We start from the raw sequence: 115,343 nt of genomic DNA, 5'->3' as shown, positions 1-115,343 counted from the left end.
ACTCCTTTCCAAAAAAATTAAAAGACAAAGGCATTTTAACGAGAGAGAGAGAGAGAGAGTCAAGAGGGTTTTAAAAACATGGGCTTAAACACATAAAAAAGAGGTATATTTGTAACACTAAAGAGCAAACACCATTTGCTGTAAACAAAATTTAGATAGGTTAGACTTGGTTAAGCAAGCCATACTAAAAGCGATCACATAGTTAACAACACTGAAAAGTTGCACTTAGGGTGCTGTTTATGTGTTGTTGGCAATTTTATAATCTTAATCAGCAGTTTGTTGAACTTTTTATAATCATTAGTTTCACTATAAATTGTTTAGACCATTCACCAAGTATTGCCACCGCTCATAACATTTTCAAATGGGTTAAAGCAGTGCTACTAGAACTAGCTTAGCGTGGGCTTTTAGTTTTGTTAGCTATATTGAGGCATTGAAGCTCCACTATTCACCATTTCTACAAGAGAGCCGTAGATATTTAAAATGAAATAAATCGCATACCATGCTCTGCTATGCTATAATAGCCACCCTTTATCAGTATGGCTAGCAATAGGCGGTGCACTTGCATAGAATCTTTGGCATGATTGTAGGTAGCTATGTGCTTTTAGCCCTTGTGGGGGCGTTTTTGCTAAATTTAGCCCCCATGCATACAAAGCCCGTTGCTTTTTTAGATTTATTTTTTACCTCCACTTCCGCTGTATGTCTAACGGGACTCATCACGGCTAACCCGGCGACAGATTTTAGTGTTTATGGACAAGCGGTGCTTTTGGGGCTCATTCAAGCGGGGGGTTTTGGTTACATGGGGTTGGCAGGGTTTTTGTTCTTGCTTTTAGGTAAGAAAATGGGCTTTAAGAGCCGTTTAATGCTTAAGGAGTCGCTAGATTACCCTAATATGCAAGGCGTGATTTTATATTTAAAAAAAATCTTTCTCTTCACTTTAGCGATTGAGTTTGTGGGGGCTGTGCTTTTGAGTGCGTGTTTTGCCACGAGTTTGCCCCTAAAACGTGCACTTTGGGCTGGGGTGTTCCATTCAATCTCTGCTTTTAACAACGCCGGTTTTAGTATTTTTGCCTCTAATTTGGTGGAGTATCAAACAAACACCCCGATCAACCTCATCATTTGCACCCTCATCATCTTAGGCGGTTTGGGCTTTTTAGTCTTAAGCGAGTGCTACAATTATCCTAAGCAAGCCCGACTGAGCATACATACCCGCATTGTGCTGTGGGCGACTTTGGGCTGTATTGTGCTAGGAATGGTTGTGGTGTTGCTCTTTGAGTGGGACAACCCTAAGAGCATGGGGAATTTGAGCAGTTTTTCTAAGGTGATGGCGGCGTTTTTTCTCTCTGTAAATTTACGCACAGCGGGCTTCAATACCATTGATTTAGCCGGTTTGCATGACCAAAGCCTGTTTTTTTGCTCCTTGCTCATGGTAATTGGGGCAGCACCAGGGAGCACAGCGGGGGGGATTAAAATCACCACTTTAACTTTGCTCTTGGCCTACGCCTACCACGCCCTAAAAGGACAGGAAGTCGTGCTTTTTAAGCGCACAATCCCTCAAAGTATCCTCAAAAAATCTTTTTTAATTTTCATCATCGCTATGTTTTACATCACCGCCTCCACCATGCTTTTGAGCGCCACAGATGATCGTAAAAACCAGTTCTTCTTGCATTTATTCTTTGAAGTGTGTTCGGCGTTTGGCACGGTGGGGGCGAGCACAGGCAATGGGGGCGATCTCTCTTTAGTGGCTAGGTTTAGTGATTTTGGCAAGTTGTATTTAATGGTTTTAATGTTTATGGGGCGGGTAGGCGTGCTGGTCTTTAGCATAGCATTAGTGGGTAAAAGCAAAACCTACCATGTTCGTTATCCCGAGGAAGAGGTGGTTTTATGAAAACTTATGCGGTTTTAGGTTTGGGTAAATTTGGGGCACATGTCGCACGGGGTTTGATTGACAATGGGGAGCAGATCATTGCCGCCGATGTGAGCGAAGAGCGGGTAAAAGTCTTTAAAAGCATGTGTGATAATTTATTCATTTTAGACACCACAGATACCATAGCCCTCAAAGAAACGGGGATTAATGAAGCCGACATTGCAATAGTGAGCATCGGACAAAATGTTGAAGCGTCCATTTTAACCGTGATGGCACTGAAAGAAAGCGGGGTTAAAGAGGTCATTGCCAAGGCTTCTACCCTCATCCATGGCAAAATCCTCTCCAAAATCGGCACAGATCGCGTGATTTACCCCGAGAGAGATGCGGCTAAAAGGCTGGTTAGAGGGCTTAGTCTAAACCCCCATTTAGATATCGTAGAGATCACCACGCACATGCGCCTTGTGCGTCTACTCATCACCCCCGAGCACGCCCAAAGAACCTTGCAAGACTTCTTAGACACTTCTAAGGCGGATTTAAAGGTCGTGGCACTCAAGCACGGAGTGCAGTGGGATTATCAAATCCCTATGAGCACGCTCTTAGTCGAGGGGGACATTTTGCTCTTAATTGGCATGGCTAAGGAAGTGGATGTCCTTTTAGCTAGCAAGCCTAAAGACTAATTCGTGTCAGGATGTCGAGTGCCCCTTTTTCAATAAAGCGTTCTAAGAGAAGTTGTAAGAGTTCATCGACTTCGTGTATGCTACCCACAATCCTCTCCTCAACAACTTGACTTGCGTCCAAAAGACCCACAATGGCACGCATTTCTAAGACCTCCCCCTTTAAGGATGCATGCACACCTAAAGGCACCTGACAACCCCCATTAAGTCTAGCAATAAATGCTCTCTCTAGTCCGCATAAAAGTGCACTTTTAGGGTCGTTAAGCTGTGTGATTGTGGCAAAGAGTGGATGGTCGCTACACATCTCTACGCCTAGTGCCCCCTGACCCATGCACGGGAGCATTTGCTTAAAACTCAAGGGCACGCAGTAGGGCATGCGTATCTGTAAGCGTTCCACTCCTGCATAGGCTAAGATGATCGCATCAAATGCCCCCTCTTGCAGGCGTTGCAAGCGGGTTTGGATATTGCCCCTAAGACTTAGGGTGTCTAAATCGGGGCGCAGTCTCTTTAGCTGCATGCAACGGCGCAAGGAAGTTGTGCCGACCTTTGCCCCCAAAGGCAAATCCTCTAAAGAGGGGTAGTGCATACTTAAAAAGCAATCCCTAGAGTCCACACGCTTACTCACACAAGCCAGACTCAAAGGTGGGATTAAATCTACGGGGACATCCTTAAGCGAGTGCACGGCTAAGTCTAAAGCCCCCACCAACAAAAGCTCTTCCAACTCCTTAGTAAATAGCCCCTTGCCCCCGATTTTAGCCAAAGGGACATCTAGGATTTTATCCCCCTTGGTTTTGACGACCTCAATACGGCTTTTTAAGCCCAAATTATCTAATTGCGTTTGTATATGGCGGGCTTGCCACAAGGCTAGCTGACTGCCCCGACTCCCGATCACAAGTTCCTTCATTTTTTCTTATCGCTCACTTCCACATCAATGATTTCGGGCCCATCGGGGTCAAGTGGGGGCTCTTTCTTGCGCACGCTCGCCACCAAGAGTAAGAGCAAGCCGAAAATGTCGCACAACACCCCGGGTAAGAGCAGCAACACCCCACCCACCGAGCGCAAAAACACCCCCTCAGCCCACGATAGGGGGTTTAGCCGCTCACTAACAAGCTCGCTTAGGTTATGAAACGGACTTTTTAAAAGCACCACGCCCCCTAACAATGCGCTCGCTGCCACCTCAAGCAAAAAGGCAAAGACCCCGAAGCGATCCACCACCTGCACCACTAAGTAAACTTCAAAGACCAAGTAACCAAGCCCAAGCAAGAACACAAAGGGCATTACGCACCCTTAAAGAAGTCCAAGACCTCTTGTTTTGTCATCTCAAGCTTACTCAAACCTTGTCTTTTCACAAGCTCAAACACCCCCTCTTTAGCCTTGTTGCCCACAATGAGCGCATAAGAGCAGCCGATCAGCTCAAAATCCGCCATTTTCGCTCCAAAACGCTCGGCTCTATCATCTAGTAACACCTCTACATTAGCGTCTAAAAGGGCAGTGTATAACTCTTCGCCTAGGGCGTTTAATGCGTTGTCTTTAGTGTTTGCCACCACAAGCACGACTTTAAAGGGGGCGGTGGTTTCACTCCACACACAGCCCCTTTCATCAGCATTTTGTTCTAAAATGGCGGCGAGCAAGCGGCTCACCCCGATCCCATAGCAACCCATTTCAAAGCAACACGCACGCCCCTCTTGGTCCAAAAACTGCGCCCCCAAACTCTTGGAGTATTTATCTCCGAGTTTAAAAATATGCCCCACTTCTATGCTCTTGTGGTGTTCTAAAACACCCCCGCACTCAGCGCACGCCTGCCCCGCTTTGGCTGTGGCAATGTCCTTGTAATCTAACCCACTAAAGCTAGACAAATCCACACCCACAAAGTGCGCCCCCTCTTCATTTGCCCCACACACTAGGCTATCTGCCTCGCTTAAGTCGGTGTCAAAGAACACAAGGGCGTTAGGCACAAGGTGCTTTAGCCCATAGGGACCGATGTAGCCGGCAAAAAGCCCGTATTTTTTTAGCTCTGCGCCCTCAATGTCCTCTAAACTTAAAGCGGGCACTTGGCTTTTACACGCATTTAAAGCCTTGGTTTCCTCTAGGCTGTCATCGCCCCTCACAAAAAACACCGCAAGTTGGCTCTCGTTATTTTCCAAGAGAACTTTTTTCACCACTGCTTTTAAGATGAAAAAGGGTTCTACTTTTAAATATGCGCTCACCGCTTCAATGTTGGGGGTGTTGGGGGTGGGGAATTTGGCAAAGGCAGCCTGTGGGACATTGTCCGGCTCTGCCCTCTTTGCTCTCTTGGCGACCTCTACATTTGCCACATAAGCGCAGCTTGCGCAAGCCACTAAAGTGTCCTCCCCACAGGGAGCTAAGAGCACAAACTCCCTACTCTTGCTGCCCCCAATCGCCCCGCTATCCGCCTCCACCGCGCGCACCTTTAAGCCTAAGCACTCAAAGATTTCATTATAGGCGGCTTGCATGTTTAAAAACTCTCGATCTAGGTCGGCGCTATCTATATGGAAACTGTAGCCATCTTTCATGATGAACTCTCTAGCGCGCATGAGCCCAAAACGGGGGCGGATTTCATCTCTAAATTTGGTGTGGATTTGGTAGAGGTGCAGGGGGAGTTGTTTATAACTTTTGATGTGGGCTTTGGCGATTTCCACTGCCACTTCTTCGTGCGTGGGGCCGAGCACAAAGTCGTTATCCTTGCGGTCTTTAAAGGCTAAAAGTTCCTTGCCATACTTGCCAAAGCGCCCGCTCTCTTGCCATAAAGTCGCCGGGGTTACAAAGTTAAACAAACAACTTTGCGCCCCATGCGCTTGCATGACCTCATCTATGACATTGAGAATCTTTTTAAGCACCCTTTGGGCTAGGGGCAAAAAACTATACACCCCACTGCCGATTTGCTGGATGTAGCCGGCTTGCACCAAGAATTGATGGCTTTTTAGCACCGCATCCTTGGGGGGTTCTTTTAAAGTGGGGGCAAAGAGTTTAGAGTAGCGCATTAAAGTCCTTTAGAGTGTTCACAGCGGTAGGCGTTTAAAAACAGCGGATCGCCCCCTAAGTTGAAAAGGGATTTTAAAGACTCGCCGAGCATGTCGCCCTCTTCCTTGTGGGCGTTTTTCTTTAGGGTGGCGGTGGGCTGGTGTAAAAAGGTGTTGAAAGCGTTGTGTAGGATTTTGGCGACATTGTCTTGCAGCTCGGGGGGGATGTAGCCCTTTTTCACCGCTTTATTCAGTTCTTTTAAGGCGGCTTGTTTGGCTAGCTCTCTTAGCCCCTTAATGAGCGGGTCTAACTCTAAGGTCTGTAGCCACGCAAAGAATTGTGCCGTGTCCTCGGCGATGAGGGCATGCGCTTTGGCGGTGTCCCTTTGGCGTTTTTCTAAATTGTCAGCGATGACCCCTTTTAAGTCGTCCACGCTGTAAAGCCAAATATTAGGGTCTTTGGGGTCTTGTATATCTCTTGGCACAGCTAAATCAAACCAAAAGCGCCTAAAAGGCGTGGGTTGCACCATATCAGGCGTGATTAGGGGGTTTGGAGAGTGGGTTGCGCTGAAACAAAAGGGGTGGGTGTTGATGTGTTCTTTTAAATTCTCTAGGCTGTCAATGCAAATATTGGGCTCGTTTAGGGTGGTTATGAAATTTTGGGCGTTTTCAGTATGGCGGTTGCATAAAAGCACTTCAAAGCCCTTAGCGATGAGGTGCTTACACACAAGTTGCCCCATTTGCCCCACGCCCACCACCACCGCCTTTTTAGGCAAATCCTCGCTCTCCAGCACCTCTAGGGCTTGCTTGACCGCCATAGAAGCAATGGACACGACTTGCGCAGAGATGGCGGTAACGCTTCTAACTCGCCCCGCACATTTAAAGGCAAAATGCACCAAACGGCTTAAATGTTTGCCGCAAAGTTTAGCCTCAAAACACGCCTTATACGCTTCTTTGAGCTGCCCCGTGATTTGCGTTTCGCCCACCACGAGACTATCAAGGCTGCTTGCCACGCTAAAGCTGTGATAAACCGCCTCTGTGTGGGTGTATTGCGTACTCTTTTCTTGCAAAAGGGTGAGGGGTAAGCTCTTGGCGTGCGCGAGTGCCTGCAAAACCACGCTAAAATCCACCGTCCCATAGCAGTAAAATTCCACCCGATTACAGGTGCAAAGCCCGATGATTTCCTTGAGGCTTGGCTGTTGGTGCTTTAAATCCTGCAAAAAGTGCAGCAAGGCGGCGTTGTCTTTAAAAGCCAACTGCTCGCGCAACTCAATGGGTAGGCGTTTATGCGTGAAACTGAGGACACTATAATACGGATCCACTCTAGCCCCCTAAAATTGTCTTTCCAAAACCTGCAAAGCCATTGCCTCTAGGGCTTGGTTGTTCTCGCCCCTAATCGCCTCTAGGGCTTTTTGGGTGTAGGCTTTGGCCTCTTGCAAAGTGGCTTGGATGATGTTATGTTCTTTAAATTTTTCACTGCACCACAGCTTTGCCTCTTCTTTGGGGCTTTTAAAATACCCCCTTAAAATGCCCTGCTCTGCGGGGCTTAGGCGTTGGTGCAAAAGGATATAGGGCAGGGTGCTCTTGCCCTCTTTAAAGTCACTAAAAGCAGGCTTACCCAGCACCTCTTTAGGTTGTGTGATGTCGAGCAAGTCGTCAATGATTTGAAAGGCGATGCCAAAGTTGTGCCCAAAGGCGGCGTATTTTTTAAAGTCCAAGCCCGCTAAAAGGGCTGCCCCCCCACTGCTTGCCACAATCAGGGCTGCGCTCTTGTCGGCGACCATGTCGATGTAAAAATCTTGGCTGGGGTTAAAGCCTTGCGCCATTTGGGTGTCTTTGATTTCGCCCCTAGAGAGGGCCACCACGCTTTGGGCGACCACCTCTATGATGGGTTTGGCAAAGTCGGCTAAGGCACAAAAAGCCTTGGAGTAGAAAATGTCGCCGAGCATGATGGCGTTTGTGTTGCCAAAGGCGTGGTTTAGCGACTCGTGTCCGCGCCTTGTGGCAGCGTGGTCGATGACATCATCGTGGAGCAGGGAGGCGGTTTGGATCATTTCTATGATGGCGCAAAAATCCACGAGCTTAGGGTGTTTGGCGCAAATGGTTAAAATCAAACGGCTTCTTAGCATTTTACCCATGCCTAAGTTCTGTGCCATGCGTAAGACTTGTGGGCTACCCACCTCTTCTAAATATGCTTCGATCTTGGCTTGTATGCGCTCTAACATTAAGGTTCGATCCATTTAAGTTGGGAAGATGCTTTCACCCTCAAGGTCGCCGCCCCCTCTTTGTCGTTGAAGTTTTTAAAGGTTACCAAAAAATAGGGATGTTCGTAATTGCCGCTGATCTTTTGCTCTGCGCTATTCTCTTTAAAAATATCCGCTCTAAAGGTGTTGCGTTGTAAATCCTTGTATAAAATGAATTGATAGGGGAAGTGGTTTAACTTTAAATGCACCACTAACCCGTGATCTTTAAAAAGAGTCCAGCGCAAACTTAGGGGCTTTTTAAATTTATTTAGTTGCAACTTTCCACTAAAAACCTCGTCTTTTTTAAGCGTGAGTGTGCGATCTAGCGGTTTAGCATATAATATAGGGGCTAGGAGCAACACGAACCAAAGCCTATTCATGCCCACTAAGGACGGCTGCCATGGATTGTATGGCTAAATCCACCTTTTTAGCGTGCACTTTTTCTTGCAAGTTGGGATCAAATCTCAGCTGTTTTAACAACGCCTCAAACTTATCCTCCAAGCCTTCTTGTTCTAAAAAGAGTGTGCCTAAAGCCTGCCACTCTAAAAACCGCTCCAATTCCTCAAAAGAACGCTTGGGACTGGCGTGCAGTAGGATTTCCCCCCACTTTTCAAGGGGGTCGCCCTCCAAAACCTCTAAACCTTGGTCTTGATCCTGTAGCATTAAGCTAGACTAGCCTTCAACATCCATACAGATTTTTGCAATTTAGCAAGCTGTTCGTCGGCGTAGGCGGCGGTGACTTTATCGCCCGCTTCATCGGCAAATTCCGAGAGTTGGGTAAAGTGTTTTTCCAAATGCTCGTAGTCGTGCAAAACGGCTTCAAACACTTCTTTAGAGTGGAAACTGTGCTTGCTCTCCTCTTTAATGTGGGCGACTTTCAACGCCTCGGCAAGGGTTACCACGGGGACATGCCCTAGTTGGGCCACCCTTTCGGCCAAATCGTCAAACATGTCGGCAAACTCTTCGTACACGGCTTGCGTGAATTTATGCACGGCGTGGAAGTCATGCCCTTTCACATTCCAATGGAAATTGTGTAACTTCATGAACAAAACAATGCTGTCGGCTTGAAGTTGTCTTAGTAGATCAAGTGTCTTTGTTTTCATAAACTCCCTTTTTTTATAGTTTTTTGCTCACTAGTCTTAAAAAACTAGCTGCCCATTTTAGCCTAAAAATGGTTAACGCAAACTTTTGGCCGCGCAACGCTAAGGATTTTTAAATGAAATTAGTTTACAATGGCGGCTTTACACGCCTTAGCACACCCCACAATAGGTGGAGCACAAACGAAGGTTTAAACCATGCTCTCTAAATTTTTTCTAAAATCCATGTTTAAGAAATGGCAAAATGGGGATTACCGCGTGGTGTTTTGGGACAAAGAAGTCTACCAAAACGGCACCAAAACCCCACAATTCACCATAAAAATCAACCGCCCCCTAAAAATGAGCGACATTAAAAAGGACATGTCCTTAACCATTGCCGAAGCCTACATGGACGGGCTGATCGACATTGAGGGCTCGATGGATGCCGTGATGCGGGTGCTGTATTTACAGACAAACTATGACCATTTGCACAAACACGACAACGCTACACCCATCCAACCCGCAGACAAAGAAAAATCAAATATTGAAAGCCACTATGATTTAGGCAATGAATTTTACGCCCTATGGCTAGACGAAACCTTAAGCTACTCTTGCGCTTACTTTAAAAAAGAGAGCGACACTTTGTACCAAGCCCAATTGCAAAAGTTAGATCACACCTTAAAAAAATTAGACCTCAAGCAGGGCGAAAAACTTTTAGACATTGGCTGTGGTTGGGGTTATCTCTCCATTCGGGCAGCGCAAGAATACAATGTGGAAGTGATGGGAATCACCATCTCTGAAGAGCAATTTAAGCAGGCGAGCCAACGGGTGAAGGATTTAGGATTGTCCGATCGGGTTACGATCAAGCTGTTAAATTACCAAGATTTGGACGGCTTGCATTACCGCTTTGATAAAGTGGTGAGTGTCGGGATGTTCGAGCATGTCGGCAAGGCGAATCTGCCCTTTTACTTTAAAAAAGTCAAGGAAGTGCTGAAAGTGGGGGGCATGTTCTTACTGCACTCCATTTTATGTTGCTTTGAGGGCACCACCAACGCATGGATTGATAAATACATTTTTCCCGGCGGGTATCTGCCCTCTTTGCGTGAAGTGATTTCTGTTGCCAGTGAAAGCGATTTTCACTTAGTCTTAGCCGAGAGTTTACGCTTACACTACGCCAAAACTCTGGACCTTTGGTATAAAAACTTTTGCGATAAACAAGAGCAAATCTCCCAAATGTATGATGCCCGCTTCATCCGTATGTGGTCGCTCTACTTAAACAGCTGCGCCTCCGCCTTTAGGGTAGGTAGTGTTGATCTTTACCAACTGCTTTTAACCAACAGTGTAGACAACACCATTCCCTTGACAAACGCCTATATTTACCAGTAAATCAGTAAAGGACTTTGATGCAATTAGACCCAAGCATTTTTAGAGAATACGACATTAGGGGGATTTTCAACAAGAATTTAAACGAGCCTTGTGTGCGCCAAATCGGGCTAGAGCTGGGTAAAATCATGGCGCAAACCTGCCCCAAAGTGGCTTTAGGCTACGATGCCCGCACCCACTCGCCCACCTTATTTCAGTGGCTTAAAAGCGGGCTTGAAAACTTTGTAGAAGTTTATGATATGGGGCTTGTCCCCACGCCCGTAGCTTACTTTGCCACCTTTAATCCCATTGACAACACCCACACCCCCCACTCCATTATGATCACCGGCTCGCACAACCCCCCCGAATACAATGGCTTTAAGATCACTTTAGATCAAAAGCCCTTTTACGGGCAAGCCATTCAAGAGCTAAAAGAGCAAATGCTAAAAGCCCCCACACCCTACACCCAAAAATCCGCACCCACCCACACACTTAACGCCAAAGAGGCCTACCATGCCTATTTGATCAACGCCTTTGCACACCTACAAAACTTCCCCTATAAAATCGCTTTGGATTTTGGCAATGGAGTGGGGGCGATCGGTTTAGAGCCGGTGCTAAGGGCGTTAAATATCAAGTTTGATAGCCTTTATTCTACCCCCGATGGGACTTTCCCTAACCACCACCCCGACCCTAGTGAAGCCAAGAATTTAAAAGACTTGCAAGCGCACATGCAAGCGCATCAAATCCCTATCGGCATTGCCTTTGACGGGGACGCAGATCGAGTCGCCTTGCTAACAAGGGGGCGCATTTATGCAGGCGATGAGCTGGCGATTTTATTTGCCAAGAGCCTAGCCCAAAAAGGCATTAAGCCCCTAGTCATCGGCGAAGTCAAATGTTCGCAAGTCATGTACAACGCCATCAACGCAATCGGGCAAGCTATTATGTATAAAACGGGGCATAGCAATTTAAAGGTCAAGCTTAAAGAAACAAACGCCCACTTCGCCGCCGAGATGAGCGGGCATTTATTCTTCAACGACCGCTATTTTGGCTATGACGATGCGCTGTATGCGTGTTTGCGCCTCTTAGAGTTGTTTTTAGAGCAAGCCCCAAACACTTTAGAAGAGAGTTTAAAGAACTTACCCTACTCTTATAAAACCCCTGAGGAAAAAATCGCTGTCAAAGAAGAAGAGAAGTTTGAAATCATTGAAAGACTTAAAGAGAGTCTAAGGGGGCAATTACCGCAAAACTTCCCCCCCATTGTGGACTTGATAGACATTGATGGGATTAGAGTGGTCTTTAAAGATGGCTTTGCGCTTGTTAGGGCGAGCAACACCACGCCCATGCTCGTTACGCGTTTTGAAGGCAAGGATGAAGAGAGTGCACAAGCCTATAAGCAAGCAGTGTTAGGATTGCTTAACTATTGATGAAAGTTACAAATTCTAGGTGAACATACCCTCTTGGTTTGACTAAAAGCTTGGATCAAGAGCCACACCTCGACCTGCTCATAATCTAGGATCTGAAAAAAGCTTAAAAGAAGAAAGAACTTGTAGGGGATCTCACCCCCCCACGAGGGGGAGGGGCAAGCACAGCTTAGTCTTGGTTGTTGCTGTTATTGCTATTGTTGCTGTTATTGCTATTGTTGCGGTTGCTGCTGCTGCTGTTATTGCTGTTGTTGCTGTTCCTGCTGTTGTTGCTGTTGTTGCTCATAACATTCTCCTTCCAAAAATTTGAAAACCTTCCAGGTCAGGCTTTCGCCCAACCTTCGGTTCTCATACCGCAGACTATAGCAAAACTCTTGTTTACTTTGGTAAATGAAAGTTTTTAAAGACGCCCACTTAATGGGCTTAAAGTTCCCTAGCAAATGCTTCAAGTTTATTTTACATGGATTTTTAGGTCTAATCGGTGCTGATTTACCTAAAAATTTTTATCTTAAAGCCCCAACTCTAGGGCTAAATATTTGCCCGTGAAACTTCCCGTTTTAGCGTGGTTTTTAGCCAAGGTTGCAGGACTGCCTGTAGCGACAACTTGCCCCCCCCCAGAGCCTCCCTCAGGACCCATGTCAATGACATGGTCTGCGTTCTTAATGATGTCTAAATTGTGCTCGATGACAATCATAGAGTTGCCCAAAGCCACTAAAGAGTGCAAGACATTTAAGAGAAGTTGTATATCCTCAAAGTGCAGCCCCGTGGTGGGCTCGTCTAAGATATACAAAGTCTTGCCCGTGTCTTTGCGGCTCAGTTCTTTGGCTAATTTAATGCGCTGCGCCTCCCCTCCGCTTAAGGTCGTGGCGTTTTGTCCTAGCGTGATGTAACCTAGCCCCACGGCGTTTAAAGTCTGCAATTTGGCGGCGATTTTGGGGATTTTAGAGAAAAACTCTAGGGCTTCCTCCACGCTCATGTGCAAAATATCTGCAATGGACTTATCCTTGATTTTCACCGCTAGGGTTTGTTCGTTGTATTTGCTCCCCTTACAGCTGTCGCATTGCACTAGGACATCTGGTAAAAAGTGCATTTCAATTTTAATCTCCCCCTCCCCGTGGCACTTCTCGCACCGCCCCCCGCACATTGAAGCTAAAGCGACTTGCGCTATAGCCTAGCACTTTTGCATCCTTGCTTTGGGCAAAGAGTTCGCGGATGTCGTCCATCACCCCCGTGTAAGTGGCGGGGTTGCTTCGTGGGGTCTTGCCTATGGGGGCTTGGTCTAAGTAAATCACCTTGTCTAAATGCTCCAAGCCCTGCACAACCCCCACCCCCCGCTTTTTTGGCATGGTTTAACTTCTCTTGGGCGATGGGCAAGAGTGTTTGTAAAATCAAAGAGCTTTTACCGCTCCCACTCACCCCCGTAACACACACAAATTGTTTTAGCGGGATTTTCACCTGCAAGTTTTTAATGTTGTGGATATGTACATCCTTTAATTGCAAACAAGCCGGGTTTTTAGGCGGGGTTAACTTGGGTCTTGTGATGTTTTTCACCCCTTGCAAGTATAACGCCGTTGGGTGGGTGCTTTGCAAAAGTTTAGTCACACTGCCGCTAAAAACCACTTGTCCCCCGTGCTTGCCCGCTTTTGGACCAATATCCACGATGAAATCCGCTTGCTTGATCGTTTCTTTGTCATGCTCTACCACGATTAAAGTGTTGCCCTTTTGCTGTAAATTCTTTAAAGTGCGTATGAGTTTAGCGGTGTCCCTTTCGTGTAAGCCAATGCTTGGTTCGTCTAGCACATACAACACCCCCGTAAGCCCACTGCCAATTTGACTAGCGATCCTTATGCGTTGTGCCTCCCCCCCGCTAAGAGTCCTTGCGTCCCGCCCTAAAGTGAGATAACCCAAACCCACATCCACTAAGAAAAACACCCTCTCGTTGATCTCTTTTAAAATCGGGGCGGCGATGCGCTGTTCTTGCGGGCTTAAATAGGCGAAGTGGGCTTTGTCCTTAAAGAAGGCATGCACGGCGTTTATGGGCATGTCTATCAAGCTAGAGATGTTTAGCCCCGCCACTTGCACCGCCAAAGATTGCCGTTTTAGGCGGTAACCCTTGCAGCTGGTGCAGGGCTTTTCATACATGTATTGGCTCAAGTCCTTGCTGTCCTTAAAGAAGTCGTAAGCGATTTGGATGAGCCCCATCCACTGACGGCTAAGGCTTTGTTGTTTGTAGGTGAAGTGCACTTCTTTGCCATTGCCATAAAGTAGGGCTTCTTGTTGGTGGGGGTCTAGCTTGTCAAATAGGCTATTTGTGTCTAGCCCATTTGTGGCACAAAAGCCTTCAAACAAGGCGCAATAGTAGGCGTTGTGGTAGAAAATTTTTTTCATGTCGCCTATGGGGAGGTTAAAATCTAAGAGTTTTTGGATATCTAAACTCACCTTTGCCCCAAGCCCTGCGCACTCAGGGCAAGCCCCTTTGGGCGAGTTGAACGAAAAGCTCACGGGCTCTAGGGGCTCAAAGCTCACTTTACAAGCAAAGCACGCCAAATGCTCGCTGTAATGGCGACTTTTGTTCGTGTCTAAGTCCAACACCTCTACCCGCCCATAGCCCTCAGCCAAAGCCCGCTCTAGCGCACTTGAGAGCCTCGCTTGGTTTTGTGCGCTCACTTCAAGGCGATCGGCTACGGCTTTAATGCTGTGCTTTTTGTTCTTGGCAAGTTCCAAGGGCTCATCAAGGCGGGTTAAGACCCCGTCAATTTGCGCCCGCACAAAGCCCTTTTGGCGCAAGCCCTGCAAAATGTCGTTGAAGTGTCCTTTTTTATTATCCACTAGGGGGGCTAAAACCAACACCTTACGCCCCGCACACTCTTGCAAGACTTGGGCGATGATGTCGCTAGGCTGCATGGATGCAATGGGTGCGCCACACAAGTGGCAGTGTTGCCGCCCCACGCGGGCATAAAGCAAGCGCAAATAGTCGTAAATCTCTGTGGTCGTGCCCACCGTGGAACGGGGGTTTTTGGAAGTGGTTTTTTGATCGATCGCAATGGCAGGGATCAGCCCCTCGATTTTATCCACCGCCGGTTTGCCCACCTTGTCTAAAAACTGCCTCGCATAGCTAGAGAGCGACTCTAAGTAACGCCGTTGCCCCTCAGCATAGAGCGTGTCAAAGGCGAGCGTGGACTTGCCCGATCCGCTAAGCCCCGTAAAAACAATGAATTGATTTTTAGGGATTTCAAGGTCAATGTTTTTTAAATTATTCTCTTTGGCACCATAGATTTTAATGCTGTTTGGCAAATGCAACTCTTTTTTGGTAAGATAGCGGGCTATTATACTTAAATTTTATAGGGGGGCGTGCCATAAAAAATATAGAATTCTTGTTTTATGAGAGGAAACATGCTATGATTGTGGTCTATTTATATCTTTTTGTGATGAACTTTAAAGGATTGCGATGAGAAAGTTTTTACTAGGTGTCCCTCTAGCCCTCGGGGTTGTGGGGAGTTTGACAGCCGAAGAGAGTGGCACTTTCATTGGGGCGGGCTACCAAGTCGGGCAGGGCAGGATGAATACCAACCTGTATAACACAGTCGCCCCCAATGGCACATCATACCCTCCCGGTACGGGTCCAGATTACAAGAACTGGCAAGGCACAAATGTCAGTTGGCATGCTAAATACGCCAATGGGGCGATGAATGGCTTTGGGTTTTTAATCGGGCAGAAGTTTTTCTTTAAGCTCCCCCATGCCAAGACGAAGTGGCTAGGCGTGCGCTACTATGGCTTTTTAGACTACGGCTTTAGCGACTTGGGGCCACAATTAAGCCTCGTGGGCTATGACCAAAATGTCCGCTTGAGCATGGTCGCTTATGGGATTGGCGCGGACATCATGGGCAACTTCATTGATCGCAAAAACGCCAGCGTGGGCGTGTTTGGGGGCTTTGCCATCGGGGGCAACGCGTGGCAAGTCAATGCCGCCACCTTACACGCTTGGAAAGCTGCCCTTTTAGCCGCAGACCCCAGCGCTAACCTTTCAGGCTTGCCCCACCACGGCAACTTCAATGTGTGGTTGAACTTTGGCTTTAGGACCAACATTTACAAGCACAATGGTTTGGAGCTGGGCGTGAAATTGCCCATGTTGGTTAATCCTTTCTTCCCCTCTAAGAGTGCGAACACAGGGGGGTATTATTACAGCTTGAAACGCGATTACTCTGTGTATGTGCGCTACCTCTACACTTTCTAGGCTAGCTTAGGGGGTCTTTGTAAAATCTTAATTGAGGTGGTGAAAAGCACCCCCTCAAAGACCGCCGCCAACAAAAACGCATAATAAGTTTCCTCATTGATCGCCCCCACCCTTAGCCCCACGCTGGCGGTGGTTACGAGAAAAGTTAGGGGCATGGACGCGCTCATGGCAAACATGGCGGTGTTTTTCACGCTTTTTAACTCCCCTTTAAACACGACAAAACTGCTAAAAAAGTGCAGGCTTGCCATGCACGCCATAACTAGGGCGGCGTGGATGAGAAACTTCGGGTGGGTTAAAATCAAATGCAAGTCCAAAGTCGAGCCAACATGGATAAAAAACAAAGGGACAAAGAAGCCAAAGCCGATGTCGTTGAGCTTGTCAAACAACTCGTGCTTATGGGGGAAGAAGGTAGAAATGAGTGTGCCGGCTAAAAATGCCCCCAAAACCAACTCTAATTTGAGCCACGCCACAATCCCCACCAAAATAAAGAAAAGCATGAGCGCAAAGCGCATGTCTTGGTTCGCCTCGTTGCTTGGCATGATAAAAGCCTTTAGCCTAGGAAACCACCAAAACAACACCCTAAAAATACGCACCAAGCGCGCCATGATGAACAAGAAAACCAATAAAATCCCCAAAGTCTTAATCAAATCCGCCCCCAAGCCGTGTAAGTAAATCCCGTCCACGACCACAAGTAAAATAATGCTCGTGAGCTCACCCAAAACCCCGACTTTCAGCACCAAATTTAGCCACGGCTTGTCCTTGCCATAGTCGCGAACAAGAGTCATGATCATCCCCAAGCTCACAATGGGCAGGGCGATGATGTAAAGGGCGGGCAAGTGTGCACTTAGGGTAATGGTGCTCGCCATTGCATAGAGAATGCCAAAGTAACTTAGGATTTTCTTTAGTGTTTTGCGCTCCATTTGCTTAAAGACATACAAATCCACTTCCATGCCACACAAAAACATTAAGAATAAAAACCCCACCTCAGCCATCGTGCTGAAATTAGCGTTGGGTTTTAAAAGCCCAAAGTAAACTCCCAAAGTGCCTAGCAAAATCTCTAGCACCGCCACAGGCATTTTTAAAACCCGACTCACATAGGGGGCTAGAACGATCAAGGGGGTGATCGCCATTAAAATAAATAAATCATGCATGGCGCAACCCTAGTGCCCTTAGTGAGGCTTGGGGGTAAAGTTTATGCTCTAAAGCGTGCACCCTTTGGGTGTAACTCTCTAGGCTCTCTTGGGGCTTTAGGCTTAAACTCTCTTGTAAAATGAGCTTACCGTTATCTAGCTCATCGCTCACCCAATGCACGCTCACCCCTAGTCCGCTTTGGCTTGAAAAACTTCTTTTTAGGGCATTTGCCCCCTTGTGTTGGGGTAAAAAAGAAGGGTGTATATTGATCGCTTTGTAGTGGGCTAAAAATTTGGGGCTTAAAATTTTAAGATAGCCCGCACACAGCACCAAAACACAGCCCTTAAAGGCACTAATAAAGTTGTCTTCAGCCCCCACGATATAGGGCATGTTAAGGTTTTCACAGCGTTTAATCCCCCCTGCCTTTGGGTTATTTGTAGCGCAAAGGACAATCTCTAGCCTTATTTCTTTGTCTTGTTGCCAATAGACTTTTTGGTGCAACTTCTCTATGAGATTTTGCATGTTTGAGCCCTCACCACTAAATAAAATGCCTAATCTTAAAGAGTGCATGGCGGGCATGTTAGCATGTTTTCTTAAGGGGGCAAAAACCCTTTTTGCGCTATAATGGGGGTTTATCTTACAATTGGAGTTTTAATGGCGTCTACAAAACACACTTTCCAAACCGAAATTAACCAGCTTTTGGATTTAATGATCCACTCTCTTTATTCCAATAAAGAGATTTTTTTAAGGGAGCTCATCTCAAATGCCTCCGATGCCCTCGACAAATTGAGCTACATGGTGATCAGCGATGAGGCGCATAAGTCTTTAGAGTTTCACCCCCAAATCAATTTGAGTTTTGATGAAAAAGCCAAGAGTCTCACGATCGCCGATAATGGCATTGGCATGAGCGAAGAAGAGCTGATCTCAAACTTAGGCACGATCGCCAAATCAGGCACAAAGAGCTTTTTAGCTAATTTGAGCGGGGATCAAAAGAAAGACAGCGCGCTTATCGGGCAGTTTGGCGTGGGCTTTTACTCTAGCTTTATGGTTGCTCATAAAGTCGTGGTGCAAAGCAAAAAAGCCCTAAGCGAACAAGCCTTTGCGTGGGTGAGCGATGGCAAGGGCTCTTATGAAATCAGCCCTTGCGTCAAAGAAGGCTTTGGCACAGAAATCACGCTGTATCTCAAAGACGAGGAGGCACAATTTGCCAACCGCTGGGAGATCGAGCACATTGTAAAAAAATACTCCGAGCACATCCCCTTTCCCATTTTCTTAAGCTACACTGAAACCAAAAGCGAGGGCGAGGGCGGAAACAAGAAAGAAGTTACAGAGGACAAATGCACCCAAATCAACAGCGCAAAAGCCCTTTGGCGCATGCCTAAAAATGAACTCAAAGACGAGGACTACAAAGAGTTTTACAAAAGTTTTGCGCACGACAACAGCGCACCGCTGGCGTGGATACACAACAAAGCCGAAGGGGTGTTAGAATACAACACGCTTTTTTATATCCCAAGCACCGCCCCCTTTGACTTATTTAGAGTGGATTACCAATCAGGCGTGAAACTCTATGTTAAACGGGTATTCATCACCGACAACGACAAAGAGTTGTTGCCCCAATATTTGCGCTTTGTGCGTGGGATCATTGACAGCGAGGATTTGCCCTTGAATGTGAGCCGTGAGATTTTGCAACAAAATAAAATCTTAGCTAACATCAAAAGCGCATCCACTAAAAAAATCCTAGCCGAGATTGAAAAATTAAGCCAAGACACAGAAACTTACAAGAAGTTCTACGCTCAGTTTGGGCGGGTGTTGAAAGAGGGCTTGCACAGCGACTTTGAGAATAAAGACAAGATTTTAGACTTGCTACGCTTTGCCAGCAGTAAGGGCGAAGAGTCGCTATCGCTCAAAGCCTACAAGGCCAGCATGCCAAGCGGACAAAAAAGCATTTATTACATGGTCGGCGAGAGTTTAGACCTACTCAAAGCCTCCCCACTCCTAGAAAAATACACCCAAAAGGGCTTTGATGTGCTCTTAATGGGCGATGAAGTGGATGCCTTTGTCATGCCCGGGGTTACCGAATACGACAAAACTCCTTTCAAAGACGCAGCCAGTGCTGAAACCTTAAAAGAATTAGGACTAGCTGAAATCAGCGAGACAGAGAAAGAGGAGTTTAAGGGAGTGATAGAGGCGTTTAAAGAAGCCTTAAAAGATGAGGTGAAAGAAGTCGCCTTGTCTAAAGATTTGCACTCAGCGGTCGCGCTTGTGGGCGATGCACAAAACGCCATGATGGCAAATTTAATGCGCCAAATGGGCCAAAGTGTGCAAGAACAGCCCAAGACTTTAGAACTCAATATCGGACACGCCATCATCCAAAAGCTTAAGGGCGTGGAAGATCACGCCTTACTCACCGATGTGGCGCACTTGCTGTTTGACAGCGCAAAGCTCTTAGAAAATGGGGCGTTAAAAAACGCTAAAGCCTTTAATGACCGCTTAAGTGCCACGATTTTGCGCGCCTTTTGATGCGCCTTATCCCCTTGCTTTTGTGCTTGCCCTTGCTAGGCGAACCTTTGTATATCGCCAGCGACCTAGGCAACAAAGAGGGGTTTTTAGACTTTTTAAGTTTGGCATTTTACGAGGGGGCGGGGGTTAAGGTCGTTTGGCAACCTTTAAAGAAAGTCAAACACTTGTGCCAAGTGCAAGCCTTATTGATCTCTAAAAATGCACTCGATGCCCGCCGTTTGCAAAACAAAAAACCCGTTGCGCTTTTTAAAGAAAGTTTTATCCTCTTGGGGGCTAAAGAGCTGTCGCCGTTTTTTGCGGATAAGAGCCCTAAAGCGGTGTTGCAAGAATTGGCTAGACCCGCCTTTACCACCCGCCTAAAAATCATGCGCAACCTTATAACCCCCTATAAGCCAAATGATTTAATCTTAATGAGCGAAAGGCTTTATTTGCAAAAGCCCCCGCCTTTAAGCGTGCTGTTTAAGCCTCTAAACATGCACTATTTTTGGCTAAACCCATGCAACGCTAAGAGTGCACAAGGGCTATTAGAGTGGCTAAAAAGCCATAAAGACATTTTTACGGATTTTCGCATCAACTACCAAAGCATTTTCACCCCCATAGAGGACGACACATATGGCGATTGAACTGATTGTTTTAGATTTTGGGAGTCAATACACCCAGCTTATCGCTAGGCGTTTACGCGAAGTGGGCGTTTATACCGAGATTTACCCCTACTTCACCCCCACTAAGGATTTATTAGCAAAAAACCCAAAGGGGATCATTTTAAGCGGAGGACCCGCAAGCGTCTACGACAAAGACGCTTATAGATGTGCTCCCGAGCTTTTTGAAACCAACTTGCCCATGTTGGGTATTTGCTATGGCATGCAACTTTTAGTGGATAGCTTTGGTGGGCAAGTTAGGGCGGCACATCGCCAAGAATTTGGCAAGGCGCATCTAGAGCTTTTAGAAAAACACCCCCTATTAGAGGGCGTGGATAATTTAAGCGTGGTGTGGATGAGCCACGCCGACCGCGTGGAAAGCCTACCGCCTAACTTCAAAGCCCTAGCTAAGAGCGCAAACACCCCCTTTTGCGCCATAGCGCACACCACAAAGCCCCTTTTTGGCTTGCAATTCCACCCGGAGGTGGTGCACAGCGTGCAAGGGACACAGATTTTAAAAAACTTTGCGCTTAAGATCTGTGGGTGCAAAGCCACTTGGGACATGCAAACCTTTGCTAGCCAAGAGATTGCAAAGATAAAAGAAAAGGTGGGCACAGATAGGATTTTATGCGCTGTGAGTGGGGGCGTGGATTCGAGCGTGGTCGCTAGCTTGTGCTATAAAGCGGTGGGGGCGCAAACGGAAGCTGTGTTTGTGGATCACGGGCTCTTGCGCTTGGGTGAAAAAGAGCAGGTCGTTAAAATGTTTACCGACTTAAAAATCCCCTTGCATGTGGTCGATGCGTCTAGCTTGTTTTTAGAGAGGCTAAGGGGCGTGAGTGAGCCCGAAGAAAAGCGTAAAATCATCGGCATGGCTTTCATCGAGGTTTTTGAAAAGAAAGCTAAAGAGCTAGAGAAGAGGGGCAAGATCAAATATTTAGCACAAGGCACGCTTTACCCCGATGTGATTGAATCGGTGAGCGTGAAAGGCCCTTCTAAGGTGATTAAGTCCCACCACAATGTGGGGGGTCTGCCCGAAAAAATGGATTTTGTGCTGTTAGAGCCTCTAAGGGAGTTGTTTAAAGACGAAGTTAGGGCTTTGGGCGCACAGCTAGGGTTGCCCCAAGACATGCTAAAACGCCACCCCTTTCCGGGCCCCGGATTAGCGATCCGCATTTTAGGGGCTATCGGTTATGATAGTTTAGAGCTCGTGCGCCTAGCAGATCAAATTTTTATCCAAGCTCTGCACGATGCCAAACTTTACCATTCAGTGTGGCAAGCCTTTTGCGTGCTTTTAAATGTGTGCTCTGTAGGGGTGATGGGCGATAACCGCACCTACGACAACACTTTAGCCTTGCGGGCGGTGTGTGCCAGCGATGGCATGAGCGCACACTTTGCACCCCTACCTTTTGAGTTTTTAGAGAGCGTAGCAAACAAAATCATTAACGAAGTGAAGGGGATCAACCGGGTTGTCTACGACATCACTTCTAAGCCCCCGGGGACAATTGAGTGGGAGTAGCCCTAAAGGGGGTGTATGGCTTGAGCGATGAGAGCCTAACCCCCTATGATCAATTGCCAAACATGCTAGAGTGTGCTATTCAAGGTGGAATTACCCTCTTTCAGCTTAGGGATAAAACCCATAGCGATACAGAATTACTAAATCTAGCCAAAGATTTAGCCAAGCTGTGCGCAAGGCATGGTGTGGGCTTTATTGTGAATGATCGCCTAGAGTTGGCTTTGCAATGTGGGGCTTTTGGTTTGCACTTGGGGCAAGAGGACACACCCCTAGAAGAAGCCCGCAAACACTTTAAGGGGGTGATCGGGATTTCGTGCTATGGGGATTTAACTAGGGCAAAACAGGCGCAAGACTTAGGGGCTGATTATATCGCCTTTGGGGCGTGCTTTAATTCGCCCACTAAACCTAAAGCCTCCACAATTTCTAAAGAAGTCTTTACACAAGCTAGGGCGTGCTTGAAGTTGCCCCTTTGTGCCATAGGAGGACTGACACCAACTAATTTAGCCACTCTCCCCCCCCTTGATATGGCAGCGGTGATCTCTAGTTTGTGGGTGGGCGATATAGCCCAAAACGCTAGAGTCTTAAAGGAAATTTTCAATGCGCAGTCCTAGACCCCAACGCACCTACAATTGGAGGTTGAGATTTCACCTTGCACCCCTACCAGGATTTAACCTGCTAGAGGATTTAGAACGAGCCTTTGCGTGTTTAAAATAACCATTGAATACAGAAGTCAAGGATGAAAATGGATGTGGAGAGTTTTAACTTAGATCACACCAAAATCAAAGCCCCCTATGTGCGCATGGCTGATCGTAAGAGTGGCGAACATGGTAGCCTTATTGTGAAATGATGTGCGCTTAAACAACCCAATAAGGAACACACATGTCAAGCTTGCATTCTTTAGAGCGCTTAATCGTAGGATGGATCTACTGCCATACTGATCGTGTCTTGGACTAGCCGCCGATGTGTTGCCAAATGGGGTTTTATTTAAAATGTAGTTTTGCTTCCAGCCATACCTTAAGATGGCACGCAATCCCTAGCCAAGCGTTTTTAGATAAATGCGCTGAGTGGTCGAAGTTTGGGTCTAGCCACACCATAATCAATATATTAAAAATAACTTAAGGTTTGAGCGTTTGGTTCAATTGAGTTGACAAGGCGTTAAATTCATGCTAAATGCCCCTAACAACAAAAAATGAAAGGAACAAAATGTCTACTTTAGTTGTTTTAGCCCACCCCGATTTGCAAAAATCCCGTGTCAACAAAGCTTTAAAAGAAAGTATTAGCCATAAAGGTGCGGTGTTTAGCCAGCTTTATCAAAAATACCCGGATTTTAAAATTGATGTCGCTGCCGAACAACAACTGCTCACACAAGCCGAGCGGATCGTGTTTCAATTCCCCATCTTTTGGTATTCCTACCCCCCTTTGTTTAAAAAGTATTTGGACGATGTGCTCGCCTATGGTTTTGCCTATGGCTCTAATGGCAAGGCGTTGCATAGCAAAGAGTTTTCCTTAGCCGTGAGTTTAGGCTCACCCATAGAGAATTACACTAAGGGGGGTTCTCAAACACTGCTCACCATAGAAGACATTTTAGCCCCCCTTAAAGCCACTACCCTATTTGTGGGGGGCACATACACAGGCCATTTTGCCACCTTTGGGGCTTTGAATTTAAGCGATCAGGATTTAGCTATCCATTGCCAAGATTATCAAGAGTTTGTTAAGTAAAGGGAGAATGATGAAACAAGTGGATAGGGTTTATGACGCGCCCTCCAAACATTGGGTGGGCAATGGGTTTTATGTCGCCTCGATGTTTAGTTACCACGATACACACAAAAATTGCGACCCGTTTTTGCTCCTAGACTACAACGCACCCTACCATTTTAAAGGGGGTGGAGGGGAGTTTGGCGTGGGATCGCACCCCCATAAGGGCTTTGAAACGGTAACCATCGCCTATAGCGGTGAAGTGGAGCACACAGATTCGCATGGGGGAGGGGGGATCATCACCCCCGGGGATGTGCAATGGATGACAGCAGGTTCTGGCATTTTGCACCAAGAGTTTTATTCCAAGAAGTTTGCCAAAGAAGGCGGGGTGTTTGAAGTGGTGCAGCTTTGGGTGAATTTGCCCAAAGCCCATAAATTAACTCCTCCTAAATACCAGGCGATCACCGCACAAGAGATCCCAAGCGTAGCCCTAGAGGGCACAAGCAAGGCGCGGATCATCGCAGGGGAGTTAAAAGGTGTCAAGGGTCCAGCAACAACCTTTTCTCCCATCAATCTGTGGGATTTAGAGGTACACGGTGGCGATGTTTTGCGTTTAGAGGTCCCAAAAAGCCACAATGTCTTGATGTTGGTGCTGGGTGGTGTGGTTGAATTAGAAAGACACCGCGCGCACAAAGAACAGCTTATCACCTTTCAAAAGGGAGGATCGCAAATCGATCTTTTGGCCCTTGAAAAAGCTAAGGTGCTTATGCTCACAGGCGAACCGCTCAATGAACCCGTGGTCGGCTATGGACCTTTTGTCATGAACACGCAAAGAGAGATTGAGCAAGCCATGGCAGATGTGCGCTCAGGGTGTTTTGGGAATCTTTGATCAAAGTTTAATGAGGCAGTCTGTCAAAATTCGCAAAGTTCGAGTCTGCTTGTTGCAAAACGATAAAGGAGATTTTCATGGTTAAAGCAAAAGAAGCGAGCTCGATAGAAGCCAATGGGGGCACTGAGGGGGTTGTTTACCTAAATGCAGCAAAAGAGGCTTACGACAATAAGGACTATGCAGAGGCTACAAAATATTATCTCAAGGCTGGAGAGGCTGGAGAAGCCAAAGCATACTTTAAATTAGCTACCTTGTTCTCCCGTGGTGAAAATGTTGTTAAAGATGTTGGTAAGGGTTTTGAGTAGCTCCAAAAGGCGGCACAAATGGGACACGGACAAGCCCATTATGCCATAGCAGTGGTCTATCACTATGGACACGATAGAGAACAAAACACAAAGAAAGCCAGGGAGCATTACCAAAAAGCTGTAAGGGCATTAATCCAACTTGTCTAGCTTGATGATCAGCTGATACGATTCACGGGGCTTTTTCTCCCCCACGCAGAAACTGCAAAAAACCGCTACTCTCTATACTTCTAGCTCTCTTTAGGGCAGTTATAAGCGGTTATTTACAAGGCGTGAAAAATACAAAAAATTAAAAAGAGATTCGACATTAATACGCAAATGCTAACATCAAATGCACTTGATTAAAATTGTGAGGAGAGATTATGCCTTTTATCAACATCAAAATCACTCAAGAAGAGGGGCAACCCACAAAAGAGCAAAAACAGGCTTTGATTGCAGAGGTTACACAAGTGGTCGCTAAGGTTTTAAAGCGCGATCGCATTGCTTCTACCACTGTCATCATCGAGGAGATCAACACCGATAACTATGGCTTGGGAGGTAAGAGCGTTACACAGATACGCGAAGGTGGTCAATTTTAATAAGAAAGTTGTCATTGCTTTTAAACCCACAAGCACGCGAAATTTTAATTTATGCAAAAAAACTAATCAAAAACGAAGCTTGTAGAGCATCTCACTTATAGAGCTAGATGGTTGCCATTGAGGGGATACCCATAGATTCCTTAGTGGTTTGTTACTCAAGTGCTGTGGGGGTATAAAAACCTTTTACACGCCCAAAGGGAGCAAAGACCCCCAATGAGTCACTAGCTAGCTGCGCCGCTTAGGTTAAGCTCTTATTTACCCGTTTTTCGGCTAATTTTTGGGGCTATCTCTCCCCGAGATAAAACCACGATAAAGCAATTTGGGCGGGGGTGGCGTTTTTGGCTTTGGCCATGTCTTGCACCAACTCCACTAGGGTGTAGTTTTGGGCTAGGTTTTCTGGGCTAAACTTGGGCACGATATTTCTAAAGTCCTCTTTAAAAAAGTGGTGTTTTTGGCAAATTTGCCCCCTAAAAAGCCCTTGCCTAGAGGTGAAAAGGCAACATAGGTAATGTTATGTGCCTCACAAAGCCTCGCTCATCCCCCACGCTTTGATTTTGCCCTCGTTTTTAAAGGAAGGCACAATGCAGTTGTGCCCTTACACAAGAAAGTCGTGCTTTTACACAATAGAATTGTGCCCTTACACAAAGATTGTACCCCTATTTGTTTGTCAAGGGTTCTTTTTAGGTTTGCCCGTGTAAGCGGGGTTGCTTGGATTCAAAAAGTCCTTTTGCTCTTTGATCATTTGCGTATAGAGTGCGATTTTATGGGCGATTTTAGCTTCTGCTTGGTGCAAGGTGTCTAGCTGAAGGCGTAAATCTTTAAGCTGTTGCCCTAAAATCGCCTTGCGTTGTGGGGCACTTTTCATGCCTTGTTGAGATAAGTGGATATAGTCTTTATCGTGGCTAGGGGCATGCCACACGCACGCAAGCACTGCACCCACTCTACCCACGCGACATCGCTTTGAGAGAAGTAACGCACGCCATTAGAATCGCTTTGCACAAATGGGAATAGCCCTTTATCGCACTAAAAACGGATTTTACGCGAAGGGATGCCCGTTTGCCTTTCGACTTCGATAATCGTGAATGCCATATTGCCTAGTCTTTGGCAGGGGTGATCGCATCTATTGCACTGAGGGCGTTTAATGCTCTAGGGTAGCCCACAACAGGGATCAACGCCGTAACCACGCTAATAAGTTTGTGGCGGTTATTTCCCATATTTAAATTGCCTTGCACATGGGCTTTTAGCTGGCTATCAACTCCGCCTAAAGAGAGCAAATAAACAAAGGTCAGCAACTCTCTAAAGCGCAAATCTAGCCCCTCTCTAGCATAATAATCCCCAAAGCAATTTGCCGATAAAAATTGCCGTATGTGTTGCTCGTCTTTGGGGGCTTGGGCGTTGTATTGCTCGATGGCTTGCCCAAAAATCTTTTTTTGGATCGTTAGACCCCTTTGTGCCCTTTGTGCTTGGGGGATGCCCTCTTCTTGGGCTAGGTGAATGCCCTTGGCACTAAAAGCTTTATCTGTCGCCTCTAAAAAGCCCTGCACCCGCGCAAAGCCCACATAGGGGATGGCTTGGTATAAAATCTCTCTAATAGCTTGGGGTTTTAGGTGTTCTAGCACGCTTTCTAGGGCATTGGCATATGGGGGCACAGAGCCTAGAGCCACTAAGGACGCTAATAAAATTTGGCTGTATTCGGGTACGCTTAAGCCTGAAGTTTTGAAAGCCTCTTGCATGGCGAAATGGTTGAAGGTGCGAAACATTTGCGGATCGCTCTTTAAGGGGCTGTTTGCAAAGGGGTTAAAGGCACTTTTGGTGGGCTTGGCGGGCTTTAGGGAGCTTATCGCCTTGTTATACTCTACATCGCTCACCTTTTCGAGCCAATGGACATTTTCGCCGTTTTTATCCCCCGTTAGGGCTAAATGTGCTCCACCCATGCTAGGTCCTGCCCCGTGCCAATGTTTCACCCCCGGCGGGCAAGAGATGACATCGCCCTTGTGAGCTACGCTTACCTTGCCATCGGCGGTGCCCGTGTAAATCTCCCCCTCTGTTACTAAAAGCGTTTGCCCTGCGGGGTGGGTGTGCCATGCACTCCTAGCTTTGGGGCTAAAATGCACGATACCCCCGCTAAAGTTACGCCATTTGTTTGGACCAAATAGGATTTGGATATGCACTTTACCGCTGAATTTGTCGCTTGTGCCCTCAAAACTCTTAAAATCTACCTTTGTGTGTATCTCTTGCATGGGTTTTCCTTTATGTGTGGTGTGCGCCCCAAGTAGGGCAAATGAAAACAGTAAAGAAGGGAGAATTTTAGGCATTTTTGACCTCTATAGTCTTGATGATTTTAGCCGGGTTGCCCCCCACGATGACATTAGGGGGGACATCTTTAGTAACCACCGCCCCAGCCGCGACAATGGAGTTTTCTCCGATCGTAACCCCGGGGCAAATGGTGGCGTTGATGCAAATCCACACCCGATCTTTTATGACAATGGGCTTACAAAAGGTCGTGCGCCTATTGTAGGGATTGAAGTCGTGGTTGATTGTGGTTAAACACACTTTGGGAGCGATGAAAACATGATCACCTATCTCAATCCCTCCCCTATCCATAAAACTACAAGCCGAGTTCATAAAAAAATGCTTGCCAAAGTTGATATTGCGCCCAAAATCCACATAGAAAGGGGGTAAAATCGTGTTGGTGGCATCAAAGGGCTTGCCGGTCAGCTCGTTGGTTAATGCCCGCACCTCTTTAGGGCTTAACTCTTGAGTGTTGAGCTTGTGGATGAGTTTTTGGGCGTTTGTGATCACGCTGTAAAGTTTGTGAAACTCGGGGTCGTCCATACTCACCATCTCCCCGCTTAAATCCCGCTCAAAAATGTCTTTCATGCAAGCCCCTTAATCCACTCTTGGTAAGCTTGGGTTTGGGCTTTTAAGGCGGTGTCGCTCAAGTTGCCGGTGTTATAGGTGAGAAAGGGCTTGGCGTACTTAGTGCCGATGAAGTGGCTAATCGCCCTAAAGGGGGTTAGGACACTCTCTAAGCTAAATTTGCCTTGAAAATCCCCCTCGCGTGCGCCCATACTGATGGCTAAACTAAAACCCTTGCCCTCTAGTGCCTTGCCCTTAGAGCCGTAGGCAAAACCATAGGTCAGCACATCATCAAAGTATTTTTTCAAAAGGGACGGACAAGAATACCAAAACATGGGGAATTGCAAAACAATGTGCTTAGCTTTGACTAATTTATCCTGCTCGCACGCCACATTGATTTTAAAATCGGGGTAGAGGGCGTATAGATCATTCACCTCCACGCTTGTAGGGCTTAGGGCTTCTTTTAAGGCTTTATTCACCCTTGATTGGGCTAAGTCGGGGTGGGCTACAACAACTAAAACAGACATGTGTTCTCCTTAAAGTGTTTTTGTGTTTAGATTATAAAACCTAACACCTAGTGTTTGTCAAGGGGTGGAGGGCAAATTTTTAAGACTTACTAGAAGGGTGAAAATCCTTTTTTAAACCAAAGATTAATATAGTAAGGATTTTATCCATAAAAATAGACTAAAATGTGAGCTTTTACAAATTTCAAGGCGGGTTACGATGACAAAAGGGAACAAAGAGGACTTGATGTGGAGCTTAAGCCTCTATGGTACGGCCATTGGGGCTGGGGTGCTGTTTTTGCCCATCAATGCGGGGCTAGGGGGGTTGATCCCCTTGATTGTCATGTTGGTGCTCGCCTTTCCCTTAACTTTTCTAACCCACCGCGCCCTGTGCCGTTTTGTGCTAGAAGGCTCGGACAAGAGCGATGACATCACCGTGGTCGGGCAGAATTATTTTGGTAAATTCGGGGGCGTGTTGCTCACTCTGTTGTATTTCTTTGCGATTTTCCCCATTTTGCTGGTCTATAGCGTGGGGATCACAAACAACATTGAGAGTTTCTTGGTGAATCAATTGGGCTTGGGTGCGCCTAACCGCTTATGGCTCTCTTTTTTGGTGGTGGGGGTTTTAATGTTTGTGGTGAGCTTTGGCGAAGAGGTGGTGATCAAAACCATGTCCGCCATTGTCTTCCCCTTCATCGCCGTGCTGGTTTTTAGCGCCCTGTGGCTCATCCCCAAATGGAACAACGCACTTTTTGAAAACATCCATTTGAGCGGGGTTGGGGGCGAGAGTTTAGGGGTGGTCATGCTTTTGATCTTGCCCACGATGGTGTTTGCCTTCAACCACTCGCCCATCATCTCCTCACTCGCCGTGCATTGTAAGCAAACCTATGGGCAGGAGGCGGACAAAAAGGCTTCGACCATCATCGCTAGGAGCAATGTTTTGATGATTGTAACGGTGATGTTCTTTGTCTTTTCGTGTGCGATGTGTTTAAGCCCTGCGGAGTTTAAAGAGGCCAAAGCGCAAAACCTACCCATTTTGTCCTATTTGGCTAACCATTTTGAAGACATGAAAACCTTTGCCCTAGTCGCGCCCATCGTTGCCTTTGTGGCGATGGGCAAATCCTTTTTCGGGCATTATTTGGGCGTGCGCGAGGGCTTGAACCGCCTTTTATTTTACGCCACTAAGCAAAAAATCTCCCCCACCAGAGCCAATAAAATCACCGCCCTCATCACCTTCTTAGTGGCGTGGCTTGTGGCGTATGAAAACCCCAGCGTGTTAGAAATCATCGAGAGTATTGGTGGCCCTATTTTAGCCATCATCCTCTACTTAATGCCCCTTTATGCCATCTACAAATTCCCCCAACTACACAAATACAAAAACCCATGGCAAAACCTCTTCATCTTATGCTTTGGCCTCGTCACCATCTCCACCGCCATTTACAGGTTGTTTTAGGGAGTTTGGGGCTGTGGGGTTCTTGCGCTCCATTATTTGTATGTGCTAAAAACTGCCCTTGCCGCAAAAGCTCTAAACTCTACCTTGCGTTTGACATTAGTTGTAATCGGGGGGCGTATAAATCGCTGATCGCTACGCTTGTGGGCTCTAGGGCAGCTTTAAGGGCTTGATTTACCCGTGATTGGGTGCTTAAATTAGGGTGGGCTAAGATGACTAGGACAGACATGATTAATCCTTTACATGGAGATTTTTTTGGAAAAATTGCGTGATTTTGTCAAAGGGGATGAGATTAGCGCGGTCGTATAAATCCACAGCCCGGTCCCCTTGACATAGTAAAGCTCTTTGGGCTGGGCGGCTTTGGCGTAGGCTTTTTGGCTAAACTCCCTAGAGTGTGCCTTACGCCTGTGATGAATTAAAATGGGACGGGGCGAAATGCTGTCTAAGTCCTCAAAAGGGTAGAAGTTCATGAACTTGACATCGCTAGAGAACATAGGCATGGTGTCTAGTTTGGGGTCTTGCCCCTGTGGGGTGTATGCACCCCTCTTTGTGCGGTAAAAGTCGTAAAACTCTTTGGCAATGGGGCTTGAATTTTTATCAATCTTGGTGGGCGTGCCCACCACATAGCGAGTGATTTTATGCGTGCTAAACTCTTTGTAGCGCTCGCTGGCCGCCTCTTTTAAAAATGCCTCTCGCTCTGCCTTGCTGACAGAATGACGCACCCCATGCCTTGTGGCATCGCCCATGTCGTACATGCTCACCGTGGTGATGGCTTTAATGCGTGGGTCGATTTTTGCGGTCGCCAAAGCAAAGCCCCCACTCGCACACAACCCCACAACCCCGATTTTCTCTCTATCGATAAATTGTCTTGTGTCTAGATAATCGATGGCAGCGCTAAAATCCTCTACATACATGTCGGGCAACACAGCGTGGCGAGGCGTGCCCGCACTCTGCCCCCAAAAACTCAAATCAAAACTTAGGGTAACAAAGCCCCTCTCGGCTAACTTCGTGGCGTAAAGCTGGCTTGCTTGTTCTTTCAGAGCCCCCATGGGGTGGCCTATAATCAAGGCGGGGTATTTTTTGCCCTGTTGCATTGCCTTGGGGGTGAATAATTTCGCCGCCACTTCTAAGCCGTATTGGTTTTTAAAATGCACCTCTTGGATATGCACCTTGGGGCTCACATAAAAATTGTCCCCTTGTATGTGGCTTGGGGCGTGGCTCGTGCTTACAAAGGGCTGGGCTTGCATGCCCAAAGTGAAAGCTGAGACTAGGATCAAAGATCGCAAAAACACACTAACTCCTTAAAATTTTTAGGTGCTACATTATAAAACCTACTACCTAGTGTTTGTCAAGGGTTTAACCGCGCCATGTAAACAAAAGGTGCTAATGGCTAGCACCATTGCTTGAAACGCAAAATGGGGGCGCGGGTTAGTGGGTGCGGGCTTGCTAGCCCTTGAGACAAAAGAGTTTAAAGCCTTGTAACCCTGCATTTTAAGAGCTAAACGACTTTTTCATGTCAATGACATGGCGGAATTGAGCGTTGGAGTGGGTGAGATCGTAATACACTCTGTCAATATCTTTGCCTGTAACCAGCTCAATTTCGGGGTAAATGTTGTGCAAAACAGAAAAGTCTAGCATTTCTTGGGTTTCTTTAATCCCTCCAATGAGTGAGCCATAGACTTTTTTATTGGCATGCCACACAAAGTTAGAGGCGCTGAGGGTGATGGGTTTGTCTCTTGGAGGCAAGCCCACAATGGCAAATTCACCCCCATAGGCGAGCACATTTAAATAATCTGCCATGTTGTAAGGGGTGGGGATGGTGGAGATGATGAGATCCAAATTAGCCCCCTTTGCGTCTTTGACATCGCTGTAATAGTGTTTTGCGCCCATTTTTAACGCCATTTCTTTTTTAGCCTCGCTACGCCCGATCACGCTCACTTCAGCCCCCATTGCCAAGGCGTATTTCAAGCCCATATGCCCCAGCCCGCCAAAGCCAGCAATGCCCACTTTTGAGCCTTCTTTAACACTGGAGAATTTTAAAGGGGAGTAGGTGGTGATGCCCGCACAGAGCAGGGGGGCGACTTTTTCTAGGGGCGCATCGTGGGGGACACGGATGATGTAGTCTTCATCCACCACAATACAATTAGAATACCCTCCCATGTGGGGCTCGTCATTGTGAAAATAGTCCTTGCAATCGTAGGTGAACACCGCTTTTTTGCAAAATTGTTCGTGGTGATCACTGCAAGGGGCACACTCTTTACAAGAATTGACAAAACAACCCACACCCACTTTATCCCCCACTTTAAACCTGCGTGCCTGTGCGCCCACTTCCTTAACCACACCCGCAATTTCATGACCGGGGATCATAGGGTAGATGCCGTCATGCCACTCGCTGTAGGCAGAGTGGATGTCGCTGTGGCAAATCCCGCATGTTTGTCAAGGGGTGGTCTTTAGGTATACCTTAGTCAACGGGGCTTTGAGGATTCAAGTAGGGTTTTTGTGAATGGTTATGGGCTTTAAACGGCTTTCACTAGGGCTTCATTGTATTTAGCACCCTAACAAATCCTAGGCAACAGCTCGCCCTCAAGGATGTCTAGGGGGCGTTTGGAGCCCCAAGGGGTTTTTAAAAACACCCCTTTTTGGCTAATAACCCTCCCGATAATGCACGCTTCCTTTGCCCCCCCCTCTTGTAAAAGGGCACAAATTTTAGATGCATCACAAGCCTCCACACTTAGCACACAAACCCCCTCATTTGCCAAGACATAGGGCTCTAGCCCCAAAATTTCACACACCCCCCTAACACCCTCTAAAATGGGGATTTTATCCTCATCCACTTCTATCCCCACCTTAGAACTTTGCGCCCACTCGTGCAACACAGAGGCTAGCCCCCCCCTTGTTGCGTCCCTTAAAGCGTGGATCTTGCACCCACTTTTAAACACGGGCTCGAGCAAAGGGAATAATTGCTGGCAATCGCTAGCCAAAGGCGTGTCTAATTGGATCTCCGCTCTTTTAGAAAAGAGCAAAGCCCCATGCGTGCCAATAGCCCCGCTCACAATAATCACCTGCCCCTCTCTTAAATTTTTGGCACTCAAATTCGGGTAGAGCACAGAGCCCACAGCGGTCGTGTTGATAAAAATTTTATCCGCACAGCCCTTAGGCACAACCTTAGTATCTAATGAGAGCAATTTAAGCCCCCCCAAGCGCAGTTGTTCTTGCATGGAGCTTAGGATTTGTTGCAACAACTCCACTTCCAGTCCCTCTTCTAAAATAAAACCCACGCTCAAATACTTAGGGTGCGCCCCACCCATAGCAACATCGTTTGCGCTCCCACACACGCACAGCTTGCCTATATCGCCCCCCTCAAAAATGAGCGGATCGATCACAAAACTATCCGTGCTAAGAGCCAAAGCCCCCCTAGCCTCAAACACCCCCGCATCCTCGCCTCGTGCGGCTAAAAACTCTTGCAAATAGGGCATAAAAACTTTCTCTATGAGAACTTGTGCCTCCTTGCCCCCATTGCCCCCACTCAAACTAACAACTTGCATGCGACCCCTTTAATGAATTTGCCACAAAATGGACTTGCCCTAAGGCTAAAGCTCCGTCTGTGGGCGGTAAAATTTCAGGCAAGAAAAACACCCTATCTTTAAAAATCTCTTGGATAGTGTCGCCCAACAAGCGGTTTAAAAACACCCCCCCACCCAAGAGCAAAGGTAGATTATAGCGCACGGACAAACCTAGGGCTATGTGGGCTAGGGTGTTGTGGAATTTTTTCGCCGCTAGGGCGTAATTTTCGCTTAAAATATCGCGCTCCATTGCCTTTAACATGGGGGCGATTAAAATGTCTTCTTGGATTTCAAAGGGGTAGAACTCATCTGTGGGGTGTGTGGTGGCTAGGCTTTCTAATTGCATAGCACTTTGGGCTTCATAGGTGTTGATGGTGCCTACACTACAAAAGCCCGCCACAGCGTCAAAAAGCCGCCCCACAGAGGTGCTGGGGATTGTGGCGATCCGCTTAGAAATGATGGTGGCAAGGTTCTTAGCCATTGTGGATTCGCACAAAAGGGGGGCGAAGGCTAGGTGGTGTTGGTAAGCCAAAGCGTAGCCTAGGCTGTGCGCATCTTTTAATAAACTTGTGGAGCTGGGATAAAAGGTGGTTTCTAGGCTGTGTAAGTGTTCTGTTTTAAAAAAACCCTTTTGGTAGGTGGCTAAAAAGACCTCTCCGCCCCAAATGCTCTTTGCATAAGAGAGCCCTGCCCCATCGCAAATGAAGGCGAGCACAGATTGCCCGTCCTTAAAGGTGTGTGTTAAACCCCACTCGGCAAGCAAGGCGTGTAAGTGGGCGGTGTGGTGTTGCACTTCTTGTGTGGGTGCATTTTGCTCTTTGCCTACTTGGCTAGAGAGATAGCCCGGGTGCAAGTCCAGCCCGACCACTTTAGGCACGCCATAGAGTTTTGTGTAAAAACTTAAATCCTCTTTGTAACGCTCAAGGCTTGCCATGCTCTTAAAACCCCCAAGTTCGGGCGTAACCAAGCACCCCTCTTTCAACCAACATAAATTTGTCTTGTTATGCCCGCCCATACCCAGAATATTTTCAGGTGCGCTTAAAGGCAGGTGCAAAGGCGCAAAGCCCCGTGCCAAGCGCACAAGGCGCATTTTGCCTGCCACAAGGCGCACAACACTATCATCGATGCCATGCATTATGGGGCGGTCGTGGTTTAAAACGCAAATGTGGGGGAATTTGGCTTGCAAGTCTTTTAAATTAGTGATGATAGGCTCGCTCTTTAAGTTTGCGCTGGTAAAGACAATCGCCCCCACTTCTTGCACGATCAAAAAATGTAATGCTGTGTAGGGCAAGAGCACGCCTAAAGTGTTGAGGTTGGGGGCTAGGTGGTCGTATTCTTGCGTCTTTTTAAGGGCAAGCACAATGGGGGCTTCTTTAGAGCTTAGGGCTGTTAGCTCTGGGGGGCTTAAATGCACGCATTTTAACGCCTCTTGGAGGCTAGGCACCATTAAGGCTAAAGGTTTAAAGGGGCGGGCTTTGAGTGTGCGGATTTGCTCTATGGCTTCCTTGTTGGTGGCTAGAGCCGTGAGCGCAAAGCCCCCCACGCCCTTAATTGCCACAACCACGCCCGCTTTTAGGGCATCTATGGCTTCTTGCAAAGCGTTTTGGCGCTCTATGCCTTGAGGGCTGAGAAAGTGTAAGGCGATGGGGCACTTGGGGCAACTCATCGTTTGGGCAAAAAAACGGCGGCTCGTGGGGTCGTTGTAATCTTTAGCGCAATCCTCGCAGAGTTGGAAGTCTTTCATAGAAGTGTGGGGGCGATCGTAGGGTAGGCTCTCTAGCAAACTAAAGCGCGGACCACAATGCGCACAAGCGGTAAAAGGGTAGTTGTAAAAACGGCTTGTGGGATCTTGGGTGTCTTTGAGGCAACTTTCACAAATGGCTAAATCTGGGGGCAAGCTGTCCTTAAGGCTTAAATCCACGCCACAGCTTGGGGCGATGTAAAAGGGTGTGTCTAGAGTAGCGGTGGGCTCTTGGGTGATGGCGGTGATTTGGGCTTCTTGGGGTTTATTGTCTAGTTCTTTTAAAAACGCCTCTAAATGCGCTTTCTCTAGCACCACTTCCACCTGCCCGCCCACATTGCAGACATAGCCCTTTGTGCCGAGTTTATGGGCTAGGTTGTAGATGAAGGGACGAAAACCCACACCCTGCACCCGCCCACTGATGAGAAGTTTAACCAAAATGCCCTAGTAAAGTTGCATGGTGGCGCAGTGCAAACTCCCCTTTTGGCGGATGAGCACCGAACAATCCACGCCCACAACCTCTGTCTCTATGTAACTTCTCAAGAGCTTTAAGACTTTGTCATCGGCTGGGTCTTGGTAAGTGGGGACGAACAACACTCTTTGCCCGTTGTTATTCACCCACAGAAAATTCGCATAAGTGGCAGGCAGACGCACGCCTTGGTAAAATTTGGGGCTTGGCAGGGGCAGGGGCAAGAGTTTATATCTCTTTCCATCAACATTTCTAAAACGGCGTAATTGCTTATCCATGTTTTTTAAGTTGTTGTAGTGGGGATCGCTTCGGTTTTCACAATACACATAAGCGATGGTATTAGGGTCTAAAAAGCGCGCTAGGGTGTCGATGTGTCCGTCTGTATCGTCCCCGGCTAAGGGTTGCACCTCTAGCCATAAAATTTGTTGCGCCCCAAGTTCTCGTTTTAAGACCCCAGCGATTTGGGCTTGGTCTAAATTAGGGTTGCGCTCAGGGTTTAGTAGGCAGGAAGTGGTGGTTAAAATACTCCCCGCTCCATCGCTCTCCACGCTCCCCCCCTCCAGGACAAAATTTACAGAGCGCAAAGAGTGCTTTAACAGCCCCTTTTGCATGAGCTTGGAGGTGATGGTGTTGTCTAGGTTGGCTTGGTATTTGCCCCCCCACGCATTGAAGATAAAATCCAAATAAAGGGCGATGCCATTGGTTTCCACGCACAGCGGACCAAAATCGCGCGTCCAAGTGTCGTTGCTGTCAACCAAGGCGATATGCACTTGGCTAAGTTTAGCTAGGCTATCTTGGCTCTTGGTATCGTTGGGATGCACGCAGACAATCATTTCTTGGTAATGGCTCAAGGCGCGGATAATGTTGTAAAAGCAGTCTTGCGCCTCGTTTAAATATGCCCCCCAATCGGTGGCAGTGTGTGGGTATGCCATTAAAACGGCGCTTTGTTCCTCCCACTCAGCCTTTAATCTCTTCATAGTGTCCCTTTAGTATAATGGCTTGCTATTATAGCGCACAAGGGGGTGTTATGTTACTTGGCATTGAAAGCAGTTGCGATGACAGCTCGCTAGCACTCATGGATTTACAAACCGCCCAATTGCTTTGGCACTCTAAGATTTCTCAAGAGAGCGCACATAGTCCCTATGGGGGCGTTGTGCCCGAGCTTGCCTCTAGGTTGCACGCTGTCAATCTCCCCCTTTTGGCTAAAAGGGCTAAAGAGTTTCTAGGCGGCTTTAGCGCCCTTAAAGCCATTGCCATCACCACTTGCCCGGGACTAAGTGTTACCCTTTTAGAAGGGTTAATGCTCGCAAAAACCTTAGCTTTGGGCTTAAAAATCCCCTTAATTTCCATAGACCACTTACAAGCCCATATTTACTCGCTTTTCATTGACAAGCCCGTTATCCTTCCTTTGAGCGTATTGCTTGTGTCTGGCGGGCATACTTTGATTATAGAAGTGCATGACGCGCAGAACATGCAAATTGTGGCACAAAGCCTAGATGACAGCCTAGGCGAAAGTTTTGACAAGGTGTCTAAAATGCTAGGGCTTGGCTATCCGGGCGGTCCCATAGTAGAAACTCTAGCTAGAGATTGCCCCCCCCAAGAAAAGCTAAACTTTACCTTACCGCTCAAAGACCACAAGGGGCTAGCCTTTAGCTTTTCAGGACTTAAAAATGCCGTGCGCTTGGCTATTTTAAAAGAGAGAGAAAGGGGGGTTTTAAGCGAGAGTTTTAAAACCCGCTTGTGTGCGGGGTTTCAAGAAACAGCCACCGTCCACTTAGTGCAGAATTTGCGCCGTTACTTTGCAAACAGCCCCATTAAAACTTTGGGTTTAGTGGGGGGAGTGAGCGCAAATGCTTATGTGAGAGAGTGCATCAACGCTCTATGTGGGGAGTTGGGCTTAGATTTGTTATTAGCCCCCCTAGAGTTTTGTAGCGACAATGCGGCGATGGTCGCAAGGGCGGGGGTGGAGTTGTATCGGTGTGAAGACTTTACCCCTTTGCATAGCCTAGACATTAGCCCACACACCCGTTTACCTTTTGTAGGCTAATTTTATTTGCTATGATAGAGATCGCATTACCATTTTATTCGATGCAAGGAGCATAGGTGTTTAAGAGTTTGCAAACCCGGGCTTTAATCTACCTAGTGATTTTGTTGAGTCTTTTTGCACTTTTGGTGTTTATGTTGATCCAAAGAGATTATGCCAACTTAGCAGAAACTCAGGGTAAGTCTGTAGCTAAAAGCATCAACGCTTCGATCATCAACACTATTGTGCAAGCCATCGCGGTGGGAACAACCAAAGCCATTTATAAAGCCATAGATGATAGCAATAAACTACCGGGCGTTAAAATGAAGTTTTATCCCGGACAAGACGACATTAAGCTATTTGGTTTGAATACAAAGTTTACCAACGATCCACGTATCCGCAACTACTTTAACAACCCCAAGACCCCGCAAAAGGTCTTGGTAGAGGGGCATGGCAACAATCGGCATGTCTTGGTTCTACAGCCCTTAGTGGGCGATGCCGCTTGTGTGAAATGCCACACCAACAACAAACCCGGGGACATGATCGGGGTGATGGAGGTCAAACTCTCTTTAAAAGAAACCTACAGCAATGCTAATGCTTTTAGTATCAAAACCCTCTCGTGGATGGTGGGGATTTCTATCGTGATCATTGCTTTGCTCTTATTTGTGGTGCAAAGAAATGTGATCCGTCCTTTAAGTCGCCTAGAAAACACGGCTAAGGATTTAGTGTCCTCACAAGAGGCAGATTTAACCCGCCGTTTGAACATCACCGGTAGCGATGAAATTGCAGCGGTTTCAGGACATGTAGACCGATTCATCGCCAAAATCGCTGGGATCATTACAATCGGTAAGGGCATTGTGGAGAAAAACAACCAAGTGGGACAAGCTCTAAAAGAATCCACGGATAGACTAAAAGAAGCGGGGCGCAAGGAATTAGACTCGGTCGAAAACCTAAAGCACATTAACCAAGAAGCTGGAGAAAGTTTGCAGTCGGCACAAAACAATCTCAGTGAAACGATCGCTAATTTGGATGCCACCGACACCATTTTAAACGAGTTCATCACAAAAATCCAAAACTCCGTCGATTCGATTTTGCTGTCCGTGCAAATCCAACAAGAGATCGCCACAGATTCGATCGAGCTGGTCAAACACGCCGCCGAAATTAAAAATATCTTGTCTATCATTGACAGCATCGCAAATCAAACGAATTTGCTTGCCCTAAACGCCGCCATTGAAGCGGCCAGAGCGGGCGAACACGGACGGGGCTTTGCGGTGGTCGCCGATGAAGTGCGCAACCTTGCCGAGAAAACGCAAAAATCTTTGGGTGAGATCACGGCAATGGTGAATATGGTGACCCAAAGCATTGAGAACATGGGCGAGCGGGTGCAAAATGGAGCGACGCAGTCGCAAGAAGTGTCTGAAAAAACCTCTCTGCTCATCACAGATGCGCAAAATGCCAAGGACAATTTGAGCCAAACCAAAGTGAAGTCCCAAAACACCGTGGAGCAGAATAAGGTCGTGGTGGCAAAAATGGAAGAATTAAACCAAGTCATCAACGAGTTCATCCAAATCTTTGCTGGGGTTAAAGAAGTGCGCAATAATTTAGAGAGCCACAGCACCCAGATTGTGGAGAAAAACCAAGAACTAGACATAGAGTTTAAGAAATTCAAGGTCTAGAGTGCGCTGTTTTAGCTGTGGGGCGTTCAGTTTCAAGCTTCTTTGCAAGCGTTGCTACGCCGAGCTAGCCCCACTCCTAGAAAACCATAGACTAGAAAATACCCCCATTTACAGCTTTTACGCCTACGACGAGATAGAGTTTTTACTAAAAAGCAAGTATAGCCTCATAGGCAGCCGCCTTTTGCCCCTCTTGGCTCTAAGGGTGCGGGGTTTGCTAGAGCCCTTGCTACAAGAGCCCCTTTATGCCCTGCCCATTGATGATCACATCAAAAGGGGTTACTCCCACACCGCCACCATCGCCCACGCGCTTTGCAAAAATAGCCCCTGCAAACCTGTTTATAATAAATTATGCGCCACAAAAAACATCACCTACGCCGGGCAGAGTTTGGAATTTCGGCAAAAAAACCCTAAGGGCTTTGTTTTTAAGGGCGATCCTAATTTGGCTTACTTTTTGGTGGACGATGTGCTCACCACAGGCACAACCCTACGCCAAGCAATCCAAACCCTACGCCAAGTGGGGGCAAAGGTGGCGTTCGCCCTTGTGCTCGCAAAGGCTTAGGCTTCTACTTGGGGCTTTCTAGGCAAGTTGTAGCGGCGGCGTTTCTCCCAAAGGGACTTGCGGCTGATGCCTAGGCGCTTGGCAAGCTCGGTGTCGGTGTAAGACGCACTGAATTGCTGGATGGCACTTTTCTCGTAGTCTTGGATGGAGAGCAAATTGAAGGACAAGGTAGGCTGGCTGCTCTCTAAAGAGAGCAAATTCGCGTAGTCTAAACTCTCTTGCCCCACAAAGCTCACAATGGCGTTGTGGGCTTCAAGAGTGCTTAAAAACCTCTCTCTCTCCTTTAAACTCAACACTTCCAAATGCGTGAAGTAGGCGATGCAAGAGCGCTCGGAGTGTTTAGAACACTTGGGCTGCTTTGGCAGATCCTCTAGGTTTTTTAAGGAGAAAAACTCCAAGTAAAAGTCGTGCAAACGGGCGTAGTTTAACACGAACATGTCCGCCCCAATCTGTGCATGGCTTTGTAAGATCAAGGGGAAACTGTGATCGGCGTGCACATCCACCTCGCAATTTTGGGCACTAAAATCTAAATATTTTTCATACACGCTCGCCCGCTCGATCGCCTTTTGGTAAGAGCGGTGGTAGGTGATTTTCCTTAAGAGTTCCTCCATTTTAAAGGGCTTTAAAATGTAGTCTTTGGCCCCCGCTTTTAGGGGGCGATTGACCCCATCCTCGCTCACAAAAGAGGACATGATGATGATGATCGCTCTAGCGTTCTTGCGCACAAAGAGTTCACACCGATCCACGCACGCCTTAGAAGAGAGCAAGATCACATCGTAATCCTCTTTAAAGTGGTGGAAAATGCTCGTGGCGCTTTGGCATTGATAGCCCGTACTGCTCAAGGTGGAGTAAATGCTTTGGGCTAAATGGACCTCATCCTCAATGATTAAAACACTGCCGACTTTATTCATGGATCACCCATAGGGCACGGGTCTGCACCAACGCCTGCACGCCCACGCCCTCCTTTCTGCCGATAAAGCCCAGCCCCTCAAAGGTGGTGGCTTTTAAATTAATATTTTCTACTCGCATGCCTAGCAATTCTGCCAAATTTCGCTTAATCAATGCCCTATAAGGGGCAATTTTAGGCATGTCGGCAAAAAGGGTCAAATCTACCCTTTCTACAAAATGCCCCACACTTTGCACGAGTTGATGGATTTCTTGTAACATCTGTGCCGAATCCTTATTTTTGAAACTAGGGTCTTTGTCGCTGTAATACATCCCAATGTCTCCCCCATTAATCGCCCCAAGCAGGGCATCTATGAGCGCATGCAAGAGCACATCTCCATCGCTGTGCGCCTTAAACCCACAATCCACACAATCACTAGGCGCAATCACAATCCCGCCCAGCTTCATGATCTTGCCCCCCTCAAAGCCGTGCACATCAAAGCCTAGTCCGGTGTGGGTGGTGGTGCTGGTGTGGTGAGCGGGCAGGTCGTGGGCGTGGGTGAGCTTGTCTAGCGTGGGGCTGCCCTCAATGTAGGTGACATGCGCACCTAGACTTAAAATGGCACTGCTCTCATCGGTAAATTCCCCCGCCTTGTAGGCTTGTTTTAACACAGAAGTGCGGCAAATTTGGGGGGTCTGCACCCTTAAAGCGCGCTTGCGATCCAAGGCTTGGTAGGGGGGGGTGGCGGTGGGGTTGTAATAAACCATCGTATCCGTGCAGCTTAACGCCGGGGCGACACAATCAAGCCCACCTTGCATGCGATCTAGTAGTCGCTCTAGCACCCCAAAGTCCACCTGGTAGCGGGCAATGTCGCTTATCATCACCAAGGGGGTTTGCACGCACTCTAGGGCATTTTGCACCGACTCTTGGCGGCTCGTCCCACCCACGAGCACGCTTAAATTTGTGCCGCATAAAAGCTGTTCTAAATAGACCTGCTCCAAGCGGTTAGACACCAAGATAAAAATCTGCGCAAACAGCCCTAAATGGTTAAAATCTTCATAGACCTTTTGCACTAGAGGCACGCCGTTTAAACGCCAGAATTGTTTTTTAATGTGGGGGAAATCGGGCAAATGGGGAGTAAAGCGACTGCTAGCCCCTGCGGCAGCTAAAACGAGCGAAAGATCCTGGCGTGGCTGCAAATAGCCCCTTTAGGTGAATTTTACCCCCACCCACTGACTCCAAGCAAAACCAAAAAACGAAAGGTGGATCTTAGTATTTTCTAGCTTAAAGGGGTGTTAGGGCAGATTTTAAGCCTACATTTACACGCTTGTGTTAGTGTGGTGCTTTTAGCAAAGGAGAAGTATGCCAAGAGATTACCTAGACAAGCGCACAGAGCCCGTTAAAACCCAACTGCACTACGCCAAAAAGGGGATCATCACCGAAGAAATGCACTATGTCGCCAATGTGGAGGAGCTTAAGCCCGAATTGGTGCTAAAAGAGGTCGCCAAAGGGCGTTTAATCATCCCGGCAAATATCCAGCATAGGAATTTAGAGCCCATGGGAATAGGCATTGCGCTAAAGACTAAGATCAACGCCAACATCGGTAGCTCGGCGATCATCCATTCCGCTCAAGGGGAGGTGGAAAAATTGCAAATTGCCATTAAATACGGGGCGGACACGGTGATGGATTTGTCCACGGGTGGGGATTTGGATATGATTAGAAAGGAAATCATCGCCGCCTCAAGCGTGCCCATTGGCACGGTGCCCATGTACCAAATCTTGCACGATGTGAATAACGATGTGATGAAACTAGATATTGACACCATGCTAGCCGTGCTAGAAAAACAAGCCAAACAAGGGGTGAGTTACTTCACCATCCACTGCGGGTTTTTGCTCGAGCACATGCCCTTTGTGAGCCGGCGTAAAATGGGGATTGTGAGCCGGGGGGGCAGTTTAATGGCTTCGTGGATGATGCATTATCACAAACAAAACCCTTTTTATGAAGCCTTTGACGATATTTTAGCCATTTGCCAAGAGTATGATGTGTCCTTGAGTTTAGGCGATTCGCTGCGCCCGGGCTGCCTTGCTGATGCCAGCGACATGGCGCAATTTGCTGAATTAAAGGTGCTTGGTGAGTTAGCTAAGAGGGCCTATGAAAAGGATGTACAGGTGATGATTGAGGGCCCCGGGCATGTGCCCCTAAATCAAATCGAGCGCAATGTCAAACTGCAAAAAGAATTGTGTAACGAGGCCCCCTTTTATGTGCTAGGACCCTTGGTTACCGACATTGCGGCCGGCTACGATCACATCGCCAGTGCGATCGGAGCGTGCTTGGCGGCTTACAAGGGTGTGGCGATGCTTTGCTATGTAACACCTAAAGAGCATTTAGGCTTACCTAATGCCAAAGATGTTAGAGAAGGGATTTTAGCCTATAAAATCGCCGCCCATGCCGCCGACATCGCCAGGGGGCGCATCCATGCCCGCGTGCGCGATGATTTGATGAGCGATGCGCGCTATGCCTTTGAGTGGAACAAGCAATTTGAGCTCGCCTTAGATCCCGATCGGGCAAGAGAATACCACGATGAGGCTTTGCCCCAAGAAGTTTTCAAAGAAGCCGAGTTTTGCTCCATGTGCGGGCCTAAGTTTTGCAGCTACAAGGTGAGCCAAGACATTTTCAAAAATTACAAGGGGGCTTAGGGCTGTTTGTCCTTAGTGGAGCGGAGGTAGTAGTAAATCGCTTTGATCTCATCGGGGGTGAGGTTATAGCGGGGCATGATGGATTTAGCCCGATCGAGGGCGTTGGCAAAATCTGTAACATTAGCGAAGTTGTCGATGGAGGGGGCTTTAAAAATGCGCTCTTGGTTGGTGGCGGTGGTGTAGCGGGTGATGACCTGCCCCTGCCCACTGATCCCGTGGCACTTCACGCAACTGATGTTTCTAGGGTTGTTGTAAAGCTCTTTGCCATACTCTAAAATGGTGATGAAACTGCCGTCTTTGGGCTTGTCCGCCCCAAAGAGACACCCAAGCAAAACGCCGATTAAAAGCACACTTTGTTTAAGCAAGCCATTTCTTTCAATAATTTTTGATTATAATAGCGTAAAAATTCAAAGTAAGTTGGGCGATGGTTTTACTAGATGGCTATGCGCTGGCACGCTTAAAAGAAGAGGCTTTGCGCCAGGAGGTGCGGACTCTGCAAGAAACCCGGCATATTTGCCCTAAGCTCGTGGTGGTGTTGGTCGGCACAGACGACGCCAGCGTGCTGTATGTCCATATGAAAGCCAAAGCCTGCGCACGGGTGGGGATAGATTGCGTACTAGAAACCCTGCCCGAGCAAACCCCCCAAGCAGAATTATTAAACTTGTTAGAGCGTTACAACCACGATACTAGCGTGCATGGGATTTTGGTGCAACTGCCTCTACCTAAACATGTAGACACGAGGCGGGTGATCGAGGCGATCGCCCCACATAAAGATGTGGATGGTTTCCACCCCTTGAATGTGGGGCGGGTGTATTCTAACAGCCTATACACGGGCTTTTTGCCCGCAACCGCAATGGGGATAATGCAGCTTTTAGAGCATTACAAAATCGAAGTCAAGGGTAAAGATGTGGCGATTGTGGGGGCGAGCAATATCATCGGTAAGCCCTTAGCATCCTTAATGCTAAATGCCGGGGCGACGATTAGTTTATGCCACATTTTGACGAAAGACATTAGCCTTTACACCAAAAACGCCGACATTGTGTGTATTGGCGTGGGACAGCCCAAGCTCTTAAAAGCGCACATGGTCAAAGAGGGAGCGGTGGTCGTAGATATAGGCATTAATAAAGTAAAGGGCAAGGTCATAGGCGATGCGGACTTTGAGGGGCTTAAAAGCAAAGTGAGTTTTATCACCCCTGTGCCTAAAGGTGTAGGACCGATGACAATTGTTTGTTTGTTGCAAAACACTTTGTACGCCGCTAAGGGCTGTGCTTAAACTTTAAATAAGGGGTTTTATGGGTTTCTTTCAAGCGTTGCGCCGTTTTGTGATGAGCTGGACGGGGACAATCATTTTAGTGCTCTTGGCGATTTTCTTTGTGGCGCAAGCCTTCATCATCCCCTCGCGCTCCATGGTCGGCACACTCTACGAGGGGGATATGCTCTTTGTAAAAAAATTCAGTTACGGCATCCCCATTCCAAGATTGCCATGGCTTGACATTCCTTTGGTGCCCGATTTTAAGCACAACGGGCATTTAATCGAGGGCAAACGCCCGCAAAGGGGCGAGGTGGTGGTGTTCATCCCTCCCACAAATAAGGGCTACTATGTTAAACGGCTTTTTGCCACCGGGGGCGATGAGGTCATTTTTAAACAAGATGGCTTTTACTTGCACCCCAAAGAAAGCGACACTGATCCTAATTACATTTCTAAGCACTTTGCCAAGCACAAGGTGCAGCAATTCTTGGGTAAGGACTTTGTCTTTGCGCCCTATGAGGACAAGCATTTAGGCATTTTTTACAGCAAACACAACCAAACCTACCCCATCATGCTCGCCCTTGCCAGCCACCAGCTGCAAAGCCAAATGGGCGTGAGCATGGAGCTCATAGACCTAGATGGCGAAAACGCCTTTTACTCTAAAATCGCTCCCGATCATTACTTTATGATAGGCGATAACCGCGATGACAGCAGCGACTCGCGCTTTTGGGGGAGTGTGCCCTACAGCCACATTGTGGGCACGCCGTGGTTCATTTACTTTAGTTTAAATTTATCTAATAGCATAGAGGCGGGGCAAAAACCTAAAGACAAATTCACCGTGCGCTGGCAACGGATGTTTAAAAGCGTGGAGGGGCTAGAGGCACAAATGACAGAAAGACACCATTTACCCACACGGGAGGACTGAATGCATGTGATCTTGGGTTGCGACCATGCGGGGTTAAACTTGTGCGCCTTTTTAGAGCAGCGGCTCAAAAGCAGCCACAGCCTAGAGATATATCAGCCAAAGGCAGGCGAGCGGGTGGATTACCCCGATTACGCCCATTTAGTGGTGCAAGTTCTGCTAGACAAGAAAGACGCCAGGGGCATTTTGGTGTGTGGGAGCGGGATTGGCATGAGCATTGCGGCCAATCGCTTTAAGGGCATCCGTGCGGCTCTATGTAGCGATGCCTACATGGCTAAAATGGCGCGGTTGCATAACGACGCCAATGTTTTATGTCTAGGGCAAAATGTCGTGGGCTTTGGGGTGGCGTTAGATATAGTGGAGGTTTTTTTAAAGACGGAGTTTGAAGGCGGGCGGCACAGCACCCGCTTAGAAAAAATCGAGGGTTTAAAGTGTTAGCGCAATGGATGGTCATCACCCTTGTGGTGTTGTTTGTGGCCTACATGGCGGTACGGACTTTCTTTTACCGCTCGGTGGCTAAACGCCAAGAAAAATACTCGGCTTCTATGAAACTCACCTTGCAAGAGGCGGAGGTGCTGATCCAAAAGCACCAATTGCAGCTCCAGCGCTCTTTGGGCAACATTGACATTTTAACCCATGAAATGAATGCCCTAAAAGATGAAGTTAAGGTTTTAAAACAGCGCAACGCCCAATACCGCCTAGAAACCGACAAATACAAAGCCCGCATCCGCGAATTAGAACAAAAAATCGAAGCCCTATTGTGAGGAACTATGTTTAGCCAAAAATTAAAAGCCCAATTAAAGGAAGCCATAAGGGAGGTGCCAAACCACCCCAAGCCCGGGGTGCTCTTTAAAGACATCACCCCCTTAATCAACCACCCCATGCTCTTTGGCACGCTCATAGATGCACTTAAGGATCGCTATAAATTGCATGGCGTGGATTTTGTTGTGGGGATTGAGGCAAGGGGGTTTATTTTGGGCGCAGCTTTAGCTTACGCTTTGCAAGCGGGCTTTGTGCCTATCCGCAAACAGGGCAAACTGCCCTACCAAACCCTAAGCGCATCCTACGAGCTGGAGTATGGCACGGACACCATAGAAATCCACGCCGATGCCTTTAGGGAACTCAACGATGCGCATGTTGTGCTGATCGACGATTTGATCGCCACGGGGGGCACGGCTTTAGCGAGCTTAGAGCTTTTGGAGCAAATGCAAGCGCATTGCGTGGAGGCGTGTTTTTTGATCTCGTTAAATGAGTTTGGGGGCTTGGAGAAAGTCGCTGAGAGAGTGAGTACCTTTAGTGTGTTGGAGTACGACAAATAGGCATGGAAGCCTATATTTTAGAGCTGTGGAACAACTACGCCGCCAGTTGGGGCTATGTGATCCTCTTTTTTTGGAGCATTTTAGAGGGGGAGATCGGGCTGATTTTAGCGGGCATGGCATGTTATGAGGGGCACATGAATGTCTTTTTGGCGATCAGCGTGGCGGCTCTTGGGGGCTTTAGTGGGGATCAAATGTATTTTCACATTGGACGCACGAGCAAAACCTATTTAAACAAAAAGCTAGAAAAGCAACGCCGTAAACTCGCTCTAGCACATTTGCTCTTACAAAAATACGGCTGGTTTGTGATTTTTATCCAGCGCTACATGTATGGCATGCGCACGATCATCCCCATTAGCATTGGGCTCACCCGTTACAACGCCCTTAAATTCGCCGCCATTAATCTTTTAAGCGCCTTTGTGTGGGCTTCGATCACGATCGTTTTGGCGTGGTATTTTGGCGCACAGCTCTTTGATTTGCTAGAGTTGATTAAGCGTTATCCTTATGTATTTATACTAATATTATTGGTGTTTTTGGGGTTTGTGGCGTGGTATTTCCAAACCCACACCAAAAAAATGGATCAAAAAATCCAAAAAATCCAATAGCATAGAAAGGATACGGATGTTTTCTGTCAAACTAGAGAAGGCTTCTTTTGAGGCGGCTAAGGCGGATATTGCGATTGTTTTTCTCATAGAAAAGGATTTAAGCAAAGCCCTAGATCCGCATTTGTTGCAAACCCACAACTACGAGGGCGAGGGCGTGTTTTGGGATCAAAAAAACGAGGCTCTGTATGTGGGCGTGGCGCAAAGCGATGTGCATTTATTTAGAGAAGCGGCGTTTAACGCTGTGCGTGCGCTCAAAAAATGCGTGAAAAGCGCAAAAATCGGGCTTTACACCGCCAAACACAGCGTGCATAAACACGCCCTAGAAGAGACAATGGAGGCGATTTTCACCGGTCTGCAATTTGGCATGTATGAATTTGAAACCTACAAAGAAAAGAAAAGCAAAGCCCATTTGCAAGAAGTGGTGGTGGCTTTAGGCGGAGAGCAACATTTAAAATCCTTGCAAAAAGTCCTAGACAAATCAAAAATCATGGTTGAGCATGTGAATCTCGCGCGTGATTTGGTGAACACCCCCAATGTCGCCAATGCCCCCTATGTCGCTAAGAAAGCCAAAGACTTGGCCGAAAAGAACGGGCTAGAGTGCTTCATACATGGGGAGGATTATTTAAAAGAAAAGGGCATGAACGCTTATTTAGCCGTGAATGCCGCTTCAGCTAACCCCCCACAACTCGTGCATTTGGTCTATAAGCCCAAAAACGCCAAGAAAAAGATCGTTTTAGTGGGTAAGGGCTTGACCTATGATTGTGGCGGTCTTAGCATTAAAACCGCTGAGTTTATGCTCACCATGAAAGCCGATAAAGGCGGGGCGTGTGCGGTGCTTGCCACCATCAACGCCCTAGCCCATTTGCACGCCGAGGCAGAGGTGCATGCCGTGCTAGGCTTGGCAGAAAACATGATCTCTGGCAGTTCTTACCGCCCCGATGACATTTTGATCTCCAAAGAGGGCAAGAGCATAGAGGTGCGTAACACAGACGCAGAGGGGCGTTTGGTGCTTGCTGATTGCTTGAGTTTTGCCCAAGATTTAGAGCCCGATTTGATCGTGGATTTTGCTACACTCACGGGGGCGTGCGTGGTGGGGCTTGGCTCTTACACCAGCGGGATCATGGGCAATAATGAGGCACTCAAAACCCAGTTTGAAGAATCCGCCCTTAAAAGTGGGGAGTTGGTCGCCAAATTGCCCTTTAACCGCCACTTACGCAAACTCTTAGACTCCAAAATGGCAGACATCGCCAATATCACCCCCGTGCGTTATGGGGGGCGGTTACCGCTGGGCTTTTCTTAAACGAGTTTATCCGTGAAACCTATAAAGACAAATGGCTACACATTGACATTGCCGGGCCTGCCTATATTGAAAAAGAATGGGATGTCAATGTGGCGGGGGCAAGCGGTGTGGGCGTGCGTATGTGCACTCAATTTGTCTTGGATATTTTGGGCTAAATGGGGCTATCTGTCGGCATTGTGGGCTTGCCCAATGTGGGCAAGTCTAGCTTATTCAACGCCCTAACCAAGAGTACCAACGCCCAAAGTGCCAATTACCCCTTTTGCACCATCGATCCCAATAAGGCGATCGTGGATGTCCCCGATGCCCGCTTAAAGGCGTTGGCGGATATTGTCAAGCCTGAGAGAATCCAACACTCTAGCGTAGAGTTTGTGGATATTGCGGGCTTAATTAAGGGGGCGAGTGCGGGCGAGGGGCTAGGCAACCAGTTCTTAGCCCATGTGAAAGAATGCGCTGTGATTTTGCATGTGGTGCGTTGTTTTGAAGACGATGACATCACGCATGTGAGCGGAGAGGTTAATCCCTTAAGCGACATTGAAACGATCGAGGTGGAGTTGATCTTAGCCGACATACAAACCTTGCAAAAACGCCTAGAAAGGCTTGTTAAGCTTGCCAAAAGCAATAAAGAAGCCCAAGCGAGTTTAGAGATCGCCAACGCCCTTTTAGCCCATTTAAACGAGCTCAAACCCGCTAGCAGTTTTAAAGACAGAGAGCACCCCGTGTTTCTTGCCTTAAATCAAGAATTGCGTTTTTTGAGTGCCAAAGAGGTTATTTTTGTCGCCAATGTGGATGAAGCCCATGTGAGCGGATTAAACGCCCACGCCCTAAAGGTGCAAGCCTTAGCCCAAGAGAGAGGGGCGGGGTTTGTGGTGCTGTGTGCCAAATTAGAAGAAGAGCTTGTGGGGATGGATGAAAACGAGGCTTTGGAGTTTTTGCAAAGTTTGGGCGTGGAATCAAGCGGACTAGATCAAGTCATTAGTTTAGGCTTTAAGGCTTTGGGCTTGATGAGTTACTTCACGGCTGGGGTGAAAGAAGTTAGGGCTTGGACAATTGTCAAAGGCTCTAGTGCGCCCACAGCGGCCGGGGTGATCCATAAGGACTTTGAAAAGGGCTTTATCAAGGCGGAGACGATCGCTTATGAGGATTTCATCGCCTATGGGGGTGAGGCGGGGGCAAAAGCCAAAGGTGCTTTACGTGTCGAGGGCAAGGACTACATTGTGCAAGATGGCGATGTGATGCATTTTAGGTTCAATGTTTAGTCATGTCTTGTTATAATAGACCATTTGTTGCACGCTAAAGGATAAAAATGCCTAACAACTTAGCCCACATCGATCAAGTCACAAGCCTGCATAAAAACAATGAATTGCAATTACTTTGCTTCCGCCTAGGCAAGAACAAGGATTTATACGCCGTCAATGTCTTTAAAATCCGTGAAGTGGTGAAGTACAATGGGAGCTTAACCATCATCAGCCATGAGCCTAACTCTTTGGTGGAAGGGCTCATCATCATAAGAGAGCTCACCATCCCGCTCATCGATATGAAAAAGTGGTTTTACTACGACAGCAATAACAAGCAAAAGGACTTGCGCCCCTACCGCATTGAAAAAGACGAAAACGGGGATGAGATCGTGATGATTTGCGAGTTTTCGCGTTGGACCATTGGGGTGCGCATCTACGAGGCGGATCGCATTCTCAATAAAAAATGGACAGAGATCGAGCAGAGTGCGGGCGTAGGGGGCAACACGGGCAATTCTAAATTAGTGAGCCGTACCCGCTACTTCGATGGGCGGTTGGTGCAGGTGGTGGACATTGAAAAAATGTTGGTGGATGTCTTTCCTTGGATTGAGCAAGAAAGCCACGAGGAATTAGACCAACTCAGCCAACTTTACAGCGATAAAATGGTGCTCTTGGCAGACGACTCGCCCAGTGTGCTCAAAACCATGCAAGTGATTTTAGACAAACTAGGGATCAAGCATTTAGACTTTATCAATGGCAAACAGCTTTTAGATTATCTCTTTGATCCCCAAACCCCCGTTGAGGAAGTGGGGCTCATCATCACTGACCTAGAAATGCCCGAGGCGAGCGGGTTTGAGGTGATTAGACGGGCGAAATTAGACCAACGCACGATCAACATCCCCATTGTAGTCAATTCCTCCATGAGCGGGAGCAGCAATGAAGAAATGGCGCGCTCTTTGCATGCCGATGACTTCATCTCCAAGTCCAACCCCCTAGATGTGGAGCGCATCGTTAAGCAATTCATGCAGGTTGGGCTCGCCTAATGGATTACAACGCCATCCCCTCCCCTTGCTATGTTTTGGATTTAAGCAAACTCAAGGCGAATTTAGCCCTATTGGAGCGGGTGCAACAAGAGGCGCAGGTGAAAATTTTACTTGCCCTGAAGGGCTTTGCCTTTTGGCGTTGCTTTGAGTGGGTGCGGGCGAGCTTGCACGGGTGCTGTGCGAGTGGGGTGTATGAGGCGGTTTTGGCTTATGAGGAATTTGGCTCTAGGGAAAGTGGCAAAGAAATTTGCGTCTTTAGCCCCGGGTATAAAGAGAGCGACATGCAACAAATTTTGCCCATCGCCACGCACATCATTTTTAACTCTTTTGCCCAATACCAACGCTATAAAAGCACCATCTTACTTAAAAACCAAAAACTCGACAAACTCGGGCTATCCCCCATTAAAATGGGTCTTAGAGTCAATCCCCTTTATAGTGAGGTGAGCCCCGCCATTTACAACCCCTGTACGCCTTGTAGCCGTCTAGGCATCACGCCTGCCGCCTTTGCTGAGGGTACGCAAGCATACGGGCTAGAGGGCATTAGCGGCTTGCACTTCCACACGCATTGCGAGCAAGATGCGCCCGCCTTGCAAGAAACCCTAAGGCATGTCGAAAAGCACTTTGGTGCAGCGATTGAGAAAATGGAGTGGATGAACTTTGGGGGTGGGCAACACATCAGCAAAGAGGGCTACAACTTGGGGGTGCTTAAAAGCACGATTTACGACTTTAGGGCCAAATACCCACACATCCAAGATATTTTTTTAGAGCCGGGAGAGGCGGTGGGCTGGCAGACGGGCTTTTTGCTCGCCAGTGTCATAGACATTGTGCACAATGACAAGGACATCGCCATTTTAGACATTAGTGTGGCTAATCACATGCCAGACTGCCTAGAAATGCCCTACACCCCACAAGTCTTACACTTAAATGCAGAGGGGATAGAGAGGGCTGAAATTGATCCACAGGGGGAGGTTATGCTCGGCGGTTCTAGTTGTTTGGCGGGCGATTTTATCGGGCCTTATCACTTTAAAAGCCCCTTGCAAGTGGGGGATAAACTCTTGTTTGAGGACATGTTGCACTACACCATCGTGAAAAACAACACCTTCAACGGCATCGCCTTGCCCTCTTTGGGGCTGCTGGATGGAGAAAACTTTAAGCTTTTAAAGCGTTTTGGATACGAGGATTATAAAGAGCGCAACTAGGCTTGCCTAATGGCGACAAAGCCCCGATCCAGCCCGGCGTAGTCGGTGTAAAAGCTAGGGCGGTATTTTTGTAGCCCCAAATGCTCGCTTAACGAAGCCTTGTGATCGTGGCCCATTTCACAAGCTAGATACTTCACCCGTTTGTTAGCGGCTTCCTCGATCAGCACTTTTAAAATCTCATCGCCATGCTCACCCCCATACAGCGCAATCTCTGGCTCGTAACGCACGGAGTCATCCAGAGGGTAATCTAGGGGGACATAGGGCGGGTTACTCACCACCAAGGTGCGGGCTTTAATGTCCACGCCCTCGAGTAAAGAGGTTTGGAACAACTCGATACGCCCTTGCAAATTAAAGGTGCTGATGTTGATGCCTGCCACTTCTAGGGCATCCATAGAAATGTCTGTGGCTAAAATGGAGATTTTAGGATTTGCCATCGCCAAACTTACAGCAATCACCCCACTGCCGATCCCCACTTCCACCACGCTTTTAATGCCATAATCTCGGATCAGTTTTGAGGCTTGGCTCACCAAAATCTCGGTTTCAGGCCGTGGGATAAGTACTCTTTCATCCACAAAAAAGACCCGCCCATAAAAGCTCACCTCATGCGTGATGTATTCAATGGGCTTACCCTTAGCGCGGATTCTGACCATGTGCATGAAACGTTCGAAGGCAAAGGGGTCTAACTCTTCTTGGGCGTGGATGTGCAAATACACCCGATCTACACCCAACACATGGGCTAAGAGCAACTCGGATTCTAGAGTGTTGCGCACACCTTTGTCTTTGAGTACCTTCTTGGCTTCATGGAGGGCTTTTGAAATATTGATGTTCATGAGCCTTGTTTCGTTGGCGTTGTCTAGAGGAGGCACACACACCCCCAACTCCACCAAAGCGCAAAAGAGGCTTGATTCTGATTGAAAAACACCCTAGCAACCTATCTTAAATTTTAGCCTCCCATTCTACCCTAAACAACCTTATATCTCATGTAAGGGGCTTATTTTTATGAGATTTGGGTATAATGGGGCTTTTCTAGGTCATTATTGCAAGGATGATTTAAGTGGAATATGGGCTGTTATTTGGCGGTCAAAGTTTTGAGCATGAGATCAGCATTGTGAGCGCAATCGCGCTTAAGGAAGTGCTGGGCGCATCCATCAAGGCTTTTATCTTTTTAGATGGGATGCATAAATTCTATTTGATCGAGCCAAAGGACATGCGCGCGCAATTCTTTTCTAGAGGGCAATATAAAAAATGCCCCGAGATCACCTTAAAAATGCATGGCTTTTACACGCAAGGTTTATTAGGTTCTAAGAAAGTTGCCTTCAACACGCTCATTAATTTGATCCACGGGGCAGATGGAGAGGATGGCAAACTCGCTTCTTTGCTGGACTTCTTTAGCGTGAAGTTCATCGGCCCTAGGGTGGAGGCAAGTGTGCTTAGTTTTAACAAACACTTCACTAAAATGCTCGCCAAAGAAAAGGGCATCGCTACCCTGCCCTATGTGTTTTTAGACCACCACAACAAAAACGCCCTAAAATCCATGGATTATCCCTTGATTGTCAAGCCCAACCGCTTAGGCAGCTCCATAGGCATCGGGGTGATCAAAGAGGAGCGCGAAGTTGCTTTTGTGCTAGATGAAGTGTTTGAATTTGATAACCAAGTGTTGGTTGAGCCTTTTAAGAAGGGGGTTAAGGAATACAATCTAGCCGGGTGCAAAATCCAAGAGGAGGGCGAGAGCGTCTTTGTGTTCTCTACCATTGAAGAGCCCCAAAAGAAGGACTTTTTAAGCTTTGAGGAGAAGTATTTGGATTTTGGACGCACGGCTAAGGTGGCAAAAGCAGATCTTAGCCCCGCTTTGGAGGAAAAAATGCACGCCGTGTTTAAAACCCTTTACGATCCGCTATTTGTGGGGGCGATCATCCGTTGCGACTTCTTTGTGATCGACAATGAGGTGTATTTAAACGAGATCAACCCCATCCCGGGCAGCCTTGCGCATTATCTCTTTGAAGACTTTGCCCACATCCTAGGGTGTGTAGAGCTCCCCAAGCCCCCCCACATCCCCATCACCTACAACTACATCAACCAAATCCGAAAAGCCAAATAATGGCCAAACGCACCATCTCTTACAAGGGGGTAGATTTTGAAGTTGCCTACGATTTTTGCGACCATAAAGCCCCCCAAAACCTCCTCATCTTGCATGGTTGGGGCAGCTCTAAGGAACTCATGCAACTAGCCTTTAAGCCCTATTTTCAAGCCTTTAACCATTTCTACCTAGACTTGCCCGGCTTTGGCAAAAGCCCTAACCACACCTTTTTAACCCCCCTAGATTACGCCAAGATTGTGGACGCGTTTTGCCACTCTTTGCAAGTGAAGATCAACACCGCCATGGGGCACAGCTTTGGGGGCAAGGTCGCCCTATTGTGTGAGAGTTTGTATCTCATCCTTCTTAGCAGTGCAGGGATTTTAATGCCAAAATCCTTTCACACCCGCTTGAAAATCAAATGCGCCAAAGTCTTAAAATCCATCGGGCTTAAAAAGGCACTGAGCCTGCTTAAAAGCAAGGACGCGGATAACCTCAACCCTGCCATGTATGAAACCTTTAAACACACAGTGCAAGAGGACTTTGCCCCCAAGTTTCAAGCCTGCACAAAAAAGACCCTGATTGTGTGGGGGCAAGAGGACATGGCTACGCCGCTAGAAGCCGGGCAAAAGATCGCCTCTTTAATGCCGACCAACCGCTTTGTGGTGCTTAAGGGGGATCATTACTTTTTCCTCAGGCAGGGGGCGCAAGTGGAGGGGGAATTTTTACAATGTTTAAAAGAGTGGGGTGAAGCATACTAGACACATTAAAATGGATGGCCCTTTGGGGTTTTATTTTGGGCTTAAATTATTACTTAATCACTTTGTTGCAGTGGTATAACTACAGCTTTGCCAGAGTGCTCACCAAGCACCACAAGCGGCGTTGGCACCTGTTGCACGCCTTGCTGCCCCTAGTGGTTTTTGTGCTTACGCAGCTTAAGGGGTGGGACTTGGTGTTCATGGTCTTTGTGGGGGGGGTGCAGTTGCCCACTCTGCTCATTTGGCGTGGTCGCCTAGACAAGCCTCTAGTTTTTACCCCCCGCGTGGGGCGCTTTTTCGCACTGTTATTGCTCTTTTTATCCACGGATGCGCTTTTGGTCTACGCCTACAACCAAAGCTTTTTTGGGCTGTATCTCTTGCTGATCGTGCTCGTGCACACCGCCTACAAGGCTATGGAGAGTTTGATCTCTAATGGTTATGTCCACCTTGCCGAAGACAAACTAAGGCGCATGGAGGATTTACAAATCATCGCCATCACGGGCAGCTTTGGCAAAACCAGCGTGAAGAACTACCTTTACCAAATACTGCAAAGCCGCTATAAAATCTACAGCTCTCTAGGCAGCGTCAACACGCTTTTAGGTCTGAGTCAAGACATCAACAACAACCTAGAAGAGAGCGCAACCATCTACATCGCTGAAGCTGGGGCGCGCCAAAAGGGCGATATCAAGGCGATTTCTAAACTCCTAGCCCACCACTACGCCATCATCACCGAGATCGGCAACCAACACATTGAGTATTTTAAAAACATGGACAACATCTACCAAACCAAGGCCGAGATTTTGCAATCCTCTCGCCTCATCCGTGCTTTCTGCCACGAAAACAACCCCCTAGAGCCCTTTTATGGTGGGATTGAAAATAAAATCCAGCCCTACCCTGGGCAGGTGCGCTCCGTGGTTGCCAATTTAGAGGGGACCAGCTTTGAGCTCTTTTTAGACAATGCGTGGGTGCCTTTTGAAACCAAAATCCTTGGGGCGTTTAATGTGGACAACATCGCTTTAGCGGTGCTGGTGGGGCGTTACTTTGAACTTACCATAGAGCAGCTACAAAGGCTCGTGTCTAAGCTTAAACCCGTGCCCCACCGCCTGCACCCCTTGCATGTCAATGACAAATTCATCATCGATGATGGTTTCAATGGCAATTTAAGGGGTATGCTAGAAAGTGTGCGGCTTGCTAGCCTTTATCCCGGGCGTAAGGTGATTGTAACGCCCGGACTCGTAGAGAGCGACACTGAGTCTAACATTGCCCTAGCCCAAGCCATTGAAGAGGTGTTTGACATCGTGGTGGTTACCGGGGAGCTCAACGCCGATCTTTTTACCCAGCAAATAAAGCGCCCACAAAAGGTATTTTTGCAGGATAAAAGCCAACTCGAGCAGGTGTTGCAAACCATCACCTTTGCCAAGGACTTGATCTTATTTGCCAACGATGCCCCCAACTACATTTAAGGAAGTGTGATGGACCACCTATACGCCCCGTGGCGCAGCCCCTACCTCGTGGGGGAAAATGCGCCTGAATGTGTCTTTTGCGCCATTAGCCAGAATCCTAAAGATGACCTTAAAAACCATGTGCTCTTTAGAGATTCTTTGTGTTTTGTGGTGATGAACCGCTACCCCTACACCCCCGGGCATTTCATGGTGATCCCGCACACCCACCAAGACAGCCCAGAGGGCTTAGGGCTAGAGCTGTGGTTGCACCTACAAAAACGCCTGTATGAGGGGGTGCAGCTCTTGTATGCCTTTGGGGCTCAAGGCGTGAATTTGGGCTTTAATATCAAAGACGCAGGGGGGGCGGGCATTGCGCCGCATTTGCACGGGCACTTGGTCCCCCGTTTTGCCAAGGACACGAATTTTATGACAAGCATCGCCCAAACCCGTGTTTATGGAGTGGACTTTGAAGAGATTTACACCACGCTGAAAGCCAAAGCAGTGGATCACTTTGTAGGAGTTTAAATGAGAACGCGCAGTTTTAAAATCTTTAGCGGGAGCGCACACCCGAGTTTTAGCAAGGAAGTGGCGCGGCATTTAAATGTGGGCTTGTCTAAGGCGATCTTGGGGCATTTTAGCGATGGGGAGATCAATGTGCAGATCAGCGAGTCGGTGAGGGGGCGCGATGTGTGTATCATCCAGCCCACTTGCGCCCCGGTGAACGACAACCTAATGGAACTTTTGATCATGGTAGACGCGCTCAAGCGCAGCAGCGCGAGTTCGATCACCGCCGTGATTCCCTACTTTGGCTACGCTAGGCAGGATCGTAAAGCCGCGCCCAGGGTGCCCATCAGCGCTAAACTTGTGGCGGATTTAATGCAAAGTGTGCAGATCGATCGCATCATCACCATGGACTTACACGCCGGGCAAATCCAGGGCTTTTTTAACATCCCGGTGGATAATCTTTACGGCTCGATCGTCTTTAGGGATTACATTTTGTCGCGGGCGTTTAAAAACCCCATTGTGGCGAGCCCGGATATTGGCGGGGTGTCAAGGGCTAGGTATTTTGCTAGCCAAATGGGGTTGGATTTAGTCATTGTGGATAAACGCCGCGAGCGCGCCAACGAGGCGGAGGTGATGAACATCATCGGCGATGTCAATAAACGCGATGTGATTTTGATCGACGACATGGTCGATACTGCAGGCACCATTTGCAAGGCGGCAGCGATGTTAAAGGCTAGGGGGGCGCACTCGGTGATGGCGATCGGCACGCATGCGGTGCTGAGTGGCAACGCCATTAAACGGATTCAAGAGAGTGCGCTGGATGAGGTGGTGGTGAGCAACTCGATCCCGCACAAGGGCAAGCACGCCAAAATCACGGTGCTAAGTGTTGCTCCCTTGTTTGCTGAGGTGATCCGCAGGATTTACCACAACGAGAGCGTGCATTCGCTCTTTATGTGAAAGGAAGTGAAATGGCTGATGTAGTTGTGGGGGTGCAGTGGGGCGATGAGGGCAAGGGCAAGTTAGTCGATCGGCTGGCCCCTAATTACGATTTTGTGGTGCGCTTTCAAGGCGGACACAACGCGGGACACACGATCGTGGCTAAGGGCAAGACCCACGCCCTGCACTTGATCCCCTCGGGCGTGCTTTACCCGCAGTGTAAAAATGTGATTGGTAATGGTGTGGTGGTGGCTTTGGACGCTTTGGTGGAGGAAATGCAGCCCTTTGGAGATTTAAAGGGGCGGCTGTTTGTGAGCGATCGGGCGCATTTGATCTTGCCCCACCACCCCATGCAAGATGTCCGCACCGAGGGCACCCAAAGCGCGATCGGCACGACCAAGAAGGGCATTGGGCCGCTTATCAAGACAAGATCGGACGGGTGGGGCTTAGAGTGGGGGATTTAAGAGAGCCCAAACTCTTAAAAGACAAGCTCGCCTACCACCTAAGCGCACACGCCAACACCCCAGACCTGCCCACGCTCGCAGCCCTTGAAGATTATTTAATGGCTTATGCGCCTCAGGTGTTGCCCTACACCACAGACACCACTGCGCTTTTATGGGAGGCGGTGGATCAAAACCAAAAGATTTTACTAGAGGGCGCGCAGGGGAGCATGCTCGATGTGGATTTTGGCACTTACCCCTTTGTAACTAGCTCGACCACGATTGCAGCGGGGGCGTGCAGTGGGAGCGGGCTTAGCGTGAAAGATATTGATAAAATCATTGGGGTGGCTAAGGCGTATTGCACGCGCGTGGGGCTAGGGCCCTTTCCCACAGAGGATTTAGGGCAGGTGGGGGCGTATTTGAGAGAAAAGGGGCATGAGTATGGCACCACCACAAACAGAGCGAGGCGGTGCGGGTATTTTGACGCGGTGGCGGTCAAATACGCTTGCCGCCTCAATGGGTGCAGTGAACTTGCTTTAATGAAGCTCGATGTCTTGGATGGCTTAGAGGAAATTTTAGTGGGCGTGGGCTATGAGAACTCTAACCCCAGTTTGGAGGGGGCAAAGCCCATTTACAAGCGCTTTAGGGGGTGGGAGCGCAGTGCGGGGGTGGGTGAGTTCAACGCCCTGCCTAAAGAGGCTAAGGAGTATATCCTCGCCCTGCAAGAGCTCATCGGGGTGAAAATCAGCTCTATCTCTACCAGCCCACAGCGCGAAAACATGGTGCTGTTGCCATGAACTTGAAGACCTTTAAAGCCCTAGTGCATGTCAAAAAGCAAGCCATGCAACGCTGTGAGGCAGACATTGCCGCCAACCTCTCTAAAATCCACGCCAAGCAAGAGGAACAACAAGGCTTGATTAGCGAACTCAACACTCTAGGCGTGCCCATGCAAGCCAACATGGCCGCCTTCGCCCAGTGTAATAGCCTCAAAAAGAACTACCTATATGCCATAGACCAAGTGGGGCTAGAGATCAGCGAGCTTAAGGGCATAGACACCCACTTAAGGGAACTCTATAAAAATGCGTGTATAGAATATGAGAAATTGCAGTATTTATACACCCTAGAGCTCAAAAAAATGGCGCAAAAGCTGGAGAAAGAGGAGGCGAAACAAATGGACGCAATCGGATCTGAGGTCTTTTACCGCAAACAAAAGGCGCGCCGTGCGTAGCCTTGCTCTTTATGCGGTGTGCGTGGGGCTACTCTTAGCAGATGCGCCCGCTCCGCAGAGCACAAAAAACCCCCCCGCCAGATCCTTTTCTAGCCCAGAAACCCCCAAGGGTGCAAACGCCAAGTCCCAGCAGTTTTTGCAATGCAACGCCATTTTTGAATCCCGCAAAGCCGAGATCAACAACCAACTACAACTCTTGCAAGAGCGCGCGCTTACCCTGCAGAATTTGCAAGAGCAGACTCAAAGCCTCTTAGATCAGCGCAACGCCAAAGTCGCCGCGAGGGAAAAAGCCTTAGACACCCGCTTAAAAGAATTTGAGACAAAAGAGAAGGCGTTTAAGGACCTGCAAGCACAAAAAGAAAAGGATCTAAAAAAACTTATGGCGCAAAACGAGAAACTACTAAAAGAAATCAAAGAGGCGAGCACTTCCAAAGTCGCCACGACCTACGCCAAAATGAAGGACTCCAAAGCTGCGCCCATTTTGCAAGACATGCCCGTCGATCAGGCTGCCACGATTTTATCTAAATTAGAGGCAAAAGACATGGGCAAAATCTTAGCCAAGATGGACCCAGCCAAGGCGGCGAGTTTGACCGAAATGCTGCAAAAAGGACCCCCTTTTAAAGCCCCACCCCCACCCCCCCACCGCCTAAACCCAAAGATGAGGATGAATGATGAAAATCGCTGTTTTGATGAGCGGAGGGGTGGATAGCTCTTATAGCGCGTATTTGTTGAAACAAGCCGGACACGACCTATTAGGGGTGTATTTGAAATTGCATAGCAAGGAGGAAAAACACGCCCACTACATTAAAAATTGCGAGGCGGTGGCCAAGTTTTTGAAGATCCCCTTTGAGGTGGTGGATTTAAAGGAGGCGTTTAAAGAGAAGGTGTATCGAGCCTTCATAGACACCTACAAAATGGGGCAAACCCCAAACCCCTGCGCCCTGTGTAACCCCTTGATGAAATTTGGGCTAGGGTTGGACTTTGCCCTAAGTAAGGGCTGTGAGAAGATCGCCACAGGACATTACGCCCGTTTAGAGCAGGTGCAGGGGATGCTAAGGATTAGAGAAGCCGCTGATTTAAGCAAGGATCAGAGCTATTTTTTATACGCCCTACCTCAAAGGGCGATAGACGCGCTGCTCTTCCCCCTAGGCGATTTGCTTAAAAGCGAAATCAAACCCAAAGCCCTAGCAGCCATGCCCTTTTTGGGGGATTTACAGAGTTATAAAGAGTCACAAGAAATTTGTTTTGTGGAGAAATCCTATATCGACACGCTTAAAGAACATATAGAAGTGGATTGTGAGGGGGTGGTTAGAGATTTAAGCGGACAGGTAGTGGGCACACACAAGGGCTACATGCACTACACCATCGGCAAGCGTAAGGGCTTTAGCGTGAAGGGCGCACACACGCCGCACTTTGTGGTGGGCATTGACGCAACTAAAAACGAGATCATTGTGGGCGAAAAGCAAGATTTGGCGGTTTTCAACCTAGAGGCTGAGAACAAATCCCTACCTGAAAGCTTTAAAGAAGGGGAGTATCTAGTGAAAGTGCGCTATAGAAGCACACCCACCAAAGCCCAAGTGCACCTAGAGGGCGACACCATCAAAGCCCACTTTAACGAACCCGTCTATGGCGTGGCTCTAGGGCAAGCTCTTGTGGTCTACGAAAAAGATTGCGTGCTAGGCGGAGGGATCATTACCAAGAGCGCCTAAAAGCGCCAATGGAAACTGACATGGTAATCACTCTGCAACTCCGTGGAGGCGTTACTGATGGGAAAGTAAACATTGACATGCTTTTGGCATTTGCCCACAAACCCATCGTACTGATCTGAGCGTATATCTAAAGCCCTATAAGTGGCTAGACGCTTAAGGACACGCTCGGTCGCCAAAATCGCCTCTTGCACTATCCGCTTCTCTAAAAGCTGCTGCTTTTGTTTGGCACTTGCTAGAGCCTGCACACTCAGCACGGTTAACTTCATAGGGCGCAAAGGTACTTGCTTACCTTCAGCATACCCCACAGCCACATACGCAGACAGACGGCTCACTAGAGCCGCCAAAATTAATGGCTTAAATACCCCATCGAACAACTCCCTACGTTTTCCTAAAAACCGCACGCATTCTAGCATGCCAAATCTTAGATTCTTATGAAAATGGTTGTTTATCTCAAGGCAAAACCAAAATAATTTTATTGTATAATCCATATTTTACACAATCTCATAGATTTATGGCCTTGTTTGATACAAAAAGTCCTCACCTTCTGCACCTTGTCTTTCTCTACTTTTGCTACTCAACTGCACGCCCTAAATTATAAAATCTCGGGGCAGGTGGGCTCGTTCTCCCGCATTGGCTTTAACAACAGCCCCATCAACACAGCAAAAGGGATTTACCCCACGGGCAGTTATGTAACCTTAGTGGGATCTTTGCAACTTGGCGTGGATCTCTTGCCCAAATCTGTAAAAAACCACAAACTAAAAGCGGCGATAGGGGCAGAGATCGGGGCTTTAACCTATGACTCCACGCGGGTTTTAACAGACACGAGCGGGCTAGAAAAGGGTTTTTTGCCGGCAAACTATTATTACATGGGGCGTTGGGAGGGCTATTTTATGGACGCTCCTTGGAAGCACTCCCGTTATGAAACCGCCATGCATGCGCGCGATTTTGTGCTGCACACCCTATATTTAGACTACAGCTATAAAGATCATTTTGGTTTTAAACTTGGGCGTTACAGAAGCCGCGCGCTTTTCTTAAGCGGGTACAACCAGGGTATCCAAATCTTTTTGCACTTTGGTGAATGGACCTTGCAGTGGTTTAGTTCCTATGGGCGGGCACGCTCTAACCTACAGTATATCCGCGACTTCTACGCCCCCATCAGCTACAAATTTGCCGATGGCCGCCACACCAACTACGGGCTGCACTCTTTAAGTCTTATCTACAAACACAAACATCTAACTCTCATGCCCTTTGTGTGGTTTTACCCCAAGCTTTACACCGCCCCGGGGTTGCAATTTGACTTTGATTTAGTCCATACCCATAGTTGGACAATCCACACCCACTTTTATGCGTGGTTCCCTATTTATGACTCCTATATGGCACACAGATACTTTAGGAGTGCATTGGTGGGGACAGACACGGCTAGCCTACTCATCTACCAACACTTCAACATAATAGATCACTATAACTTTGGTTGGGGGGTGTATAAAAACTTTGGCAATGCTAGCGCGTGTATTGGCTGGACCGGTTTACCCGTCCCCTTTGGCACCAAAGACAACACCCCCTATGCAAAAGCTTATTCTAATCTATACAATGCGAACTCTCTTACGGTCTTTGGCTATGTGGGCTTTAAGTACCAAAACTTTTCCTGGCAACTTCTAGGTAAAGTCATACAATCACCTAGAGACGACTCTAAAAGCCTCATGCTGACCTTAAGATATGACTTAAACAAACGCACCCATTTGATGTTTAAAATCAATGGCTACGAAGTTAGCATACATAGGGGTTATAAAGTGGGGGATTTTTCTGTAGGCTACAACCCAAAATTTCTCGCCAACACCCAAGATCGCAGCTATATAATGACCTCCGTAGGCTACGACTTTTAAGAGTTTTTATTATATAATTCATTTCTTACACAACTCCACAACAAAAGGAGCTGAGTTGAAAGGAAAAAATCTCGCTCTTCTTCTCCCTCTAATGACCACACACCTACAAGCCCTAGATTATAAAATCTCAGGGCGCGTCGGCTCTTTCTCACGTATCGGCTTTAACAATGCTCCTATTAATACAAATAAGGGGCTTTATCCCACAGGCAGTTATGTAACCACAATCGGGGCTTTAGAAGTGAACGCGAATTTATTGCCTAAATCTGTGGAGAATCAAAAACTTGAAGTGGGGCTTGGGGGAGAGATCGGGGGGCTTGCTTACGATTCAACTAAAGCTCTAAAGAATCAAAACGGGATATTTGAGCCAGCAAACTGGTATTACATGGGGCGTTGGGAGGGCTATTTAATGAACGCCCCTTGGAGGCATACACGCGAAGAAGACGAGTCCCACGCCAAAAACTACATTTTATACAACGCCTATCTAAGTTATACCTACAAAGACATTTTTGGGATCAAGGCGGGGCGGTATTTAAGCCCTGAAGCGTTGTTTTTGCGCGGTTACAATCAGGGCTTTACCCTCTTTTTGCATTTAGGCAAATTCAAACTTAGATGGTTTAGCACCTATGGCAGGGGTTTAGCGAACATCCAGTTTATCCGCGACTTCTACGCCCCCGTGAGCTATAAATTTAGCGATGGCAGACGAGTCAATTACGGCATGCACGCTATAAGCCTAGCTTATAACACCAAGCACTTCACTCTCATGCCTTTCTTTTGGTTTTACCCTAAGAACTTCAATGCCCCGGGCGTGCAGTTAAGTGCCGTGTTTAACCCCGGGCAGTTTAAAATCCAAAGTGATATTTATGCATGGTTTCCCATTTACAGCCGCGCTCTAGCCAAGACTTACTATCGGGGTAATTTAATCGGCACAGACACCGCTACTTTGCTCGTGCGCCAAAGACTGTATTACAAAAACTACTACATCGGTTGGGGTGTGTATAAAAACTTTGGCAACTCTAATGCCCAGCTGGGCTGGAATGGCTCGCCTGTGTCCTTTGACACGACCGATGACACCCCCTATGAGGATGCTTACACCAACCTTTACGATGCCAACGCCCTTACTTTGCACGCTAGAGTGGGGGGCAAGTTTAACAATTTCTCTTGGTATTTGCTAGGTAAACTCACCTTTTCTCCAAGAGCCAATGCCCAAAGTCTAGGGCTTACTTGTGAATATAAATGGGGTAAGCACATACACCTCATGCTACGCCTCAATGGCTATGAAGTGATGATGCACAGAGGCTATAAAGTCGCTTACTTTAAAGCCCCTAATCCCGATTTTGCCCCCACTACACAAGATCGTAGTTATGTGATGACTTCGATCAGCTATGATTTGCAGATTTAAGTTGTGCCCTCTTATTTCAAGTCCTAAGCGCGTCGCCTTGCACCGCCAGCCGCCCGTATGGATGGAATGGAGATTTGGCGATTAAAGAACTTTTAGGGTTTTAGCTAATTGCTCTAAAAGCCCCTTGTCGCCGCTAGCAAAGAGTTCTAGTTTTGTGTCTGTGTGTGGGCGTAAGCCATAGACTTGCTCTAGACGCGCCACGATCGCCTCGCCTGAATGTACCAAGCGCACGGGGGTATTGAAGCGGGTTTTAAAATAGGTTTGCAAGGGGGTAGAAATCCAAGGAAAGTGCGTGCAACCTAACACCACCACAGCCGGCGCGCTTGTTAGGGGGGTGAAGTAATGCTGCATGCACGCCTCTAGCAGTGCGCCCTCTAGCACCCCCTCTTCAATCAAGGGCACGAATAAGCCCGTGGCTAGACTCTGCACGAAGTCATAGCCCTGCTCTTTAAGCTCTCTTGCATAACGCCCGGAGTTAATGGTCGCTTTAGTGCCAAGCACTAGAATGGGCGCGTTTTTGGGCGTGCTCTGTGTGATCGCTAACACCCCCGCCTCAATCACGCCCACAATGGGGATTTTTGTTTTAGCCCTCATTGCCGGTAAAGCCCACGCACTCACGCTATTGCACGCCACGATCAACATGTCAATGTCAAAGGGCAAAAAGAAATCCAACGCCTCTAGGGAGAATTTGGCGATCGTGGCGGGGTCTTTAGGGCCATAGGGCACGCGGGCGGTGTCGCCATAATAGATAATATGCTCGAACAAGCGGGCTTTTAATAGGCTTTCTAAAACGCTTAAGCCCCCCACCCCGCTGTCAAACACCCCGACTTTCAAGAACCCTCTTGCATAAGTTTTAAGAACTCTTGGTTGTCCTTCGTGGTTTGCATTTTGGAGTAAATGAAGTTTAACGCCTCCACATCGTCCATTTGTTGCATCACATTTCTAAGCACCCACACTTTGGTTAGGGTGTCTTTACCTAGCAAGATATTGTCCTTACGGGTGCCCGATTTGAGCACATCAAAGGCGGGGTAAATGCGCCGATCGGAAATGCTACGGGCTAACACGATCTCGCTATTGCCCGTGCCTTTAAACTCTTCAAAAATCACCTCATCCATGCGTGAGCCCGTTTCGATCAAGGCGGTGGCAATAATCGTTAAACTCCCCCCCTCTTCAATGTTGCGCGCCGCGCCAAAAAAGCGTTTGGGCTTATGCAAGGCGTTGGCATCCACGCCCCCGCTTAACACCTTCCCGCTTGAGGGCGTGATCGCATTGTAAGCCCGCGCTAAACGGGTGATTGAATCTAATAAAATCACCACATCTTTACCCATTTCCACCCGCCTCTTTGCCCGCTCTAGGACTAATTCAGCGATGCGTATGTGGTTGGTGGAGGGCAGATCAAAGGTGGAGCTAAAGACTTGCCCATTGACACTTCTTTGCATGTCCGTAACCTCTTCGGGGCGCTCATCGACTAATAAGATAATGAGCTCCACTTCGGGGTGGTTGTAGGTGATCCCATGCGCGAGCTCCTTCATCAACTCCGTTTTACCCGTGCGCGGCGGGGCGACAATGAGTGCCCTTTGGCCTTTACCCATGGGGCTAAATAAGTCGAGCATGCGCCCTGTAACCTTGGTCGGCTCATACTCAAGTTTTAGCTGTTCGGTGGGGAATAGGGGGGTTAAGTTGTCAAAGAGCGGGCGGTGGCGGATTTCATCCAGGGGGAGGTAATTCACTGCCTCAATTTTTAGCAAAGCGTAATACTTCTCTTGATCTTTAGGTGCGCGCACTTGCCCGGTGACAATGTCGCCATTACGCAGGGCAAAGCGTTTGATCTGTGAGTGGCTCACATAGGTGTCGTTTTGGTTGTCTGAAAAGCTGCCATCCAGCCCACGCAAAAACCCATACCCATCCCCGGCGGTTTCTAAAATCCCCGTAAAGAGGATATACCCCCCTTGACTGACTTGGTTTTTAAGGATTTCAAACATCAAATCTTGGCGTTTAAACTCTTGGGGGTTCTCCACTTTCAGCTCATTAGCGATTTCTAAAAGTTTTTCTGTGGGCTGGGCGCGCAATTCTTCAATGCGGTATCCGCTCACAGGGATGTGGGTTTTTTGTTTATGGTGGTCGGCCATATCAATCCTTATGTGGGTATAACAACTAGAAGCCTCATTTTAGGGAAGCTAAACATTAAAAAAGTAGTGAGTAAAACCTAGATTCTAGTGTAAAACTCTCTAAAAGTCAAGGCTTTACACCTTTGCCATTGGCAATTTGCGCTTTAAACCCGCCACAAAGACTAAAAGAAAAGTGCTCGCCACTAGGGGGTAGAGAAATGTGGGGATAGGCAGTGGGTCACCGGCGGCGTAGCTGTGCATACCAGAGAGGTAGTAATTCACCCCAAAATAGGTCATTAAAATGGAGTAAAAGCCCACCACACTCGCACTCGCAAACACATAGGGCATGAACTCAAAGCGTAAAAAGCGTAGGTGCAAAATGATCGCATACACAGCGATGGAGATTAAAGCCCAAGTTTCTTTAGGGTCCCAGCCCCAATAACGCCCCCAAGACTCGTTCGCCCACACTCCGCCAAGGAAGTTACCCACCGCAAGCAGCAATAGCCCCATGATCATCCCCATTTCATTGAGCGCGCTGAGGGCTAAAATGCTGGTGTCAATGTGTGGGCGCTTGGGGCTTCTTAGTAAGAACAATAGCAAGGTGAGTAGCCCCAAAATAAAGCACAGCCCTAAAAAGCCATAGCTTGCCGTGATGATAGACACATGGATATTGAGCCAGTAGGACTTTAGCACGGGGACTAAGTTACTGATTTGCGGGTCCATAAAGCCCAAATGCGCCACAAATAGGGCAATGCCGGCTAAAAAGCTCGAAGCACATAGGGCTAAGTTAGAGCGCAAAATGAGCCCAGAGAGCATGGCTGCCCAAGAGATGTAGAGCATGGACTCGTAGGCGTTGCTCCAGGGCGCATGTCCGCTCACATACCAGCGCAACACAAGCCCCGCGCTGTGCGCCAGCCAGCAAAGCAGCAAAATGCCATAAAAGCTAAAGTGCAGCCACTTAGGCACCGCTCTATTTTTAAAGATCGCCACCAGCACCACGCCTAAGAGCACCACGCCTAGGAGCAAATAGGGGAGCATGAGCGTGTGGAAAAAGTTGCTATGGTTTAGAAGTATCTCAGAATCCACACGCCCCGGGCTTAGGGCGAGTTTGCTATGCGTGCGTTGGTAGGCGAGCAGGTCGTTTAGGGTTTTATGCACGCTCTCCCATTGGTTGCTATCCACGCCCATATCAAAGCCCTTAAATAAATCCCTTAAAAAGTGCGTAGCCTCTGTAGAGATTTTAATGTTCTCGTTTTTGAGCGCATCGGCAGGGCTTAGCCATGTGTTGCCGCTTTTATCGGGGAAAATCTTTAAAATATTCCCGCTGAAAATCAAATACACGAGATTGACCCGCTCATCCAGCTTTAAAATATCCTTGTCAAATTCATCCCTATCCTTGGGGGCTTTTTGATTGACTTCCTCCACGAAGTTTTGCAGCTTGTAGCCATGTGGTCCAAAGACATCCAAAAACGCAATGCGCCGCTGGTTCGTGGGGGTGCCAAGCAGCGCGCGCAACTTGGGCGTGGAGGTGTAAATCATTTTAATGCTTTTGTAATCATCCGGGTAAAGCATCATGCCCAGCATCACCTGCAAGTTGTCCATGCCTTTAAAGCCGTCCTCCTTGGTGATTTTGTGGATGAGCTCCATACTCAAGGTGTCTAAAGGTTTAATGCGCCCTTCAAAGCCCTGCACCTGCAGACGGGCAAGGGGGGTGAGCTGCCCTTTGGAGTGCGCCCTTAAATCCTTAAAGCGTTGCAAGATTTTGGCGTGCATTTGGGCGGTGGTGGGCTGCACCTTTGCCATTTTATCGATGGGCGGAGCGATGGGGGTGCTTTTGCCCCCGTGCATGTCGATCTTGCCCTCATCAGCGTGCGCCACTGCGCCAAGAGAGAGGGCACATAAGAGGGCGACTATGTGTTGCGCCTTTAAAAATCTTGAGAGCCTTTGAAAGCGTCCTTGGCGGCTAAAGAGCAAGAACAACGCCCCAGACATGAGCATGGCGTAGCCAAAGTAGGTTAAATTCTTGCCAGGATCACGATTAACCGATAAAATCGTGCCCTGTTCGTCCGTATCATAGGAGGATTGGAAGAAGCGATAGCCCCCATAATCCAATACATGGTTCATAAAAATTCGAAAGGGCATGACAAGCTGCCCCTTGGCATTTAACACCTCTACCTGTGAGGCGTAAGAGGAGGGGCTCATCGAGCCGGGGTAGCGGGTCAGCTCAAATTGTTTTAAATGCAGCTTAAAAGGCAAGGTGCGCTCAGTAACGCCCCAATTGAGCGCGATATGCACGCCCTCAAGGGTGGTCTTTTCATCTTGGCTAACAATGCCATGCCCGCCTAGGATATGCAGGGTGTGGCTCGCCCCACCATAGCTTAGTTTCATGGTGAGTAGCGCGCGGTTGTCCTTTTTATTCGGGGTCATTTTATGCACGCCAAGAGGCTCTAAGAGCAAAGGTTTGCCATAGACCATCACTTCTGCGGTGGGTAAATAGCGCGAATAGGGCGAGAGGGTGGTTTTTAAAGAAAAGTGCAGGGGTTTGGCGCTGTCCTTGCTGAGGGTGAGGTTTAAATAGCTGTCGGTGGTGGTGATTTTGTCGCTGGTTTGGTTGGTGCGTAGGTGCATGGTCGCCTCAAAGCCAAAGAACCTTGTAACCCCCGCCCCCAAAATGATAAACACCAAGGCACTATGGAAAAACAAGCTGGCGTAGCGTTGCCGCTGCCACGCTTTAGAGGCGATTAAAGTCCCCACAATCACCAAGAGCAAATACACATGCAAGGCGCTAAACCACCATGTGTTATAGACGAGCGCGCGGCTGGCGGGTGTGCCATAATCGTTTTCAAGGAAGGTTGCTAAAGCGCAGGCGGTCGCATACACCATCAATAAAGGGATTGCCACCCAAAACGAACCAAAGAAAAATCCAAAAATCTTTTTAACTTGCATGGCGGGCTTCTTGTGTTTTTTTAAGGATATATGCGCGCAATTTCTCAATGAATTGTTTGTCGTTCAAATCTTTATATAGTCCTTTACCCACAAACTCCAACACCGCCAAAAGTTGCACATGGGGCATGTAGCCGGGCAGTTCGTAAATGGTCTTGCCCGTGGGGTCGGCGAGCACGAGCGTGGGCGTGGAATTGACATCGTAAATGGAGGAGAGGTCTTGGGTGTTTAGCATGGTTTCTTTGGGTTTTTGGGCCGGGCCTATGACAAAATGGTGCATTTTGGAGTAGCTGATATTGATGTAGTAGGCACTGAAGTGCTCTTTAATGTAGGTGCGCAAACTAGCGTAGTGCTTTAGGTCTTGCTTTAACATTTCGCAGTAAGAACAGCCATTTTTGCCAAAGACAAGCAACATATACTTACCTTTGGTGCGGATGTCTTGCGTGTCTTGGAAAATGTCCTCTAAGCCGGCGTAGCTTTGTTTGTCAAAGTTGTTGCTCTCTTTAAAAGTGCTTTGGGGGGAGGTGGCTCCTGAACTTAGCATGCTCTCATCCACCTTGTCATCGGCAAGGGCAAAATGACAAAAGAGAGCCAATAGGGGAAGTAAAAGAAATGAGCGCATAAAAAACCTTTTTAAGAAAATAGGGGCATTTTAACTTTTTTTATATAAATCATGGGCTTAGGGGCTTTCTAGGGGCGTTGTGGACCAAATCTAAAATCGCCTGTGCGAAGTGCAAATTGTCGTTTAAACAGGGGCAGACAAGAAACTTAGGCACCGCGAGGCGCTTGGCTTCTAGGCGGTATTGCATTTGTAATTCGTAAGTGGTTTCTGAGTTGTCGATGCTAAAGGCTAGGGGGTAAATGAGGATTTTATCCCTGCGGTGCGCTTCTATGGCCTCTTGGGTGCTAGGCTCTAGCCATTTCATGGGCCCCACCTTAGATTGGTAACTCAAAGTGATTTTTTTAAAGCACAGGGGCAAGAGTTGCTGGGTGAGCAGGCTCACATGGTGTAAACACTCGGCTTGGTAGGGGTCGCCTTGTTGCACCACGCTCTCAGGCAAGCCATGCACGGAGAAAATGAGCACAAACTCTTTAGGGTTATGCCCTTTAATCGTGTCTATAATGCTTTGGACGATGGCTTGGTTGTAAAGCGTGTGGGTGTAGAAACGATCGATACAGCTTAGAGTGGGAGCGAAATTTAGGGCTTTTAGAGCCTTTAAAGCATCTTCAATGGAAGATAAAGTCGTGGTGGTGGAGTATTGCGGATACATAGAAAAAAGCAAACACGAGTCAAAGCCTTGTTGTTGCAGCTCGGCAAAGACCATGGGCGCAAAAGGTGGGGTGTAGCGCATGGCGTAGGTGTAGTGGCGGGTGGGGTCTAGCGTGTTTAAGCGTTGGGTGAGTTTGGCACTCAAATCATTAATGGGGGATTTTTGCCCGATTTTTTCATAAATGGCTTTGGATTTTTCTTTACGCATTTTGACGATGAAAGAGGCTAAGAGTTTGCGCCAAAAGGGGCTTTTGATCGCTAAAATGTAGGGGTCGTTGAACATGTTTGTTAAAAACACTTCTACTTCGTAAAGATTGTTCGGGCCGCCCATATTCAATAAAACAACGGCTTCTCTAGGCTCTAAAATTGACATAAGCTTCTATTATGCCATGATTTGCCATTTTTGCATGGTAGAATGCGCTTTTATGCTAGAAGTAAGGATTGCCATGTTTGAAACGATCATCGGGCTAGAAGTGCATGCCCAACTCAACACCCAAACCAAGATTTTTTGCTCTTGCGCCACGAGTTTTAAAGATGCGCCCAACACCAACACCTGCCCCGTGTGCTTAGGCTTGCCCGGGGCTTTGCCCGTGCTAAACGCCGAAGCGGTGAAAAAGGCAATTGCCTTTGGCACGGCGATCAACGCCACCATTAACCAAGACAGCGTGTTCGCCCGCAAGAATTACTTTTACCCAGACCTGCCCAAGGCTTACCAAATCTCGCAATTTGATCGCCCCATTGTCGCGCACGGGTATTTAGACATTGAAACGCCAGAGGGCGTAAAACGCATTAACATTGAAAGGGCACATTTAGAAGAGGATGCGGGCAAGAACATACACGCCACCAACCACTCGCAAGTGGATTTAAACCGCGCTGGCACACCCCTTTTAGAGATCGTGAGTTGCCCAGACATGCGCAGCAGTGCAGAGGCGATCAGTTATTTAAAGAAATTGCACGCCATTGTGTGCTTTTTAGACATTTGCGATGGCAACATGCAAGAGGGCAATTTTAGATGCGATGCCAATGTGTCTATCCGCCCTAAAGGCGAGAGCAAGCTCCTTACAAGGGTGGAGATTAAAAACTTGAATAGCTTTAAATTTATCCAAAAGGCAATTGAGTATGAGGTGGAGCGCCAAGTGGAGGCATTTGAGAGGGGCACTTATGCGAGCGAAGTTGTGCAAGAAACCCGCTTGTTTGACACGGCTAAAGGGATCACGCAGTCCATGCGCAATAAAGAAGAATCCGCCGATTACCGCTACTTCCCCGACCCCGACTTGCTCCCCGTGCATATCCCCGACTCTCTTTTAAAAGAGGGTAGGGACATTAAAGAATTGCCCGAAACTAAGAAAGAACGCTACATGAGCAGTTTAGGCTTGAAAGCCGAAGAGGCGGGCACTTTAGTGGGGAGTTTGGAGCTAGCAACTTATTTTGAGAAAATGCTAGAGCTTGGCGCAGGTGCGAAGGGGGCTTGTTCGTGGCTGTGTGTGGAGCTTTTGGGGCGTTTAGAGGGCGAGCAGACTTTGCAAGAGTGTACAATCAAGCCGGACACCCTAGCTAAAATCGTGCTAGACATTGAAAGCAAACGCATTTCAGGCAAGGCGGGCAAGGAGATTTTAGACGCATTAATGAAACAAACTAGCGTAAGTCCCAAAGACATAGACACCCTCATAGAGAAGCTCGGGTTGGCGCAGGTGGGCGATGAGGGCATGATTTTAAAAGCCATTGCTGAAGTGCTTCAGGGCAACGCCGATAAAGTCGCCGAGTATAAAGGCGGGAAGGATAAACTCTTTGGCTTCTTTGTAGGGCAGGTGCTAAAAAGGCTTAAAAACGCCAATCCGGGGGTTGTCAATCAGTTGCTCAAACAAGAGCTGTCTAAGTAGCCAAAAGTGGGAGTAGGGTCATTAAAACCCAGTGGGGCTTAGGGCTTTAGAGCCTTGAGATTTTGCATTTCGGTAACGCTGTAGCGGGTAACCTGAAAACCCGTGGGGTTTTTAGGCATCATGGCGGTGTCAAAGGCAGGTAGGGGCTTGAAGGCAAAACTCAATACAATGTTGTAGCGTTTCTCGCTTAAGGGGTTGCCCGCTCTAAAGAGTTTTGCCACGATTTGCACTTGGGCGATGTTTTGCTCTTTGCTCTGCTTGAGCAGCGAAATGTTAATGATGTGGATGTCCCTTGTGAGCTGTTGGGCGGTGTAAATGCTGTTTTTAGAGGCCACCAAGTTTTCAAAAATCTGCCACACCTGCGCCTCGCTTTGTAGGCGCACCACCTCATAGCGTTCTTTATCATCAATGCGATTAATGGATTCTCTATCCAGCACATACTGCCCCACCAAGGAGCGCACCAAAGCCTCATTGCTTGCCAAATTGCCGTCTGCTTTTTGGATGATGGCGTAGTGCTTGTCTTGGTTAGCAAAGTCTATGAAGTGGTGTTCGGTTTTTTTTAGGGGTAGCAAAATGATCAACGCCACAACCAACGCTAAACTGATGAAGCTAAGCAAGACCACCAAGCGGTAGGCGATGGTGGTGTTGCGCCTTTGCACTTGAAAAACGCTGTTTAAGTCCAAGTTCTGCACTGCCAAGCTTTCGATCTTGCTTGTCAAGTCCTTTTCAAACTTAGCCTGCTCGGCCTGCAGTCTCGCCCACAATTCGGCGACAATCTCATCTTTTAAGGGGTCGTTGCTATTCTCCATGCCCGGCTCGAAGTGTGCCAAATTTGCCCGCTTTCAAGTCGGCTTGGGCTTGTTCGATCTCTTCTTTGCTGTTCATCACAAAGGGACCACATCCAACGATAGGATCGCTTAAGGGCAAGCCCGTTAAGACCAATACGCTAGATGGTCTTAAAGCCTGAAGATGCACCCCCTCTCCGCCTTTTTGAAAAGTGATGAGCTGTGCAGGCCCCGCCCTCCACATCTCTAGAGCCACTAGCCCATCACGCACAAAAATCAAAACATTGTGGTCTTCTGGCGTGGGTAAATGTAAAGAATCCTTAAGATTTAAATCCCACACACTAATGGGGCTAAAGGTCTTAACCGGACCCACCACCCTCTCTAAATCGCCGGCGATGATGCGCACTTGGCTTTTTCCTATTGTGACGGTGGGGATTTGCTCGGCACTAATGGCTTGGTATTTGGGCGGAGTCATTTTATAGACTTTGGGTAAATTCAGCCAAAGTTGCACCATTTCAAGCACCCCGCCTTTTTGGCAAAACTTTTTAGAAAGCAATTCTTGGTGTAAAACTCCAGAACCCGCTGTCATCCACTGCACGCCTCCCGGGGCAACCAAATTCCTTGTGCCTTGTGAATCGCTGTGTTCCACCTGTCCTTGATAGACAATGCTCGCTGCCTCAAGACCCCTATGTGGGTGTGGACCGACCCCTAAACAATCTGCACTCGCCTTAAAATGATGCGGACCGATATAGTCGATCAACAAAAAAGGATCGCCATTTTTGTGGACTTCTTTGTAAGTAAACATTGTAGATACATAAAAACCATTGCCCACCCAATGTCTGGGCGGAGCTTTATAGACTTGCGCCACTCTTTTCACAGCTCTCCTTCCTTAAAAAAGATAGCGTATTATATCTATACAAATGATAACAAATCGCAAAGGCAGTTAAAATCCATGTCCTCTAAACGCTCTTGGTCGTTTAAAAGGGTTTCAATTTGGATCACCTTTTTGGGTGGATAGACTTCTTTTAGGGCGTTTTGGCATTTTTGTTGCAGGGCACTTAAGCCTTCTTCGCGTCTAAAGCGGTGTCCTAGGGGGTATTTCACCTCCACTTTTTGCGTGCTGGAGCCGTCTTTAAAAAAGACTTGCAAGGCGTTTGGGATCGCCCTTTTGTGTGGTTCTTTGGCTTCTTTGGTGTAAAGGGGGCTTATTTGCACTTCTACTAGACCCATGAGTTGCTGCAAAAACGGGTTCTTGGCGTTTGTGTCGCTGTAAGAGTCCGCCCTTAAGTGCCCCCTTAATAAGGCGTAGGCGATGGGATAAGCTAGGCTATACTCACGATCCAGGCGTTGGTAAGCCTGCCCCCCACCTGCCATGATTTTCTCCACGCCCTCTTGGGTGGTGAGCACGATTTTAGAAATTTCGTCCAAACGGGGCGCAATTTGTTTATGCAAAATCAGGGCACACTCCACGGCGGTTTGGATAGGAAAGAGCACAGGGTAAGAGATTTTATACAAGATATTTTCAATGACATGTGAACCTAAGTTATTTAGCACTAATCCGCCTTTGGTGTGGGGCATACACACGGCTTCAAACCCCCATTTAGGCGCGCTTAAAACCTTCACACAACCCATTTCACCACTCATCGCCCTAAGTGCTAGCTGTGCCCCCCGACTCGTGGCATCTGCGCCTGCCCACGCCTGCCTAGTCGCACTAAAGGGGGCGTGGCGAAACACCCGAAGCACCCCCCATCCACAAAGGCGTGTGAGAGCGCGCTTAAAATCTCTTCTAATCTACCGCCTAGCATTTTTGCCCCTACGCCCGCGCTGGCGACACGCACCAATAAAGTGTGGTCTAAGCCCTCATCGTAAAAGGAGTTGTCCATCGCCAACACCCCTTGGATCTCATAGGCCTGCACCATGGCGTGTAAAATGTCTTTGACTTTTAGGGGCTGTTCTTGTTTGGACAAGCGCAAGCGGCTCACATAATCGCCTAAAGCCCAAATCGCCCCCAAATTGTCGCTAGGATGGCACCACTCTTTAGCCAGCCAAGTGTCGTTAAAGTCTAGCCAGCGCACCATACAAGACACATTAAACGCCGCCCCCACAGGCTCAAGCTGGTAAGCCGTGCCTAGCACCTTCGCCCCTAAAGGCCTAAAGTCCGCCCCGGGCACACTGGGACCTAATAACTTTGTGCATTCAGGGTCTTTTAACGCCATTAAAACGCAGGCAATGGAGTCTATGAGGCTGAGTGTTGCGCTTTGGGTGGCGTGTTTGGAAATGGTGCCGTCTAAAATGTAGTGGGCTAGGGCTGTGAGAGCCGAATCGTAACTTAACATAAAAACTTCCTTTAAAATCCTTAATAAACCTTAGTGAAAAAGTGCGCTGCCTACACGCACTAAATTTGCCCCGTAGGCGATGGCAAGCTCAAAATCCCCGCTCATGCCCATAGAGAGGGTTTTGGCGTTGGGGAGTTTGTCAAACAAGTCCCTAGCTTGGCTAAAGACTTGTTCGCTCTGTATTTGAGTGCCATTAAGAGGCCCCATCACCATTAAACCTTGCAAATGGATTTTTTTACAGGTTTGGCTAATTTGGGCGTAGGTGTCTAGGGCTTGCTCTAAACTTATCCCGCTTTTTTGCGCTTCGTTTGCGATATTCACCTGCAACAAAGCATTTAAAGGCTCTTTAGCCCTAGTGTCTATGGCTTTAGCGAGCTCTAAAGAGTGCAGGCTATGCAGCAACACAGGCTTTAGCTCTAGTAGTTTGTTGATTTTATTGTGTTGCAAAGGACCTAGCATGTGCCACTCTAGGGGCAAGTCTTTGAGTGCGCTGACTTTGCGCCCAAATTCTTGAATATAGTTCTCCCCAAAGGCACGCTGTCCACAGGCATAAAGCTCTTGCACCTGCTCTAGGCTGGCGTATTTAGACACCGCCACTAATTGCACGACATGGTGTGGGCTGTAGGCGAGGCGGGCTTTTTCAATGCGCTCGATTAGGCTTGCGAGGCGTTGCTGCATGTTAGCCTTTCGAGGAGTGGTAAATGTGGTATTTCTCATAAAGTGGGTCGCTTAAAGGCGGGATTAGCCCCCTACTTGCGAGGCTCTCTAGCACGCTTAAGGAACAATTAGTTTCTTTAGGCCACTCCCTAGTATGCCCCTCTAGTGCGCCCTTGTCGGTCGCATCTATGCAGATTAGGGGCGGCTTTAGCCAAATGTCGCGCTTGGCGTCTATGTTATTCACCACTCGCCAAAGGAGCATGTAGGGGTTATTTAAGTCGTTCTTATGGCTATCCACAAAAATGAGCGCGCTCACATGGGGGGCTAAGGGTTCTAAGTTTTTAAAAAGGGGCACTAGGGGGGTGGTCTTTTCTATACCCACGATTGCAATGGGGTTTTTGCTCTCTAGCCCGTATTGCTTTAAATTTTGCACTTGGGGCATTAAAGCTTGTAGGCGGGCTAAGAGCTCAGGCTCTTCTAGGGGGGTTTTGGGGTGCGGGGTGGGCTCTAAAGCCACTAGCCCTAACTTGCCCCCAAAGGCGTAAGTGGGGCTGGCGTGATCGAGGGCATCGCACACACCACAAGAAAGTAGGCTTTGGTGTAAATCAAGGTGGTCTAAAATGTGGGCAAAGAGGGCGGGGTAGTTTGTGAGTTTGGGCGCGTTTTTACCGACAAAAATAGCGTGTTTAACAAAACTCATTTGCCCCGTGCCCCAAAAGTGGTGCATGATTTGGTGGGCGTGACCCGGGTAGCTGGGCGCAATTTGGGCTAGGATGAGATTATGAAACACCCCATTTTCGGGCATGTGATAATCTATTAGCCCTTGTGCGCTTTTTTTAAGCAGAGGCAAAAACAGCCTTTCGGTGAAGTAGCCCATATACTTGTCCTCTAGGGGGGGCTTGCCCACCACGCTGGCTAAATAAACGAGCTTGTCTTTAAGGTGCATGGCTTGCACTTCGAGCACGGGGTAGGGCTCTTTGGGGGTGTAAAAACCCGTGTGATCGCCAAAGGGTCCCTCCATTTCTAAGCGGCTTGTATCTACCCACCCCTCAAGCACAATATCTGCGTCTAGGGGCACAGCAAGGGGGTTTGTGAGGCAGGGCATAAGCTGGGCGCATTTGCCCCGAATCAAGCCATACAAGGCAAGCTCAAAGACTCCATAGGGCAGGGGGGCTTGCCCGCACCACGCATACAATGCGTCCCCACCGATCGCCACGCTCACGGGCATTTTCATCCCCGCCTCTTTGTAGGCGTGGAAGAAGTGGTTCGAGTCTTTATGGATTTGCCAGTGCAGGCCGAGGCGGTTTTTGCCCTGCACCTGCAGGCGGTAAAGCCCTAAATTGTGGTGTTTCTTGTCTAGGCTTTGGGTGTAAATCTGCCCCATAGTGATGAAGGGGGCGGCATCGTGCTCCCAAGTGGTGAGGATAGGCAGCTTATTTAAATCCACTTGTGCGCCCTCAAAAACTTGCCTTTTTGGGGGGGTTTTAGAGATTTTAGGCAGGCTAAAGCGCAGGCTGTAGAGGTTTTTAGCCAGCCCTAAGAAGTCTTTAAAACTTTTAGGTTTTTGTAAATTTAGTAGGCTTTCTAGTTGCGCTTGGCAGTCCTCAATGGAGCGGTTGAGGATGAACTCTAGACGCTCTTTTGCACCAAAGACATTCATTAAAACGGGGATTTCTAAGGGCGTGTCGCCCCTTTTTGGCTGTGTGAATAACAACGCCTGCCCGCCTTTGGGCTTTTTAACCTCAATGTAGGCGATGTGCGGGATTTCTAAGCAAATGTCTAGGGGTGTGTCAAACACCCGCAAATCCCCCCGCTCTTTAAGTTTAGCGATGAGCTCTTGCAACTAGATAGAAACCACGGACACGCCTAGGCAGTGGGGGACTTCCTGCAGGTCGTGTAGGATATTAGGGCCAATGGGTGCATCCACGAGGATCGCCGCTAGAGCCTCAGCCTTGGCGTTGCGCCCCAGCCTAAAGTCGGCGATGTTGATGTTGTGCTTGGCTAGGGTGTGCCCCACATTGCCGATCACCCCGGGCTTGTCGGTGTTTTTAAATAAAATCATCGTGCCTTGCGGCTTAACATCCATTTCAAAGCCGTCTATGTTGGTGATTTTTAAAATGTCGTCGCTAAAGGCGGTGGCGCTGATTTGGGTGCTATAACCCGGCGCACTTAATTGCAAAGTGATGAGATTTGTATACGGGGTTGCGTCTTCTAGGGTCTTGGTGGTTAAGTGGATGTTGCGCTCACTGGCGACATGGGGGGCGTTGACATAGTTGATTTTATCGCCTAGGCTGGGCTTTAATAGCCCCATTAGGGCGAAGGTGAGTAAGGAATTGCCATATTCACAGATGGAGCCGGCTAGGGTGAGTTCTAGCGCGCTCCACGCCCCCTTATGCACCTGGGCGCAGAAGAAACCGAGCTTTTGGGCGAGCTGTAAATAGGGCTTGGCGTAAGGAGCGATGTTGTCTTGGATGGGGATGTTTAGGGCGTTGGGGTAGCTGCTCCCCCTTAAGGCTTCGATCACCGCTTGGGCAGCTTCTTTGGCGATCTGCTCTTGCGACTCGTAGGTGTTTGCCCCGATGTGCGGCGTTACATAGACATTGTCTAGCTCTAAAAGGGGGTTCTTTGTGCCTGGCTCTTTGCTAAAAACATCCATGCCAAGCCAGCGCACTTTTTTAGACTTTAAGGCTGCATATAGGGCTTCTTCATTGTAAAGCCCACCTCTAGCGCAGTTGATTAAAATCACGCCCTCTTTCATTTGGGCGATCTGCTCTTGGCCGATGATGTTGATCGTTTCCTTGTTCTTGGGGGTGTGGATGGTGATGATGTCGCACGCTAAAATGTCTTTAAAATCCTTCGTGTAAAGCACGCCTAAGTCGGCGGCTTTGGACTTGGGGATGTAGGGGTCGTAGGTGATAACCTCCATGCCAAAAGCCAAAGCCCTAACCCCCACCCTTGAACCGATGTTGCCAAAGCCGATGATGCCTAGTTTCTTGCCATAAAGCTCTGTTCCATACCAATCCTCTCGCTTCCATAGGTGTTCGTGTTTGAGTTGTGTGTTTGCCCCGGGCAAGCGGCGCACGGCGTTTAACATGTGCGCCATGGTGAGCTCTACGGCGGCGATCGTGTTGGCGGTGGGGACATTCATCACCACAATGCCCTTTTGCGAGCACAGGTCAATGTCCACATTGTCCACGCCTACACCCGCGCGCACAATGGCTTTTAACTTCGTGGCGTGGGCGAGTAAATTAGCGTTGATAGCGGTCATGCTTCTTGTGATGAGCGCGTCGATGTCTTTAATCGCTTCGGATAAGGAGGGCTTTTCAAGCGTGGAAAGGTCTTGTATCTCTAAATCCATCTGTTCGTATAAAAGGGCTAACCCTCTTTCATGGATAGGGTCGCAAATGGCAATTTTTGGCATGGCACTTCCTTAGTCAAGTTGATAGGGGATTTGGTAATACTTCAAGTCTTTTAAAAATTGTGTCGTGGCGTTGGGTAAATAAATGATTAATGTCGTTCTGGCTTTCTTTTTATCCAAGGCAAAGTCAATGTGCTCGGTCTTTAAAATCTCGCGCAAACAAAAGAGTTTATAGCTGTCTAAATTTTTCACTAGGATTTTACGAGTTGGGGTGCTTTCTAAAAACTCAATATCAACTTTCTTTTCCAAAGAAGGGTAGAGAAAAAGGCTGTCCTTTTCTGAGGTTGTGTGGTGTTGTGTTTCGTGTAAAGACTGGATGAACATCCCCTTGAGCTCTTGCCCTTGATCTAGATCTAGGGTTTGGGCGTGGGCATCCGCTGTGTGCTCTTTGCTGATTTTATGTTCCTCATGTTCTGTGTGATGTTCTTCGTGGTGTTTAGACAGATACATTTTATAGCCCAAAAAGCCCGCCACACATAGGGCCACCGCCACCACAAACCACAGCACAAACGCACGAAATTTGGCAATTCTCATCGCTTAAATTAGAACTTGCCGCTGAGTTTGTCCCCTAGCGTCATTTTGGTGTCGCCGGCGTTGAAGGTGTGGAGCCGATCTTGCTCTCTCTTACGCTCTAGGCGGCGCACACTCGCACGCACCCGATTATTGCTCTTTTCAATCGCTACAACCGCGCTTGCCACCATGTCCCCCATTTTGAGTTCCTCTTTTTTCAAGGGGTAGAGATCCTCGGCTTTGATGAAAACATCGACGCCCTCTACATTCACAAAAATCCCAAAATCCTTCATCCCCACGATTTTGCCCTCGATCACATCACCCACGCGGTGCTTTTGGCTAAAGGTTTCTGTGGGAGAGGGCTGAGAATATTTCATTTCTAAAGAGATTTTTTCGCTGTCTTTGTCAATTTTTAAGATTTTGGTTTTCACCACATCCCCAACTTTAAAATGGTCTTTGCATTTTTGATCCTGCTCCCAAAACGCATCTTTGTTGTGCAACAAGCCATCCACGCCTCCCAAGTTCACAAACGCCCCAAAATCTGTGAGTGTCGCAACCTTACCCTCGATCACTTCGCCGACTCGGTGTTTAGACACAAATTCGTTAAAGGGTTTGTCGGAGAGCTGTTTTAAAGACACCCTTAAGCGGCGGTTTTTACTGTCAATTTCTATAATTTTGACATCAATTTCTTGGTTGAGTTCTAAATAGTCGCTAGGGTGCTTGACATCTTTGTTCCAAGAGATCTCTGAGATGTGTAAAAAGCCCTCTATGTCGTTGCCAATATCCACGAACACGCCGTAGTTTTCAATGTTGCTCACCACGACTTTAATGGCGTAACCGACTTTTAATTTTGTTTGGATCTCTTCCCAAGGGTCTTCCGTTGCGGCTTTGATGGAGAGAAGCAGGCGTTTTTTCTTTTCATCGTAAGACAAGGCTTTCACCTGCACCACATCGCCCTCTTTAAAGTGTCTGGCGGGGTTTGTAGAACCTCTGTGCGTGATCTCGGTGTAATGCACCAAGCCTTCCACCCCCTCCACTTCCACAAACACGCCAAAACTCGTTACACTTTTGACCACGCCGGTGTAGATCGCACCCGATTCCACGAGTTTTTGGGATTGCTCGTGTTGGTATTTGCTGTAAACATCAAAGAAGCGTTTGCGTGAGATGGAGATCGAAGCGTTTTCGGGGTCAATGGCGGTGATACAAGCTTTAATGTGCTTGCCTATGTGCTTGGCATCTCGCTTTAAAGAAGATTGCGTCTTAGAGAGAAAATACTCCACGCCCTCATTGTCTACGACAATGTAACCGCCCTTATTCTCCCTAGTAACCCTGCCATCCACGACTTTATCTTTAAAATCCGCCCCCAAAGCTTGGATTTTTTCTTGGTTTTTGACAAACGCCAACGCCCGCTTGTAAGACACGCTGGGGCGCTCCCCTTTTTGGGACACATAGACTTGGATCGTGTCGTTCATCCCAAAGAGTAGCCCCCCTTGAGCATCCCCAATCTCACTCAAAGGCAAACGCCCCTCTGTTTTGCCCCCCACGCTCACCATCGCATAGCCCTCTTGCCCGTTGATTGAAACGATCACACCCTCCCTAAGCGCGCCTTTTTGCTCCACCTCTTCGGTTTGCATATACTCTTGCATATAGTCCTGAAACTCTTTGGACTCGCTTTGGCTACCTAGAAACTCTAATTCCTGATTCATAACAAACACCCTTTTTACAACAAAATTAGCTATAATTATAGCTTTAATTCCCTTATAATTGACGAAAAAATAAACATGAGTGGTTGCATTGCACTTTTTTAGAAATATCCACTTTAAGAGTGTATCCTTAATCATCACCACTTATAATCAAGAACAACACCTCAAAATGGTGTTAGATTCGGTGTTGAATCTCGCTTGTTTGCCTAACGAAGTGCTGATTGCTGATGATGGGGGGGACACTCAAGCCCTCATTGAAAGCTACCGCCCTCTTTTTGCCCAAAAGAATCTACTCTTAAAGCATGTGTGGCAAGAGGACTTGGGCTTTAGGGCTACCAAGAACCGCAACAACGCTATTAAAGAAGCGTGCGGAGAGTATATTATTATCATCGATACGGACACCATCTTATCCCCCATGTTCATCGCCGATCACATGCACTTTGCCCGACCTAATGTTTTACTACAAGGGGGGTGCTTGCTTTTAAACCCCAAAGAGAGCTAGAGAGTCTTAGATACACAAGTGTGGCAGGCGTGCGTAGTTGCAACATGAGTTTTAGTAAACAAGATTGTTTAGCGATTGAGGGCTTTAATGAAAAATTTGAAAGCTGGGGGCGCGAGGATAGCGAGTTTGTCGCCCGTTTTCTCTTTAACCACGGCACGCTAAAACCTCTTAAGTTTTGCGCCCTAGCTTACCACCTACACCACGAGAAAAACGCCCACAACCTACTGCTTGAAAACCACGCCCTCTACCTACAATTCTTGAAAAGCGGCTCATTAATTGGAGAGCTACCCCCTAAAACTCTATGTTGTCCGAATTGACATCGGCTGTGCCTGCACCCGTGCCGCTTTGGTAGTTTTTGAGCTGTTTAAAGACTTGGGCTTTAATGCGCTCGATGGCAAACCCACGGCTATGCTGATCGGCATTTAGATGCTTGGAGTAGATGATGTCCCCTTGGCAATTTTTAATGTTGATGTCTAAGCCGATGTGAAACAACCCATTACCCTCGCTGGTGAAAATTTTATTGTCTATGCTGTAAAAGCCCGGGGCAGTGGTTTGGCGCACAAAACGGGCATATTGCCCCATAAGCACATCGGCGATTTCCCCATCCGCTCCATTAGCAAAAACAATCTGCGCCTTGGGTTTAGGGCTATTGGCCTTGATGAGCTCCTTATAAGAAGTGAGGGGGGCTGAAGAACGCCCATAGGCGTTTAAAATCTCTTGCAAGGGAGTCATTTTGTCTAAGAGGGTTTGGATTTGCTGTTTTTCACGGATAAAAATCCCATGGCAGCCTTGCGTGGGTTTAAAGGGGCTTAAAGTGTTGTAAAGGTCGGCGTAGCGTTTTGAGAGCAAGTTTAAAAACATGTTTTTGTCCATGACCACCCTAGTGTAACACACGCCTTTTTGGCACTCTTGTTTATCTGTGTCAACATGGACCAATTTGAGCGAATCGACCACTAACTTAATGTGTTGGCTGGCTTTTTTATCTAGTTTATTGTTGTTTCTAGTGGTGGTGCTGGTGGTTTGCGAAGACACATGCACAGAGATATTGCTAGCTAAATCGTTTAGGGCCTTTTCTTTGGCGGCTTCCCTAGTGTTGCCCGAACCACTGCCATAGAAAAACTGAGGCTTGTTGGGGGTGTTCTCATACCAATGGGGCACAGCTTGTAAGAACAAGGGCAAACCCAATAAGATCCACGGCTTTTTTAACATGTAAACTCCTTATAAAAGCTCTATTCTAGCACATTTTACCACAAAGCCCGCACAAGGCTAAGATTAGAGAAACTCCGGATGTAAAAGACATGGTCTCGGTTAGTGCAGTAAGTATTGGGCTGTAAGAGGATATTAGGACTACACACAACGAGTCTAAAATTATAAATATCTTGTCCATCGGCTAAAATGTGGATTGTGTGTTTGTGGGTGTTCCTTAGGCGCACAATGTAAAACTTGTGGGGAAAAACTGCAGAAGAGCGGATGTCAGCTGAGGTGCTCGCCGCCGCATAAATGGAAGAAAACAGCCCTCCTAACACGCCTAAGTATTGGTTAGAAACCGCTTCAAGCCCCACTTTAAGGGCGGTTGAGGTGATTGCCCTTGTGAGGATGTAGGGCAATTGTTTTTTAAATTCGCTGGCAATGAGTGCATCCAAGAGTAGCAGCGGTTCAAAGTTGCGCTGTTTTTGTCCCACCCGCAGAGCAAAAGTGCTGTGGAAATCTACGCCTTCTTTGAGTTGTGGTAGAGCTAAACTCGCATCGTAAATCCCATTAGGCAAGGGCAAGGGGATATTGATCTTAAATTCTTTTTTTGTCGCTTGCTGTCCGTCTTCTATGAAAACCCATGTGAAGTGGGCAGAGGTGGGGTGATTAAAAAAGATCAAATCCTCGCCTATGGTGGTGGAGTGGCTGATGCCGTAGGCTTCTTTTAGGTAGTCTAGCCCCTTGCTTAAATCGTTGTTCTCCACAAAAAACAGCCCAGAGAGATAGGACACCACGGGGTTAATCAAGTCGTTGTAGGCGTAAAAATCATCCAAATTAGAATATTCATTGTTTAAGATTTCTTGCACTTGGTTATTGGATTGTTCAGCACTTAGGCGGTTTGAGCCTCGCTGTTGCATTTTCTCAACCGCCTTGCGGATCTCTTTATTGTAAAACTCTTTAGCCCGTCGTTGGCGGTCGTTGGCGCGGTTAAACTCCACCCGTGCATCTTTTGGGTCTTGCAATAAAAGATAATCGATAGCCTTGTAGTAATTGAGTAACACGCTCTCATAGACATTGCCCGTATAAGCCCTAACATTGTCGTTCACCAACACTGCCCCCACATTACCCAAAGATCGGCCAAAGAGATTACGGTGGCGGTCGTAGCGCAACTCAGCGACATTAAAGGCTTTTATCGAGTTGGTGTATTGTCCTGCCATTAAAGCACTCATGCCCTGTTGCAAATCCCATAACAAAGCGTTACTATGGTCCTTTTTAGCCATTTTTTTGGAAAACAAGTAAGCATTGGAGAATTGTGCGCCGTTGTAATAAATCTGATCAAAGCGTTGTAATTGCTCCCGATTGCCTGTGCAGCCTGCCAAAGAGCCCAACACCACAACCACAAACACCCACATGTAAAGTCTTTTCATCAACGCCCTTAAAACCTTTTAGCCATTTTATCAAAATGTAAGCAAACATATAAGACAATCCCACTCGCCTTTTCTTAGACCTATGCAATGAGGTTTTTAGACAACGCTTCAGGGTGGGAACACAGCAGAGCAGCTAAATATCTTGTGTGCCTTAGCCATCTGAGAAAGGGCATTAGATCACTTTACACTTTAAGTTTAGAAGATGCGTGTTTTGTTCATGGGAGTGCCAGTGTTCGCCCGCGTGGTGTTGCAACAGCTCATCTTAGAGGGCGTTGAGATTGTCGGGCTTGTTACGCAGCCTAGTAAACCCTTTGGCCGCCACCACACCCCCAAGGACAGCGCAACCAAGACCTTTATTTTAGAAAACCACCCCCATATCCCCATTTTAGAGCCAAACAAACTTGATGAAGAAGCTTTGCAAGCCATTGCTGCTTTAAAACCCGACAAAATCGTGGTTGTGGCGTATGGCAAGATTTTGCCCCAAGCTTTGCTAGACTTAGCCCCATGTTTGAATTTGCACGGCTCGATCTTGCCCCAATTTCGAGGGGCAAGCCCCCTGCAAGAAATGATTTTGCACGACTTAAAAACCTTTGGCGTGAGCGTGATTTTAATGGACGCACACATGGATACGGGAGATATTTTGGGCGTGGCTTCGTTTGAAAAGGATAGGGATCACAACTTGCAAGATTTGGGCGCAAGGCTAGCCCTCTTGGGGGCCAAGCTTATGGCGAGCGTGCTTAAAAACTTTAAAAATATCACCCCCACGCCCCAAGATCACAGCCAAGCCAGCTATTGCAAGAAAATCAGTAAAGCCGATGGCTTGGTGGATTTTAGCAATGCCCGCCAAGTCTATTTAAAATACCTTGCCTACTACCCATGGCCGGGGGTGTTTTTAAACAGCGGGCTCAAACTCTTTGGCATTGAGCTTTTAAGCACGGCAGAACAACACAAGGAAGGCAAAATTTTAACCATAGATGACGAGGGGGTATCGGTGGGGTGCGCTAAAGGCGCGCTAAAGATCGCACAGCTACAAGCCCCCGGCAAGCAAAAAGTCGGGGCTAAGGCATATTTGAGCGGTAAACGCCTCAAAGTCGGGGACATTTTAGCCTAGTGCAAGTTTTAGAGTTTGAGAGTCTACCATCCACGCAAATTTATTTAGTCGAGCAGATCAGAGCCAAGAGTCTAACCCCCCCCATTTGTGTGTGGGCAAAACAACAAAGCGCAGGCATAGGTAGCCGCGGGCAAGTGTGGGAGAGCGTTGAGGAGGCGTTGACCTTCTCTTTTGCTTGCACGATAGACACGAGTACCCCTAAGCAAAGTTTGAGTCTATACTTTGGCTATCTGTTTAAACAAACCTTGCACGGCTTAGGGCATAAAGAAGTGTGGCTCAAATGGCCTAACGACTTGTATGTGGGGGAGGCAAAAGTGGGTGGGGTGATGAGCCAAATCCATAAGGACATCGTCATTTGTGGGATCGGGCTAAATATTTGTACGGACAAATACGCCGCTCTAGCTGTATGCGCCAAAGAAGTGTTGCAAGCGTTTTTAAAGGGTTTAGAACACCCCCCCACTTGGGCAAAGATTTTTAAAGCCTACAAAATCGACTTTGAGCGCACCCACTCTAAGCAATTCTTTAAGCATGAAAGCGGATTAATCCCCCTATCTCAAGCCACAATGCGCCCCGATGGTGGGCTAGAGATAGAGGGGCAAGTTTATTACTCCCAACGCTAAAGCCACCTAAAAGCTTAAGTGTGCTAGAATGGAGGCTTTTTACAACCAAAGGATTTGGCGCATGAGCATTTCGATCAATGTCTACCTAATGGCTGTGGTGTTTATCACTTTCCTTGCCTTATTGGTCTTGCTTAATTCGTGGGTGTACCAACCCTTGTTGGCATATATGGATGAGCGCCAGGAGTCCATGGCAAAAGACAAACGCAATATAGATCAGCTCCACAGCGAGACAGCCATGCACCATCAAGAAGCCCAAAATATTTTAAAAGAGGCACGGGTGCAAGCGGATAAAATCGTGCAGGACGCACTCTACGATGCACGAGCGAATTATGAGTCGGTCGTGGCGCAAAAAGAGAAAGAGCTAGAAAAACAAGCCGAAGAAGCCAACAATGCATTAAAGGAAAGTAAAAGTAACTTGAAATTACAATTAGCCCATGATTTGCCCACTTTAGAGGCTTTGTTGAAACTGAAAATATCTCAAATTTAAGGTTGACTTTGTTACAGCGCGTTTTGCTCGGGGTTTTAGTTTTTGGGAGCGTGGCGGGGGCTACGCCTTTGGGGCATACGGACATTGTGATGCGGATCCTCAATTTCCTTTTGTTCATGGGGATTTTGTGGTATCTCACGGGCAACACCTTTAAAAACATTTTAGCCGCAAGGTGCGCAAGAATCTCTAAAAACCTAGAGCAACTCCAAGAGGAACGCCAAGCTGCCAAAGAACAAAAGGAACAAGCGCTAAAAGCCCTAGAGGAAGCCAAGCAACAAGCCACCCAAATCCTCTCCAACGCCAAACAAGAGGCGTATTTGCTCACCCAAAAGTTCGACCAGCAGTCTAAAGTCACGATTGAAAAGTTGATTAAAAACCACCAAGCCATGCAAGAGAAAGAAAACGAGCGCATGCAAGCCGAAGCGATCGCCGAGGTCTTAAACGAACTCTTTGAGGGGGCTAAAGCTGAGTTTGACGCCCCCACTTACATGCACTTAATCCACAATAAAGTCGCCCCATGTTAGAGCTCATCGCCGCCAAATACACCCAAGCCCTGCGCCAAGCCCTAAGCTCTGAGGAGTTCACCCAAGCCATGGAGGTGCTAGAAGCCCTATGCGCCCTATATAGCCACCCCGATTTTTTAGAGCTCATCAACTCCCCCCACTACCCCGATAGCCTCAAACAAGAGGTGTTAGAACGCTTTTTAGAGGATAAAGAGGGCAAGTTGCACAACTTGATCTGCTTATTGGTTTTGCATAAACGGCTCAACCTCCTCCCCCTTATTTATAATTCTTTGCGCTCCCAGGCCCAAAGGGCACAGAACATCTACCAAGGCTACCTTTACAGCGATAAAGATTTAGCCCCAGAGGAAGTGCAAGAGCTTTCTAAGCATGTATCCGCCCACTTCAACATCTCTTTAAGGCTCAAAACCCTACACCAAGATAGAGAGGGTGTGCGCTTGGTGATCCCCGATTTGGAAACCGAGATCGCCTTCTACAAAGAAAACTACTTCAACCAGCTTAGACAGCACATCTTACAAGCCGTTTAACACAAAGGAGAGAAAATGTTAAAACTAAAAGCCGAAGAAATCAGCGCGATCATCAAAGAGCGGATCGAAAACTTCACCCCCGACATCAACATCACCCAAGTAGGGCGGGTCATCGCCTACGCCGATGGCGTGGCAAAAGTCTATGGGCTTAAAGATGTGATGTCTTACGAGGTCGTGGAGTTTGACACGGGCGATAAGGGGCTTGCCTCTAACCTTGAAGAGGGCTGTATCGGGGTGATTGTGCTAGGTGGGGGCAGAAACATCAAAGAGGGCACTTCCGTTAAGCGCACCAAACAACTCATGAAAGTCCCCGTGGGCGATGCCGTGGTGGGGCGGGTCATCAACACTTTGGGCGAGCCCATTGACGGGCGGGGAGCGATTGAGGCAGACACCTTTAGATTCGTGGAGCAGAAAGCCCCGGGGATCATGGATCGTAAATCTGTGCATGAGCCCCTACAAACAGGCATTAAAGCCATCGATGCCTTAGTGCCCATCGGGCGGGGGCAAAGAGAGCTGATCATCGGGGACAAGCAAACCGGCAAAACCACGGTTGCCATAGACACGATCATCAACCAAAAAGACCAAAATGTGATCTGTATCTATGTGGCGATCGGGCAGAAAGAATCCACGGTCGCGCAGGTGGTGCGTAAATTAGAGGAATATGGGGCGATGGAGTATAGCGTGGTGGTCAATGCCCCCGCCTCCGATTCGCCAGCCATGCAATACCTCGCCCCTTATGCCGGTGTTACCATCGGGGAATATTTTAGAGATCAAGGGCGGCACGCTTTAATTATCTATGATGACTTGAGTAAGCACGCCGTGGCTTACCGCGAAATCTCTTTGATCTTACGCCGCCCCCCCGGGCGTGAGGCCTTCCCCGGGGATGTGTTCTACATCCACTCCCGCCTTTTAGAGCGCGCCGCTAAAATGAGCGATGATCGGGGTGCGGGCTCGCTCACGGCTCTGCCCATCATTGAAACCCAAGCGGGCGATGTGTCGGCGTATATCCCTACAAATGTAATTTCTATCACAGACGGGCAGATTTTCTTAGAAACCGATCTTTTCTACTCTGGTATCCGCCCCGCGATCAATGTGGGCTTGTCTGTGTCGCGTGTGGGCGGGGCAGCCCAAATCAAAGGCACAAAGCAAGTCGCCGGCACCTTGCGCCTAGATTTGGCACAATACAGAGAATTGCAAGCCTTCTCGCAGTTTGCCAGCGACTTGGATGAGGCCAGCCGCAAACAGCTAGAGAGGGGACAGCGCATGGTGGAGGTGTTGAAACAACCCCCCTATTCGCCCCTGCCCATTGAAAAGCAAATTGTGATGATTTATGCGGGGGTCAAGGGCTTTTTAGACGACATTCCGGCTAAAAAGTCGTGGATTTTGAATCTAGCCTCTATCCCTTCTTGGAGTCCAAATACCCCAATATCCTCGAGGACATCCGCACCAAAAAGGCTTTAGACAAAGACTTAGAGGCGATGCTTAAAGTCGCCATTGAAGAATTTAAGCTAGGCTTTTCTCTCTAGGGGTAGGGCATGGGCGGTAATTTAAAGGACATTAGAAAGAAAATCGCTAGCGTCAAGAACACGCAAAAGACTACGAGGGCTATGAAGCTCGTCTCCACTTCTAAGCTCAAAAAAACCGAGGAAGTGGCGCGCCGCTCAAAGGTGTTTGCCAATAAATTGAACGAAGTCTTTGCCGACATTTGCGCCAAGATCAAAACAAGGGGGCTAAAGAGCATTGAGAGCCAATATTTCTTAAAGCTTGAACAGCCCGAAGTGCAAAAGATCGATATTATTTTTGTTACCGCCGACAAGGGGCTTTGTGGAGGTTTTAATGCCGCCACGATCAAAGAAGTGGTGCGCCTCATCAACCGCTATAAAGCCCAAAATGTCAAGGTGCGCTTAAGAGGCATTGGCAAAAAGGGCATCGCCTACTTCACCTACAATGGGATCGACCTACTAGACAAAGCAGCGGATTTGAGCTCCTCGCCCGATGCCGACAAGGCGGCGGCCTTTGTGGATAGTGCCGTGCAAGACTATTTAAATGGGCTCACCGACAGCGTCATCATTGTGCATAATGGCTTTAAAAACATGATCTCTCAAGAAATGAAGGTGCAAACGATTTTGCCCCTAGATTTTAGCACCCAGATCGAGCAGGCTAAGAGCGAGAGCGAGGGGATTGTGGTTGAACCCGATGATGAAGAGGGCGTGATTTTAGACTCTTTGGCTAGAAAGTTCATCCACTTCAACATGTATTACGCCCTGCTAGACTCGCTAGCTGCCGAGCACAGCGCGCGCATGCAGGCGATGGACACCGCCACGAACAACGCAGCGGATTTGGTCCGCACGCTCACCATTTCTTACAACAAAGCCCGCCAAGAGGCGATCACCACCGAGCTTGTGGAGATCAACGCCGGCGTGGAAGCGATCAAATAAAGGAGAACTATGGAAGGTAAAATCATTCAGGTCATGGGGCCTGTGGTGGATGTGGATTTTAAAGACTATCTACCTGCTATTTACGAAGCTTTGGATGTACATTACGACTTTGACGGGGAGGCAAAGCATTTGGTGCTAGAGGTCGCCGCCCATTTGGGGGATAATCGCGTCCGCACCATTGCGATGGACATGACAGAGGGCTTAACTCGGGGGCAAAAGGTCGTGGCACGGGGCAAAATGATCGAAGTGCCCGTGGGCGAGGGGGTTTTGGGGCGGATTTTCAATGTGATCGGTGAGCCCATCGACAACCAACCCCCCCTAGAGGAAAACACCCAAAAATGGGCGATCCACCGCCACGCCCCCGCTTTCGAACAACAAAGCACCAAAACCGAAATGTTTGAAACGGGCATTAAAGTCGTGGACTTGCTCGCCCCCTACTCTAAGGGCGGTAAGGTGGGGCTCTTTGGGGGTGCAGGCGTGGGCAAGACCGTGATCATCATGGAGCTGATCCACAATGTGGCTTACAAACACAGCGGTTACTCTGTGTTTGCAGGCGTGGGCGAGCGCACGAGGGAGGGTAACGACCTTTACCACGAAATGAAAGAGGGGGGGGTGTTGGATAAAGTCGCCCTGTGCTATGGGCAAATGAACGAGCCCCCGGGGGCAAGAAACCGCATCGCCTTTACAGGGCTAACGATGGCGGAGTATTTTAGGGATGAAAAGGGCTTAGACATTTTGATGTTTATTGACAACATCTTTAGATACGCCCAATCAGGGGCAGAAATGTCCGCACTCTTGGGGCGTATCCCCTCAGCGGTGGGTTATCAGCCCACGCTGGCTAGCGAAATGGGCAAGTTGCAAGAGCGCATCACCTCCACCAAAAACGGCTCGATCACCTCCGTGCAAGCCGTGTATGTGCCCGCCGATGACTTGACCGACCCCGCCCCGGCTTCTGTGTTTGCCCACCTAGATGCGACCACGGTGTTAAACCGCAAAATCGCTGAAAAGGGCATTTACCCCGCTGTCGATCCGCTCGACTCCACTTCACGCATTTTAGATCCGCAGGTGATCGGAGACGAGCATTACCGCGTGGCGACCGGGATTCAACAAATCTTGCAAAAGTATAAAGACTTGCAAGACATCATCGCCATTTTGGGGATGGACGAACTCTCTGAGGAAGACAAAAAGATCGTGGAGCGTGCCCGTAAAGTGGAAAAATTCCTCTCCCAACCTTTCTTTGTGGCAGAGGTTTTCACGGGCAGTCCGGGCAAGTATGTCACGCTCAAAGAAACCCTAGAGGGCTTTGCCGGGATTTTAGAGGGCAAATACGATGACATCCCCGAAAACGCCTTTTACATGGTCGGCAACATCCAAGAGGTCGTGGAGAAATACGAAAAAATGAAAACAGAGGGCAAAAAGAACGCTTCTTAAGGATAAGACATGGAATTAGCGGTGAGTATTGTGGTCCCACAGGGCTTGATTTTCTCAGGGCAGGTGGATCGGGTAACCTTGCCCGGAGCCCAGGGCGAATTTGGGGTACTCAAAGGGCATAGCAACATGGTGTCCTTGCTCAAAAGTGGGGTGATTGAGATCATGAGGGAGGGGCAGGAGAGTTTGATCGCCATTAGCTGGGGCTATGTGGAGGTGCGCAGTGGTAGCGTGGATATTTTGGCAGACGGGGCGGTCTTCATTAAGGGCGATGATGCCGTGTATGCCGCCAAAAAACTCTTAGAGGACGCCAGCTCAGATCGGCTGGCGATCTCTAGCGTGATCGCACGCATCGAGGCGCATGGTTTGAGGTAGCCGTGGCAACGATCCAAAACTTCTTAGCCACAAGCGGGTTCATCCCCCTATTTGTACTCGGTTTGCTCTCTTTTTATCTAATTTTGACCCTTTGGGTGTTTTTTTATAAATATATCTCCATTAAGAGCAATGCTTTCAGAGAACAACAAGCCTTAGAGGCGATCATGGCGGGCGCACGCAAGGACTTGCGCCTAAGAGGCATGCTCTTTAGTGGCGCACCCGAAAAGCCCACCAAAGAGTGGCTGGCGGTGTGGAAAAACCAGCTTTTAAAAGAGAACACTACGGGGCTCGTGGTTTTAAGCATCATCGCCAGCACCGCCCCCTTTGTGGGGCTCTTTGGCACGGTGGTGGAGATTTTAGAAGCCTTTGGGCGTTTGAGTGGGCAGGTGAGCTTTGATGTGATCGCCCCTGTGATCTCTAAGGCTTTGGTTGCCACAGCCGCGGGGATTTTAACCGCCATCCCCGCCTACTCGTTCTTTTTGATCTTAAAGCGCAAGGTTTACGATTTGTCCGTATACGCTCAAATGCAGATCGATTTTCTCATGGCAAAAGAACATGATGGATTTTGAAGTTTGGGACAACGATAGGCCCGAACTCAACATCACCCCCTTAGTGGACATCATGCTCGTGCTCTTAGCCATTTTGATGACCGCCACCCCCACGATCACCTATAAAGAAAACATCCAACTCCCGCATGGCTCTAAGAGCGCCAAAGCTCCAAAAACCCAATTTTTAGAGGTGCGTATGGACTTGGCGGGCAAGATTTATGTCAATGAGCACACCTATTCGCTCGCCAATTTTGCCGACTCGTTTCATCTGTGGGCCAAGCACCTAGACAAGAGCATGGCCGTGCATGTGCGGGCAGACAAACGCCTCACTTACGATAAGATCATTTATCTTCTCAAGAGCCTTAGAGAAGCGGGGTTTTACAAGGTTTCTCTAGTTACAAGTGCCTGATGCGTGCGTTTTTGTTTGTGGGCTGTGGCTTGTTGGCCCTATTGTGTTATGGGTTGCTTTTAAGTTTACTGCTTTTAAAACCCACTGAGAGCGTCCCTCCCTTGGTTCTGCCCCCCATTCAGGTGGATTTGATCGATAGCCCACCCCCTAGCCCTAGCCCTACCCAAGCTGATAGCGGCCTGGGTGTGAAAGACATGTTTAGCGCAATCCCGGATAAACAAGCCGCTGAAACCAACTCCCAAGAGGCTAAGGACTTGCAAAGAGCCCAAGACTTGCTAAGAAACATCCAATTTGGCAAGCCGGGCACGAGCGTATTTAAGGATCTGCAAGAGAGCCTAGCCAAGCTTGAGGACATCAAAACCCTACAAGCCAAAAAAATGGAAGTGCAAGTCCCCAAAGAGGAGGAAAGCACCCTCAAAGAGGACAAGGCGTGGTTTACTGCCATTTATAAAATTTTATACTCCCAGTGGAAGTTGAGCTTTGATCAAAAAACTTCCGTGGGGGCGCTCATCACCATTTACCCCAGCGGGCAAATGCATTTTAGCCTTGTGGATTTTTCGCCCTTTAGGGAGTATAACCAGCAAATTGAAAATTTGCTCGCGCATTTACAACAACAACGCTTCCCCCCTTACCCACAGGGGCGCGCGATCACTTTAAAAGTGAACTTCAAAACAAAGGACAAATGATGCGGATTGTGTGGCTAATATGTCTGATCTTAGGATTTTCAAGGGCGGCGGACGCGACCCTAGACATTGTCAAAACCATTGAAAGCTTGCCTAAAGTCCTTGTTACGACCACTGGCAACAACCCCTATTTGCGAAAGATTGCGGATTTGTTGGTGGCAGATCTTAAAGTGAGTGGGCACTTCAACGCTCTAGGGCTCAACGCCCCCGCCAATGAGGCGCAGGGGGTGCAACTCGTGGTGCAGCTGCAAGCAAGCCAGCCCAATGCCATCAACGCCAAGCTTTACAACGCCAACACAAAAGAGGTGCAGAGCAATAAAAACTACCAATTCAACACCAAAGAGCTCTACCCTTTCATTGCCCATAAAATCGCCATAGACGCAAACAACCTAGTCAAAGCCGCCCCCATTGATTGGATGGCGCGCATGGTGGTGTTCTCTAAGTTCTTAAGCCCCGGGGTTACTAGCATTGTGCTCGCCGATTACACGCTGACCTACCAACAAGAGATCATCAAAAATAACCTACTCAATGTCTTCCCCAAATGGGCGAATGCCGAGCAAAGCGCAATCTACTACACCCAGTATCTGCGCCAGCCCACGATCATTAAATATAATATCCACACGGGGACTAGCAAAGTGATTACCCAAAGTCAAGGCATGGCAGCCGTGTCTAGCGTGAGTGCGGATGGGCGTAAGTTACTGCTCTCTCTAGCTCCTAGAGGGCAAACAGACATTTACCTTTACGACACAAAGAACAAAGAATTAAAACGCCTAACTTCTTACAGCGGGATCGATGTTTTAGGAAATTTTGTCGAAAATGAGAAGGCGATGGTTTTTGTGTCGGACCGCTCGGGTTATCCTAACATCTACCTTAAAAAACTGCGTCTTAATGCACCTGTAGAGCAAGTGGTCTTTTCCTCTAAAAACAATGACTCAGTCGCCTCTTTTGGAGATTATATTGTCTATGTGAGCCGAGAAGAAAGGGACGCTAATGGACAAAGCCCCTTTAATTTACACTTAATCAGCCTTAAAGGCGACTATGTCCGCCATTTAACTGCCAGTGGGGTGAACCAAATGCCTCGATTTTCTAAAGACGGCAAGGTGGTGATGTTTATCAAAAAAGCAGCGGCACAAAACGCTTTGGGTGTGATTTTATTAGAAAACAACCAAAGTTACTTATTTCCGCTGGAAAATACCAATGTCCAATCCTTCGATTGGTAGTTGTTTAAGTCCCATTAAAAAAGCAGGGTGTATAATCGAGTTTTGTTTTGTCTATTAAACAAATACGAAGGAGTTTTATGAAGAAGTGGTTTTTAGCCAGTGTAGCTTTAGCGTGCGCATTAATGACGGGGTGTGCTAGCAATCACAAAAGTGAAGTGGCACCTACACCAAAACCCGCCCCACAAGCCCAACAAGCAGCTCCAAAGCCTACTCCCCCATCTGAAGAGCACACCGTGCCTAAAGAAGAAGTCCAATCCAATCCCATAGAAAAACCCGAACCCCCCAAACCCCATGTAGAGAGTGGCACAATTGTTGGGCAAGTGTACTTTGACTTTGACAAATACAATGTGCGCGAAGACATGCAAAGCGCGATCGACGAAGCCGTGAAAAAAATCCAAGAATATGGCATGAAAGTGCTCTTAGAGGGCAACACTGATGAGTTTGGCACGGGCGAATATAATTTTGCTCTGGGCAATAAACGGGGCTTGAGCGTAAAAGAAGTCCTCACAATCAAGGGCATTAGCGCAGACGATATTAAAGTGGTGAGCTTTGGGGAAACCAAGCCTATTTGCCAAGAAAAAACAAAAGCGTGCTACCGCAAAAACCGCCGTGTGGACATTAAGGTCGTGGATTAGTGCGTTTTTCGCTTTTGTTGGTGGGGGGGCTTTTATGCGCCGAGCCTTCCGCCTTTGAGTTGCAAAGCGGGGCGACTAAGCAGGAGCTAAAAACCTTACAAAGTAGCAACAAAAACCTAGGCGACATTTTAGCCACGCTCAAAGGGCAGACTTCTAGTCTACTACAAGGGCAGGAGGGCTTAAAAAGCCTTGTAGAGGGACAAGGGCTAAGGCTTAAAAAGGCCACGAGCACCCTAGCTACCCACAGCGACAACCTAAAAGCCTTAAAAAACACCCAAGATGCACAAGCGGATTTAATCAAGCAACAAGCCCAACTCATCGACACTTTAAAAACCCAAATCCAAGCCAACCAAGAAGCTTTAGCCAATTTTGAGAAAAAAAACGCCGATACCCAAAAATTATTAGAGAACATGCGCACTGACTTTGCCACTAAATTACAAAACCTCCAAAAATCCATAGATATCCAAGCCAACGCTAACAACAAGAAGCTTAGAGAATTAGCATCTTTACAAGTCCAAATGTTAAAAGCTAAAAAAGAGTCGGCCTTTAACAAAGACCCAACACAGAAAGAAAAGATTGCTAAAGAGGCACGCGAACTCTTTAAGCAAAAACGCTACAAAGAGGCAGAGGAACGCTTTGCGTGGCTGGCTAGTCTGCCCTTTAAGCCCGCTTACCACGAATACATGGCAGGCGAGTCGGCCTATTTTAATAAAGCTTACCAATCCGCCATTGCCTTTTACAAAAAAAGCGCAATGCTTGACGACAAAGTCAACTACATGCCTATTTTACTCTACCACACTGCTTGGGCGTTTAAAAACCTCAAAGATCACGCCAACTATAAAAAATTCTTGCAATCAGTCGCCAAACTCTACCCTAAGAGCGATCAGGGCAAAGAGGCGCAAAATCTTTTAGACGAAAAGTCTAAAAAACGCTAAAATAACTCCCCAGTTTATAAGAAAGGACAAACATGCAAAACCAAGTTGCGATCATTGAATACGAAGTGCGCGACCACGCCACCCAAGAAGTGCTCGACTCCAACATAGGCAAAAAGCCCTTAGAGTTTTTAATGGGGGCTGGGCAAGTGATTGTGGGGCTTGAAAAGGCAGTGCAGCAAGCACAGGTGGGGCAAACCTTGAATATTGTCATCCCACCTCACGATGCCTATGGCGAATACCGCACCGACTATCTGCAAGAAGTGCCCAGAGATCAATTTGAAGGCATTGAACTGCAAAGGGGCATGACCTTGTTCGGGCAGGGCGAAAACCAAGAGAGTGTGCAAGTGAGCGTGAAAGACTTTAGCGATCATATGGTGATGATCGACTACAACCACCCTTTAGCCGGCAAAGAGCTAAGTTTTCAATTTACGCTCTTAGGGCTAAGAGAAGCCACAGAGCAAGAAGTGCTCAAGGGCCAGCCCTCTAGCAAACAATGTTGCGGGGGCGGGTGTGGCTGCTCGCACTAGGGCAGGATACACCAAGACTAGCCACACTCCTAAAAGCTTGCAAGGCTGGAAATAGCCATTAGTCCGGTTGGTCTAAGTGGCTTAGGAGTGCCTTTTCATCTAAGGTCTGCACCCCTAGGCTTTGTGCCTTTGTGAGTTTCGAGCCGGGGTTTGCGCCACAAATGAGGTAGTCGGTGTTCTTAGTAACGCCCGTTTGGATGTGTGCGCCTTGGCGCTCGAGTTCTTGGCAAATTTGAGCCCTTGGGCGGCTTAAAGTGCCTGTCAGCACCACATTTTTACCCACAAAAAACCCACCCACACTCGGGGCACTTAAGGGTAGGGCGTGGGGCGGGGTGGGGGCGATGTGGCTTAAAAGCACCTCAACCAAGGCTTTATTTTTGCGCATCCACTCCACAAAAGAGTGGGCGATTTTGCTCCTATCATTTTTGCTTGAGTGTTTACCAAACCCTTTTAGCTCTTTGATCTCTTCATAGGTCTTGCTAAAGATCTCTAGCCCAAAGGCGTTGGCTAACATTTGGCTCGCCCCCCTACCAACATGCTCAATGCCCAAAGCGCAGAGAAAGCGCCACAGTGGGGCGTGCTTGGTGTTGTTGATTGCCTTGATGAGATTGTCCGCCCTTTTTTCTTGCCAGCCCTCAAGTTTTAATAAATCCTGCTTTTGCAAGGTGTATAAATCCGCCACGCCTTGAATGAGCCCCACTTGCAAGAGTTGCCGCGCGACCTTAACGCCTAGCCCCTTGATCTCTAGTCCCTGCTTGGAGGCAAAATAAACGATGCTCTCTTGCACCCTCGCAGGGCACGCACCATTGGGGCACATAAGCCCCCTAGCCCGCCTGCTTAAATCCAAATCACAGCGGGTGCAATATTCCTTGTAAATCAAATCCTCCCCACAATCTAGGCAGTTTATGGGCATGCCGACCTTGTGGGCGCATTTGGGGCATTTTTGCTGCTGCGCACTTAAGGGTGCGTGGCAGGCGGGGCAGTGGGTGGGTTTTTTAAAAAACTTGGCGCATTTGGGGCAGAAATTAGGCTTGTTTTTTAGCAGTAAAGCGTTGTTGCAAGTTGGACAGACATTGAGGGCTTGTAGGCTTAGGGTTGTGTGGCAGGCGGGGCAGTGGGTGGGGGGTGATTTTTACTTGGCTGTGATCTCTTAGCTCTTTTAGGGGGCGTAAGATTTTAGGGATGACCTCGCCGCTACGCACTACTACCACAATGTCGTTTAGCTGTAAATCTTGTTGCTCTATTTGGGTGTAATTGTCTAGGGTGGCACGGGAGACCAACGCCCCTTGCACCAACACGGGCTCAAGCACGCCCACGGGGGTTATGGCCCCACTGCGCCCCACCTGGTTAATGACTTGTAAAAGTTTGGTGCATTTTTGGGCGGTGGGGAATTTGTAGGCGATGGCAAAGCGGGGGGCTTTGATGGTGAAACCTAGAGTGCGTTGCAACTTGAGATCGTCTAGCATGGCGACCATGCCATCAGCTTCGTAAGGCAGATTAGGGCGTTTGGCAGAAAAGGCGTCGAAGGCGTTTTGTATCTCCTTAGCATTTTTGCACGCCACAAAATCCAAGCCCAAAAAGCCCCACTCACGCACGGCTTGCATGGCTTGTTGAAAGCTTGTAAACTCTTCATCGCAAAGCCCTAGCCCCCATGGGTAAAAGGTGAGTTTTCTTTGCGCGCTGATGCTGGAATTTAATTGGCGCAAGCTGCCCACGCTGGCGTTTCTGGCATTGGCAAAGGGGGCGAGGTTTTGCGCAAGTCTATCGGCATTCAGGGCGTTAAAGTCTTTTTTAAGTAAGAGGACTTCGCCTCGAATTTCAATGGGCTTAGTGTAGGGGATTTTAAGCGGAATAGAGCGGATAGTCTTGGCGTTGTGGGTTACCAACTCGCCTATAACCCCATTGCCCCGCATGCTTGCACTCACTAAATGGCCCCCCTCGTAGTAGAGATTGAGCGAGGCACCGTCTAGTTTGGGCGAGCAAATGAACGACTCTAGGGAGGTTTTGGCAAAGTCGCCAAGGCGTTTAAGCCACTCTTGTAGCTCTTGGAGGTTAAACACATTGTCTAAGCTCCACATGCGGACTTTATGCTCTTGTTTGGACAAAAAGGGCATCACTTCACCTCCCACGCGCTGGGTGGGCGAGTGGGGCAAAATATCCTCTGGGTGCGCCTCTTCATACGCCAAAACTTCGCGGTAGAGTTGGTCGTAAACCTCATCGCTCACGAGGGGGCTAGCCAACACATAGTAGTGGTGGGCTAGGGTGCAAAGCTTTTCTACGAGGTTGTGGTAGTCTTGCCTAGTTTGTATCATTAGCCAGTCTTTGCTACAATAAGAATTTATGCGGATTTTAGAGTAAATGAGCTTAAGATAAGGGGCGTGATTTGATTAGCGACATTGACAGCACCATTTCCTTACACCTCAACAACGAGGCGCAGTTTTTGTGTTTCACCTTGAGTAGCGATAAGAACGGCGATGCCGAGCTGTATGGGATCAACATCTTTAAAATCCGCGAGATCATCCACTACGAGGGCGATGTTACCGAAACCGTGGGAGGCAATGACAGCATGATGTTAGGCTTTCTCACCATTAGGGGGGAGTCTGTGCCCCTGATCGATGTGAAGCGTTGGCTCTACTTTGACCCTAATAACCCCGACAAGGATTTAAGCGAAGCGTCCGTTAAAAGTGATCAAAATTTAGTCATTGTGTGCGAGTTTTCTAGCTGTGTCGTGGGGCTTAAAATTTTTTCCATTAAGCGGATCGTGCATAAAAATTGGAGCGAAATCAGCGTGGGCGACAAACAGGGTTTTAGCGCAGGGGGTAAGGTCAATGCGATCACAAGGTTTGAGCAGGATCGGGTGATCCAAATCTTAGATGTGGAGAAAATGTTGGTGGATACTTTCCCCACGATACAAGAGTTAGACCAGCTCAAAGAGCAATTTGTAGACGCAATTAGAAGTGATAAATTGATATTCATTGCTGAAGATTCCCAGGTGGCGATGCATAATTTAGAGCGCATTATAGACGACTTGAAGCTCAAATACGAAGCTTTCCCCAATGGGGGTGCTTTGTTAAAGCGGTTGTTTAATGAGAACATGATCGACAAGGTCGGGGCGGTGATCACGGATTTAGAAATGCCCGTGGTGTCTGGCTTTGAAGTGCTCAAATGCATTAAAACAGATGCAAGGACCAAGCATTTACCCGTGATCGTCAATTCGTCCATGAGCAGCGAGTCGAACAAGCAACTTGCCGACTCGTTGCACGCCGATGGGTTTGTGATCAAATCACACCCCAATGAGATCCAAGAACTGCTACAAGAATATTTAAAAAATTAAGGGCGAAACATGTTAAGAACACAATTATGTGCCGAGGTCGGGCTGTGCGATGTGCAAAAGAGGATAAAACTCTGTGGGTGGTGTCATAACTACAGGGATCACGGGGGCGTGATTTTCATTGATTTACGCGATAAAAGCGGGCTGATACAACTTGTGTGCGACCCCACTTCTAAAGCTTACACACAAGCTAGCCAAGTGAGACACGAGGATGTTTTAATCATTGAGGGCGTGGTGCGTCCAAGGGGCGAGGGGCTAGAAAACCCCAAACTTGCCACAGGGGCGATCGAGGTGGTGCTCGAGGACTTGCGTCTTGAGAATAAGAGTCTAACCCCGCCCATTGCGATCGGCGATCCAAGTGTCAATGAGGATTTGCGTTTGCAATACCGCTTTTTAGACTTGCGCTCTGCTAAATCCTACAACATTTTTAAAATGCGTAGCAAAGTGGCTAAGGCGGTGCGTGATTGTTTGGATAGTTTAGACTTCTTAGAGATTGAAACCCCCATGCTCTCTAAAACCACGCCCGAGGGCGCAAGGGACTTTTTAATCCCCAGCCGTATCCACGACGGGCAGTTTTTCGCCCTGCCCCAAAGCCCCCAACTCTTTAAACAAATTTTAATGGTGGCAGGGATGGATCGCTATTACCAAATTGTCAAATGCTTTAGAGATGAGGATTTAAGAGCCGACCGCCAGCCCGAATTTACCCAGATTGATGTGGAGATGAGCTTTTGCAGCCAAGAGGACATTATGGAGGTTGCCGAAACCTTGCTAAAAGCTGTCTTTAAAGTGGCGGGCATTGACATTAACCCCCCCTTTAGACACATGACCTACAAGGAAGCCACCGAGAGCTATGGCAGCGATAAGCCGGATTTGCGTTTTGGCATGCCCTTGGTGGAGGTGGGGGATTTATTTGTGAGTTCCAGCAATGAGATTTTTAAAACAATCGCCAGCGACCCTAAACACAACCGCTTTAAAGCCCTAAAAGTCGAAAAAGGCGACACGCTTTTAAGCCGTAAAGATTTAGCTGAACTCGAGGCGTTTGTGCGCCAATTTGGGGCAAAAGGGCTTGCTTATATCCAAATGAAGGCGGAGGGACCTAAAGGACCTTTAGTGAAATTCTTAGAAGCCAAAGCCCTAGATGAGCTATTAGCACGCACAGAGGCAAAAGAGGGGGATTTGCTCTTTTTTGGAGCGGGTGAAAAGGTAGTTATTTTAGATTACATGGGGCGTTTGCGTTTGAAACTCGGGCAGGATTTAAACTTGATCGATCCTGATGCCTTTAACTTTTTATGGGTGGTGGATTTTCCCATGTTTGAGAGAGTGGAGGGAAAACTCAGTGCCATGCACCACCCCTTCACCATGCCAAAGGACATTGACAACCCCGAGCCAGAGGACATGCAATCCATTGCTTACGACATTGTTTTAAATGGCGTGGAGCTAGGCGGAGGGAGTTTGCGTATGCACCAAGAAGCCTTGCAGAAAAAAGTCTTTGCCCTACTAGGCATAAGCGAGCAAGAAGCCAATGAAAAATTTGGCTTTTTGCTAGAGGCTTTGCGTTATGGAGCACCCCCCCATGGCGGGTTTGCAATCGGCTTTGACCGGCTCATCATGCTCTTAGCCAAAGCCCCCAGTATCCGCGATGTGATTGCCTTTCCAAAAACCCAAAAGGCGACTTGTTTGTTGAGCAAAGCCCCCAGCCCGGCTAGCGAAGACCAACTAAGGGAATTGCATATCCGTTTAAGAAACTCCAAACACTAACTAAACCATTAAAGGATAAGAAACATGAAGGCATTATTTTTGATCATCGGGGCACCGGGCAGTGGCAAGACCACGGACGCACAGCTGATTGCTGAACGCAACAGCGACTCTATGGTGCATTACTCCACAGGGGATTTACTAAGGGCCGAGATTGCTAAGCAAAGTGAGCGGGGGCAACTCATTGCCAGTTTCACCAGCAAGGGCGAGTTAGTGCCCTTAGAAATTGTCATCGACACGATCATCACGGCGATTAAAAACGCCCCTAGGGAGGTGATCATTATTGATGGCTACCCCCGCAGTGTGGAGCAAATGAACGCTCTAGACAGAGTGTTAAAAGCCCAAGAAGAGGTGAAACTTAGGGGCGTTGTAGAGGTGAGCGTGAGCGAAGCGGTGGCTAGAGAGAGGGTGCTAGGCCGCTCAAGGGGCGATGATGACAATATCGAGGTGTTTAACAACCGCATGCAAGTGTATTTAAAACCCCTAGAAAGCATTGTCGAGTTTTACAAAGCCCTAGAGGTGCACCAGTCCATTAATGGCGAAAGAAGCATTGAAGCCATTGTTGGCGACATTGAAAACTACATTAAAACCCACATTAAAGGATAAAAATGGACTTGTCAAAAATCAAAGCAGGCGAGGCAAATGCCCTAAACGCCGTGATCGAAATCCCCTACCAGTCTAAGGTGAAATACGAGGTGGATAAGGACAGCGGAGCGGTGGTGGTCGATCGCATCATGTACCCTTCTATGGTGTACCCGGCTAATTATGGCTTTGTCCCCCACACTTTAAGCGAGGATGGCGACCCTGCGGACATTTTGGTGTTAAATGAAGACCCCCTCATGCCGGGCAGTGTGGTCAAATGCCGTTTGATTGGGGTATTGGTGATGGAGGATGAAAGCGGGCTTGATGAAAAGCTTTTAGCCGTGCCCCTTAGCAAAATTGATCCTAGGTATGAGAACATTAAAGACTTGCACGACCTGCCCCCCATTGTGCTACAAAAAATCAAACACTTCTTTGAAACCTACAAAGATTTAGAGCCAGAAAAATGGGTGAAGGTGAAAGACTTTGGCGACAAAGCACAGGCAGAAGAAATCTTTAAAAAAGCCCTAGCCAATTACAACAGCAAGGCATGTTAAGCCTACACCAACAAGCCCCCTACACCCCACACCCCCTAGCCCTTTACGCCCACTTGCAGGGGGAGGACACGCTTTTATTAGAGAGCGCGCAGGTGGAGAATAAAAAGCACACCAAATCCATTATCCTAGCCAAGGCGTGTTTAAAGCTTGTGTGCCAAGACGCTAAGGTACGCCTAGAGGCTTTGAATGCCAACGGGCAAGCCTTGCTAGAGAAAATGGCAAAGGTGCTCGAGCTAGAGCCTAAAAATGGGGTGTTAGAAAAGCAATACGCCAAAGACACGAGCCTAAAGGATGAGTTTAGCAAGTTAAAGAGTGCCAGCCCCCTAGACACTCTAAGGGCGGTGTTTAAAAGCGTGGATACTTCTAGTGTGCCTGCCTTTGGGCTATTTTGTGGGGGTATTTTGGTTTTGAGTTTGTCGGGGCGTTTGAGGACTTGCCCCCTTTAAAAGCGACAGACAACACCGCTCCCGATTTTATCTTTCTTGTGGCACAGAACTTAATTTTAATCGACCACCAAGCCCAAAGCACCCAAATTTTCGGGGCGTGTTTTGAGCCCACTTTAAAAGCCCAAATCCAAGCCGAGATAGATAGCCTAGCCCGCCTAAACCCCCCCCATTTACCCCCAAGCAAGCCCCCAAAACAGCAACTTAGACACAAATTGCAGTGATGAGGGCTTTGCTAAAATCGTGCTTGCCACCAAAGAGCAAATCCAACAAGGCGAGATTTTCCAAGCCGTGCCTTCACGAAGCTTTTACATAGAGTGCAAAGAGCCCTTAAGTGCCTACCACCATCTAAAAACACAAAACCCCAGCCCCTATATGTTTTACATGCAAACCGTCGATTTTACACTCTTTGGGGCAAGCCCTGAGAGTGCTCTAAAATATGATGCCAGCACCAATTTAGCCCAAATTTACCCCATTGCTGGCACCCGCCCACGAGGCAAAAACCCCGATGGCAGCCTTAACCTAGACTTAGACAACCGCCTAGAGCTAGACTTGCAAAACGACCCCAAAGAGCGGGCAGAGCATGTCATGTTGGTGGATTTAGCCCGCAACGACATAGCTAGGGTGGCTAAACCCTTCAGCCGTGTGGTGTCTAAACTTCTTAAAGTCGAAAAATACGCCCATGTGATGCATTTGACTTCTGCCGTGCAAGGCGCACTTAAAGAGGGGCTAGATGCATTGCACGCTTACCAAAGCTTTATGAATGCGGGGACTTTAAGCGGTGCGCCTAAAATCGCTGCCTTAAAGCTCATTGCCACACTAGAGGGCAAGAGGCGGGGCTCTTATGGGGGCTCTATGGGCTATTTATGTGCCGATGGCTCGATGGATAGCTGTATCATCATCCGCTCAGCCTTCGTGCAAAAGGGGCGGGCTGTGGTGCAAACGGGAGCGGGGATTGTGCTAGATAGCGTTGTAGAAGCCGAGATTGCCGAAACCAAGGCAAAATCTAAGGCTGTGATCTCTGCCATTTTAAAGACGCATGCATGAAAATTTATTTTATTGATAATTTCGACTCTTTCACTTATAACCTTGTCTATGATTTAGAGGGGCTAGGGCATTCTGTGTTAGTGCTACGCAACACCACCCCCGCCCCCCTGCTTTTAGAGCGCATGCAAGCCGAGAGTGAAAGACCCTTGTTGTTTATCTCCCCGGGACCGGGCGATCCCGCACACTCAGGGCAACTTTTGGCAATGCTAGAAATTATCAAGGGTAAATATCCCATTTTGGGGGTGTGTTTGGGTTTGCAAGCACTAGCCCAAAGCTATGGGGCTAGCATTGTGAGAAGTCCTAGCATTGTGCATGGCAAAAGCTCCACTATCACCCTAGAGCCTTTTGAGGCGTTTAGAGGTTTGGGGTACTCTTTACAAGTGGGGCGTTACCACTCTTTAATGGCGACTAATTTGCCTAAGTGTTTGCAAGTGATCGCCCATTGTGGCGGGCTTGTGATGGGGATTTACCACGCAAAAGATAAAGCCCTAGCCTACCAGTTCCACCCTGAAAGCATTTTAACGCTCAAAGGAGCGCAACTCTTACAGCAGAGCCTAGAGTTTATACAACGCTAGAATAAATAAGCATAAGACACGAGCCAGTAGTAAAAATCCATGGCGAGGTTTTTATGGCGGATAGATTGAATCTTGCCAAAGGGGATTTTAACCCCTAGCTCCACGCGTTGTTGCTTGGCGATGGTGCTCCCCACACCCAAATCAAGCACCCCGTTATAGCCCATAAAGGAGCGATCGCCCACATAGCTATGCAATGTCATCGCGCTTTGAAAATAGCCAAAACCCAGACCCACATAAGTACCAAAATTAAATTTCTTGTTGTGGTAAAAGTCATTCACCATGTCCATGTGGATGTTGAAAAAAGAATAAACATTGGTGTTAAAAGCGGTGGGTTTGATGGTTTGGATGTAGTCCATTTGTCCGCGTAAGGATATAAAACGCCTCAAGTTGTATTGATAGCCTGCCTTTAAGCCCCATAAAAAGGCGTTGTTGTAGGGCTGTTTTACGACATTTAGGGTTGAAAAGCCCGTGGTGACCCCGATGAAAATTTGGCTTTTGGGGAGGGTCTGCTGCTTGGCTAAAACCAAAACAGAAAGCGCTAAAACCCCCAAAGCCCATTTTCTCATTTATTGTCCCGATAGAATTTTTTAAGCTTGTCATCTAGGGGGGCAAGCAAGCGGTAGAAAATCGGCACGACCAACAAGCTAAGCGCCATAGACACCAAGAGCCCCCGCTCATGGCAATGCCAATGGGCGATTTCATCGCCGAGCCCTGCCCCACGGCGATGGCTAAGGGCAACATGCCACACACCATTGCAATGGTGGTCATTAAAATGGGGCGCAGGCGTGATTCGCCCGCCAGCACAATCGCCTCTTCAATGCTGTGCCCTTCTTTACGCCTATCGTTGGCGATGTCAATGATGAGCGTGGCGTTCTTGCCCACCATCCCGATGAGCAAAATCAGCCCCATTAAAGAGAACAAGCTCATGGATTGGTGCACCATCCCCAAAGCAAAGAACGCCCCCGAAAAGCTTAAGGGCATCGTAACCATGATGATCAAAGGCTCTAAGAGCGACTCGTAAAGGGCGGCTAGGATCATGTAGATAAGGATAAAGGCGGTGGCGATCGCCACGCCAAAGGCATCGTTGCTCTCTTTAAGGCGGTCAGACTCGCCCGTGAAACGAAACGCCGCACCTTTAGCAAGCCATTCAGCCTTGTGTTTTTCCACTTGGCTTAAAAGCTCGCCCAAACTTGTGCCCTTAGCCGGGCGCGCCAGCACGGTTACACTTCTTTGGCGGTTGTAGCGGGTGATATTGGAGGGGACTTTGCGCTCGATCACTTCGATCAGCCCGTCTAAAAACATCAATTTGCCATTGATATTTCTGATCTGCAAGCGTTTGATGTCGTCCATGCTCAGTTTTTTATCCGCAGGGACTCTAATGATGATGTCGTATTCTTTTCCATCCTCTTTAAAGTAGCTCACCCGATTTTCCCCAGAAAAGGCGTTGCTCACCACATTGGCGATGTCCTGCGCCGTAACCCCGTATTTCACCGTGGCTGCCCTTAAAACCCGTAGCTGGTACTGCGTTTGGTAGTCGGAGGTGTTGGTGTGGTAGCCCGCCACCTTGCCTTTCATCTCAGGGCTTTCGAGCAAGAAGTGTCGCAATTTTGCCACGCTCTCATCCACGAGCTTTTGCGTGGGGGCATAGACGAACACCTGAAACGCCGAGCTGTCCCCCCCACCCACTAAAGGCACTTCGGCGAGGTTGATGGATTGCAGGTCCTTAGCCTCGGGGATGGCTCTTAGTTTTTGGCGCATCTCTTCCATGATGACAAATTGGTTCTTTTTATGCCCTTTTTTCAGCTTGACATAGAACTTGCCTTTAAAAGTGCTTTGGATGTTGCCATAGCCCACTTGCATGGAGTCAAATTCCACATCGGGGTCTTTTTCAATCACTGCCTGCAACGCCTTCATTTTAGCAAGCATCGCTTTTAAGCTGATGTCGGTTTGCGCCTTGACATAGACATAGAACTTGCCCCGATCTTCTTTGAGCAAAAACTCCATGCCTAGTTTGCCTGCAATGTGCATGGAAACGCCAAAAATGACTGCCACCACCAGCCCCACGAGCAATTTATGGTTTAAAAGCCAGCCGAGCAAGCGGGCGTAAGCCTTCTCCATTCTTTGGAAAAAGGGCTCGGTGCGCTTGTAAAGGGCGGATTGCTCGGGAGACACGATGAGCGAGCTAAGCATAGGGACCACGGTAACGACCACAAAATAAGAGATCGTGATGGCAAGCGCAACGGTGATCCCAAAGCTTTTGAACCAACGCCCCACCACCCCACTCATGTTGCCCACGGGGATAAACACCGACAAGAGCATGGCAGAGATCGCAATGATCGCAAAGGCGATTTCGTGCACGCCCTCATAGCTGGCAGTGCGTTTGTCCATGCCCGCTTCGAGCTTTTTGTGGATGTTCTCGATCACCACGATCGCATCGTCAATGATGATCCCAATGGAGAGCGTGAGGGCGACCATCGTCATCATGTTTAAAGAAAAGCCAATCCACTTAATGAGCGCAAAAGTCCCCATGATCGAAATGGGGATGCTCATCGCCGAAACAAAGGTGATGGAAAAGCTGCGCAGGAATACAAAGACCACAGACACCGCCAAAATCCCCCCCAAGATCAAGTCAAAGCGCACATCTTTAATGGAGTGGCGGGTGTAGTCTGTGGTGTCTAAAAAGGGGCGCAACTCATAACCCGGGCTCACCGCGCGCATGGCATCCATTTCTTTATAGATCGCATCCACGATTTTGATTTCATTAGCCCCGGCGATCTTTTGCACCTCGAGCACAATGCCTTGATCGTGCCCGTAGCTGGCGTAAGTGATGTCCGGGTCGATACCCTTTTCAATCGTGGCGATGTCTCTTAGGCGGACATGGCTGCCGATTTGGATGTCGCCCAACTCTTGCAGCGTGTAGCTGTTGCCATCCACCAAGATCGCGTAGTTTTTCTTAGGGCTGATGATCTTGCCCCCGTCCATTTCAAGGTTTTGGGTTTTGAGGGTGTTGTAAAGGTCGTTGTAAGTGAGGCCATATTTATTCATTAAGCTTGGATCGGCGTAAATGCGGATCTGCTTTTCTTCAAAGCCTTGTAACTGCACATTGCCCACGCCCTCGACCTTTTGTAGCATGGGCTTGATAATATTTTTGGCGTGGTCGTTTAACTCCGCTGGGGTCTTGGTCTTGCTGGTTAAAAAGATTGAGAGGATCGCCTGCCCGCTGGTATCCACCTTGTCGATGGAGGGGCGGCGGATGTTGGGGTCGTTAAAGCTCACCGAGGAGACTTTGTTGATGATGTCGTTTAGGGCGGTCATGATGGGCTTTTCAAGCACAAACTCCACCACCACAATGCTGACATTGCGTGCGCTGTTGGAGGTTACTTTTTTGATCCCATCCACGCTCATCACGGCTTCCTCGATTTTGTCCGTAACCTTGCTTTCTACAATGTCCGCACTCGCCCCGGGGTAGCTGGTTTTGACCACAATAATGGGGAAGTCAATGTTAGGGAAAAGTGCCACACTGATTTTTTTAAGTGCCATCGTCCCAAAGAAAATGATCATGCACGCAAACATTAAAGTCGTGATGGGCCGCTGTATCGCAAACTTATACACCAATGCCCCCTATTGGATGAAGCCGTCCCCAAAGACACCGGGGACTAAAGGGCTGTTTGCGGGGAGTAAGGCTTCTGCGCTCACTTTGCGGGTGCTCTCATCAATGGTGGGGTAGATTTTGGTGATTTTGACTTTTTGTTTTTCGGGTTGGCCATCGATGCTATAAACGAAGATGTCGCCTACCTTGACGACGGGCAGGTATTTAGAGTCAAACTCGATCACCATTTTTCGCCCCTTACTCACGAGCCGAAATAAAATCGTGCTGTTGGCACTCATCCCATCGCCTAGCTCAATCTTTTTACTCGCAATCACCCCATCAAAGGGGGCGCGCAAAATGGTTTTATCCACCACCGCCTGCGAGTAATTGCGATCAAACTCGAGCTTGCGATAGTCAGAGTAGTATTTGTCTAGGGTGTTTCTGTCGATCGCCCGCCCGATTTTGCTGTAGCGCTCATACTGCTTGCGGCTGAAGTCGTATTGTTGGTTAATGGAGTCCACTTGCGACTTTTTGTCCTTGTTATAGAGGCTTAAAAGGATCTCGCCCTTTTTGACTTTGCTGCCCACATCTACATAGATCGCATCCACAATCCCGGCGGAGTCTAAGGTTAAATTCGCGTCTTGTAAAGCCCTAACATTAAAAATAGCATAAACTTCTTTGGCTCCTAGCCCCACTACAAAGAGCAGGGCACATAAAAAATATTTCATCATCGTCCTTTAGCGCACATAGTCTTGGATATGGTGTCCGCTGTAAAAAATGTAGTTGGCCTTTTGCATTTCGTAGTTGTTGAGCGATTGGTTGTAGACCACTTCAGCGTCAAAGCGGGTGCGTAGTGCCCGTAAATAGGTGGTGAAGTCCACGAGGTTAGCGGCGTATTTTTTCTTAATGCTCTCATAAGAGATGGTCGCCGATTTGAGGCTTGCCTCCGAGCTTCTAATTTTTGCCCGCGCCATATCTAAAGATTTGCGGTAAAGCTGCTCATCTTTGGCTTGTTCCATCCTTTTATACATCAAGCTTTTCTCTTGGGAGAGTTGGTTTAGGCGCAAATACTGCTTTTGTAAATTAATGCCTATGTCGCTTAAGATGTTTAAAGTCACGACCACACCCACAGTGTTTTGTTGGTCTGGATAGAGGTTGCCAAAGCGGTTGTCTTTACCCATCGCATAGGCAGGTTTTTGGATGTAGTATTGCCAGTCATCGTTGATGTCCACCGTTGGGTAGTAATTGAGTGCTTTGTTTTGGTAATGGATGGCGGTGATTTGCTCCCTTAAAGACCGAATATCCGCCCGCTCTTTTAAAGAAAGCGTGGGGGGTAGGATGGTCGTGCGCTTCAAAGAAGGGATTTTAGAGTTGGTCAAATACTCTAAAGTCAAGCGGTTTTGCTCAATGGAAAATTGCATGTCTGTGATGTCGTTTTCACTAAGCGCCCCTTGTGCTTTGGCACTCTCTAGGTCATCAATGGTCGTGAGCCCCTCGCTGTAAAGCTCGCTGATGCGCTTGATGTTCGATTGCAACTCAGCGAGTTTCTTTTTCAGGGCGACTAATTGCGCCATGTTGTTGAAATATTGGTAATATTGCTGCACCACTTGTAGATAAATGTTTTGCTTGGTGTATTCCATATTTGCGCTGTTGGAGCGGTAACTCGCCGCCTTTTCACGCACATTGTTGATGTCGCTAAAACCGTTGAAAACATTGAGCTTTAAATTTGTGTTGAGCATTTGCATGTTGTAGTTGGGGTAAAAGGGTGTGTCCCTATCCCTGCGGTTGAAGGTGTAAGTGCTTGTCATGGAGGGCAAGAACTTTGCCTTGGCGATACTGTGGTTTTTTAACGCCTGCGCCACCTGCAGACGGGCGGCTTGCAAAGAGTAGTTATTGTCGGCGTTTCTAATCAAATCGGCTAACCCGAGGGCGTGCCCTTGCGTGGTATCGCCCTTGTCTTCTAGCCGCTCTAGCCTCTTTAAATTTAAGCTGAAATCATCATCAGCAGGGGCAGGGGCGTATTCTTGTAACTCTAAAGCCTGTAGACCTAAACTAAAAAAAATTGATAAACCAAAAAAAAGTCGTTTCCTTTTTGATAAAAACATATTGAACTCCAAAGCTTAAAAAAGCGTGGTGTCCTTGGCGGGATTTGAACCCACGGCCTCACGATTAGGAATCATGCGCTCTATCCAACTGAGCTACAAGGACACTGAAAAAACTAAAACCCGGAAAGTCTGAGTTGTGCAACACAACTCAAAGAAAAAAAAGAACTTAAGCTACTTCTTCTTGCTAGATTTGGTGGCTTTGCCTTTGGCTTTTTCTTTCACCACCATGTCTTTTAAAACCTTGCCGGGTTTAAACTTAGGCACCATTTTATCCGCTGTAGCGTAGGTTTTATCGCTGCCGGGCACCTTACCGCTCTTGCCTTTTTGCAACGCCACTTCAAATTTGCCAAAGCCCACGAGCTCCACACTTTCGTGTTTGGCTAGGGCTTGTTGCACGGCTTTGACAAAGCCATCTAGGGCAAACTCCGCGTCTTTACGGCTCTCAAAGCCCCCCTCTTCCTTCATCAACTCCAAAAACTCCGCTTTTTTCATAGACACCCTTTCCAAATTTTGCTCCAAATGTGGCGCATAAGTCGCCATTATACTACAAAAATTGCAATCTACGCCCTATTTTGCGTTTGCGCTCTTTAAACCTCCCAGTTTTACGCCCCCCTTAAGAGCGATTCAAGCTAGCTATTTGTATGATAAAAGCTTATTGTGAAACTAAGGGGTTTATGTTGCGTGTCGCTGTAAATGGAGTTGGGCGGATTGGTCTGTGTGCGTGCCGCATTGTGGGGGCAAGAGAAGATTTAGAATTGGTGGCGATCAACGCCACTTATGGGATTGAAACTTTGGCGCATCTGCTGCGCTACGATTCGCTGCATAAGCACGATCTAGCCATTGAGATTTTAGACCAAGAGCACTTACGCATCGGGCATAGCCAAAAAGTTAAAGTCCTTAGTGAGCGCGACCCTGCTAAATTAGATTTAAGCCCCGCACAAGTAGTTTTAGAGTGCACGGGCAAGTTTAACGAAGCCGCTTTAGCCAAGGCGCACCTTAAAGGGAGCGTGCAAAAGGTGGTGATCTCGGCTCCAGCCAAAAACACCCCGACTTTTGTCTATGGGGTCAACCACACCAGCTACAAGGGCGAACCCGTCATTTCTAATGCCTCTTGCACCACAAACGCCCTAGCCTCGCTTTTAAAGGTGCTCGATGAAAACTTTGGCGTGCAACACGCACTGATGACCACCATCCACAGCTACACCAACGATCAAAATCTCTTAGACTCTAAACACAAGGACTTACGCCGGGCTAGGGCGGCTGCTTTGAATATCATCCCCACCAGCACGGGGGTGAATAAAGCCATTGCCCTAGTCTTGCCCCATTTGGCAGGTAAAGTAAGTGGGCTAGCTTTAAGAGTGCCCACCCCCGATGTGAGCTTGGTGGATTTAAGCTTTGACACTAAAGAGCCCTTAAGCCTAGAAGCCTTGCATGCGTGTTTCAAGCAAGCCAGTCGACAAGAGCTTAAAGGGATTTTAGGCATAGACAAAGAAAAACGGGTGTCTAGTGATTTTATTGGATCGCCCTTTAGCGCTATTTACATTGAGGATCAAAGCTTGGTTTTAGACCAGCACCACGCCAAAGTGCTTGCGTGGTATGACAACGAAATGGGTTATAGCCACCGCTTGGTGGATATGGCGGTTTATATTTGCCAAAAGGATGAACATGCTAGCAGGGATTAAGCGCATGCAAGAGGTCGTGGGGATACAAGATGTCAGCGTAAAAGATAAGCGGGTTTTAATACGGGTGGATTTTAATGTCCCCCTTGACAAGGATTTTAATATCACTGAAGACACCCGTATGCGTGAGAGCATCCCCACGATCAATTATTGTATCGACAATGGGGCGAAGTCCGTGGTCTTGGTGGGGCATTTAGGGCGGCCTAAACCGCAAATTGAAGGGCAAAGAGAAGAGAAGTATTCTTTTAGGCATTTGTTAAAAAGGCTTGAAAGACTGCTCAATAAAGAAGTGCTCTTTGCCAGCTCCCCGCAAATGGCTAAAAGTTTGCAAGAGAGCCAAGAAAACCCCATTATCTTGGTGGAGAATTTGCGTTTTTACAAGGGCGAAAAGGAGAATAACCCCGAGTTTGCTAAGTGCTTGGCTGATTTATGCGATGTCTATGTCAATGACGCTTTTGGCACAAGCCATAGAAAGCACGCGAGCACCTATGGGATCGCCAGCTTCGTGCCCGTGAAAGTCGCCGGCTTCTTGCTTAAAAAAGAGATCAATTCTTTTGCTAAGGCTTTGGCTAACCCCCTGCGTCCTGTGCTCTTGGTGGTGGGGGGGGCTAAGGTGAGCTCAAAACTCACTTTACTTAGCAACATTTTAGATCGGGTGGATAAAGTCATCATCGGCGGGGCGATGAGCAACACCTTTTTAAAGGCTTTGGGCTACAACATGCAAGCCTCCTTAGTCGAAGAAGATTTGATCCAAGACGCGCTAGACATTCTTAACAAAGCCAAACAAAAGGGCGTGCATGTGTATTTGCCCGTAGATGTGGTGAGCAGCCCGCATATCGAGCACACCGATCAAGTCCAAATCACCCCCGCTCAAGATATTCCCTTAAATTACATGGCAGTGGATATTGGCCCGGCCACTTCTAAACTCTTTTCTTTAGTGATCCAAAGCAGCCAAACGATCATTTGGAACGGACCGCTTGGGGTGTATGAAGTGCCCTTATTTAGTCGGGGCTCTAGCCAAATCGCGCACAGCATTTCAAACACCTATGCCTTTTCTTTGATTGGTGGGGGGGACACGATCGATGTCTTAACTAGGGCAGGCTATAAAGATAGTGTGAGCTTCATTTCTACGGGCGGGGGGGCGAGTTTGGAGCTTCTTGAGGGCAAAATTTTAGTCGCCTTTGAAGTCTTGGATCGCCGCCCATGAGAGATAGCGCACCATGCCCATCGGGTTACAGGAGTGGGCATGATCAATGTCTTTACAAAAAATGCTGAATTAGTTGAGGTTTTTTCTTTTAAGGATTTTGAAGACTTTCCTTTTGAAGAGAGAAATATCTTATGGTTTGAGCTCATCAACCCCACTTTTGCCGAGCTCTATTGTATCGCCCAAAACTACGATTTAAACCTCTATGAAGACCCCGAAAAAAGCGCGGTGGTGAAATATTGGGAGAACAGCACTTCCATCACGATCAACACCTATTTTATCTACAAAGACACCCCCCTAGCCTTCCACACAGAAGCCGTAACCTACTTCATCGCCAATAATATCCTTTTCACCCTCTACTATGGGGATTTTCCTATTTTTAAAGAAGTGCAGGGGCGGGTTTTGGCGAGCCCTAAGAAGTTTTACGATGGCTTTGACATTTTGGCAAAGATTTTAGAGCTTTACTTTGAAAAAGGGGCAGATTGCCTAGAAGAAGTTA

Annotated in this window: 107 protein-coding genes, 1 tRNA gene, 1 other RNA gene and 11 pseudogenes (1 of these 120 only partly in view); 70 read left to right on the top strand and 50 right to left on the bottom strand. The window is 48.0% G+C overall.

The features are described from left to right. Positions 1 to 559: 559 nt before the first annotated feature. Positions 560 to 1,885, top strand: a complete 1,326-nt coding sequence (locus K6J74_RS01725; protein ID WP_221272201.1) for a TrkH family potassium uptake protein — start codon at positions 560 to 562, stop codon at positions 1,883 to 1,885. After that, a complete protein-coding gene (locus K6J74_RS01720; RefSeq protein WP_221272200.1) occupies positions 1,882 to 2,541 on the top strand; it encodes a potassium channel family protein in 660 nt (219 codons plus the stop codon). Before K6J74_RS01725 ends, K6J74_RS01720 begins: the two co-directional genes overlap by 4 nt. Here K6J74_RS01720 and hemC read toward each other — a convergent pair. From hemC to K6J74_RS01680, 8 genes are read right to left on the bottom strand one after another with little or no spacing between them, the layout of a single operon-like run. After that, positions 2,531 to 3,442: a hydroxymethylbilane synthase gene (hemC, locus tag K6J74_RS01715; protein ID WP_221272199.1), complete on the bottom strand. Its 912-nt coding sequence runs from the start codon at positions 3,440 to 3,442 to the stop codon at positions 2,531 to 2,533. The two genes, K6J74_RS01720 and hemC, sit on opposite strands and share 11 nt — an antisense overlap. Further along, a complete protein-coding gene (locus tag K6J74_RS01710) occupies positions 3,439 to 3,816 on the bottom strand; it encodes an FxsA family protein (protein ID WP_221272198.1) in 378 nt (125 codons plus the stop codon). The genes hemC and K6J74_RS01710 overlap by 4 nt, the downstream gene beginning before the upstream one ends. Beyond that, entirely contained in the window at positions 3,816 to 5,540 is a 1,725-nt protein-coding gene (locus tag K6J74_RS01705; protein ID WP_221272197.1) for a proline--tRNA ligase, read from the bottom strand. The genes K6J74_RS01710 and K6J74_RS01705 overlap by 1 nt, the downstream gene beginning before the upstream one ends. Then, complete coding sequence (gene hemA / locus K6J74_RS01700; protein WP_221272196.1) at positions 5,540 to 6,841, bottom strand: glutamyl-tRNA reductase; 1,302 nt, start codon at positions 6,839 to 6,841, stop codon at positions 5,540 to 5,542. Before hemA ends, K6J74_RS01705 begins: the two co-directional genes overlap by 1 nt. Positions 6,842 to 6,850: 9 nt before the next feature. Next, positions 6,851 to 7,744 (bottom strand): polyprenyl synthetase family protein, encoded by an 894-nt coding sequence (locus tag K6J74_RS01695; RefSeq protein WP_221272549.1) that lies wholly within the window; start codon positions 7,742 to 7,744, stop codon positions 6,851 to 6,853. Then, positions 7,744 to 8,142 carry a hypothetical protein gene (locus K6J74_RS01690; protein ID WP_221272195.1) on the bottom strand — a complete coding sequence of 133 codons (399 nt, stop codon included), beginning with the start codon at positions 8,140 to 8,142 and terminating at the stop codon, positions 7,744 to 7,746. The genes K6J74_RS01695 and K6J74_RS01690 overlap by 1 nt, the downstream gene beginning before the upstream one ends. Further along, the gene (locus K6J74_RS01685; protein WP_221272194.1) at positions 8,135 to 8,425 is read right to left on the bottom strand and encodes a DUF2018 family protein; all 291 of its coding nucleotides are present in this window, start codon (positions 8,423 to 8,425) and stop codon (positions 8,135 to 8,137) included. The genes K6J74_RS01690 and K6J74_RS01685 overlap by 8 nt, the downstream gene beginning before the upstream one ends. After that, on the bottom strand, positions 8,425 to 8,865 hold the full coding sequence (locus K6J74_RS01680) for a Dps family protein (protein ID WP_221272193.1): 441 nt from the start codon (positions 8,863 to 8,865) through the stop codon (positions 8,425 to 8,427). Before K6J74_RS01680 ends, K6J74_RS01685 begins: the two co-directional genes overlap by 1 nt. Positions 8,866 to 9,057: 192 nt before the next feature. On the opposite strand from K6J74_RS01680, the gene K6J74_RS01675 reads away from it, so the two are divergent. The 3 genes from K6J74_RS01675 (at position 9,058) to K6J74_RS08360 (ending at position 11,931) form a co-directional block, all read left to right on the top strand. Then, the gene (locus K6J74_RS01675; protein WP_221272192.1) at positions 9,058 to 10,224 is read left to right on the top strand and encodes a class I SAM-dependent methyltransferase; all 1,167 of its coding nucleotides are present in this window, start codon (positions 9,058 to 9,060) and stop codon (positions 10,222 to 10,224) included. 17 nt (positions 10,225 to 10,241) lie between these two features. After that, complete coding sequence (locus tag K6J74_RS01670; RefSeq protein ID WP_221272191.1) at positions 10,242 to 11,624, top strand: phosphomannomutase/phosphoglucomutase; 1,383 nt, start codon at positions 10,242 to 10,244, stop codon at positions 11,622 to 11,624. 172 nt (positions 11,625 to 11,796) lie between these two features. Then, positions 11,797 to 11,931: a hypothetical protein gene (locus tag K6J74_RS08360; RefSeq protein ID WP_260321638.1), complete on the top strand. Its 135-nt coding sequence runs from the start codon at positions 11,797 to 11,799 to the stop codon at positions 11,929 to 11,931. A 198-nt stretch (positions 11,932 to 12,129) separates the two neighbouring features. Here the strand turns inward: K6J74_RS08360 and uvrA are convergent. Next, positions 12,130 to 14,915, bottom strand: a pseudogene (uvrA, locus tag K6J74_RS01665) (excinuclease ABC subunit UvrA). 154 nt (positions 14,916 to 15,069) lie between these two features. On the opposite strand from uvrA, the gene K6J74_RS01660 reads away from it, so the two are divergent. Continuing rightward, positions 15,070 to 15,855 (top strand): outer membrane protein, encoded by a 786-nt coding sequence (locus K6J74_RS01660; protein ID WP_221272190.1) that lies wholly within the window; start codon positions 15,070 to 15,072, stop codon positions 15,853 to 15,855. Here the strand turns inward: K6J74_RS01660 and K6J74_RS01655 are convergent. Both K6J74_RS01655 and K6J74_RS01650 read right to left on the bottom strand, forming a co-directional pair. Next, positions 15,852 to 17,006, bottom strand: a complete 1,155-nt coding sequence (locus K6J74_RS01655; RefSeq protein WP_221272189.1) for a cation:proton antiporter — start codon at positions 17,004 to 17,006, stop codon at positions 15,852 to 15,854. The genes K6J74_RS01660 and K6J74_RS01655 overlap by 4 nt on opposite strands. Beyond that, entirely contained in the window at positions 16,999 to 17,508 is a 510-nt protein-coding gene (locus K6J74_RS01650) for a formyltransferase family protein (protein WP_260321637.1), read from the bottom strand. The genes K6J74_RS01655 and K6J74_RS01650 overlap by 8 nt, the downstream gene beginning before the upstream one ends. Before the next feature lie 132 nt (positions 17,509 to 17,640). On the opposite strand from K6J74_RS01650, the gene htpG reads away from it, so the two are divergent. From htpG to K6J74_RS01605, 10 genes and pseudogenes are all read left to right on the top strand, one after another. Next, positions 17,641 to 19,506 (top strand): molecular chaperone HtpG, encoded by a 1,866-nt coding sequence (htpG, locus tag K6J74_RS01645; RefSeq protein ID WP_221272187.1) that lies wholly within the window; start codon positions 17,641 to 17,643, stop codon positions 19,504 to 19,506. Then, the gene (locus K6J74_RS01640) at positions 19,506 to 20,129 is read left to right on the top strand and encodes a hypothetical protein (protein WP_221272186.1); all 624 of its coding nucleotides are present in this window, start codon (positions 19,506 to 19,508) and stop codon (positions 20,127 to 20,129) included. The genes htpG and K6J74_RS01640 overlap by 1 nt, the downstream gene beginning before the upstream one ends. Continuing rightward, positions 20,119 to 21,660: a glutamine-hydrolyzing GMP synthase gene (guaA, locus tag K6J74_RS01635; protein WP_221272185.1), complete on the top strand. Its 1,542-nt coding sequence runs from the start codon at positions 20,119 to 20,121 to the stop codon at positions 21,658 to 21,660. Before K6J74_RS01640 ends, guaA begins: the two co-directional genes overlap by 11 nt. Continuing rightward, complete coding sequence (thiE, locus tag K6J74_RS01630; RefSeq protein ID WP_221272184.1) at positions 21,651 to 22,268, top strand: thiamine phosphate synthase; 618 nt, start codon at positions 21,651 to 21,653, stop codon at positions 22,266 to 22,268. Before guaA ends, thiE begins: the two co-directional genes overlap by 10 nt. 125 nt (positions 22,269 to 22,393) lie before the next feature. Continuing rightward, positions 22,394 to 22,776: pseudogene (locus tag K6J74_RS01625) on the top strand (S-ribosylhomocysteine lyase). Positions 22,777 to 22,860: 84 nt separating this feature from the next. Then, positions 22,861 to 23,376, top strand: a complete 516-nt coding sequence (locus tag K6J74_RS01620; protein ID WP_221272183.1) for an NAD(P)H-dependent oxidoreductase — start codon at positions 22,861 to 22,863, stop codon at positions 23,374 to 23,376. Between the two features lie 10 nt (positions 23,377 to 23,386). Next, complete coding sequence (locus tag K6J74_RS01615) at positions 23,387 to 24,241, top strand: pirin family protein (protein ID WP_221272182.1); 855 nt, start codon at positions 23,387 to 23,389, stop codon at positions 24,239 to 24,241. A gap of 77 nt (positions 24,242 to 24,318) precedes the next feature. Continuing rightward, positions 24,319 to 24,546 (top strand): hypothetical protein, encoded by a 228-nt coding sequence (locus K6J74_RS01610; protein WP_221272181.1) that lies wholly within the window; start codon positions 24,319 to 24,321, stop codon positions 24,544 to 24,546. An 18-nt stretch (positions 24,547 to 24,564) separates the two neighbouring features. Beyond that, positions 24,565 to 24,693, top strand: a complete 129-nt coding sequence (locus tag K6J74_RS08960) for an SEL1-like repeat protein (protein WP_430886782.1) — start codon at positions 24,565 to 24,567, stop codon at positions 24,691 to 24,693. Positions 24,694 to 24,905: 212 nt separating this feature from the next. Then, on the top strand, positions 24,906 to 25,121 hold the full coding sequence (locus K6J74_RS01605) for a 2-hydroxymuconate tautomerase family protein (protein WP_221272180.1): 216 nt from the start codon (positions 24,906 to 24,908) through the stop codon (positions 25,119 to 25,121). Between the two features lie 304 nt (positions 25,122 to 25,425). Here K6J74_RS01605 and K6J74_RS01600 read toward each other — a convergent pair. The 5 genes and pseudogenes from K6J74_RS01600 to K6J74_RS01580 form a co-directional block, all read right to left on the bottom strand. Beyond that, positions 25,426 to 25,631, bottom strand: a pseudogene (locus tag K6J74_RS01600) (aldo/keto reductase); the annotation flags it as partial. A 157-nt stretch (positions 25,632 to 25,788) separates the two neighbouring features. After that, positions 25,789 to 26,070, bottom strand: a complete 282-nt coding sequence (locus tag K6J74_RS01595; protein WP_260321743.1) for a MerR family transcriptional regulator — start codon at positions 26,068 to 26,070, stop codon at positions 25,789 to 25,791. A 145-nt stretch (positions 26,071 to 26,215) separates the two neighbouring features. Next, positions 26,216 to 27,361 (bottom strand): cupin domain-containing carboxymuconolactone decarboxylase family protein, encoded by a 1,146-nt coding sequence (locus K6J74_RS01590; protein ID WP_221272179.1) that lies wholly within the window; start codon positions 27,359 to 27,361, stop codon positions 26,216 to 26,218. 67 nt (positions 27,362 to 27,428) lie between these two features. Beyond that, on the bottom strand, positions 27,429 to 28,001 hold the full coding sequence (locus K6J74_RS01585) for a sugar O-acetyltransferase (protein WP_221272178.1): 573 nt from the start codon (positions 27,999 to 28,001) through the stop codon (positions 27,429 to 27,431). Then, positions 27,998 to 28,507, bottom strand: coding sequence for an NAD(P)H-dependent oxidoreductase (locus K6J74_RS01580; RefSeq protein WP_221272177.1), 510 nt, complete (start codon positions 28,505 to 28,507; stop codon positions 27,998 to 28,000). Before K6J74_RS01580 ends, K6J74_RS01585 begins: the two co-directional genes overlap by 4 nt. Before the next feature lie 196 nt (positions 28,508 to 28,703). On the opposite strand from K6J74_RS01580, the gene K6J74_RS01575 reads away from it, so the two are divergent. Next, positions 28,704 to 29,936, top strand: a complete 1,233-nt coding sequence (locus K6J74_RS01575; protein ID WP_221272176.1) for an aromatic amino acid transport family protein — start codon at positions 28,704 to 28,706, stop codon at positions 29,934 to 29,936. Positions 29,937 to 30,015: 79 nt separating this feature from the next. Here the strand turns inward: K6J74_RS01575 and K6J74_RS01570 are convergent, their stop codons facing one another. The 6 genes and pseudogenes from K6J74_RS01570 to K6J74_RS01545 all read right to left on the bottom strand — a co-directional run bounded on the left by K6J74_RS01570 (position 30,016) and on the right by K6J74_RS01545 (position 36,683). Then, entirely contained in the window at positions 30,016 to 30,162 is a 147-nt protein-coding gene (locus K6J74_RS01570; protein WP_221272175.1) for an NAD(P)H-dependent oxidoreductase, read from the bottom strand. Between the two features lie 10 nt (positions 30,163 to 30,172). After that, positions 30,173 to 31,225 carry an alpha/beta hydrolase gene (locus K6J74_RS01565; RefSeq protein WP_221272174.1) on the bottom strand — a complete coding sequence of 351 codons (1,053 nt, stop codon included), beginning with the start codon at positions 31,223 to 31,225 and terminating at the stop codon, positions 30,173 to 30,175. A 199-nt stretch (positions 31,226 to 31,424) separates the two neighbouring features. Beyond that, positions 31,425 to 32,360, bottom strand: a pseudogene (locus tag K6J74_RS01560) (NAD(P)-dependent alcohol dehydrogenase); the annotation flags it as partial. Positions 32,361 to 32,488: 128 nt separating this feature from the next. Further along, positions 32,489 to 33,478 carry a hydrogenase expression/formation protein HypE gene (gene hypE, locus K6J74_RS01555; RefSeq protein WP_221272173.1) on the bottom strand — a complete coding sequence of 330 codons (990 nt, stop codon included), beginning with the start codon at positions 33,476 to 33,478 and terminating at the stop codon, positions 32,489 to 32,491. Beyond that, positions 33,465 to 35,675: a carbamoyltransferase HypF gene (hypF, locus tag K6J74_RS01550; RefSeq protein ID WP_260321636.1), complete on the bottom strand. Its 2,211-nt coding sequence runs from the start codon at positions 35,673 to 35,675 to the stop codon at positions 33,465 to 33,467. The genes hypE and hypF overlap by 14 nt, the downstream gene beginning before the upstream one ends. 6 nt (positions 35,676 to 35,681) lie before the next feature. After that, positions 35,682 to 36,683: an agmatine deiminase family protein gene (locus K6J74_RS01545; protein ID WP_221272172.1), complete on the bottom strand. Its 1,002-nt coding sequence runs from the start codon at positions 36,681 to 36,683 to the stop codon at positions 35,682 to 35,684. 50 nt (positions 36,684 to 36,733) lie between these two features. Between K6J74_RS01545 and tsaD the strand changes: the two genes are divergently transcribed. Genes tsaD through K6J74_RS01530 form a run of 3 tightly spaced genes read left to right on the top strand, consistent with a single transcriptional unit; the run spans position 36,734 to position 39,964 of the window. After that, positions 36,734 to 37,753: a tRNA (adenosine(37)-N6)-threonylcarbamoyltransferase complex transferase subunit TsaD gene (tsaD, locus tag K6J74_RS01540; RefSeq protein WP_221272171.1), complete on the top strand. Its 1,020-nt coding sequence runs from the start codon at positions 36,734 to 36,736 to the stop codon at positions 37,751 to 37,753. Positions 37,754 to 37,809: 56 nt separating this feature from the next. Further along, a complete protein-coding gene (locus tag K6J74_RS01535; RefSeq protein WP_221272170.1) occupies positions 37,810 to 39,405 on the top strand; it encodes a methyl-accepting chemotaxis protein in 1,596 nt (531 codons plus the stop codon). Position 39,406: 1 nt separating this feature from the next. Next, complete coding sequence (locus tag K6J74_RS01530; RefSeq protein ID WP_221272169.1) at positions 39,407 to 39,964, top strand: ComF family protein; 558 nt, start codon at positions 39,407 to 39,409, stop codon at positions 39,962 to 39,964. Here K6J74_RS01530 and K6J74_RS01525 read toward each other — a convergent pair. Further along, a complete protein-coding gene (locus tag K6J74_RS01525; protein WP_221272168.1) occupies positions 39,961 to 40,875 on the bottom strand; it encodes a response regulator transcription factor in 915 nt (304 codons plus the stop codon). The two genes, K6J74_RS01530 and K6J74_RS01525, sit on opposite strands and share 4 nt — an antisense overlap. Beyond that, entirely contained in the window at positions 40,868 to 42,049 is a 1,182-nt protein-coding gene (ispF, locus tag K6J74_RS01520; protein WP_221272167.1) for a 2-C-methyl-D-erythritol 2,4-cyclodiphosphate synthase, read from the bottom strand. The genes K6J74_RS01525 and ispF overlap by 8 nt, the downstream gene beginning before the upstream one ends. 163 nt (positions 42,050 to 42,212) lie before the next feature. Between ispF and thiC the strand changes: the two genes are divergently transcribed. After that, a complete protein-coding gene (thiC, locus tag K6J74_RS01515) occupies positions 42,213 to 43,547 on the top strand; it encodes a phosphomethylpyrimidine synthase ThiC (protein ID WP_221272166.1) in 1,335 nt (444 codons plus the stop codon). On the opposite strand, the gene K6J74_RS01510 is transcribed toward thiC, so the two are convergent. Beyond that, complete coding sequence (locus K6J74_RS01510; RefSeq protein ID WP_260321635.1) at positions 43,544 to 43,912, bottom strand: c-type cytochrome; 369 nt, start codon at positions 43,910 to 43,912, stop codon at positions 43,544 to 43,546. The genes thiC and K6J74_RS01510 overlap by 4 nt on opposite strands. A 59-nt stretch (positions 43,913 to 43,971) precedes the next feature. Here K6J74_RS01510 and folD point away from each other — a divergent pair, with 59 nt between their 5' ends. The 10 genes and pseudogenes from folD (at position 43,972) to nspC (ending at position 52,413) form a co-directional block, all read left to right on the top strand. Further along, positions 43,972 to 44,820, top strand: a complete 849-nt coding sequence (gene folD / locus K6J74_RS01505) for a bifunctional methylenetetrahydrofolate dehydrogenase/methenyltetrahydrofolate cyclohydrolase FolD (protein WP_221272165.1) — start codon at positions 43,972 to 43,974, stop codon at positions 44,818 to 44,820. 19 nt (positions 44,821 to 44,839) lie between these two features. Continuing rightward, positions 44,840 to 45,721 carry a signal peptidase I gene (gene lepB, locus K6J74_RS01500; RefSeq protein ID WP_221272164.1) on the top strand — a complete coding sequence of 294 codons (882 nt, stop codon included), beginning with the start codon at positions 44,840 to 44,842 and terminating at the stop codon, positions 45,719 to 45,721. After that, positions 45,722 to 46,156: a ribose 5-phosphate isomerase B gene (gene rpiB, locus K6J74_RS01495; RefSeq protein ID WP_221272163.1), complete on the top strand. Its 435-nt coding sequence runs from the start codon at positions 45,722 to 45,724 to the stop codon at positions 46,154 to 46,156. Continuing rightward, positions 46,150 to 46,482: a coiled-coil domain-containing protein gene (locus tag K6J74_RS01490; protein ID WP_082346437.1), complete on the top strand. Its 333-nt coding sequence runs from the start codon at positions 46,150 to 46,152 to the stop codon at positions 46,480 to 46,482. Before rpiB ends, K6J74_RS01490 begins: the two co-directional genes overlap by 7 nt. Positions 46,483 to 46,488: 6 nt before the next feature. Beyond that, the gene (locus tag K6J74_RS01485; RefSeq protein ID WP_221272162.1) at positions 46,489 to 47,037 is read left to right on the top strand and encodes an adenine phosphoribosyltransferase; all 549 of its coding nucleotides are present in this window, start codon (positions 46,489 to 46,491) and stop codon (positions 47,035 to 47,037) included. 2 nt (positions 47,038 to 47,039) lie between these two features. After that, on the top strand, positions 47,040 to 47,639 hold the full coding sequence (locus K6J74_RS01480; RefSeq protein ID WP_221272161.1) for a DedA family protein: 600 nt from the start codon (positions 47,040 to 47,042) through the stop codon (positions 47,637 to 47,639). Positions 47,640 to 47,655: 16 nt separating this feature from the next. Continuing rightward, positions 47,656 to 49,094, top strand: a pseudogene (locus K6J74_RS01475) (leucyl aminopeptidase). Then, a complete protein-coding gene (gene ychF, locus K6J74_RS01470; protein WP_221272160.1) occupies positions 49,095 to 50,195 on the top strand; it encodes a redox-regulated ATPase YchF in 1,101 nt (366 codons plus the stop codon). It abuts the pseudogene before it with no gap. Positions 50,196 to 50,242: 47 nt separating this feature from the next. Next, the gene (locus tag K6J74_RS01465) at positions 50,243 to 51,214 is read left to right on the top strand and encodes a chemotaxis protein (protein WP_221272159.1); all 972 of its coding nucleotides are present in this window, start codon (positions 50,243 to 50,245) and stop codon (positions 51,212 to 51,214) included. Then, on the top strand, positions 51,214 to 52,413 hold the full coding sequence (gene nspC, locus K6J74_RS01460; protein ID WP_221272158.1) for a carboxynorspermidine decarboxylase: 1,200 nt from the start codon (positions 51,214 to 51,216) through the stop codon (positions 52,411 to 52,413). Before K6J74_RS01465 ends, nspC begins: the two co-directional genes overlap by 1 nt. Here nspC and prmC read toward each other — a convergent pair. Continuing rightward, a complete protein-coding gene (gene prmC, locus K6J74_RS01455) occupies positions 52,410 to 53,243 on the bottom strand; it encodes a peptide chain release factor N(5)-glutamine methyltransferase (protein ID WP_221272545.1) in 834 nt (277 codons plus the stop codon). The genes nspC and prmC overlap by 4 nt on opposite strands. A 224-nt stretch (positions 53,244 to 53,467) precedes the next feature. Between prmC and K6J74_RS01450 the strand changes: the two genes are divergently transcribed. The 9 genes and pseudogenes from K6J74_RS01450 to mnmA all read left to right on the top strand — a co-directional run bounded on the left by K6J74_RS01450 (position 53,468) and on the right by mnmA (position 61,504). Beyond that, entirely contained in the window at positions 53,468 to 54,511 is a 1,044-nt protein-coding gene (locus K6J74_RS01450) for a D-alanine--D-alanine ligase (RefSeq protein WP_221272157.1), read from the top strand. After that, positions 54,511 to 55,248 (top strand): EstV family lipase, encoded by a 738-nt coding sequence (locus K6J74_RS01445; RefSeq protein WP_221272156.1) that lies wholly within the window; start codon positions 54,511 to 54,513, stop codon positions 55,246 to 55,248. The genes K6J74_RS01450 and K6J74_RS01445 overlap by 1 nt, the downstream gene beginning before the upstream one ends. Positions 55,249 to 55,262: 14 nt before the next feature. Then, positions 55,263 to 56,708 carry a Mur ligase family protein gene (locus tag K6J74_RS01440; RefSeq protein WP_221272155.1) on the top strand — a complete coding sequence of 482 codons (1,446 nt, stop codon included), beginning with the start codon at positions 55,263 to 55,265 and terminating at the stop codon, positions 56,706 to 56,708. A 9-nt stretch (positions 56,709 to 56,717) separates the two neighbouring features. Beyond that, entirely contained in the window at positions 56,718 to 57,212 is a 495-nt protein-coding gene (locus K6J74_RS01435; protein ID WP_221272154.1) for an HIT family protein, read from the top strand. Further along, on the top strand, positions 57,213 to 58,148 hold the full coding sequence (locus K6J74_RS01430; RefSeq protein ID WP_221272153.1) for a ribose-phosphate pyrophosphokinase: 936 nt from the start codon (positions 57,213 to 57,215) through the stop codon (positions 58,146 to 58,148). Between the two features lie 11 nt (positions 58,149 to 58,159). Next, positions 58,160 to 59,364, top strand: a pseudogene (locus K6J74_RS01425) (adenylosuccinate synthase). Further along, on the top strand, positions 59,361 to 59,795 hold the full coding sequence (locus K6J74_RS01420) for a flagellar export protein FliJ (protein ID WP_260321634.1): 435 nt from the start codon (positions 59,361 to 59,363) through the stop codon (positions 59,793 to 59,795). Before K6J74_RS01425 ends, K6J74_RS01420 begins: the two are co-directional and overlap by 4 nt. After that, positions 59,788 to 60,504: a MotE family protein gene (locus tag K6J74_RS01415; protein ID WP_260321633.1), complete on the top strand. Its 717-nt coding sequence runs from the start codon at positions 59,788 to 59,790 to the stop codon at positions 60,502 to 60,504. Before K6J74_RS01420 ends, K6J74_RS01415 begins: the two co-directional genes overlap by 8 nt. Further along, positions 60,467 to 61,504 (top strand): tRNA 2-thiouridine(34) synthase MnmA, encoded by a 1,038-nt coding sequence (mnmA, locus tag K6J74_RS01410; protein WP_221272152.1) that lies wholly within the window; start codon positions 60,467 to 60,469, stop codon positions 61,502 to 61,504. The genes K6J74_RS01415 and mnmA overlap by 38 nt, the downstream gene beginning before the upstream one ends. Here mnmA and K6J74_RS01405 read toward each other — a convergent pair. Further along, positions 61,501 to 61,917, bottom strand: a complete 417-nt coding sequence (locus K6J74_RS01405) for a hypothetical protein (protein ID WP_221272151.1) — start codon at positions 61,915 to 61,917, stop codon at positions 61,501 to 61,503. The genes mnmA and K6J74_RS01405 overlap by 4 nt on opposite strands. A gap of 108 nt (positions 61,918 to 62,025) precedes the next feature. On the opposite strand from K6J74_RS01405, the gene K6J74_RS01400 reads away from it, so the two are divergent. Both K6J74_RS01400 and K6J74_RS01395 read left to right on the top strand, forming a co-directional pair. After that, the gene (locus K6J74_RS01400; protein WP_279346970.1) at positions 62,026 to 63,387 is read left to right on the top strand and encodes an outer membrane family protein; all 1,362 of its coding nucleotides are present in this window, start codon (positions 62,026 to 62,028) and stop codon (positions 63,385 to 63,387) included. Positions 63,388 to 63,478: 91 nt separating this feature from the next. After that, the gene (locus tag K6J74_RS01395; protein ID WP_221272542.1) at positions 63,479 to 64,786 is read left to right on the top strand and encodes an outer membrane family protein; all 1,308 of its coding nucleotides are present in this window, start codon (positions 63,479 to 63,481) and stop codon (positions 64,784 to 64,786) included. An 81-nt stretch (positions 64,787 to 64,867) separates the two neighbouring features. On the opposite strand, the gene murI is transcribed toward K6J74_RS01395, so the two are convergent. The 5 genes from murI to hemH all read right to left on the bottom strand — a co-directional run bounded on the left by murI (position 64,868) and on the right by hemH (position 71,480). Further along, the gene (murI, locus tag K6J74_RS01390) at positions 64,868 to 65,620 is read right to left on the bottom strand and encodes a glutamate racemase (RefSeq protein WP_221272150.1); all 753 of its coding nucleotides are present in this window, start codon (positions 65,618 to 65,620) and stop codon (positions 64,868 to 64,870) included. Further along, entirely contained in the window at positions 65,617 to 66,915 is a 1,299-nt protein-coding gene (gene rho, locus K6J74_RS01385; protein WP_221272149.1) for a transcription termination factor Rho, read from the bottom strand. Before rho ends, murI begins: the two co-directional genes overlap by 4 nt. Before the next feature lie 114 nt (positions 66,916 to 67,029). Next, a complete protein-coding gene (ccsA, locus tag K6J74_RS01380) occupies positions 67,030 to 69,840 on the bottom strand; it encodes a cytochrome c biogenesis protein CcsA (RefSeq protein WP_221272148.1) in 2,811 nt (936 codons plus the stop codon). After that, positions 69,830 to 70,459 (bottom strand): SoxW family protein, encoded by a 630-nt coding sequence (locus K6J74_RS01375; protein ID WP_221272147.1) that lies wholly within the window; start codon positions 70,457 to 70,459, stop codon positions 69,830 to 69,832. Before K6J74_RS01375 ends, ccsA begins: the two co-directional genes overlap by 11 nt. Positions 70,460 to 70,508: 49 nt before the next feature. Further along, positions 70,509 to 71,480 (bottom strand): ferrochelatase, encoded by a 972-nt coding sequence (hemH, locus tag K6J74_RS01370; protein WP_221272146.1) that lies wholly within the window; start codon positions 71,478 to 71,480, stop codon positions 70,509 to 70,511. Between the two features lie 67 nt (positions 71,481 to 71,547). Here hemH and gatB point away from each other — a divergent pair, with 67 nt between their 5' ends. Further along, on the top strand, positions 71,548 to 72,987 hold the full coding sequence (gene gatB / locus K6J74_RS01365; RefSeq protein ID WP_221272541.1) for an Asp-tRNA(Asn)/Glu-tRNA(Gln) amidotransferase subunit GatB: 1,440 nt from the start codon (positions 71,548 to 71,550) through the stop codon (positions 72,985 to 72,987). Between the two features lie 38 nt (positions 72,988 to 73,025). Here gatB and K6J74_RS01360 read toward each other — a convergent pair whose 3' ends face one another. The 8 genes and pseudogenes from K6J74_RS01360 to K6J74_RS01325 all read right to left on the bottom strand — a co-directional run bounded on the left by K6J74_RS01360 (position 73,026) and on the right by K6J74_RS01325 (position 82,399). Continuing rightward, positions 73,026 to 73,817, bottom strand: coding sequence for a VirB8 family type IV secretion system protein (locus tag K6J74_RS01360; RefSeq protein WP_260321632.1), 792 nt, complete (start codon positions 73,815 to 73,817; stop codon positions 73,026 to 73,028). Further along, positions 73,786 to 74,649, bottom strand: coding sequence for a pirin family protein (locus K6J74_RS01355; RefSeq protein ID WP_221272145.1), 864 nt, complete (start codon positions 74,647 to 74,649; stop codon positions 73,786 to 73,788). Before K6J74_RS01355 ends, K6J74_RS01360 begins: the two co-directional genes overlap by 32 nt. A 35-nt stretch (positions 74,650 to 74,684) precedes the next feature. Beyond that, positions 74,685 to 76,108: pseudogene (gene prpD, locus K6J74_RS08955) on the bottom strand (2-methylcitrate dehydratase). 30 nt (positions 76,109 to 76,138) lie between these two features. Then, complete coding sequence (locus K6J74_RS01345) at positions 76,139 to 76,786, bottom strand: YggS family pyridoxal phosphate-dependent enzyme (RefSeq protein WP_221272144.1); 648 nt, start codon at positions 76,784 to 76,786, stop codon at positions 76,139 to 76,141. Position 76,787: 1 nt separating this feature from the next. Continuing rightward, positions 76,788 to 78,608 (bottom strand): menaquinone biosynthesis decarboxylase, encoded by a 1,821-nt coding sequence (locus tag K6J74_RS01340; protein ID WP_221272143.1) that lies wholly within the window; start codon positions 78,606 to 78,608, stop codon positions 76,788 to 76,790. After that, positions 78,609 to 80,186, bottom strand: a complete 1,578-nt coding sequence (serA, locus tag K6J74_RS01335; protein ID WP_221272142.1) for a phosphoglycerate dehydrogenase — start codon at positions 80,184 to 80,186, stop codon at positions 78,609 to 78,611. Positions 80,187 to 80,195: 9 nt separating this feature from the next. After that, complete coding sequence (locus K6J74_RS01330) at positions 80,196 to 80,717, bottom strand: hypothetical protein (RefSeq protein ID WP_221272141.1); 522 nt, start codon at positions 80,715 to 80,717, stop codon at positions 80,196 to 80,198. A gap of 8 nt (positions 80,718 to 80,725) precedes the next feature. After that, complete coding sequence (locus K6J74_RS01325; protein WP_221272140.1) at positions 80,726 to 82,399, bottom strand: 30S ribosomal protein S1; 1,674 nt, start codon at positions 82,397 to 82,399, stop codon at positions 80,726 to 80,728. 115 nt (positions 82,400 to 82,514) lie between these two features. On the opposite strand from K6J74_RS01325, the pseudogene K6J74_RS08950 reads away from it, so the two are divergent. Continuing rightward, positions 82,515 to 83,215, top strand: a pseudogene (locus tag K6J74_RS08950) (glycosyltransferase); the annotation flags it as partial. On the opposite strand, the gene K6J74_RS01315 reads toward K6J74_RS08950, so the two are convergent. Together K6J74_RS01315 and K6J74_RS01310 are read right to left on the bottom strand one after the other, a co-directional pair. Continuing rightward, a complete protein-coding gene (locus K6J74_RS01315) occupies positions 83,190 to 84,107 on the bottom strand; it encodes an LPP20 family lipoprotein (protein WP_221272139.1) in 918 nt (305 codons plus the stop codon). The pseudogene K6J74_RS08950 and the gene K6J74_RS01315 sit on opposite strands and share 26 nt — an antisense overlap. A 35-nt stretch (positions 84,108 to 84,142) precedes the next feature. Then, on the bottom strand, positions 84,143 to 85,516 hold the full coding sequence (locus tag K6J74_RS01310; RefSeq protein ID WP_221272138.1) for a COG3014 family protein: 1,374 nt from the start codon (positions 85,514 to 85,516) through the stop codon (positions 84,143 to 84,145). A gap of 71 nt (positions 85,517 to 85,587) precedes the next feature. Between K6J74_RS01310 and ffs the strand changes: the two genes are divergently transcribed. From ffs to K6J74_RS01225, 17 genes and pseudogenes are all read left to right on the top strand, one after another. Next, positions 85,588 to 85,685: signal recognition particle sRNA small type (ffs, locus tag K6J74_RS01305), an RNA gene on the top strand. A gap of 33 nt (positions 85,686 to 85,718) precedes the next feature. Beyond that, entirely contained in the window at positions 85,719 to 86,627 is a 909-nt protein-coding gene (gene fmt, locus K6J74_RS01300) for a methionyl-tRNA formyltransferase (RefSeq protein ID WP_221272137.1), read from the top strand. Next, entirely contained in the window at positions 86,627 to 87,247 is a 621-nt protein-coding gene (locus tag K6J74_RS01295; protein ID WP_221272136.1) for a biotin--[acetyl-CoA-carboxylase] ligase, read from the top strand. Before fmt ends, K6J74_RS01295 begins: the two co-directional genes overlap by 1 nt. Positions 87,248 to 87,308: 61 nt before the next feature. Beyond that, positions 87,309 to 87,734, top strand: coding sequence for a F0F1 ATP synthase subunit B family protein (locus K6J74_RS01290; protein WP_221272135.1), 426 nt, complete (start codon positions 87,309 to 87,311; stop codon positions 87,732 to 87,734). An 8-nt stretch (positions 87,735 to 87,742) separates the two neighbouring features. Beyond that, entirely contained in the window at positions 87,743 to 88,258 is a 516-nt protein-coding gene (locus K6J74_RS01285; protein ID WP_221272134.1) for a F0F1 ATP synthase subunit B family protein, read from the top strand. Then, on the top strand, positions 88,252 to 88,782 hold the full coding sequence (locus K6J74_RS01280) for a F0F1 ATP synthase subunit delta (protein ID WP_221272133.1): 531 nt from the start codon (positions 88,252 to 88,254) through the stop codon (positions 88,780 to 88,782). Before K6J74_RS01285 ends, K6J74_RS01280 begins: the two co-directional genes overlap by 7 nt. A gap of 15 nt (positions 88,783 to 88,797) precedes the next feature. Beyond that, positions 88,798 to 90,308, top strand: a pseudogene (atpA, locus tag K6J74_RS01275) (F0F1 ATP synthase subunit alpha). Positions 90,309 to 90,317: 9 nt separating this feature from the next. After that, entirely contained in the window at positions 90,318 to 91,220 is a 903-nt protein-coding gene (atpG, locus tag K6J74_RS01270) for an ATP synthase F1 subunit gamma (protein WP_221272132.1), read from the top strand. A 9-nt stretch (positions 91,221 to 91,229) separates the two neighbouring features. Beyond that, entirely contained in the window at positions 91,230 to 92,651 is a 1,422-nt protein-coding gene (gene atpD, locus K6J74_RS01265; RefSeq protein ID WP_221272131.1) for a F0F1 ATP synthase subunit beta, read from the top strand. A gap of 9 nt (positions 92,652 to 92,660) precedes the next feature. Beyond that, positions 92,661 to 93,023 (top strand): ATP synthase F1 subunit epsilon, encoded by a 363-nt coding sequence (gene atpC, locus K6J74_RS01260; RefSeq protein ID WP_221272130.1) that lies wholly within the window; start codon positions 92,661 to 92,663, stop codon positions 93,021 to 93,023. Positions 93,024 to 93,025: 2 nt separating this feature from the next. Then, positions 93,026 to 93,592, top strand: a complete 567-nt coding sequence (locus K6J74_RS01255; protein ID WP_221272129.1) for a MotA/TolQ/ExbB proton channel family protein — start codon at positions 93,026 to 93,028, stop codon at positions 93,590 to 93,592. Continuing rightward, positions 93,582 to 93,980 (top strand): ExbD/TolR family protein, encoded by a 399-nt coding sequence (locus K6J74_RS01250; protein WP_221272128.1) that lies wholly within the window; start codon positions 93,582 to 93,584, stop codon positions 93,978 to 93,980. Before K6J74_RS01255 ends, K6J74_RS01250 begins: the two co-directional genes overlap by 11 nt. After that, positions 93,980 to 94,666: a TonB C-terminal domain-containing protein gene (locus K6J74_RS01245; RefSeq protein ID WP_221272127.1), complete on the top strand. Its 687-nt coding sequence runs from the start codon at positions 93,980 to 93,982 to the stop codon at positions 94,664 to 94,666. The genes K6J74_RS01250 and K6J74_RS01245 overlap by 1 nt, the downstream gene beginning before the upstream one ends. Then, entirely contained in the window at positions 94,666 to 95,883 is a 1,218-nt protein-coding gene (gene tolB, locus K6J74_RS01240; RefSeq protein WP_221272126.1) for a Tol-Pal system protein TolB, read from the top strand. The genes K6J74_RS01245 and tolB overlap by 1 nt, the downstream gene beginning before the upstream one ends. A 77-nt stretch (positions 95,884 to 95,960) precedes the next feature. Further along, on the top strand, positions 95,961 to 96,518 hold the full coding sequence (locus tag K6J74_RS01235; protein ID WP_221272125.1) for an OmpA family protein: 558 nt from the start codon (positions 95,961 to 95,963) through the stop codon (positions 96,516 to 96,518). Beyond that, entirely contained in the window at positions 96,518 to 97,453 is a 936-nt protein-coding gene (locus tag K6J74_RS01230) for a hypothetical protein (RefSeq protein ID WP_221272124.1), read from the top strand. The genes K6J74_RS01235 and K6J74_RS01230 overlap by 1 nt, the downstream gene beginning before the upstream one ends. Before the next feature lie 32 nt (positions 97,454 to 97,485). Further along, positions 97,486 to 97,980: an FKBP-type peptidyl-prolyl cis-trans isomerase gene (locus tag K6J74_RS01225; protein ID WP_221272123.1), complete on the top strand. Its 495-nt coding sequence runs from the start codon at positions 97,486 to 97,488 to the stop codon at positions 97,978 to 97,980. A 58-nt stretch (positions 97,981 to 98,038) separates the two neighbouring features. Here the strand turns inward: K6J74_RS01225 and K6J74_RS08335 are convergent, their stop codons facing one another. Next, positions 98,039 to 98,893, bottom strand: a complete 855-nt coding sequence (locus K6J74_RS08335; protein ID WP_260321627.1) for a BRCT domain-containing protein — start codon at positions 98,891 to 98,893, stop codon at positions 98,039 to 98,041. Between the two features lie 112 nt (positions 98,894 to 99,005). Beyond that, entirely contained in the window at positions 99,006 to 100,292 is a 1,287-nt protein-coding gene (ligA, locus tag K6J74_RS08330; RefSeq protein ID WP_260321625.1) for an NAD-dependent DNA ligase LigA, read from the bottom strand. Between the two features lie 71 nt (positions 100,293 to 100,363). Between ligA and K6J74_RS01215 the strand changes: the two genes are divergently transcribed. From K6J74_RS01215 to K6J74_RS01190, 6 genes and pseudogenes are all read left to right on the top strand, one after another. Next, a complete protein-coding gene (locus K6J74_RS01215) occupies positions 100,364 to 101,314 on the top strand; it encodes a chemotaxis protein (protein WP_221272122.1) in 951 nt (316 codons plus the stop codon). Positions 101,315 to 101,323: 9 nt separating this feature from the next. Beyond that, positions 101,324 to 103,069 carry an aspartate--tRNA ligase gene (gene aspS / locus K6J74_RS01210; protein ID WP_221272121.1) on the top strand — a complete coding sequence of 582 codons (1,746 nt, stop codon included), beginning with the start codon at positions 101,324 to 101,326 and terminating at the stop codon, positions 103,067 to 103,069. Positions 103,070 to 103,093: 24 nt separating this feature from the next. Beyond that, positions 103,094 to 103,672 carry an adenylate kinase gene (locus K6J74_RS01205; protein WP_221272120.1) on the top strand — a complete coding sequence of 193 codons (579 nt, stop codon included), beginning with the start codon at positions 103,094 to 103,096 and terminating at the stop codon, positions 103,670 to 103,672. A 2-nt stretch (positions 103,673 to 103,674) separates the two neighbouring features. After that, complete coding sequence (gene ppa, locus K6J74_RS01200; protein ID WP_221272119.1) at positions 103,675 to 104,202, top strand: inorganic diphosphatase; 528 nt, start codon at positions 103,675 to 103,677, stop codon at positions 104,200 to 104,202. After that, positions 104,196 to 105,692, top strand: a pseudogene (trpE, locus tag K6J74_RS01195) (anthranilate synthase component I). Before ppa ends, trpE begins: the two are co-directional and overlap by 7 nt. Then, entirely contained in the window at positions 105,689 to 106,267 is a 579-nt protein-coding gene (locus K6J74_RS01190) for an aminodeoxychorismate/anthranilate synthase component II (RefSeq protein WP_221272118.1), read from the top strand. Before trpE ends, K6J74_RS01190 begins: the two are co-directional and overlap by 4 nt. On the opposite strand, the gene K6J74_RS01185 is transcribed toward K6J74_RS01190, so the two are convergent. The 6 genes and pseudogenes from K6J74_RS01185 to K6J74_RS01160 form a co-directional block, all read right to left on the bottom strand. Continuing rightward, positions 106,264 to 106,833, bottom strand: coding sequence for an outer membrane beta-barrel protein (locus K6J74_RS01185; RefSeq protein WP_221272117.1), 570 nt, complete (start codon positions 106,831 to 106,833; stop codon positions 106,264 to 106,266). The two genes, K6J74_RS01190 and K6J74_RS01185, sit on opposite strands and share 4 nt — an antisense overlap. Further along, positions 106,830 to 109,879 (bottom strand): annotated as a pseudogene (locus K6J74_RS01180) (efflux RND transporter permease subunit). The gene K6J74_RS01185 and the pseudogene K6J74_RS01180 overlap by 4 nt, the downstream one beginning before the upstream one ends. 9 nt (positions 109,880 to 109,888) lie before the next feature. Continuing rightward, complete coding sequence (locus K6J74_RS01175; protein WP_430886781.1) at positions 109,889 to 110,587, bottom strand: efflux RND transporter periplasmic adaptor subunit; 699 nt, start codon at positions 110,585 to 110,587, stop codon at positions 109,889 to 109,891. 6 nt (positions 110,588 to 110,593) lie between these two features. Next, positions 110,594 to 111,961 carry a TolC family protein gene (locus tag K6J74_RS01170; RefSeq protein ID WP_221272115.1) on the bottom strand — a complete coding sequence of 456 codons (1,368 nt, stop codon included), beginning with the start codon at positions 111,959 to 111,961 and terminating at the stop codon, positions 110,594 to 110,596. A 26-nt stretch (positions 111,962 to 111,987) separates the two neighbouring features. Next, positions 111,988 to 112,064, bottom strand: a tRNA-Arg gene (locus K6J74_RS01165). A 68-nt stretch (positions 112,065 to 112,132) separates the two neighbouring features. After that, the gene (locus K6J74_RS01160; RefSeq protein ID WP_221272114.1) at positions 112,133 to 112,453 is read right to left on the bottom strand and encodes an HU family DNA-binding protein; all 321 of its coding nucleotides are present in this window, start codon (positions 112,451 to 112,453) and stop codon (positions 112,133 to 112,135) included. 182 nt (positions 112,454 to 112,635) lie between these two features. Between K6J74_RS01160 and gap the strand changes: the two genes are divergently transcribed. The 3 genes in view from gap to corA are tightly spaced (at most 39 nt apart) and all read left to right on the top strand, a layout consistent with a single transcriptional unit that may run on beyond the window. After that, positions 112,636 to 113,643, top strand: coding sequence for a type I glyceraldehyde-3-phosphate dehydrogenase (gap, locus tag K6J74_RS01155; RefSeq protein ID WP_221272113.1), 1,008 nt, complete (start codon positions 112,636 to 112,638; stop codon positions 113,641 to 113,643). Next, positions 113,627 to 114,847, top strand: coding sequence for a phosphoglycerate kinase (locus tag K6J74_RS01150; protein ID WP_221272112.1), 1,221 nt, complete (start codon positions 113,627 to 113,629; stop codon positions 114,845 to 114,847). Before gap ends, K6J74_RS01150 begins: the two co-directional genes overlap by 17 nt. A 39-nt stretch (positions 114,848 to 114,886) precedes the next feature. Beyond that, positions 114,887 to 115,343, top strand: partial view of a magnesium/cobalt transporter CorA gene (gene corA / locus K6J74_RS01145; RefSeq protein WP_221272111.1) — the beginning only. 497 nt of this gene lie beyond the right edge of the window; the window shows 457 of its 954 coding nt (coding positions 1-457); the start codon lies at positions 114,887 to 114,889; its stop codon lies beyond the right edge, outside the window.

The organism is Helicobacter sp. NHP19-012, assembly GCF_019703325.1.
GTDB classification, from domain to species: Bacteria; Campylobacterota; Campylobacteria; order Campylobacterales; family Helicobacteraceae; genus Helicobacter; species Helicobacter gastrofelis.
This window is presented reverse-complemented; position numbering and strand designations above follow the sequence as displayed.

Bases quoted from the DNA above. Each gene is read 5' to 3' on its own strand.
- K6J74_RS01720 (WP_221272200.1), top strand. From the start codon at position 1,882: ATGAAAACTTATGCGGTTTTAGGTTTGGGTAAATTTGGGGCACATGTC.
- hemC (WP_221272199.1), bottom strand. From the start codon at position 3,442: ATGAAGGAACTTGTGATCGGGAGTCGGGGCAGTCAGCTAGCCTTGTGG.
- K6J74_RS01710 (WP_221272198.1), bottom strand. From the start codon at position 3,816: ATGCCCTTTGTGTTCTTGCTTGGGCTTGGTTACTTGGTCTTTGAAGTT.
- K6J74_RS01705 (WP_221272197.1), bottom strand. From the start codon at position 5,540: ATGCGCTACTCTAAACTCTTTGCCCCCACTTTAAAAGAACCCCCCAAG.
- K6J74_RS01695 (WP_221272549.1), bottom strand. From the start codon at position 7,744: ATGTTAGAGCGCATACAAGCCAAGATCGAAGCATATTTAGAAGAGGTG.
- K6J74_RS01690 (WP_221272195.1), bottom strand. From the start codon at position 8,142: ATGAATAGGCTTTGGTTCGTGTTGCTCCTAGCCCCTATATTATATGCT.
- K6J74_RS01685 (WP_221272194.1), bottom strand. From the start codon at position 8,425: ATGCTACAGGATCAAGACCAAGGTTTAGAGGTTTTGGAGGGCGACCCC.
- K6J74_RS01680 (WP_221272193.1), bottom strand. From the start codon at position 8,865: ATGAAAACAAAGACACTTGATCTACTAAGACAACTTCAAGCCGACAGC.
- K6J74_RS01675 (WP_221272192.1), top strand. From the start codon at position 9,058: ATGCTCTCTAAATTTTTTCTAAAATCCATGTTTAAGAAATGGCAAAAT.
- K6J74_RS01670 (WP_221272191.1), top strand. From the start codon at position 10,242: ATGCAATTAGACCCAAGCATTTTTAGAGAATACGACATTAGGGGGATT.
- K6J74_RS01660 (WP_221272190.1), top strand. From the start codon at position 15,070: ATGAGAAAGTTTTTACTAGGTGTCCCTCTAGCCCTCGGGGTTGTGGGG.
- K6J74_RS01655 (WP_221272189.1), bottom strand. From the start codon at position 17,006: ATGCATGATTTATTTATTTTAATGGCGATCACCCCCTTGATCGTTCTA.
- K6J74_RS01650 (WP_260321637.1), bottom strand. From the start codon at position 17,508: ATGCAAAATCTCATAGAGAAGTTGCACCAAAAAGTCTATTGGCAACAA.
- htpG (WP_221272187.1), top strand. From the start codon at position 17,641: ATGGCGTCTACAAAACACACTTTCCAAACCGAAATTAACCAGCTTTTG.
- K6J74_RS01640 (WP_221272186.1), top strand. From the start codon at position 19,506: ATGCGCCTTATCCCCTTGCTTTTGTGCTTGCCCTTGCTAGGCGAACCT.
- guaA (WP_221272185.1), top strand. From the start codon at position 20,119: ATGGCGATTGAACTGATTGTTTTAGATTTTGGGAGTCAATACACCCAG.
- K6J74_RS01620 (WP_221272183.1), top strand. From the start codon at position 22,861: ATGTCTACTTTAGTTGTTTTAGCCCACCCCGATTTGCAAAAATCCCGT.
- K6J74_RS01615 (WP_221272182.1), top strand. From the start codon at position 23,387: ATGAAACAAGTGGATAGGGTTTATGACGCGCCCTCCAAACATTGGGTG.
- K6J74_RS01610 (WP_221272181.1), top strand. From the start codon at position 24,319: ATGGTTAAAGCAAAAGAAGCGAGCTCGATAGAAGCCAATGGGGGCACT.
- K6J74_RS08960 (WP_430886782.1), top strand. From the start codon at position 24,565: ATGGGACACGGACAAGCCCATTATGCCATAGCAGTGGTCTATCACTAT.
- K6J74_RS01605 (WP_221272180.1), top strand. From the start codon at position 24,906: ATGCCTTTTATCAACATCAAAATCACTCAAGAAGAGGGGCAACCCACA.
- K6J74_RS01590 (WP_221272179.1), bottom strand. From the start codon at position 27,361: ATGCAAGAGATACACACAAAGGTAGATTTTAAGAGTTTTGAGGGCACA.
- K6J74_RS01585 (WP_221272178.1), bottom strand. From the start codon at position 28,001: ATGAAAGACATTTTTGAGCGGGATTTAAGCGGGGAGATGGTGAGTATG.
- K6J74_RS01580 (WP_221272177.1), bottom strand. From the start codon at position 28,507: ATGTCTGTTTTAGTTGTTGTAGCCCACCCCGACTTAGCCCAATCAAGG.
- K6J74_RS01575 (WP_221272176.1), top strand. From the start codon at position 28,704: ATGACAAAAGGGAACAAAGAGGACTTGATGTGGAGCTTAAGCCTCTAT.
- K6J74_RS01570 (WP_221272175.1), bottom strand. From the start codon at position 30,162: ATGTCTGTCCTAGTCATCTTAGCCCACCCTAATTTAAGCACCCAATCA.
- hypE (WP_221272173.1), bottom strand. From the start codon at position 33,478: ATGCAAGTTGTTAGTTTGAGTGGGGGCAATGGGGGCAAGGAGGCACAA.
- K6J74_RS01545 (WP_221272172.1), bottom strand. From the start codon at position 36,683: ATGAAGAGATTAAAGGCTGAGTGGGAGGAACAAAGCGCCGTTTTAATG.
- tsaD (WP_221272171.1), top strand. From the start codon at position 36,734: ATGTTACTTGGCATTGAAAGCAGTTGCGATGACAGCTCGCTAGCACTC.
- K6J74_RS01525 (WP_221272168.1), bottom strand. From the start codon at position 40,875: ATGAATAAAGTCGGCAGTGTTTTAATCATTGAGGATGAGGTCCATTTA.
- thiC (WP_221272166.1), top strand. From the start codon at position 42,213: ATGCCAAGAGATTACCTAGACAAGCGCACAGAGCCCGTTAAAACCCAA.
- folD (WP_221272165.1), top strand. From the start codon at position 43,972: ATGGTTTTACTAGATGGCTATGCGCTGGCACGCTTAAAAGAAGAGGCT.
- lepB (WP_221272164.1), top strand. From the start codon at position 44,840: ATGGGTTTCTTTCAAGCGTTGCGCCGTTTTGTGATGAGCTGGACGGGG.
- rpiB (WP_221272163.1), top strand. From the start codon at position 45,722: ATGCATGTGATCTTGGGTTGCGACCATGCGGGGTTAAACTTGTGCGCC.
- K6J74_RS01485 (WP_221272162.1), top strand. From the start codon at position 46,489: ATGTTTAGCCAAAAATTAAAAGCCCAATTAAAGGAAGCCATAAGGGAG.
- K6J74_RS01480 (WP_221272161.1), top strand. From the start codon at position 47,040: ATGGAAGCCTATATTTTAGAGCTGTGGAACAACTACGCCGCCAGTTGG.
- ychF (WP_221272160.1), top strand. From the start codon at position 49,095: ATGGGGCTATCTGTCGGCATTGTGGGCTTGCCCAATGTGGGCAAGTCT.
- K6J74_RS01465 (WP_221272159.1), top strand. From the start codon at position 50,243: ATGCCTAACAACTTAGCCCACATCGATCAAGTCACAAGCCTGCATAAA.
- nspC (WP_221272158.1), top strand. From the start codon at position 51,214: ATGGATTACAACGCCATCCCCTCCCCTTGCTATGTTTTGGATTTAAGC.
- prmC (WP_221272545.1), bottom strand. From the start codon at position 53,243: ATGAACATCAATATTTCAAAAGCCCTCCATGAAGCCAAGAAGGTACTC.
- K6J74_RS01445 (WP_221272156.1), top strand. From the start codon at position 54,511: ATGGCCAAACGCACCATCTCTTACAAGGGGGTAGATTTTGAAGTTGCC.
- K6J74_RS01440 (WP_221272155.1), top strand. From the start codon at position 55,263: ATGGCCCTTTGGGGTTTTATTTTGGGCTTAAATTATTACTTAATCACT.
- K6J74_RS01435 (WP_221272154.1), top strand. From the start codon at position 56,718: ATGGACCACCTATACGCCCCGTGGCGCAGCCCCTACCTCGTGGGGGAA.
- K6J74_RS01430 (WP_221272153.1), top strand. From the start codon at position 57,213: ATGAGAACGCGCAGTTTTAAAATCTTTAGCGGGAGCGCACACCCGAGT.
- K6J74_RS01420 (WP_260321634.1), top strand. From the start codon at position 59,361: ATGAACTTGAAGACCTTTAAAGCCCTAGTGCATGTCAAAAAGCAAGCC.
- mnmA (WP_221272152.1), top strand. From the start codon at position 60,467: ATGAAAATCGCTGTTTTGATGAGCGGAGGGGTGGATAGCTCTTATAGC.
- K6J74_RS01405 (WP_221272151.1), bottom strand. From the start codon at position 61,917: ATGCTAGAATGCGTGCGGTTTTTAGGAAAACGTAGGGAGTTGTTCGAT.
- K6J74_RS01395 (WP_221272542.1), top strand. From the start codon at position 63,479: ATGACCACACACCTACAAGCCCTAGATTATAAAATCTCAGGGCGCGTC.
- rho (WP_221272149.1), bottom strand. From the start codon at position 66,915: ATGGCCGACCACCATAAACAAAAAACCCACATCCCTGTGAGCGGATAC.
- ccsA (WP_221272148.1), bottom strand. From the start codon at position 69,840: ATGCAAGTTAAAAAGATTTTTGGATTTTTCTTTGGTTCGTTTTGGGTG.
- K6J74_RS01375 (WP_221272147.1), bottom strand. From the start codon at position 70,459: ATGCGCTCATTTCTTTTACTTCCCCTATTGGCTCTCTTTTGTCATTTT.
- hemH (WP_221272146.1), bottom strand. From the start codon at position 71,480: ATGTCAATTTTAGAGCCTAGAGAAGCCGTTGTTTTATTGAATATGGGC.
- K6J74_RS01345 (WP_221272144.1), bottom strand. From the start codon at position 76,786: ATGCAGCAACGCCTCGCAAGCCTAATCGAGCGCATTGAAAAAGCCCGC.
- serA (WP_221272142.1), bottom strand. From the start codon at position 80,186: ATGCCAAAAATTGCCATTTGCGACCCTATCCATGAAAGAGGGTTAGCC.
- K6J74_RS01330 (WP_221272141.1), bottom strand. From the start codon at position 80,717: ATGAGAATTGCCAAATTTCGTGCGTTTGTGCTGTGGTTTGTGGTGGCG.
- K6J74_RS01325 (WP_221272140.1), bottom strand. From the start codon at position 82,399: ATGAATCAGGAATTAGAGTTTCTAGGTAGCCAAAGCGAGTCCAAAGAG.
- K6J74_RS01315 (WP_221272139.1), bottom strand. From the start codon at position 84,107: ATGTTAAAAAAGCCGTGGATCTTATTGGGTTTGCCCTTGTTCTTACAA.
- K6J74_RS01310 (WP_221272138.1), bottom strand. From the start codon at position 85,516: ATGAAAAGACTTTACATGTGGGTGTTTGTGGTTGTGGTGTTGGGCTCT.
- fmt (WP_221272137.1), top strand. From the start codon at position 85,719: ATGCGTGTTTTGTTCATGGGAGTGCCAGTGTTCGCCCGCGTGGTGTTG.
- K6J74_RS01290 (WP_221272135.1), top strand. From the start codon at position 87,309: ATGAGCATTTCGATCAATGTCTACCTAATGGCTGTGGTGTTTATCACT.
- K6J74_RS01280 (WP_221272133.1), top strand. From the start codon at position 88,252: ATGTTAGAGCTCATCGCCGCCAAATACACCCAAGCCCTGCGCCAAGCC.
- atpG (WP_221272132.1), top strand. From the start codon at position 90,318: ATGGGCGGTAATTTAAAGGACATTAGAAAGAAAATCGCTAGCGTCAAG.
- atpD (WP_221272131.1), top strand. From the start codon at position 91,230: ATGGAAGGTAAAATCATTCAGGTCATGGGGCCTGTGGTGGATGTGGAT.
- atpC (WP_221272130.1), top strand. From the start codon at position 92,661: ATGGAATTAGCGGTGAGTATTGTGGTCCCACAGGGCTTGATTTTCTCA.
- K6J74_RS01250 (WP_221272128.1), top strand. From the start codon at position 93,582: ATGGATTTTGAAGTTTGGGACAACGATAGGCCCGAACTCAACATCACC.
- K6J74_RS01245 (WP_221272127.1), top strand. From the start codon at position 93,980: ATGCGTGCGTTTTTGTTTGTGGGCTGTGGCTTGTTGGCCCTATTGTGT.
- tolB (WP_221272126.1), top strand. From the start codon at position 94,666: ATGCGGATTGTGTGGCTAATATGTCTGATCTTAGGATTTTCAAGGGCG.
- K6J74_RS01235 (WP_221272125.1), top strand. From the start codon at position 95,961: ATGAAGAAGTGGTTTTTAGCCAGTGTAGCTTTAGCGTGCGCATTAATG.
- K6J74_RS01225 (WP_221272123.1), top strand. From the start codon at position 97,486: ATGCAAAACCAAGTTGCGATCATTGAATACGAAGTGCGCGACCACGCC.
- K6J74_RS08335 (WP_260321627.1), bottom strand. From the start codon at position 98,893: ATGCCCATAAACTGCCTAGATTGTGGGGAGGATTTGATTTACAAGGAA.
- ligA (WP_260321625.1), bottom strand. From the start codon at position 100,292: ATGATACAAACTAGGCAAGACTACCACAACCTCGTAGAAAAGCTTTGC.
- aspS (WP_221272121.1), top strand. From the start codon at position 101,324: ATGTTAAGAACACAATTATGTGCCGAGGTCGGGCTGTGCGATGTGCAA.
- K6J74_RS01205 (WP_221272120.1), top strand. From the start codon at position 103,094: ATGAAGGCATTATTTTTGATCATCGGGGCACCGGGCAGTGGCAAGACC.
- ppa (WP_221272119.1), top strand. From the start codon at position 103,675: ATGGACTTGTCAAAAATCAAAGCAGGCGAGGCAAATGCCCTAAACGCC.
- K6J74_RS01190 (WP_221272118.1), top strand. From the start codon at position 105,689: ATGAAAATTTATTTTATTGATAATTTCGACTCTTTCACTTATAACCTT.
- K6J74_RS01185 (WP_221272117.1), bottom strand. From the start codon at position 106,833: ATGAGAAAATGGGCTTTGGGGGTTTTAGCGCTTTCTGTTTTGGTTTTA.
- K6J74_RS01175 (WP_430886781.1), bottom strand. From the start codon at position 110,587: ATGATGAAATATTTTTTATGTGCCCTGCTCTTTGTAGTGGGGCTAGGA.
- K6J74_RS01170 (WP_221272115.1), bottom strand. From the start codon at position 111,961: ATGTTTTTATCAAAAAGGAAACGACTTTTTTTTGGTTTATCAATTTTT.
- K6J74_RS01160 (WP_221272114.1), bottom strand. From the start codon at position 112,453: ATGAAAAAAGCGGAGTTTTTGGAGTTGATGAAGGAAGAGGGGGGCTTT.
- gap (WP_221272113.1), top strand. From the start codon at position 112,636: ATGTTGCGTGTCGCTGTAAATGGAGTTGGGCGGATTGGTCTGTGTGCG.
- K6J74_RS01150 (WP_221272112.1), top strand. From the start codon at position 113,627: ATGCTAGCAGGGATTAAGCGCATGCAAGAGGTCGTGGGGATACAAGAT.